The following is a 110243-nucleotide window of genomic DNA, read 5'->3' as shown; positions in this document are numbered from 1 at the left end:
AGAAGACCGAACCGATGCGGCGCTTCGTGACCGGCATGGGCAAGGAGCGGTTCACGCCGGCGCTGGGTGAGGTCACGCTGTGCGGGCTGTACGTGGAAACGGATGACGCCACCGGAAAAGCCACGCATGTGCAGATGGTCCGCGAAGGCGGGCGGCTGTCGCCGGGTGGCCCATGAAGTCCGATCTTTGGCTTTATGCCATTCTGATCGCGATGGGGTTGGGGTGGGGTTTGACGATTCCGCTGGCCAAGATTGCCGTCAGCACCGGGCACCAGCCGGTCGGCCTGATTTTCTGGCAGCTGGTGGTGGTGGTTATCTGCCTTGGTGCGGTGACGCTGGTGCGGGGGCGCAGGATCATTTTCGGGCGGGCCTACCTGCGGCTCTTCGTGATGGTCGCGCTGTGCGGCGCGGTTCTGCCCGACGTGTTCTTTTATCTTGCCGCCGCGAAACTGCCGGGCGGCGTGATGTCGATCGTGGTTTCCAGCGTGGCGATGTTTTCGTTGCCGATCGCGGTAGCGCTGGGCAATGAACGCTTCGAGTGGCAGCGCCTGGTCGGGGTGGTGATCGGCCTTATGGGCATCGTGATGCTGGTGGGGCCGGAGGCGAGCCTGCCCGGCGCGGCCTCGGCAGGGTTCGTCCTGCTGGCGCTTTGCGCGCCGGCGCTCTATGCGACCGAGGGCAACCTGGTGGCCTTGTGGGGCACGCAGGGCCTGGACCCGATGCAGGTGATCCTGGGCGCGTCGCTTGTCGGGCTGGTGATTTGCCTGCCCGCGGCTTTGCTGAGCGGGCAATGGATCAATCCGATGAACGGGATCGGGGTGCCGGAGCTGGCGCTGGCGGCAGGCGCGGCGCTGCACGCGCTGGTCTATGCGACCTATGTCTGGATGGTTGGACGGGCCGGGTCGGTCTTTACCGCGCAGACGTCCTACATGGTGACGGCGGCGGGCGTGCTGTGGTCGATGGCGCTGTTACGGGAAAGCTATGCGATCTGGGTCTGGCTGGCGCTGGGTACGATGATGCTGGGCATGTTCCTGGTGCAGCCCCGGGCGGCGCGGGTTCTTGTGCCGGGGCGCGTGATAGATGAGAATGCCGAGGCTGGCATGACATCGGACCGGGACAGGCAGAGCTGATGCAATTCTTGGAACTTTCGCAGGGCGCCCAGCCGCTGGTCGCCCTGGGCGTGGTCGCGGTGATGTTCGTGCTGTTCATCCGCGAAACCTATCCAACGGAAGTGGTGGCGCTGAGTGGGGCCGCTGTGTTGCTGGCGCTCGGCGTGCTGCCTTACGATGCGGGGCTGGAGGTTCTGGCCAATCCCGCGCCCTGGACCATCGCGGGGATGTTCGTGGTGATGGGGGCGCTGGTGCGCACGGGTGCGCTGGACGCGTTCACCACCGTGGCGGACCGGCAGGCCAAGGTGAACCCGAAGCTGGCGATCGGGATGCTGATGGCCTTTGTCGTATTCGGCTCGGCCTTCATGAACAACACGCCGGTCGTGGTGGTGATGATCCCGATCTTCGTGCAACTGGCGCGGACGCTGGGGGTGACGGCCTCGAAGATGCTGATCCCGCTGAGTTATGCCGCGATCCTGGGCGGGACGCTGACGCTGATCGGGACCTCGACGAACCTTCTGGTCGACGGTGTGGCCCGGTCGCAGGGGATGGAGCCGTTTGGGATATTCGAGGTGACGCCGCTGGCGCTGTGCCTGGTGGCGTGGGGGGCGGTGTACCTTTACTTCATTGCGCCGCGCCTTTTGCCGGACCGCGAGAGCATGGCGGACATGCTGTCGGACCGCTCGAAGATGAAGTTCTTCACCGAGGCGGTGATCCCGCCCGACAGTAACCTGATCGGCCGCGAGGTGACTGGCGTGCAGCTGTTCAAACGCGAGGGCGTGCGGCTGGTGGACGTGGTGCGCGGCGATATCTCGCTCAGGCGGAACCTGCAGGGGGTGGAGTTGCAGGTGGGCGACCGGGTCGTGCTGCGCACGCAGATGACGGAACTGCTGAGTTTGCAAAGCAACAAGGAACTGAAGCGGGTCGACCAGGTGTCGGCGGTGGAGACGACCACGGTCGAGGTGCTGATCACGCCGGGGTGCAAGATGGTGGGGCGGTCGCTTGGCTCGCTACGCCTGCGGCGGCGGTTCGGGGTCTATCCGCTGGCAGTGCACCGGCGGAACCAGAATATCGGGCGGCAGCTGGATGACCTGATCGTGCGGGTGGGCGACACCCTGCTGTTGGAAGGCGCGCCCGAGGACATCAAGCGGCTAGCGGGCGAGATGGACCTGGTGGACGTCAGCCAACCCTCTGCCAAGGCGTTCAGGCGGGGGCACGCGCCGGTGGCGCTGGCGGCGCTGGCGGGGATCGTGATTCTGGCTGCGTTGGGCGTGGCGCCGATCCTGGCGCTGACGGTGATCGCGCTGGCGGTGGTGCTGCTGTCGCGCTGCATCGACGCGGACGAGGCCTTTTCCTTTGTCGACGGGCGGCTGCTGGCGCTGATCTTTTCGATGCTGGCCATCGGGGCGGCGCTGGAGGCATCGGGCGCGATCAGGCTGATCGTCGATTACGTGGCGCCGGCGCTGTCGGCTTTGCCGCCTTTCATGATCGTGTGGGCGATCTACCTGCTGACCTCGATCCTGACGGAGCTGGTGAGCAACAACGCGGTCGCGGTGGTCGTCACGCCCATCGCCATCGGGCTGGCGGATGCGATGGGGATCGACGCGCGGGCGCTGGTGGTGGCGGTGATGGTCGCGGCCTCGGCGAGTTTCGCTACACCGATCGGGTACCAGACCAACACGCTGGTCTACGGGCCCGGAGGCTACAAGTTCACGGATTTCCTGAAGGTGGGCGTGCCGCTGAACCTGAGCATCGGGGTGCTGGCCAGTGCGCTTATTCCGTTCATCTGGCCGCTTTAGGGCGGGCGTCGGGATGTCGAGTGTTTCGGGAACGGTGAAAGGTGAGTGGCGCCGTTCCTGACGGGTGGAATCCCCAAATCGTGATCACCTGCACGCCCCGGTTGTGGTATTGTTGTCGACAAGGCGGGTGTTCCGCCAAGTGACGAGACCCGCCCAAACCCAACCGGACCGGGGGCGCCCGGCCGACTGGAGGAAGGGAGTGTCCTATGGTCAAGACAATCGGAAACCCGCTGTCATGGTTCTTTCAGGGTGTGTCCGGCGCGAGCCGGTCGGTGGGCGATGCCACCGTCGCGCTGAGTGGCGAGGCAGGTGCCACACCGAAGGTCAGGTCGTTGTCACGCGGGGATCTGAGTGATGCGCTGCGTAAGGGATATGCCGATTTCAGCCGCTTTCGCAGCGACGTGATGTTCCTGGTGATGATCTATCCGGCGATCGGGCTGTGCCTGTCATTCTTTGCCTTTCACAGGGCGATGCTGCCGATGCTGTTCCCATTGGCGGCAGGTTTTCTGTTGCTGGGGCCGGTCGTGGCGATCGGGCTTTACGAAATGAGCCGACAGGCGGAGCGGCGCGGGGACGTGGGCTGGAGCGCCGCTTTGTCGGTGATCCGGGCCGAGAATATCGGGCCGGTGCTGGTGATGGCGGTGTATCTGCTGGGAGTGTTCCTGATCTGGATGCTGACCGCCATGAAGATTTACGACTGGACGCTCGGGCCGCAGCCGCCGCAGAGCCTGACGGGCTTCATGACGGACGTGCTGACGACCGGGCCGGGCTGGACGATGATCGTTGTCGGCATTGCGGTGGGCGCGGTCTTTGCGGTGACGGTACTGGCGGTCAGCCTGACGACCTTTCCGATGCTGATCGACCGCCGGGTCGGGCTGGCTGTCGCGGTGGCGACATCCTTGCGGGTGATGCAAAAGAACCCGGCCATCGTGGCCCGGTGGGGGGCCATCGTGGCCGTCCTGATGCTGATCGGGACGGTGCCGTTATTCCTGGGGCTGATTGTTGTGCTACCGGTGTTGGGCCATGCGACATGGCATCTTTATCGTGCGGCGGTAGGGTGGGTGTAGCGCGTCTTTGACCGATGCATGGCAAATCCGGCTACGGCCGAAGACGTAAAACCCCAGGCCGGTTGCATTTGAACGAGGGTGGGTGTGTCGCGGCGGCGCTGGGCCGGTGCGCGGATGAAGGCGATGCCGTTGCCGCAATCGGGATCAGCCGGGTACCGCTCTGAGCATCCGGGTGCTTGGCGTGGCGGGGAAACCCCGCCCGCCTATGCAATGCGGTCTGCCTGTCAGCTGCCGCCGCGCGCGCCTTGTGTCGTGGCCATGGCGACGCGGGTGATGGCGTGGATCTTTGTCAGACCGTCTTCGCCGGCGGTGGCATAGTCGAACTGAAGCCGGTCGCCCGGAGCGAGGTCGACGGGCAGGACCATGTCGCCGGGAATGTACCACACGGTCTTGTCTGAGAGGACGAGAACGCCGGTGTCGCGGTCGAAGGAGACCACGTTGCCTTGCGTCTGGTCGGCGAAGGCGGGAAGGGCCGCGAATGCGGCGAGGGCCGTTGCGATGAGAATACGCATATCTGTATGTCCAGGGGAGGAAAGCACTCTTGGCGCGACCCCGCGCCTTGTAGCCGCCGGGCGGAGCCTCGCGCCCGGATGCGGCGAAGATCGGATGAGACTGCCCCTGCGTCAAGATGCCAGGCGTTAAATTTTGTGGGGCGGACGGGATTTCGGGCGGATTTTCGCGCGTCGGAAATCTGCGCGCTTGCCTGAGGGCTGGGTATCGGGAAAAAGAAAAAAAACATGAGGGTTTTCTGATGCGGCGTTTGATGGCCTTGATGCTGATTTGCGTGGTGGCGGGATGCAGTGCGAAAGAGGCGCCGGAGCCGCCGGCGCAACAAGGCCCGCCGCTTTATCCCAACGAGACGCCGCAGATCCGGGCGCTGATCAATCAATATGCCGATGATTACGAGGTTCCGCGGTCGCTGGTGCACCGCGTCGTGCAGCGCGAGAGCGATTATCGCCCCGGCGCGCGGAACGGGCCCTATTGGGGCATGATGCAGATACTGCCCGCCACGGCGCGGGGCATGGGATTTCAGGGTCAGCCGAGTGATCTGCTGAATCCCGAGACCAACCTTAAATATGCGGTGAAATACCTGCGCGGCGCATGGCTGGTGTCCGAAGGCAGCGAGCCGGACGCCGTGATGTGGTATGCGCGTGGCTATTACTATGCCGCGCGGGACAAGTGTCTGTTGGTCGAAACCGGACTGCGCGAGCGCGAAATCGCCAAGCATTGCCGCTGAGGCGGTGGGGTCAGAGCGGCCAGGACACGAGAATCGCCGGGACCGACACCGCGACCACGATGATTTCCAAAGGCAGGCCCATGCGCCAGTAATCCCCGAAAGCATAACCGCCGGGGCCTAGGATCAGCGTATTATTCTTGTGGCCTATGGGCGTGAGGAATGCCGAAGAGGCGGCGACGGCGACCGCCATCAGGAAGGGGTCCGCCGACACGTTCAGGCTTTGCGCCATCTGGATGCCCACCGGGGCCGCGACGATGGTGGTGGCGGTGTTGTTGAGCACATCCGAAAGGGTCATGGTGACGACCATCAGCACGGTCAGGATCGCCCAGGCCGGCAGGCCTTCGGTCAGGCCCACAAGCGCGCTGGCGATGAGCGCGGTACCGCCGGCCTCTTCCAGCGCGGCGCCGAGAGGGATCATGGACCCCAGGAGCACCACCACGGGCCATTCGATATGGGTGTAAAGCTCGGTTGCGGGCACGATGCGGGTCAGCACGTAGACCATCACCACGAGGCCGAGGGCGATCGGCAGGTAGATGAGCCCGAAGCTGGCCGCGGCGACGGCGGCGGCGAAGACGCCGATGGCCACCCATGTCTTGCGGTCCTGGGTCACGGAAAGGCCGCGGTCGGCCAGCGGCAGGCAGCCCAGCCAGTCGGTCACATCTCCGCCGGTTTCGCGCGGCACCAACAACAGAAGGATGTCGCCCGGCTGAATCCTGGTCTTGCGCACCTGTTCGCGGATCTGGCGGCCGCGGCGGGAAATGCCCATCAGCACCGAGCGCTGACGCCAATTGAGGCCCACGGACTGGGCCGTGCGGCCCGCGATGCGGGCGTCGCGCGGGACCACGACCTCGATCATGTCGAGCCCGTCGCCGGCGGCGCGGACCTTGCCCTCGCGCTTGGAGTCGGAAAAGGCGAGGGACAATGCGGAGCGGAACTCATCCAGTGCGTCGGGCGTGGCCTCGATCACCAGCGCGTCGCCGGCCTGAAGGATGGTGTTGCGTGCCCGGCCATACTGGCGCTTGCCGTCGCGGACCAGGCCGAGCAGGGCGACGTCGTTGCTGTCGGCGTCCTGCTGCAACTCGGCGAGGCGCTTGCCGATATGGGCGCTGTCCTCGGGGATGGTCAGTTCGGCCAGGTAATCGGCCAGTTCGGCGGCGTGCAGGCCGGTGTCGTCCCGGGCAGGGATGAGCCGCCATCCGATGAGGGCAACGAAGACGAGCCCGGCAAAGGCGGTGACGGCGCCAACCGGGGCGAAGTCGAACATGGAATAGGAGGTGCCGAGCGTATCCTCGCGGATGCCGGCGATGATGATGTTGGGCGGCGTGCCGATCAGCGTCACCATACCGCCCAGGATGGTGGCGAAGGAAAGCGGCATCAGGCTGCTTCCCGGCGCGCGTTTCGCCTTGCGCGCGGTCTGGACATCGACGGGCATGAGCAGGGCGAGTGCTGCGACATTGTTCATAAAGCCCGAGAGCACGCCGCCGATGCCCCCCATGATGGCGATGTGAGCCCCGAGGCTGCGCGAGCTGTCCACGAGCGTGCGGGTGATCAGGAACACTGCGCCCGAGCGCACCAGCCCGGCGGAAACGACGAGCACGAGCGCCACGATAATGGTCGCGGGGTGGCCGAAGCCGGAAAAGGCCTGTTCGGTGGGCACCACCCCCAGCACCACGCCGACCAAAAGGGCACCAAAGGCCACAATATCGTAGCGGTAACGGCCCCACAGCAAGAGCGCGAACACGCCGCCGAAAAGCGCGAAGAGGATGGTCTGGTCCTGTGTCATGAGGATCGCCCATGTGATGGGCGGCGTCGTGCCGCGCCCCGTGACGCGCAGGGTATCGTCCCCAAGCGCGTGCGCAACAGGTGATTGGCGGGATTGCACAGGGGCCTGCGCCTGATTTATAGAGGCGTGAACTTTACGCATGTCATCGGAGGCACGCCATGGCCGGCCACTCTAAATGGGCCAATATCCAGCACCGCAAGGGCCGTCAGGATGCCCAGCGGGCGAAGCTTTTTTCGAAGCTGTCGAAAGAGATCACCATCGCCGCCAAGATGGGCGACCCGGACCCCGACAAGAACCCGCGCCTGCGGCTGGCGGTGAAACAGGCCAAGTCGCAGTCGATGCCCAACGACAATATCGACCGGGCGATCAAGAAGTCGGTGGCGGGCGAGGGCGAGGATTACGAGGAAATCCGCTACGAGGGCTATGGCCCGAACGGTGTGGCGGTGATCGTCGAGGCGATGACCGACAACCGCAACCGGACTGCCAGCAACGTGCGCTCGACCTTCACCAAGAACGGCGGGAACCTGGGCGAGACGGGGTCTGTCGGGTTCATGTTCGAGCGCAAGGGTCAGGTGACCTATCCCGTTGATGCGGGCGACGCGGACACGGTGATGATGGCCGCGATCGAGGCCGGGGCCGAAGACGTGGAATCGGGAGAGGACGGACACGTGATCTGGTGCGCGGATACCGACCTTAACGACGTCAGCGCCGCGCTGGAGGCGGAACTGGGCGAGAGTGAGGAGACCAAGCTGGCCTGGCGTCCGACGACAACCACCGAGCTGGATCTGGAGGGTATGCAGAAGCTGATGAAGCTGATCGACGCGCTGGAAGACGACGATGACGTGCAGAACGTCACGACGAATTTCGAGGCCAGCGACGATGTGATGGACCAACTGGCGGCGGAGTGATCCGGCCACATCACCGGCTTTGAGCGGCGTCCGTTGCGGGCGCCGCTTTGCGTTTGGCCGGCGTCTTGCAGGCACCATGATCCGAAGTGTCATGGACCTTTTTTCGGCGGTGCGGCATCCTGCGCTCATCCAGAGGAGAGACCACATGCAGATCGACCACGAAGACAGCGACAGCAAAGGGCGATACGTTACCCGCATCGACGACGGGCCGGAGGCCGAGCTGACCTATTCCAAGCTGGGGGCCAAGGCCATCATCATAGACCATACCGGCGTGCCGGATGCCTATCGTGGCAAGGGGGTGGGGCTGGCGCTGGTCACGCGCGCGGTAGAGGATGCCCGCGCGGCGGGACAGAAAATCACGCCGCTTTGCCCGTTTGCCGCCGCCCAGTTTCGCAGACATCCCGAATGGGCGGACGTTCTGGCCTGACGTGTGTCGTCGCACAGCGCTTCAACGTCGCAATCGCGGGTTGCGTCGAGGGCCGGAAGGCGGCACAGTGAGACTCCCGAAGGTGCCGCGCAGGTCGCGGAGAATTGGGAAGCCGGTGCAAGTCCGGCGCTGCCCCCGCAACGGTAAGGATGGGGGATACCGCAGATGGCCACTGGGGCGCGTTGCCCCGGGAAGGCGCGCGTATCCGCACCCCCGCCAAGCCCGGAAACCAGCCTTTGGGACAAACGTCGAACCGCGGGGGGCGGTGCGGGCGGTGGACCGGAAAAGCGGTTCTCGCGCGGCCTTCCTTCGCCCCAGTCCGGCCCGGGGTGTGGCCGGAGGAAGAGCAGCAAGAATGAGCCTGACACCGATCATGGATGGACTGGAGCGCAGCGGCGCCACGGGAGACGAAGCCGAGGCCGTGGCCCGTCTGGGGTTTCTTGAATGGGTATTTGCCCATCCCGGCACGGTGACGGCCCGGGTGGTGCGTGAGGCGCTGGACGAGCCGGCAGTGCAGAATGCCGATAGTGCCGCGGCGAAGGCCTTTGTCGGCGTTCTGGAAGAGGCACGGCACGCGGTTCGGATGACCCGTGGGCGGCGTGGGCGCGCGGCGAGATTGGTGCACTGAGCGCCGTCTGACGGCGCGGCGAGCGGTTGCGTTCGGCGCGGCTCAGGACCAGGATGACCCATTTGCCTGTCGTAGTGAAGCCGCTGTTTGAGAAAGAAAAAACGGCGACGCCAGGGAGGAGGAGAGGCGCCGCCGTTCTTTACGTCGGGTCCCAGGGAGGAGGAAGGGACCGTTCGTTAGTGTTGGGTTCGAAAGGAACCCAGGTCATGCCGGGACCGCACAAGGGAGGAGAGGCGGTATCCCGAACAGGTACCAAACGGGAGGAGAGGCACCTGATTGTTTTCGCGAGCGTCCGGCGCGGTGGCCGTTTCGTTCGCTGTTGAGTTAAAGATAGCGATATGCTGCGCATGCACAATGAATTTTGCTGCAACGCAGCTATGCGATTGACGCATAGAAGAACTGAGCATGTTTTACGTTTAATTTCACCAGTTTGCTGGTTTTTTATGCGGTGTTGAAACAGGGGTTGTACCTGTCTTCAGAAATGCCACTTTCGACGCCGCAGATGCATGGAGACCGGGCATGACGGAAATACTCGACAATGTGCGCCGAGAGCTGGACCGGCTGGAATTGCCGGACGGCGGAACGGTGATTTCGCGCGACATGGTGCGCGCGATGCGACTCGAAGGCGGCGAGGTGCGATTCGTGTTGGAAGCGCCCAGCCCCGAGATGGCCCGGCATATGGAACCTTTGAGGGCCGCCGCCGAAAGGGCGGCGCTGTCGGTCGAGGGGGTGACTTCGGCGCAGGTGGCCTTGACCGCGCAGGCGCCTGAGGCTCCGGCGCCCACGCTGAAGGTCGGGCGGCATCCCGAGGGGGGCAGCGCCTCGATCCGGCCGAGCGGGGTCAGATCGATTCTCGCGGTGGCATCGGGCAAAGGCGGGGTCGGCAAGTCGACCGTGGCGTCGAACCTGGCGGTGGCGCTGGCCCGGGAAGGGCGGCGCGTGGGCTTGCTGGACGGGGACATCCACGGGCCCAGCCTGCCGCGGATGATGGGCGTGACCGAGCGGGCGCAGAGCCCGGACGGCAAGATCCTGACCCCGCTGGAGGCGCATGGCGTCAAGATGATGTCCATCGGGCTGATGATCGAGGAGGACCGCGCCGTGGTGTGGCGGGGGCCGATGCTGATGGGCGCGCTCCAGCAGATGCTGAGCCAGGTGGACTGGGGCGAGCTGGACGTTCTGCTGGTCGATCTGCCGCCGGGGACAGGGGACGTGCAGCTGACCCTGTGCCAGCGGGCGGCGCCCACTGGCGCAGTGGTGGTTTCGACGCCGCAGGACGTGGCGCTGCTGGACGCGCGCAAGGCGATCGACATGTTCAACACGCTGAAGACGCCGGTGCTGGGGCTGATCGAGAACATGTCGATGTTCCACTGTCCGCAATGCGGGTACGAGGCCGCGATTTTCGGCCATGGCGGCGTGGCGCAGGAGGCCGAACGGCTGGGACTGCCGCTGTTGGGGGCGTTGCCGATCGACCTGGACACGCGGCTGGGCGGGGATGAAGGCCGGCCCGTGGCGCTGGGGGACGGGCCAGTGTCGGAGGCCTATGCGCGGCTGGCGGACCGGCTGGTGCAGGGTGGGATGGCGTAGGCGCCATTCGGCCAAAGAGGATGCCGGGGGATGGTGGGTTTTCACCCACCCTACGCGGAATTCACACTGCCATTGGCGCAGGCCGACAAGCTTAGGCACCGTCACGGTGGCCTGAGAGCCCGTTAACCCCTCGTTGATATTTCCCGAAGCCCGGGTGCGCACCGTTTCGCGCCCATGGCTGGCAATCACGTGACGGCAGGGGACCGAGGCCCCTGGCGCGGAAAGGGAAATTCATGAACAAGGCAATTACCGATGGCATCGTCTTCATGCCGCCGGCCTTCGCGAACGGGCTGGACGTCTGGTCGAGGGAGGATGGCACGCCGGGCTCGGACACCTACGACAACGCGGCCAATGCCGCCTTGGTCCCCGCAGACCAGGATTTCGGCGGGGCGCTGGAGATGCAGAAGACGCAAGCCATACAACGGCTGCGCTACATGGGCGAGACGCCGATCCTGCCGGGGTGTTACTTGCAGATCACCGCGCGGGTGAAGGCGTTGGCGGGCAACCTGCCCACGGTGCGGGTGGCGGCCTGGGCCGGCGGGCCGGGCGGAAGCCACGTGACCGGTTTGACCGAAACAGGCCCCGGCGTGACGTTGACGAATTACGGCGAGGTGGTCGTGGTCACGGCTATCGTCGGCAGCGGCAACCGCGGCGGGGTCGACATGGTCTGGGGGACCCAACCGCTCTACGGTCATTTCGGTATCGACCTGACCGGGCCGAATGGCGGGGTGCTGCGGATCGACGACATTCGGATCGAGGATGTGACCAACGTTTTCCTGCGCGATCTTGTGGGACTGGTAGACGTGCGTGACTACGGCGCGCTTGGCGATGGCAGCACCAACGACCTGCCGGCCTTCGAGGCGGCGGACGCCGCGGCCAACGGGCGCACGGTGCTGGTGCCGGCGGGCACCTACTATCTTGCCGACAGCCTGACCATGCAAAGCAAGGTCAGCTTTGAAGGCGAGGTGACCATGCCCGTCGACAAGATCTTCGAACTGGTCAATGATTTCGACTTTTCCAAGTATGTCGACGCGTTCGGTGGTGACACCGAGATGGCGTTCAAGAAAGCCTACCAGGCGCTGCTGAACAACCCGGGCCATGTCGAACTGGACATGAAAGGGCGCAAGGTGGCCCTGCGCGAACCCGTGGACATGCAGGCCGCCGTGCCCAACCGGACGGTCTACAAGACGCGGCACGTGATCAAGAACGCGCAGTTCTCGGTCTTTCCGGGGCCGAACTGGGACACCGATACTGTCACCTCTCAAGCCACCTATAGCGCCAACGACAACAAGCGCCTGACCAACGTGGCGAATGTGGCCAACATCCAGATCGGATCGTTGGTCACCGGCAACGGGGTGGGGCGCGAGGTTTACGTGCGCGACAAGAACGTGGGCGCGCAGACCGTGACGCTGAGCCAGCCGCTTTATGATGCCGAAGGCACCCAGAACTATACGTTCAGGCGGTTCAAGTATATGTGGGATTTCAGTGGCTTCGCCCAGATCTCGAAATTCGCCGTGTCGAATATCGAGTTCCAGTGCGGCGGCGATTGCAGTGCCGTTCTGCTGCCGCCCGCCGGATCGGCCATCCATTTCCGCGACTGCTTTTTTACCCAGCCGCGCGACCGGGGCATCACCAGCCACGGTGAGGGCGACCAGGGCATGATGATCGACCGCTGCCAGTTCTTGTCGCGGGAAAGTCCAATCCTGGTGCCGAACCGGACGACGATCGGGGTCAATTGCAACGGCAACGACATCAAGATCCGCAACTGCCGCTGCAACTTCTTCCGGCATTTCGCGATCCTTGCGGGCTCGTCGAGCGTGATCATGGGCAACCATTGCTTTCAGGGAGACGGCGCTGATCCAGGGCCGCGCAGCGCGATCTTCGTGATGGCGCGGACCAACAACCGGGGTACGTTCACCGGCAATTATATCTGCGACGGGTCTATCGAATGGACCAACGAGTATGACGAAGCGCCCGATTTCTCGAGCGAATTCTCGTTCAGCGCGCTGTCGATCACCAGCAACGTGTTTCTGAGCCAGAGCACCGCGCCCTCGTTCAACTTCCTGTCGGTGAAGCCCTATGGACCGGGACATTTCATCAACGGGCTGACGGTGACGGGTAACACGGTGCGGTTGATCGACGGGCCGATCGACCGGTTCGAGGGCATCGACACCAGCTTTGCGACCCTAAATTTCGAGCGGTTCCGCAACATCCGCTTCGAGGACAACGCGTATTTCAACGTCAACATCCAGGTGGAGAATCCGCTGGTGCTGCAACACACCGAGGCGAGCGCTCAGAAGACGTGGGTGGTGTCGCCGCATCCCAAGCTGCCCTTCGAGGCCTGGGCGCAGACTGTCGAAGCGATCGTGCCCGAAGGTCCGATCCGCGAAGCCAATGGCGACGCGTATTTCGGCATACCCTACTATGACGGCAAGGAAGGACCGAACAAGGACCAGGTCAACCTGCGCTGGGAAAAGGCGGTCAGCGGGACGGTCACCATGCGGGTCCGGATCGACGATCTGATCTGACGCACGAAAGCTGTCGCGCAACGATTCAGAACTGGTGCCAGAGGCCGAGCTTCAGCTTGAAATCATCGGCCTCTGCCACCCCGGCCACCACGCCGACCTCGATGTGGTAGCCGGGTGCGATGCGGTGCACGTAGGAGGGCGCCAGCTTGGCGTAGGGATCGCTTTGCGTCGGGATGCCCGTCTGTAGTTGCAGGACGAGCTTGGAGTCGGGGCTGGGGCTGAGCCCGAAGGTGATGTCGGTTTCCAGCGCGCCATCGAAACTGCCGATGATGATCGCCCGACTGTCGACGCTGACCCAGCCGGGCATGTCCCCCAGTTGCAGCCCATGGCCGACGCTGATGCCGGGGCGCAGCGCGAAGTCTTCGCGGGCCATGCCAAGTCCGAACTCGGCGCTGACGCGCAGGTTGCGGTCCGCGGCACTGACGGGCCAGCGAAAAAACGCAATGGCCTTGGACATGTCGTCTTCATGGCCGCCTGCATCGAGGCCGACGGTCAGGCGCTTCGTCAGACCGTGTTCGGCATAAAGCGAGCCGTAGAACCCGCTGCCATCGGAGATGCCGTTCTCGAGGTCGGTCTCGATGGAATAGCTCAGAAAAGTTTCATCCTCTCCGCGCATCCAGGGCCCCGCCAGCGCCGGCGCGGCACTGAAGATCAGCAGAACGGGAATGACAACGCGTTTGAGCGGCATGGCACCTCACGCGTTCAGAGTGGTTAAATTAGGTAAACGCCCGGTTAACGAAGCCCGATCATTCCGGGCTGTCCGGCGTTTCGCGGGCGACCGCGATCAGGCCAAGCTGGCGCGCCCCCGCAGCGGACAGGATATCGGAATCGAATCCCTGCGGTTTCTGGAAGGCGCGGATGGCCGCGCGGGTGCGGCGGTCCATCTGTCCGGTGATCGGCCCGCGGTAAAGCCCGCGGGCCTTGAGCGCGCGCTGAACCGAGGCGTTGAATTCGGGCGTCAGCTCGGCGCGGCATGGCACCTGAAAACGGGTGACACGCCGTTCCTGTACGATCTTCTGAGCGGTCTCGGTCCGATAGCTGGCCGGGCGCGTGATGGTGCCGTCCTCGGCCACCTCGGCGGGGCTGACGAGGATCTGCTCAGTCACCGTTTCCACCACCGCGGGCGAGGTGTCCTGTGCCCAGCAGGTGCCGGGCGCCGCGCCGGGGGGCGGGGTGTCCAGCCGCTGGACGGTGTCGGGGGCCGCGCCCGGCATGTCGCCGCAGGCGGCAAGAGGCAGGAATGCGCAGGCGGCAATCAGGGTCGGTCGGATCATCTGCTCGTGCCTTTTTAGGCGTGTTTTGCAGCAGTTTACCCGGTTTGATCCGCGAGGGGAAGCGCACTGTCGTCGCCGTCGCACTCCAGCAGGCGGTCCAGCAGCGGCGAGATATCCTCGACCTCTTCGGCGATGACATGCACCACGCCCGATTGCCGCTGGATGCGGCCGGTGACCCGCAACAGTCGCCCGGCGATGACCGCGCGGCGGTATTTTTCGTAGAGCTTGCGCCAGACCACGATGTTGACCACGCCGGTCTCGTCCTCCAGCGTGAGAAAGATCACGCCCTTGGCGGTCCCCGGGCGCTGGCGCAGGATCACCAGCCCCGCGACTGTGACGCGGGCGCCCTCGGGCGGATCGGCCAACCGTGCGGCGACGAGAGCCGCAGGCGGGCGGGGCCAGTCACCGGGCGTGACGGTGGACAAAACTTTCATGAGAACATAGATAGAACATACGGGGTTTTCGGCAACTCTTTTCCCGGCGATGTCGCAAATGGGACTGGCATCGCCTACATGGCGCGGCTAGGAACCCTTGAAGAACGCAAGCGACGGGAGCCCGATTTCATGGCCAAGATCACCTATATCGAACATAACGGCACCAAGCACGAGGTGGAGGTCGCCAACGGCCTGACCGTGATGGAAGGCGCGCGCGACAACAACATCCCCGGCATCGAGGCCGATTGCGGCGGCGCCTGCGCCTGTTCGACCTGCCATGTCTATGTCGATCCGGCCTGGGTCGAGAAGCTGCCGGCGAAAGACGACATGGAAGAGGACATGCTGGATTTCGCGTTCGAGCCCGATCCCGAGCGCTCGCGCCTGACCTGCCAGCTCAAGGTCAGCGATGCGCTGGACGGCCTTGTCGTGCAGATGCCCGAGAAACAGATCTGACCTGCCGCTTCCTCTGGCCGTAAATATCCCGGGGGTGCGGGGGCTGGCCCCCGCTTGAACCCGCGTGCGGGGGCTGGCCCCCACTTGAACCCGCGTGCGGGGCCTGGCCCTCGCATCGGTCGGAGCGCGCGCAGCGGGATCCGAAACTCAGTCCAGCGCCCGCCAGCCGATATCGCGCCGACAGAACCCCTCGGGCCAGTCGATCCGGTCGACCATTGCGTAAGCGCGGTCGGCCGCCTCGCGGAGCGTCGTGCCCCGCGCTGTGACGTTCAGCACCCGGCCGCCCGTGGCGGTGATCTTTCCGTCCTTTTCACCGGTGCCGGCGTGGAACACCATGTGAAAACTGTCTTCAGGACAGTCGTCCAACCCCTTGATGATGCTGCCTTTCTCGTAGGTGCCGGGATAACCCTCCGCGGCCATCACCACCGTCAGGGCATGATCGTCGGCCCAGTTCGCCTCGACCTGGTGCAGGCGTTCCTCGGCAGCGGCCTGCATCAGGTCCAGCGCCTGCGCGCCCAGCCGCAGCATCAGCACCTGGCATTCCGGGTCGCCGAAGCGCACGTTGTATTCCACAAGGCGCGGCTGGCCATCCTTGATCATCAGCCCGGCATAGAGCACGCCCTGGTAAGGCATCTCGCGCTCGGCCATGACGCGCAGGGTGGGGCGGATGATCTCCTCCAGCGCCTTTTCGGCCACGGCGTCGGTCAGCACGGGGGCAGGAGAATAGGCGCCCATGCCGCCGGTGTTGGGACCGGTGTCGCCTTCGCCCACGCGCTTGTGGTCCTGCGCGGTGCCCACGGGCAGGGCGGTCTGGCCGTCGCAGAGCACGAAGAAGGATGCCTCTTCGCCGTCCATGAATTCCTCGATCACCACCTCGGCGCCGGCGCTGCCGAAGCTGCCGCCGAACATTTCGTCGATGGCGGCGTGCGCCTCGTCCACCGTCTGGGCGATGATCACGCCCTTCCCGGCGGCCAGCCCGTCGGCCTTGACCACGATGGGGGCGCCCTGCGCCGTCACGTAATCCTTCGCGGCCTGCGGCTCGGAAAAGTGGCCGTAAGCGGCGGTGGGGGCGTTCGCGGCGTCGCAGATTTCCTTGGTGAAGCTTTTGGAGGCTTCCAGTTGCGCCGCCGCCTGTGACGGACCGAACACCAGAAAGCCCGCGTCGTGCAGCCGGTCGCCCACGCCCGCGGCCAGCGGGGCCTCAGGGCCGATGATGATGAACTCTATGGCGTTGGCTTCGCAAAAATTCACCACTGCCGCGCCGTTTTCTATGTCGAGCGACGCGCATTCGGCGATCTGGGCGATGCCTGCATTGCCCGGCGCAACGATCAGCTTGTCGCATTTGGGGTTCTGCATCACCGCCCAGGCCAGCGCGTGTTCGCGCCCGCCGCCGCCGAGAATGAGGATATTCATGGCACCGCTCCCTTGGAATTTGCCGATTGCTTAAGCGGTGCGCCCGCTGGTGGCAAGCGACCGCCTGTCGCGGGAACGGATCAGGCGGAGGGGCGTTGCAAGAGCGTAGTGTGATTGAGTGATGAAGGAGTAGAAAAATGCCGAAACTGTCGAACCGAAGAGTCGCGATACTGGCCACCGACGGCTATGAACAATCGGAGCTTGAAAAGCCGCGAGATGCGCTGCTGAGCGAAGGAGCCGAAGTGCACATCGTGTCGCTCAAAGCGGGCAAGATCCGCGGCTGGGATGACGATGACTGGGGCCGGTCGGTCAGCGTCGACAAGACGCTCGACGCGGTCAGCGCCGACGACTACGACGCACTGGTTTTGCCCGGCGGCCAAATCAACCCCGATATCCTGCGCACCGACAAGAGCGCCGTGAAGTTCATCAAGGCGATCTTCGACGCCAAGAAACCCATTGCCGCCATCTGCCACGCGCCGTGGCTTCTGGCCGAGGCAGGCATCGCCGACGGGTTGCACCTGACGTCCTACCATTCGATTCGCACGGATATGGAGAATGCGGGTGCGAAATGGGAAGACAGCCCGGTCGTGGTCGATAAAGGCGTGGTCACCAGCCGCAATCCGGACGACCTGCCCAACTTCTGCGGCAAGGTGATAGAGGAAATTTGTGAAGGCCGCCACGAAAGTCGTGCTGCCTGATCTTTCCAACCGGGGCGGGATGCGTCAAAGATGTGGTCATGTCGGACCTCATCGACGATCCCGCCCCGGGCGAAAACGCCCCCGAATTCTCGGTTTCTGACCTTTCGGGGGTCATCAAACGCGTGATCGAGGGAGAGTTTTCCCACGTGCGCGTCAAGGGCGAGGTGGGGCGTGTGAGCCGGCCTCGCTCTGGTCACATCTACATGGACTTGAAGGACGATCGCTCGGTTCTGGCCGGGGTGATCTGGAAAGGTGTGGCAGGTCGGCTGGCGGTACAACCCGAAGAGGGCATGGAGGTCGTGGCGACGGGCCGGCTGACTACCTTCCCAGGACAATCCCGTTACCAGATCGTGATCGAGGATATCAAGCCGGCGGGCATGGGCGCCCTGATGGCCATGCTGGAGGCCCGGCGCAAGGCACTGGCAGGCGAGGGCTTGTTCGCGCCCGAGCGCAAGAAACCGTTGCCATATCTGCCCGAGGTGATCGGGGTTGTGACTTCGCCTTCGGGCGCAGTGATCCGGGATATCCTGCACCGTCTGCGTGACAGGTTTCCGCGCAAGGTGCTGATCTGGCCCGTGGCCGTGCAGGGCGAGAAATGTGCGCCCGAGGTAACGCGGGCCATTCAAGGCTTCAACGCGATGACGCCGGGCGGCGCGCTGCCGCGGCCCGATCTGCTGATCGTGGCGCGCGGCGGCGGGAGCATTGAGGATTTGTGGGGGTTCAACGAGGAATCGGTGGTGCGGGCTGCGGCGGCATCCGAGATCCCGTTGATTTCCGCCGTTGGCCACGAAACAGACACCACGCTGATCGACTTTGCATCGGACAAGCGGGCACCCACGCCCACGGCGGCGGCCGAACTGGCCGTGCCGGTGCGACTGGACCTGCTGGCATGGCTGGATGGACAGGAAGGGCGGCTGTTGCAGGCGCTCAAGGGCCAGGTGACGGCGCGGCAGCAACGGCTGCGCGACCTCAGCCGGGCATTGCCGCGCGGGGATGCCCTGCTGGAGGGGCCGCGCCAGAGGCTGGACGGGATGGCCGACAAGCTGCCCGGTGCGCTGCGCGCGTCGATCCAGGTGCGGCAGGTGAAGCTGTCGGAGAAAGCCGGGGCGCTGCGGCCAGGAATGCTGCGCGAGCGGGTGCGGAACCGGCGGGACGGGTTTGCGTCGCTGGCGGCACGGATGAACACGCGTACCTTGCAGCGCGACATCAACCAGAAGCGCGCAGATTTTGACCGTATCACCGGGCGTCTGTCGAACGTGGGCGTGCGGCAGATCGGCATCTGGCGCGACAGGCTGGCGGCGCAGGATCGCCTGCGGGAAACGCTGGGCTACAAGGCGACGCTGGCGCGGGGCTATGCCGTGGTGCGCGGCGACGGGGCGCTGGTGACGACGAAAGATGCGGCACAGGCGGCCAGCGCGCTTGAGATCGAGTTCGCCGATGGCAAACTGTCGGTCGGCGGAGGCGATGCCGCCGCAAGCCCGCCGCAGTCGGGCGGCCCCGAGCCGAAGCCGAAACCCGCCCCGAAGGCAAAGAAGTCGCCGCCCGAGCAGGGCAGCTTGTTCTAGCGCCGGCTTAGACGCCGATTTCCGGGCCGAGGCAGTGAAGCGGCTCTCCGGTCTGTTCCATCTCGTATAGCTGGGTTTGGGCCGGGTCGTTTTCGAATTGCGCCAGGAGACCGCCACCCGACCGCTGAAAGCTCCAGCATTGCGGATCGGGTTTGTCTTCATAGACGAAACAGATCAGGCCGTCGTCCTCGTACCATTCGCCCTCCTGGCAGCGGCCGTCGAGGAAAGACCAGCGCACGCGGCGGTTCTCGAGATATTCCTCGCCGCCATACGGGGCCCCCTGGGCGCCATAATAGAAGGTTTTGCCGCGCGTGTAGGCGTCAAACTCCGCCGCGGACATGTAATCTTGCGCGGCAGTGGCGCAGGGGACAACGATCAAGGGCAGAAAAGCAAAGAGGCGCATGGCGCGATCCTGACAGATACGGTTGACGAGGGCCACGGGCTATTCGCCGGGCATGGGGGTGGCCGTGGTCACGCGGGCGCGATCCCGCCACCGGGCGCAGCGGCGATCCATCATCCTTCGCCAGAGCGTTGGGAAAAGCGCGATGGTGGCCATCAGTGGAAGTGGCAGCGGCAGCATTGGCATGGTGTCGCGGTCAAGTTGCAGCGCCGGGTAGCCGCGCGAGGGTGTGACATGATGATCCGAGTGGCGTGGTGCATTGAGCATGAGCGCGGACGAGAACCAGTGGGGCGTGTTCCATGAATGCTGCGGCCCCACAGGCTCGATCCGGCCATCGGGCAGGGTGGCGCGGCGCAGGCCGTAATGCTGAACGTAATCGGACAGCAGGATCTGCATCTGCGCATAGAGCGAAAGTGCTGCAACCGTGGCCAGGGCCTTGGGACCACCAAGGAATAGCGCGCCGAGGATCAGGCCCGCGGCGCCGCCCAGGTAGAGCACATAGGGATGTGTCCAGGCGGGCTTGCGGCCGGCCCGCAGGCGATTTTCAGCCGCGAGTCCCGCCCGAAAAGACCCCGCGCTGGCCCTCAGGGCGTAGCGATAGAAGCCTTCGCCGGGTCTTGCGCTGTTGGGGTCGGCATCGCTGCCGACATGGACGTGGTGCACGCGCAGATGCGCGCTGGCGTGGTGGCCGACCAGCAGCGACGTGTAGATCAGCCGGCCCAAAAAGCGCAGAGGGCGGGCGGTGCGGTGAATGAGCTCATGGGCGACCGGGTGCGAAATCTGCCCGAAGAAAAGCCCCGTGGCAAAGCCGGTGAGGAACCGTTCCAGCCCAGAGAGACCGGACGGCCCCGCGATGGCCCAGAGCGCGGAAGCGTAAAGGCCGAAATGCGCCACGCCAAGCACCGCCAGCAGCGTGTCGGCGGCGGGAAACTCGGCGTCGGGGTCGGTATTGGCGGCTTCGACGGCGATCAGGCGGTCCATCAGGAAGGTCAGCACCGTGAGATATCCCAAAGCCACCCACGCCCAGGCGCCGCCCCACGCCGCAGCAAGCCCGATCAGCAGGACGGGCAGGCATGTCGCGATGGTGAAAAGGCGCAGGTCTTTCATGGGGCATCGGGGATGAACAGTCTCGGGCACTCTTAACATGGGGGTGATTACGATTCACTCAATCTTCGGCGTCGTGTTGGCTGCATAGTCGCGTGACAGTGTGACAAGGGAGCAGCAATCTTCCTTCCGGTCGATTTGGCCGGCGATCCGTAAGCCGGGGGTGCGCGGTCAGTCATTGGGATAGACCGCGCAGATGCAGCCTGCTTTCTTGAATTTCGCGCAGTCGCGCCACGCCGCGTCGCGGCTGTCGCGCCCGAGCCGGGCCATGAAGTACCCGCCCTTGGGGCTGGCGCGGCTTTTCTGGAACAGAAGGTCTGGTTCCTCTTTACCGATCAGGCCGGTGCAGGCTCGCGTCTGCGCCTTGAACTTCGCAAGCGACGCCTTCTTGGTGACGCCGAATGCCATCTGGATGCCCCAAGGCTTGACCTTGGGCAGATAGGACTTGAGCGCGGTCATGCGGCGGTTGCGGGCCAGATCGAAGCACGCCTTGTCGAAGGGAAGATCTTGTGACAGCCGCAGGTCGGGTGTCGGCACGGGCTCTTCGGTCCAGTTGGGGTAGGGGACGCCGGTGATGATGCGAACGTAGTCGATGGTTTCCTGCGCCAAACCTCCGGTGCCGGCGATCAGCCCTTCGGCGCGCCGCTCGCCGCCGTTATAGCCGATGGCAGCCAGCCCGAGGTTCCCGTAGCGGCGAGCCATTTCGGCCAGGTACTGCGCCGAATGCTCCAGCGCCTCGGCAGGGTTGTAGGGGTCCGAGAGGCCGCGCAGCTTGGCCGTCGACGGGATGAACTGGGCAATGCCGCGGGCGTTGGCGGGGCTGAGCGCGTTGGGATCGAAACGGCTTTCCTGCCAGATCAGGCGGGCGAAGAAATGCGGGTCAAGGCCGTGGCGGGCGGCGAAGGTCTCAATGGCGTTGCAGGTGTCGTAGACAAAATGCGCCTTGCGGATGCACAGGGGCGGCCCCCATTTGTCGGTGGAACAGATCGTGTCGGGCGGCGTCGCCAGCGCGGGGCCGGGGACAAGCATCGAGACGAGAAGGACGAGGCGCAGAAGCATGTCGGCATGGTTGCCTGCGGGCCGCGCTTGTCAATGGTGGGTTTTCATCGGGGGCGGGGCGGTTTAACTGGAGAGGTCAGAAAGCAAGGGTGTCTCAATGGCGTTTTTCCGCAAGCTGAAGGACCGGTTGTTCAAGTCTTCCTCGAAGCTGGAGGAAGGGCTGGACGCGATTGTCGAGGACGGGGGCGAAGCCGAGGAGTTGACCGAGGCGGCGGAGCCGGACCCAAAGCCGGAGTCGGAGCCGGAAACTGAGCCTGAACCTGCGCCGGAACCGGAGCCTGCACCGAAACCTCAGCCGACACCCGAGCCTGAGCCAGAACCAGAGCCGGAACCTGCGCCTGAACCAGAGCCAGAGCCTGAACCCGAGCCCGAGCCGAAACCCCAGCCGCGCCCGACACCGCCGCCGGAGCCGCGCCCCGACCCGTCGCCGCCGGAAGTTCCCGCACCGCCCAGCGAGGTGCCGCCAGCCGCGCCGCAGGAGGTGCCGCAGTCTCCGCCCCTGGAAGACCCGGTGCGCGAGCCTGATCCGCAGCCCATGCCGACGCCGATCGAGATTCCGCCGGATACGCCGAAAAGCGAGGCCGCGGCTGCCGCGAAGACGGGCCTGTTCGGACGGCTGCTGGGACGTGGCGAGGCCAGGACGGTGGTGCGCCGCGTGCTCGACGACGACATGCTGGAACAGCTCGAAGAGCTTCTGATCACCGCCGATATGGGCGTCGACACGGCCCTGCGCGTCACCGCAAACATGGCTGAGGGGCGCATGGGGCGGAAACTGTCCAGCCAGGAGATCAAGGAGCTTCTGGCGCGCGAGATCACGCGGATCATGGAGCCGGTGGCCAAGCCCATGCCACTATACCCCAAGCGCCCGCAGGTGGTGCTGGTGGTGGGGGTCAACGGGTCGGGCAAGACCACGACCATCGGCAAGCTGGCGAGCCAGTTCAAGGCGGCGGGCAAGTCGGTGGTGATCGCCGCGGGCGACACGTTCCGCGCCGCCGCCGTCGAGCAATTGCAGGTCTGGGGCGACCGCGCGGGAGTGCCGGTGCTGACCGCGCCCGAGGGCAGCGACCCGGCCAGCCTTGCCTTTGACGCCATGGACCGCGCCGAGAAAGACGGCGCGGACCTTCTGATGATCGACACGGCGGGGCGGTTGCAGAACCGCGCCGACCTGATGGAGGAACTGGCCAAGATCGTCCGCGTCATTCGCAAGAAGGACCCCGATGCGCCGCACAATACGCTGCTGGTTCTGGACGCCACCACGGGGCAGAACGCGCTGAGCCAGGTCAAGACGTTCCAGGAACTGGCCGATGTCTCGGGGCTGGTGATGACCAAGCTGGACGGCACCGCGAAGGGCGGTGTGCTGGTGGCGCTGGCCGACAAGTTCGGTCTGCCGATCCACGCCATCGGGGTGGGCGAGCAGATCGACGATCTGGCGCCGTTCGACCCCGAGGATTTCGCCAACGCCCTGACGGGGCTGGAAGCATGATGCGGCGGGTCGTGATGATCATGGGCCTTGTGCTGCCGGTCGCCGTGCAGGCCCAGCCGGTGATGGACCGGGAGACCTGCCGTGAGGGCTGGCAGGCGCTCAACGCGGCGATGGGGCAGGCGGCAAGGTTCCAGACCATCGAGCCTATGGTCACCGATGACGGCTGGTGCCGTATCGACCGCAGCGTGGCGGATTTGCGCGACAAGGATTTTTCAGAATTGGAGTGGCGCGCGACCGGCGTGGCCGAGGCGATCGAGGAAAGTGGCTTCCCGGAAAGCCTGGAGGCGCGTTTTTCCGGCATCGACCTGATCGAGGCGTTCGGGATGGATTTGCCGCAGGAGCGGGCCGGCGCGATGGCCGGCCTGACCGTGATGGCCGAGCGTGACCCGGAAACGCTGGATTTCGCGATCCGGGCGATGGACTTTGATTTCGGCGCGCTTGGCGCGGCGAATTTCAGCCTTGTTGGCGGGGGGATCGACCTGTCGGGGCTGAAGCGGATGCAGATCACCATTGGGGGGCTGCGGATCCGCGAGGCTACGCTGTCGGTGGACACGACGCCGGACCTGTCGCGGGCGCTGAGCGCGGGCCTTGGAGGGGAAGAGCAACTGGCGCTCATGCGCGAGGTGGTTCGTGTGTTGCCAGACGACACCGTGTCGGAGGAAAGCCGCGCGGCGCTGGTCGCCTTTCTGGATGCCGCACCGGCGCAGGACGGCACGCTGGAGCTGAGCGTCACGTCGGAGGCGGGGCTGGGCATGATCCAGATCGCCGGGGGCGGGATGCAGCTTGAGGAAAGTGTCAGCGACGAGGATGTGAAGGATGCCGCCACGCTGTTGTTGAGCGGGGTGCGGATCGAGGCGACCTGGACCCCTTACAACTGAAACGCAGACCCGACGCCTTGGGAGACACGGTCAGTGCGTGCCCATCAACTTCTCGATCTGGCCCAGCACGAAGAGCACGATCACTACGAGTGCAGCGGCCATGGCGGCCAGCGGGATCTGGCCCGCGCCGCATCCGAGGCCCACAGCGCCCGCCAGCCAGAGCGAGGCGCCGGTGGTGACGTTGCGCACCTTGTCGCCCGCGGTAAAGATCAGCCCAGCGGCAAGGAAGGCGACGCCGGCTGTCACCGCCTCGATCATGCGGATGGGATCGTTGCGCTGCTCGCTGTTGCCGCCGCTGAAGTCGAGCGCGGCCAGTTCACGGCCGATAATGACGAAGAGACAGGCGGCGACGGATACCAGGATATGCGTGCGCAGGCCGGCGGGCTTGTCGCGCATCTCGCGTTCAAACCCTATGCAGGCGCCCAGCACGACGGCCACGATCAGGCGCGCAAAGGCCACCGAGGCGGGCACCACCGAAAACGTGCCCTGCACCTCGTTCACGATCTGGTCCATGAAGGCCGCGAGCATGGGTTGCATGTTGGATCAACCGTGTGGTGCTGCATGGGTTCCGTCGCGTTGCGGATTGTTTGGCTGACGCTCGCGGGACCCGAGGGTTGGGTTTCCGGGTTCCGTAACTAGGTACTCTGGATCCAAGTGCCGCTGATGGCGGCATTTAACCTCTTGAAAGGAACTGTCCCATGCCCAAAGCCCTGTCGTCCGCTTCCGCGTTTCCCGTAACCGAGATCGACCGCCAGGATGGCGGGACGATGCGTCTTGGCGCGCCGGACGAGAAGCCATGGCAGTTGATTTTCGTCTATCGCGGCATCCACTGCCCGATCTGCCGCCAGTATCTGCAGGACCTTGAGCCGAAGCTGCAAGAGTTCGCGGATATGGGGATCGAGGTGGTGGCCGTGTCCGCCGATACAGAAGCCAAGGCGCGGAAATTGCGGGCAGACCTTTCCCTTTCCGTGCCGCTGGGGTACGGGATGGACGTGGCGCAGATGCAGGCGCTGGGGCTCTATGTCTCGGATCCGCGCTCGCCCGAGGAAACCGACCGGCCCTTCGCGGAACCCGGACTGTTCCTGGTCAACCCGGAAGGCGATTTGCACATGGTGGATATTTCGAACGCGCCGTTCCTGCGCCCGGAGCTGGAGAAGCTGCCGTCGCGGATCAAGTATGTCCTGGATAACGACTATCCCATCCGGGGCACGCATGAAGGCTGACGTACGGACCGGATCGTGCCGGGGGTGTGACACCGGCGCATGAGCGAATGGATCGTCTCGCTTGAGGGGACCGAGGCCGGTCACCAGCTTGCCCTCGGGCTGGCCTTGCTGGCCGCCGTTCTGCACGCGCTTTTCGGCGCGTTGCAGAAGGGGCGGCACGATCCGTGGCTGACGCGGGGGGCGATCGACGGATCCTATGCGCTGATGGCGGCACCCTTCGCGCTGTTCGTGGTGCCCTGGCCCGAGCCGCATATGTGGCTGATCTTCGCCACGGCGTGGGTGATCCACACGCTATACAAGATATTGCAGGCGATGGCCTACATGCGCGGGGCCTACACGGTGGTTTACCCGGTGGTGCGCGGCACCGGGCCGCTTTTTACCGTGATCGGGGCCTATCTGCTGTTCGGAGAGACGTTCAACGCGGTGCAATGGACGGGCGTGGGAGTGTTGCTGGCCGGGATCTACGGCCTGGCAATCTATAACCTGCGCACGATCAAGCTGGACCGCGAGACGATGCCCGCCGCGCTGGGGCTGGCAGTGCTGACCGGGCTTTTCGTGGCGCTTTACACCACCTACGACGCCTATGGCATTCGGGCCACCGCGGACCCGTTCACGTTCCTGGCGTGGTTCTTCATGATCGACGGGCTGACCTTTCCGGTCATTGCCTATCGCCGCTGGCGCGGGATGGAGACCCCGCCCGAGCCCGGCCCGCTGATGCTGCGCGGGTTTGCCGGCGGGGTCATCGCGTTCTTTTCCTTCGGGTCGATTATGATGGCCACGCGGCTGGACAAGGTGGGCGAGGCGGCGGTGCTGCGCGAGACCTCGACCGTTTTCGCCGCCCTGATCGGGTGGCTGATCCTGAAGGAAACGGTGGGGCCGCGGCGGATCGCGCTGATGGCATTGATTGCAGCCGGCGCGGTCATAGTTGAAAGTGGCGGCTGAAAAGAAGAGGCGAGACGATGGACGACAAGAACGCGAATGGCAAACTGAAGGCGGTGCTGGAATTCGGCCCGGTGCTGGGCTTTTTCGTGGCCTACCTGTTGCTGAAGGACCGCGTGTTCACCATCGGGGGCACGGAATACGAAGGCTTTATCGTCATCACGGCGGTGTTCATCCCCGTGCTGCTGGCCTGCACGGCGCTGATGTGGAAGCTGACGGGCCATCTGTCGAAGATGCAGATACTGACGGCGGTTCTGGTGGTGGTCTTCGGCGGGCTGACCGTGTGGCTGAACGATCCGAAGTTCTTTCAGATGAAACCGACGATCATCTACCTGTTCTTCGGCGCGGTTCTGGGCATCGGCCTGCTGCGGGGACGGTCCTATCTGCAATACGTGATGGACGGGCTGATGCCGCTGACCGACGCGGGCTGGATGATCCTGACCAGGCGGATCACGATCTTCTTTTTCGCGATGGCCGCGCTGAACGAGCTGGTCTGGCGCACGCAGAGCGAGGAAACCTGGGTCTATTTCAAAACCTTCGGCCTGATGGCGGCGATGTTCGTGTTCTTCATGATGCAGGGCAAGCTGATCGCCGAGCATGGGACGGATGACGGCGGCAAGTCCTGAGCGTATCTGTTGTTTTTCCGCCGCAGCCGCCTGCGACGCGCCAGACAAGCCAAATTTTCGCCCCAATAATCCGCCATGCAGGGCGCATGACATATGCAGTGATTTCCCGCGTCCAGGACGCGTTCGCCTCAATCCCGCCGATGCGGGCCGAGACGCTTCTTCCCCTTGTGGTCATGCTGATCCTGTGGATCGGTCTTAACGCTTCGGGTATGCCCGAGGAGCGAGTCTTCGTTCTGGTTCTGGTTCTGGCGCAGGCCCATGCCGTCTGGCGCAGCCTGCCCAACGCCGCGCGTCACCTTGAAAGCCGGAAACACGCCAGGATGATCTGGCCGGTGGTTGGCGTCACGGCCCTGTCCGCGCTGCAACTGAGCATCAACGATCCTCTGTTCAGCCAGCGCCTGCTGTCGGGCGCTTGCATTTTCGTGCTGCTGGTGATGCTGATGGGCGTCCGGCGCGAGCAGGAGGTGATGGCACGTATGATGCATAGCATGACCGAAGGGCGGCCGGTGTCGCTCTTGCGGGTCAATGCGTGGTTCGCGCTGGTGTTCCTGTGCGTGAACGAAGCCCTGATCGCGACAGGTTCGCTGGTGGTGTGGATGTCGGCGATGATGATTGCGGCGTTTCTCGTGCATGCGGCCTATTGGTTCATCGTGCTGCTGGTGATCCCGCCCGAAGACAGCCTCGCCTGAGGCAGTCGGGAGAGAAACGAGAGTGCCGGCAAGTCTGGTCTGGGCCAGGGCAGGACGCGCGACCAACGGGGATCCTGGATCTCGGGCAGCAACGTGCGCAGACGCGCCAGGCTGTGATGGTCGGGCTGGCGCAGCAAAGCGCGGTAGACGTCGAACAGCCCGTCACGCAGATAGGTCGACCAGTGACAGTAAAATCGCGCCCGGCCCGGCGCGACATGAAAGCCGGCCCGTTCCAGCGACGGCAGCGTGTCGGGATGATCCAGCTGCACGGTCAGCGTGTTGGGCCGCTGCGGCAGCGCCTGTGCCAGGCTGCGGTCGCCATGTTCGGGGGCCGAGATCAGCCGTTCCAGCAGAAAATCGAACAGGTCGTTCTCACGCGTGGTGACGCTGATGATCTCGGCGGCGCGGCCTGCGGTGCTTTCGATGGCGGCACGGGCGGCGGCGCCGTACTCGGCGCCGTTCAGCAGCAGAACCCGGGCGACCGCGCCAGCGGGCACGTGGGGCAGGGCGCCAAGGGCAACGCGTGCGCCCAGAGAATGCGCGACAAGGTGCACCTGCCGGTCCGGCGCGACCTGCCGTATCATCGACACAAGGTCGGCAAGGCAAAGGCCGGCCTCTTCCGCCTGCTTGTAGGCGTTCCAGATGGTTCCCCGGGCCGACCAGCCGAATCCGATTGCGAGCCCTTCGTCAGGATCGCCCGCGCCGTATCCCAGACCGCGCGGCCAGCTTTTGGCTTTCCAAGTGCGGAGCTTGGGATCGAGCGACAGGATATGGTTATGCGGGCAAGCCGTTGGATGACCGGGTGCAAACTTGAACCCGTGGGTCATGATGATAACGGGGCCGGGACGTTCGAGCGCCCGGCGCAAGGCGGGCAGCAGCGGTTGGGAAGCGCCGTGAAGGCAAGGACCAAGAGGCGTGGCGTCGACCTGCAAAAGCGGCATCTTCGACCCTTTCTACTACATCTTGTAGGCAGCAGTTACTCCAGCCATATGACGGTTGCTTGAAGCTTGGGTTACAGCACCGTGACGGTGCAAAGGGGGCACAACCGCGCCCGCGCAGCTATCGGTTGACGCCAACCGCGCGGCGGCGTACATCGGCACTTGTGGCGATTTGTTACCGGATTGCGGGCCACGTTAAACATCTCCGCTAAAGAGGTCAGGATGAAAGCTCCCTTTCGCTTGACCGGCTTGGGGGCTTTATTTTTTGGGCTGATCGCCCGGAGGTCGATGATGAAAAAAGAGTGGAAGAAACGCACCAAGCTGGTGCATGGCGGCACGCGGCGCAGCCAGTACGGTGAGGTGAGCGAGGCGATTTTCCTGACGCAGGGCTTCGTCTATGACAGCGCCGAGGCCGCCGAGGCCAGGTTCCTGCAGGCCGGCGAGGACGAGTTCATCTACGCCCGCTACGGCAACCCGACCGTGGCCATGTTTGAAGACCGGATCGCGGCGCTGGAAGGCACCGAAGCCGCGTTTGCCACGGCGAGCGGCATGGCGGCGGTAAGCGGTGCGCTGATGTCCATGCTGAAGGCGGGGGACCATGTGGTGTCGGCGCGGGCGCTCTTTGGATCCTGTCTGTACGTGCTGGAAGAGATCCTGACCCGCTATGGCGTGGAGGTGACGTTTGTCGACGGCACGGACCTTGATGCGTGGCGCGCGGCCGTTCGCGCGGACACCAAGGTAGTCTTTTTCGAGACCATCGCCAACCCGACGCTGGAGGTGGTGGACGTGCAAACGGTGGCCGAGATTGCCCATGGCGTCGGGGCAAAAGTTGTGGTCGACAACGTCTTCGCCACGCCGGTCTTTTCCCGGGCGGTCGAACAGGGGGCCGATGTTGTCGTCTATTCGGCCACCAAGCATATCGACGGGCAGGGGCGCGCGCTGGGCGGTGTGATCCTGGGCACCGAGGAGTATATCCGCAAGACGGTCGAGCCTTACATGAAGCACACGGGCGGCTCGATGTCGCCTTTCACCGCCTGGGTGATGCTGAAGGGGCTGGAGACGATCGACCTGCGGGTACGGGCGCAGGCCGACAACGCGCAGGCCGTCGCCGAGGCGTTGCAAGGGCATCAGGCGCTGGATCGAGTGATCTATCCAGGCCACGCAAGCCACGCGCAGTTTGAGTTGGTCAAGCGCCAGATGGGCACGGGCGGCACCGTGATCGCGCTGGACATCAAGGGCGGGCAGGCGGCCGCGTTCCGCTTTCTGAACGCGCTGGAGATCGTGGTGATCTCGAACAACCTCGGCGACGCGAAATCCATCGCGACCCACCCGGCGACGACGACGCACCAGCGGCTGTCGGACGAACAGAAGGACGCGCTGGGCATCACGCCGGGCCTGATCCGGCTCAGCGTGGGGATCGAGGATGCCGAAGACCTGGTGGCAGACGTGATGCAGGCGCTGGAGGCGGTGACGCAACAGTGATCCAAGACAGCGCTTCTGACGTATCAAAGGTCAAAGTGGTAATTTACCCTGATCTGGCATAGGTACTGTGCTGTCGGCAGCGAGCGAGGATCCGACCATGAACGTGCACCCGAGTGACATGAAAAAGGTTGCGGACCGCGGTGACGCCAAAGAGGCGTTGGACATTCTGCGCGCCTGGGCGGAAACCGCCACGCCGGAAGAGATCGCCGACCTCGATCCGGCGATTTCCCGACTTTTGCCGCAAGGCGAGGTGTCGAACTATCCGGCGCTGCGCCGCGACTATCCCGAGGAATTCAGGCCCGACGCCGCTTACCGGGCCAGTATGCCCGATTTGCAGAACGGCCCTTCGTCGCTGATCAAAGGGGCGCGGCAGCAGTTGCAGCATGTCGGAATTTCGAATTTCCGGCTGCCGATCAACTTTCATACCCGCGAAAACGGCGACCTGACGCTTGAAACCTCGGTCACCGGCTCGGTCAGCCTGGAGGCCGAGAAGAAGGGCATCAACATGTCCCGCATCATGCGCAGCTTTTACAAGCACGCCGAACGCACCTTCAGCTTCGAGGTGATCGAGGCGGCGCTGGACGACTACATCTCGGATCTCGACAGCATCGATGCGCGCATCCAGATGCGGTTTTCCTTTCCGATGAAGATCACGTCGCTGCGCTCGGGCCTGGAGGGCTACCAGTATTACGACATCGCGATGGAACTGGTCGAGCATGACGGCGTGCGGCGCAAGTTCATGCATCTGGACTATGTCTATTCCTCGACCTGCCCCTGTTCGCTGGAACTGAGCGAACATGCGCGGCAGGCGCGGGGGCAATTGGCCACGCCGCATTCGCAGCGCTCGGTCGCGCGGATTTCGGTCGAGGTGGTGGGTGAGGCGTGCCTGTGGTTTGAAGACCTTATCGAGCTGGCGCGGACGGCGGTGGCGACCGAGACGCAGGTCATGGTCAAGCGCGAGGACGAACAGGCCTTTGCCGAGTTGAACGCGGCCAACCCGATCTTCGTCGAGGATGCGGCGCGGCTGTTTTCGGAACAGTTGCTGAACGACGCGCGGATCGGCGATTTCCGGGTGATCGCCAGCCACCAGGAAAGCCTGCATAGCCATGACGCGGTCAGCATCACGACCGAAGGCGAGACGTTTGCATCCGAAAGCCTGGATCCCAAACTGTTCACCACGCTGTTTCACGTCGGATAACGCGATCGGCGTTGATCCGGCGCCTGTTGTGATGAAACCTTTGGCAAAAGCTTGCCGGAACGGGGTGCCGCGCAAGCTGCGTCGCGGCATATCCTTTTCTGCGACTGCAAAGCTGGTATAACACCCGTGCAATCTTGCCCGCAGGGGCGATTCAAAACGGGATAGAGAAATGGATATGTATTCTGCACCTCTGAAGGCGTCTTTGACGGGTTTGCAACTGAGCGGAATGATTGTGGAAAAGCAGCTTAGACTCGCGCAGGTGCTTGGCCGCGCCGCTTTTGAATCGCAGCTTCGGTTCCTGGGTCTGGCCTTTGATCTGCCGACCCTGGCGCCGGTCCTGGTGAGCCCCGCCACCAACGTCGCGCCGGTGGCACCCCCCAAGGCAAAACCGGCTGCGAGGAAGACAGCATCGAAGCCTGCGGCAAAGGTGGCAGCAAAGTCGGCCTCCAAACCTGCTGCGAGATCGGCGGCAAAGCCGACGACCAAGCCGGCCGCCAAAACCGCGGCCAAACCGGCGGCGAAGTCGGCCACGAAGCCCGCTGCGACCCCGGCGGTGAAGCCTGCGACCCAATCCGTGCAGAAAGACGCTTCAATGACGGCACGGAAACCAGAGCCGCAACCCGTCGAGACGTCGGCACCCGCGAAGCCCGAGACAAGCAACGTGACGGCCTTTCCGAAGTCCGAAACGACCGCGGAAAAAGACAGCGGCGCCAAGCGTCCGCGTCAACCCTCGGCGCCGCCCGCCATGCCCGACCGCAGCACCGCAAGCGGTGAAACCGGCCAGTAACCATTTGAAAACCCCGGGTTGCGTTGCGTGCAAGTCGGGGTTTCCAGTACGGCAGTGGTGCTGACCGATTGTTTGGCCTACCTTGGTGTCAGGGAGGAAACCGAAGCAACATTCTTGAGGTTTCCAAATGGCGACTAGCACAACCAATCTTGTACACGGCGGATTCTTCAGCCGGTTCTTCCGCGGCATTGCCGATGGTTTCGAACAACACGCCCGCATCATGTCGCGTCGTGGGCTGATCGACGAACTGCACGCGAAAAGCGACGCTGAACTGGCCGAGATGGGCATTAAGCGCGAAGACATCGTGCGCCACGTTTTCCAGGATCTCTTCTACTCCTAACGACCATCCTCGTTCCTGCGAGGCTCCGGCTGGGCCGGGCCTTCGCGGAGCGGCTTGACATGGGCCAGAACCGGGGCCAAGGCTTTGCTCCATGGTGGATTTTCGCCCGGTTGGATATGTGATTGGCCTGACGGTCATGGCGCTGGGCCTGGCGATGGTCCTGCCGATGATGGTGGACATCGCCGAAGGGCGTGAGCACTGGCAAGTCTTTGCGGAAAGCGCGATCCTGACAGTTCTTGCGGGGGGCCTTGTGGCGCTGTCGTGCAAGAACGGCGTGCGCGAAGGGCTGACAATTCAACAGACCTTCCTGCTGACGACCGGCGTTTGGGTGATCCTGCCGATCTTCGGTGCCATGCCTTTCATCTTCGGCGCGACGAACTCGACCCTGGTCGACGCCTTCTTCGAGGCGATGTCGGGCCTCACGACCACCGGATCGACTGTGTTGACCGGATTGGACACGCTGCCGAAGGGATTGAACCTGTGGCGCGGAATCCTGCAATGGCTGGGCGGGATCGGCATTGTCATCGTGGCCATGGTGTTCCTGCCCGAACTGCGGGTCGGCGGGATGCAGATTTTCCGGTCGGAAGCCTTCGACACGATGGGAAAGATCCTGCCGCGTGCGACCGAGATCGCCTCACGTATCTCGGTGATCTATCTCGGGCTGACGCTTGCGTGCACGGCCTGCTACATGATGACGGGGATGAACGCGTTCGACGCGACCATGCATTCCCTGACCACCGTGTCTACAGGCGGCTTTTCCTCTTACGACGCGTCCTTCGGCACCTTTCAGGGCCCGGCGGAATGGGTGGCAACGGCGTTCATGATCCTCGCGGCGCTGCCTTTCGTGCGCTATGTGCAATTGCTGGGTGGCAGCAATGTTCTGTTGAAAGACAGCCAAATCAGGGCTTTCCTGATCACCATCGGTGTCCTGATCGTGGGCACGGCAGTTATTCTGGTGTCGATTTTCCCGCACCATCCCGAACAGGCGCTGCGCGAGGCGGCGTTCAACATCACCTCGATCATCAGCGGCACGGGATATTCCAGCGTGGATTACATGGAATGGGGGACGTTCCTGATCGCGGTGTTCTTTTTTGTCGGGCTGATCGGCGGTTGCGCCGGCTCGACAAGCTGTTCGATCAAGATTTTTCGTTACCAGTTGCTGTTCGCGTCGGTAAGGGCGCAATTGCAGCGAATATATTCGCCGCACGGCGTGTTCACGCCGCGCTATGACGGCCGGCCGATTTCCGAGGACGTGCTAAGCTCGGTCATGTCCTTTTTCGTCTTCTTCGTAGTCACGCTGGGGCTGGTGGCCGTGGCGCTTGGGATGACGGGACTGGATTTCACCACGTCCGTGTCGGGGGCTGCGACGGCGATTGCCAATATCGGCCCTGGCCTGGGGGATGTTATCGGGCCTTCGGGGAACTTCCAGCCGCTCAACGACACGGCCAAGTGGATCCTGATCGCCGCCATGCTGATCGGACGACTGGAGCTGATGGCCGTCTACGCGATCTTCACCATTTCATTCTGGAGAGCCTGATGACCCAACGACCGCTCGGCGCACAAATCTCGCATATGCTCAAGGCCCGCGGGGTCGACGTGATCTTCGGCATTCCCGGCGTGCACAATGTCGAGATGTATCGCGGCATCGAGGAGGCGGGCATCCGCCACGTTCTGGCGCGCCACGAGCAGGGGGCGGGGTTCATGGCCGACGGCTATGCCCGGGCGTCGGGCAAGCCGGGGGTGGCCTATGTCATCACCGGGCCGGGGCTGACCAATATCATGACGCCGATGGGGCAAGCCTATTCGGACAGCGTGCCGATGCTGGTGATCTCGAGCTGCCTCGATGAGACGGCGGCGCGGCGCGGGCAACTGCACCAGATGATCGACCAGGAAGGTGCGGCGCGCTGCATCTGCGACTGGAGCTTTGAGGTGAAATCGGCCGAAGCCACCTATGGCCTGATCGAGCGGGCGTTCAACGAGTTCGCCTCCGCGCGGCCGCGCACGAAGCACCTGCAGGTGCCGATTGCCCTGGGCGGCAGCCTGGCTGATCCGGCACCAGCCCCTGTCCAGGCGCGCGCCAAGCGGCCCGTGGCGCGGGCCGAGGACGTGGCGGCGGTGGCCGAGGCGCTGCAAGAGGCCAGCACGCCCATGATCCTGTTCGGTGGCGGCAGCGTCGGGGCAGGCGAAGCGGCCCGGGCGGTGGTTGAGCGCAGCGGGGCGGCGGCGATCATCACCTATGCCGGGCGTGGCGTGGTGGGCGCCGACCTGCCGCTCGATTTAGGGGCTTACCTGGCGCGGCCCGACAGCGCCGACGTCCTGGCGCGGGCCGACCTGGTGCTGGTCGTGGGCTCGGAACTGTCCGAGATCGACCTGTGGCGGGACGAATTGGGCCACAAGGGCCGCATGATCCGGGTGGATATCGACCCGGTCGAGCTGGAACATCCGCGCGCCGAGCTGTGTATCCTGTCCGACGCGGGCGCGTTCCTGACGGCGCTGGCCGAGAGCTTGCCCGATCGCGCCGCACCGAAATGGGATGCAGCCGATGTGGCGGCCACCAAGGCCCGCTGGCGGGCAGAGGTGGTGGCCGAGCGACCTGGGATCGTGCCCGTGGTCGATGCGCTACACCAGGCTTGCCCGGCTGAAACCATGATCTATTCGGACATGACGCAGTTTGCCTATGCCGCCAAGGAGGTCTGGCCGATGGACCGGCCCTGCCATTGGCACCACCCGTTCGGCTACGGCACGCTGGGATATGGGATGCCCGCGGCGATTGGCGGAGCCATTGCGCGGGAGGGAAAACCGACACTGGCGATCTGCGGCGACAGCGGATTTCAGTACACCCTGCAAGAGCTGGGCACGGCGGTCGAGCACGGCCTGCCGCTGCCGATCATCTTGTGGGACAACGGTAAGCTGAAAGAGATCGAAGACGCGATGATACGCTCGCAGATCGCGCCCAACGCGGTGGTCGCGAGGAACCCGGATTTCTGTGCGCTGGCGAAAGCCTATGGCGCCCATGCGGTGCAACCCGGAACCCTGGAGGAGTTGGGCGCGGCGGTGCGCGCGGCGTTCGACGCGGACCGTCCGACGCTGATACACGTGCAGGCCGGGATCGCCGGATAGGCTTCGGACAGGCCCGCGTCCGGCATGGTGACTGCCACGGCAGGCGTCGTCGCGGTGCCTATTCCCAGCAGCTGACGAGGACAGTCATGCCCGAGGCGCGTTCTGACAGGCTTTCGGGCGGCATCTGACCATTTCCATTGGTGGCGGACGGCGTGATGCCGGCCTGTTCCAGCACCCTGCGGATCGTATCGGCATTGGCGGCAAAACTGACGCCTTCCGGCAATTGCCGGCTGTCCTCGCGGGCCGGCAGCAGCATCCCGACAACGGCGCCGCCCGCATCCACCACCGGACCACCGGCATCGCCGTCGAGCGCGTTGAGCGCCAGTCGCTTCATCTCCTGTTCGCCGTTCAGGCCGCGCACGTCGGCCAGTTGGCCGAAGGTGACCGACGGCGCGCCGAGGACCCCGCCATAGGAATAGCCCGCGACGGCCACTTCCGATTGCAGGCGGGGAATGTTCTGTTGAAAGGCCGCGACGCCTAAGGGCGCCAGCGGCGTGCGCGGGCGCAAAACAGCGATGCCGGTTTCGTCATTGGCGGTCTGGACCTCTGCCTCGATGGTCTCGTCCAGGGTGATGCGCCCGCAGGATTCGACCACTTCGGTGGTGGTCACCACGGTGCCGGACCGGTCGACGTAAAAGCCCGACCGCGAGATCTTGGGCTGGCGGATTTCCAGCCCGGCGACAAGGTTGATGCTTTGGACTTCATTGGCGCCCGCTGCCGGATCCAGCACCATGTCGAGCCGCGAGAAACTTTCCTGCATTTCGCCAAGCATCCGGGTGCGGCGCTCTTCGTCGCCCGCTGGCCAGACCAGGGTGAAACCCTTGATATGTCTGTCACGCAGCCAGGCTTGAGTGTGTGAAATGGTATAGGCGTTTTCGCCGATCAGGGTGAAGGAATCGCCGTCGAGATTGCGCGGGCCGTCCTGCGGCACGATTTCCAGCGTCTGCATGATGTCGTAAAGCCCAGCAAGGGTGGCGCGGTCCCCGGCCTGGCTGATCAGCAGGATTTTCGCGTCGATGTCGCCGGTGGCGTCGTAATGAGCGAAGGGCGGTTCGTATTTTGCAAACTCCACGACCCCGGTCGGCAGTTTCATAGAAATGCCCGCGCCGGTGTCGCGCACGACCCGCAGGTCCAGCCCTTCGAGGACCGCGTTATACTGACGGAAGAGTTCCGCGCGTTGGCGCGTGGTCAGAACGCCGGTGGCCTCGAAATTGTTCGCCTCCTGCCAGCGGGCCATCGAGCCGCGCGTGCCGCGCCCGAACGCCGCATCGATTGCGCCGCCGTAAAAGCCCGCCCATTTCAGCGCTTCCTGCAAGGCGGCGCGTTCGTCGCGGGTCAAGAGCGCCTCGCTGGCGCGGGCCTCGCGCACCGTTTCGTCGGACGGCTCGGGATCCGGCTGGGGCAGGGGATCGATATTGGTGGTTTGCTGCTGGGCGTCTTCGGTCGCGCTATCCGTGCCGGTGCCTTCCGCGACATCCTGTGTCGGACGGTTCAGGACATTGGCCCCTACCGGCCAGAACTGCCGGTCGTATTCGGACGCCTCGGCGATGTAGCTGTCGCGCGGGATCAGACGGGCCGAGCGCAGGTTGCGCAGGATCGTGTTGGCATCCGCTTCGTTGTAGGGGCCAAGCGCAATGCCGTACCACCCGCCACCCAGCGAGAACCCGTTCACATCCTGCATTTGCCCCGCATACCGGCGCAAGCTGGCCTCGGCCTGGGCAAGGCTGGGCTGCGCCTCGATCTGGATGAAGACCTGAGCCTTGGCGGCGACCGGCGCCACAAGGGTGACGGCCAGAAATACGAGGGTAAGAAAAATGCGCGACATGTACGTCCCTTGCCGAGTTCGGTGTTGTTCTGCTCTTCCCCGCTTTTTAGCAAATCTACGGGCGTGTGCATCCAAAATATGGCCTTTCACGGCAATTGACCCTTGGCTGAGAGCGCCGTAGGGAAGAGCCGAGCATCACGAGGGGCGACCCGGAGGACAATCCATGAGCGACAGCACCGGCAAACCGCGGTCATTCCAGGAGATCATCCTGCGTTTGCAAGCCTACTGGGCCGCGAAAGGATGTGCCGTGATGCAACCCTATGACATGGAAGTGGGCGCGGGCACGTTCCACCCCGCCACGACGCTGCGGTCGCTGGGCTCGCGGGCCTGGGCCGCGGCCTATGTCCAGCCGTCTCGTCGGCCCACGGACGGGCGGTATGGCGAAAGCCCGAACCGGTTGCAGCATTACTATCAGTATCAGGTGCTGATCAAACCCAGCCCGCCGGATTTGCAGGCGCTCTATCTGGGCAGCCTCGAGGCGATCGGCATCGACATGGAGATGCACGATATCCGCTTTGTCGAGGATGACTGGGAGAGCCCGACACTGGGCGCCTGGGGCCTTGGGTGGGAAGTGTGGTGCGACGGCATGGAAGTGAGCCAGTTCACCTATTTCCAGCAGGTCGGCGGGCATGATTGTCACCCGGTCTCGGGCGAACTGACCTATGGCTTGGAGCGTCTTGCGATGTACGTTCTGGGCGTCGATCACGTGATGGACATGCCGTTCAATGACCCGGACGCGCCCATCGCGCTAAGCTATGGCGACGTGTTCCTGGAGGCCGAGGCGCAGTTCGCGCGTTGGAATTTCGACGTCGCGGACACTGATGTGCTGCTACGCCATTTCGAGGAAGCCGAGGCAGAGTGCGACCGCATCCTGAACGCGCCCGAACTGGACCCAAAGACCGGCCGCCGGATCGTCATGGCGCTGCCGGCCTATGACCAGTGCATCAAGGCCAGCCATTTCTTCAATCTGCTGGACGCGCGCGGCGTGATCAGCGTGACCGAGCGGCAGGCCTATATCGGGCGCGTCCGGGCGCTGGCCAAGAAATGCGCCGATGCCTACGTGCTGACCGCCGATGGCGGTTTTGCCGCGTGAGGCTGCGCAAGAGGGGCGATTGATGGGCAAAGTCATCGGGATAGGGATTGTCATGATCGCACTTCTGGCCGGGGCGGCCATGTATTACCTTCAGGTCTACCATTTCTACGAGCCGGTCGAGGCGACGGGCACCGACGACGTGCGCCTGGTGAACCTGGGCACCGGCCAGCCCGAGCCGATGCTTTACGAGGATTTCCAGGCGATCGACGCAACCAGCAGCCCGATCCGCTATCGCGCCTGTTTCACCACCGAGATGAGCCAAGCGATGCTGTCCGAGACTTACCAGATGTATGAGGGCGCAGAGCCGCTGACCGCGCCGGGTTGGTTCGACTGTTTCGATGCCGAGACGATTGCCGAGGAACTGGAAGCAGGCACCGCGCTGGCCTTTCTGGGTGAAAAGAACATCGGGTACGGGATCGACCGCATCGTGGTCGTCACCGAGGACGGGCGCGGCTATGCCTGGCACGCGCTGAACGAGTGTGGCGACAAGGCCTATGACGGCACCGTCGTGGGCGAGGAATGTCCGCCCCGTGAAGATAATCCAGAGAATTAAGGAACTTTAGCCCCGCCTCGCACGCTGTTCCAGCAACGCCCACAAGCAGCGGAGGATGCGCCATGGCCGATCAACGAGCACCCGACTGGGTGGTGCCGATGATGCGGGCGGGCTATTCCGCACGCGGGCTGGTCTATCTCATCCTCGGGGGGCTGACGATGTCTGCCGCTTGGTGGGGCGGCAATACCGAGGGGACCAAGGGTGCATTGCAGGCGTTGCGGGATGCGCCGTTCGGGCAGGTCCTGCTGTGGCTCGTCGCTCTGGGGTTCGTCTGCTATGGCATCTGGCGCTTTATCGCGGCCTATTTCGATCTGGAAAATCGCGGCGACGAGGAAAAGGGCATGTTCCAACGTGCGGCGCTCGTGGTGACAGGGCTGATCCATGTGGGGCTTGGCCTGGTCATAGCGACGCTTGCGATGGGCCTCGGTGGCGGCTCGGGCGGTGGCGGCGCGTCGGACTGGACCGCGAAGGTGCTGCAAATGCCCGGCGGCAGGTGGATCGTGGGCGCGGCCGCGCTCGGGATTCTGGGCGCTGGGATCCATTACATGCTCAAAGGCTGGAAGAAGAAGTACAAAAGGTACATCCAGAACAACGAGAAGACGCGAAAGCTGGAGCCGCTGCTGCGCTGGGGATTCGTCAGCTACGGCATCGTCCTGGCTATCGTGGGCGTTTTCCTGGGAGTTGCCGCGATGACTTCCGATCCGTCCTCGGCCATGGGGATCGGCGGCGCGCTGGATTACATTCGCGGGATGACCGGCGGGCAGATCCTTCTGGGCGTGATCGCGCTCGGCATCATCGGCTTCGGCATCGAGAATTTCGTCGAGGCGCGCTATCGGATCGTGGCCGGCGTGAGCTACAACAGCGACATTCAAAGCATGGCGCAGGCGGCCAAGACCAAGGCAAAGTCGACGGCGCGGACCGCGACGGCGGGCTGATTGCCCTCAATCGGCTTGCCGCGCCGCGGCAGGCCCGTTAAGCACCGGGACGTTGACCCAAGACGTTCCGGTGACATCATGCCCGACCTTCTGATCGAACTTTTCTCCGAGGAAATCCCGGCCCGGATGCAGGCGCGGGCCTGTGACGACCTGAAAAAGCGGATGACCGACGGGCTGGTCGAGGCGGGACTGACATACGCCGGGGCCGCGGCCTTTGCCACGCCGCGGCGACTGACGCTGGCGCTGGAAGGACTGTTGTCCGAGAGCCCGACCTTGCGCGAAGAGCGCAAGGGGCCGCGCGTCGATGCGCCGGAAAAGGCGATCGAGGGCTTCCTGCGCGGTGCGGGCGTGACGCGCGACGCGCTTGAAGTGCGCGATGAAAAGAAGGGCCAGGTCTATTTCGCGACCATCACCAAGCCGGGCCGCCCTGCGGCCGAGATCGTCGCCGACGTCCTGGACGATACGATCCGCAACTTCCCGTGGCCCAAGTCGATGCGCTGGGGCGCGGGCAGCCTGCGCTGGGTGCGGCCCTTGCATTCGATCCTGTGCATCCTGACCGACGACGCGGGCGAGGCGCAGATCGTGCCGCTGGACGTGGACGGCATCAAGGCGGGCGACAGCACCGAAGGGCACAGGTTCATGGCGCCGGGGCGGTTTTCCGTCACGTCCTTCGAGGATTACGCGGCGAAGCTGAAGCGCGCCCACGTGGTGCTGAACCCCGAGGAACGCGCCGGCCATATCTGGCAGGAGGCCACGAACCTGGCCTTTGCACGCGGCCTCGACGTGGTCGAGGACAAGGGGCTGTTGCAGGAGGTCGCGGGGCTGGTGGAATGGCCTGTGCCGCTGATGGGCGAGATCGGGGCGGAGTTCCTGGACCTGCCGCCCGAGGTGCTGCAATCGTCGATGAAGGAGCACCAGAAGTTCTTCTCGGTGCGCAACCCCAAGACGGGCCGGATCGAGCAGTTCGTGACCGTGGCGAACCGCGAAACCGCCGATCAGGGCGCCACGATCCTTGCCGGCAACCAGAAGGTGCTGGCCGCGCGGCTGGCGGACGCCAAGTTCTTTTGGGAGAACGATCTGCGCATTGCGAAAGAGGGCATGGGGCCGTGGCTGGACAGCCTGGAGAACGTCACCTTCCATAACAAGCTGGGCAGCCAGGCCGAGCGGATCGCGCGGATAGCCGCGCTGGCGCGGGAGATCGCGCCGGTGGTGGGGGCCGACCCTGATCTGGCGGAGCAGGCGGCGCAGGTGGCGAAGGCCGATCTAAGTTCGGAAATGGTCTACGAGTTCCCCGAATTGCAGGGGATCATGGGGCGGTATTACGCCGTCGAGGCGGGCTTGCCCGAGGATGTGGCGGCGGCCTGCGAGGAGCACTACGCGCCGCTCGGGCCGTCTGACGCGGTGCCCTCGCGCCCGGTCTCGGTGACCGTGGCGCTTGCGGACAAGCTGGATACGCTTGCCGGGTTCTGGGCGATTGACGAAAAGCCGACTGGGTCAAAGGACCCCTATGCGCTGCGTCGGGCGGCTTTGGGGGTGATCCGGTTGGTTTTGGAGAACAGTCTGCGGATTGGGCTTCAGGATAAATTTGAAGATGCTCTCGATTTACTACGATCGCCGCGATACGAAAAAATGCGAGACGGCCTGTTTCATGATATGTGGCAAGATTTTCAGCGCGGAAAAGAAGTGTCTGATGAGATCAAAGAGTTCATCGGAGCTTCAGCAGAAAATGAAATTCAAATGGTCAGTAAGGCGCTTGCTGCAGGTCCCAGCGCTCGTGAGAGCGTTGTTCGTAAAGCTATTCATGATATCGCAGACCTTTGGGTCACTCAACGTAGCGGGATAGAGTGGCGGGGAGAGTTCGTTCCCATGCGAGACGATCTTCTCTCCTTCTTCCACGATCGTCTGAAGGTCTACCTGAAGGACCAGGGCATCCGCCATGACGTGATCGACGCCTGTATCGCGATGGAGGGCAACGATGACCTCGCGCTTCTGGTCAAGCGGGCGCAGGCCTTGCAGGATGTGCTGCAGACCGAGGACGGCACCAACCTCGTGCAGGGGTTCAAGCGGGCGAACAACATCCTGACGCAGGCCGAGGAGAAGGACGGGGTCGAGTATTCCTTTGGCGCCGATCCCAAGTTTGCCGAGGACGACACCGAAAAGGCGCTTTTCGCGGCCTTGCAGGATGCGGAGAAAACCATCGCCGCCGCCGGGAAGGACGAGGATTTCGCCCGCGCCATGGGCGCGATGGCCGCGCTGCGCGGCCCGATTGACGCGTTTTTCGAAGCCGTCCAGATCAACTCGGACAACGAGATCCTGCGGCGCAACCGTCTGAACATGCTTCATTCCATCCGCCAGATCTGTCTGCAAGCGGCGGATCTGCGGCGGCTGGACGGGTAGCGGGGCAAACCGCAGCGGCGCGCGCGACAGGCCTTGCCTAATAATTCGGCTTGCGTATTCTGCCGGCCAAAGAAGGAATGCCGCAGTGCAGCAGGGCCCGGAACATATCACGCTGATCACTCCCGACGCGCCAATCGCGATTCCCACGCATGGCGGGCGGGCCAAGTGTCTGCAACGGCTGGTCCGGCTGGACTTGCCCGTGCCGCGCACGGTGGCGCTGTCCTTTGACGCGGTCAGGTGGATCGCGGATGGCGAGGTGCCGGACATGGCGTCCTTGCTGGACCCGTTCGGCGACATGGCCCTGCTTTGCGTGCGGCCGTCGTCCGAAGACCCCGATTGGGGCGGGCCGGGGGCGGTTCTGAACATCGGGATGAACGACGCGAGCTACGTCGATCTGTCCGACCGCATCGGCAAGCCGGCGGCAGCGCGGCTGTACCTGCGCTTCGTACAGTCCTACGCCGTTCACGTGGCGCGGGCCGACCCGGACATGTTCGACACGCTGGACGAGGACCCCGTCAAGGCGGTGGGACAGGCGCTGTCCGCCTACGAGGACGAGGTCGAGGAAGAGTTTCCTCAGGATGCCAAGGTGCAGCTTCTGGGCGTGCTGCGCTCTATGGCGCGGGCATGGCAGGGAACCACGGCGCGGCTCTTGCGCCAGGCCAAGGGCGCGCCGGCGGATGCGGGGCTGGGCCTGGTGGTGCAGGAAATGGCGCTTGGGCTGGGCGAAGGCGAGTGCGGATCGGGCGTGATGCAGCTGGTCGACAGCGTGACGGGCGACCGGCGCTGCACCGGGCGCTACCTGAGCCAGAGCCAGGGCCGCGAGGCGCTGAAGGCCGCCAACGAGGCGCTTTATCTTCAAAAGGACCCGCGCGGTCCGTCGCTGGAAGAGCTGGCACCCGAGGCCTTTGCACGGCTGAAGCAATGCACCAAGCTGATGCGCGAAAAGCTGCGCGAGGAAATGCAGGCCGAGTTCACTATCGAGAACGGCGAGGTCTATCTGCTGGACGGCGTGCGCGTGGCGCGTAATGCCCGCGCGGCTGTGGCGATTGCCGTATCGTTGGCCGAGGACGGCATCATTCCGCGCGAAGAAGCGCTCATGCGGATCGAGCCGCGGGCGCTGAACGAGCTGTTGCACCGTCAGATCGACCCCGAGGTCAAGCGCGACGTGCTGGCCAAGGGCATCGCTGCCAGCCCCGGCGCCGCGACCGGCAAGATCGTGTTCAGCGCCGAGGAGGCGCAGGCGGCGGACTCGCGCGGCGAGGCGGCGATCCTTGTGCGGCGCGAGACCAGCCCAGAGGACATTCGCGGGATGCACGCTGCTGCCGGCGTGCTGACCGAGCGTGGCGGGATCACCAGCCATGCCGCCGTGATCGGCCGCGGCATCGGCACGCCTTGCGTGGTCGGGGCGTCGGCCATCACGTTTCATATCAAGCAGAAGCGGCTGACCTTCCCGGACGGTCGCAGCCTGAAATCGGGTGACCAGATCACGATCGACGGCACCAGCGGAGAGGTTTTGGCCGGCGAGCCGCGCCTGCTGGAGGCGGCGCGGGACGAGGCTTTCAAGACCTTGATGAGTTGGGCCGACGATGTGCGCGACATCGAGGTGCGGGCCAATGCCGACACCCAAGCCGATGCCGAGCTGGCTCTGACCTTCAAGGCGCAGGGCATCGGGCTGTGCCGGACCGAGCACATGTTCGTCGAGCCCAGCCGCCTTGTGGCCATGCGCGAGATGATCTTTGCCGACACCAGCGAGGATCGTGCGTCGGCGCTGGAGGTCCTTCTGCCGATGCAGCGCGCGGATTTCATCGACCTTTTCCGCATCATGTCGGGGATGCCGGTCTGCATCCGGCTGTTCGACCCGCCCCTGCATGAATACCTGCCCGCGGATCGCGAGGGCATCCGGGAACTGGCCGATGCGCTGGACCTGCCCGTGGCGGACGTGACCGAGCGCGTGGAATCGCTGGGCGAGTACAACCCGATGCTGGGGATGCGCGGTGTCCGGCTGGGCATCGCGGTGCCCGAGATCTACGAGATGCAGGCGCGCGCGATATTCGAGGCGACGGTCGCCGCCAGCAAGGAGGGCGACCCGGTCGTGCCCGAGATCATGATCCCGCTGGTGTCTGCCATGCGCGAGGTCGAATTGGTCCGGCAGAATGTCGACAACGTCGCCGATGCGGTGCGACGCGAGACCGGGCGCAATTTCACTTATCGGTTGGGCGTGATGGTCGAGACGCCGCGCGCCGCGCTGAGAGCCGCGGAAATCGCACCGCTCGTGTCATTCCTCAGTTTTGGGACGAACGACCTGACGCAGATGACCTATGGCCTCAGCCGCGACGACGCGGGGCGGTTCATGTCGCATTACGTGCAGCAGGGCGTCTATCCCGAGGATCCGTTTCACGTGCTGGACGTGGACGGGGTGGGGGAATTGCTTGAAATCGGGGCGCGGCGGGGGCGTGAAGTGGCCCCTGACCTGACCCTGTCGATCTGCGGCGAGCATGGCGGCAACCCCGAATCGATTGCCTTTTGCCGCACGGCGGGATTCGACTACGTGTCCTGTTCGCCCTTCCGCGTTCCGGTGGCGCGACTAGCTGCCGCACAATTGGCCGTGAAGGACAAGATCGGGTAGGCGGCGGGCGGATCGCCGCCATATCTGTGGCAGAACACTGCCGGTCTCACCTCGATCACCCTGGTGCATAGCTGCCTTGACCTGCCGCAGGCTGGACGGAATGAACCTATTGCTATAGGCGCTTGCGACTTGACGGGCCCGTAGGGTCTTAATTGATAGGAGGCGAGCCTTGAAATCTCTCGCAACGATATTCTTGATGGTGCTTGGAACCGCCGCCGTGGCGGAGCAGGACATCAACCGTCTTTACGCGCACGAGAACCGCGTGCTGAACTCGATTCCCGAGGACATGGTGGCGCGGTACATGGAGCGACCGGGCGTGGACGTAACGTATTCGCGCAGCTGGCTGGCTGCGCAATCGGCCCAATCGGGTGGCGAGCAATGGCGCTGCCTGGCCGAAGCTCTGTACCATGAGGCCCGCGGCGAAAGCGTGAAGGGCCAGTTCGCAGTTGCCGAAGTCATCATGAACCGCGTCGACAGCGCCCGCTTTCCCGACACGATCTGCGGTGTTGTGCACCAGGGCACCGGGCGCAAGTACCAGTGCCAGTTCACCTATACCTGCGATGGCTACAGTGACCGCATCAACGAGAAGCGCGCGTTCGAGCGGGCCGGCAAGGTGGCCTATCTCATGGTCAAGGGCGCCAAGCGTCAGCTGACGGACGGGGCGACGCATTATCACACCAAGGCGGTGCGTCCGAAATGGTCTCGGACCTTCGCCCGCACGACGACCATCGGCGTGCATCATTTCTACCGTATGCCCACGCGCATCAGCTCGAACTGAGGCGGGGAGAATCCGGTTGACATGCAGGCCCGCGCGTATAAAAGGCGGGCTTCATGACGAATTTCGCGGGGTGGCTGACACCTCGCCGCAGGAGAGATACCCATGGCGAAGCCGACCACAATCAAGATCCGCCTGAACTCGACCGCCGGCACGGGCCACTTCTATGTGACCAAGAAGAATGCCCGCACCATGACCGAGAAGATGTCGGTGCGCAAATACGACCCCGTCGCGCGCAAGCATGTCGAGTACAAGGAAGGCAAGATCAAGTAAGATCTGCCTGACCAGATTGCTGAACGGGCCGTGCCGAAGGGCGCGGCCTTTTGCTTTTAGGGGACGTGTGGGGTGCGTCTTCAGCTAGGAGCGGTCTGGTCTTGACCACGAGGTCCCGGGTCACGCCCGGGACGGGGTGGGTATCGCCGGCTTTCCGCACAGTCAAAAGAAAAGGGCCGGTCGCAAGGACCGGCCCGTTGTCTGTCGTGTGTTTATCGGCGTTTATTCGCGTTGGCCCAGCAGGTTCAGCAGCATCATGAACATGTTGATGAAGTCCAGATAGAGCCGCAGCGCGCCCATGATGGCGGATTTGCCCAGCCATTCGCTGTCGCCGTGGTGGGCGTGCGCCAGATACTCGTTCTTGATCGACTGCGTGTCATACGCGGTCAGGCCGGCGAAGATCAGAACACCGATGGCCGAGATCGCGAACATAATTTCGGTCGATCCGATGAAGATGTTGACGATCGACGCCACGATCAGGCCGATCACGCCCATGATCAGGAAGCTGCCCCAGCCGGAGATGTCCTTCTTGGTGGTGTAGCCCCAGAGCGAAAGGCCGGCAAAGGCTGCCGCCGTGGCCAGGAAGACCTGTGCGATCGAGAAGTCGGTGAACACCACGAAGATGTAAGAGATCGACACACCCATCACCGCGGCGAACGCGTAGAAGAAAAGTTGAGCCGCGGCCGCCGACAGCTTGTTGATCACAGCGCCGAAAGCGAAGACCATGATCAGCGGCGCGAACATCACGATGTAGCGGGTGAAACCCGTGAACAGCGTTTCCATCATCGCGGCGTTGTTGCCCACGGCCCAAGCGGCCGCGAAGGTCAGCAACATGCCGATCGACATGGTGCCGTAGACCTTGTTCATGTGGGCGCGCAAGCCTTCGTCGATCGCGGCGGTACGCGCACCTGTTGCCGTCCGGATCGTGTCGAATTGAGCCATTAAAGCCTCCGAGTAAGTGTCCCATTTCAAACCCGACGAGGGGTTTGCAGAGAATATCGGGTGCCAGACGGCCTTTTTCAAGCAAATCCGGACGGAAACCGCGCAGAAACAGTCGGTTCACGTCTTAGCGACGCGTAATGTCCCAGAAAGGCCGGCGCGCCTCGGCGTCCGCCTCTTCTCGGGTGACGCCAATGTCGTCAAGCGCATGATCGTCGAGCCGGGCGAGGGCGCGGCGCTGGCGGTAAAGGTCCAGCGCGTCAAACAGGCTGGGCCGGGGGCTGGTGCGAAACGGACCATGGCGGCGGCGAGAGAGGGTGGACATGGCGATCTCCTTTCAGTTTTCGTGATGAAGCACGGCGCTTCATGAATTGTGTTGATGTAAATTGCATGTGTGGATATATTTTGAAAATGAATGTTTGGCGAAGGTACCATCAAGGAGTGTGATGCATGAGGAATCTGGACGTGACGACCTTGAGATCGTTCCTTGAAGTCGCCGAGCAAGGCGGTGTCACGCGCGCCGCGCAGGTGCTGAACCTGACGCAATCTGCGGTGTCGATGCAGCTCAAGCGGCTGGAGGAGATGCTGGGCATCGAACTGCTTGACCGCAGTAACAGGCGGATTGCGCTGACGGCCTCTGGCGAGCAGCTTTTGACCTATGCGCGGCGTATCGTCGACCTGAACGACGAGGCGGTGGGGCGCCTGTCGGACGAGATCTATGAGGGGCAGCTGACCTTGGGCGTTCCGCACGACATCGTCTATCCGGTGGTGCCCCGCGTATTGAAGACGTTCAGCGGTATCTTTCCGCGGGTTAATGTGGCGCTGAAATCCTCCAGCACGATGCGATTGCACGAAGCGCTGAAGAAAGGTGAGGTGGATCTGATCCTCACCACCGAAAAGGCCCTGACCCCCGGTGGCGAAACCCTGACGGAAATGCCGCTCAAATGGGTCGGCGCGCTGGGCGGGCAGGCGTGGCGCAAACGACCCCTGCGGCTTGGATTCTGCAATGTCTGCATCTTCCGGACCACGGTGTTGCGCAGCCTGGATGCGGCGGGCATCGACTGGGAGCTGGCGATCGAGTCGGACGAGGACCGCTCTGTCGAGGCGCTGATCAGCGCCGATCTGGCGGTCGGCGCCTTGCTGGAAACCAGCATCCCGCCGCACCAGGAGGCGATCAACGCGCAAGGGGCGTTGCCGGATCTGGGATATCACCAGATCAATATGTACGGGGCGGCCAACCGCGATGACATCACGCGTCAGCTGGCGGATCTTGTGCGCCAGGGGTTCCGGGCGGCCACGCCGACGCTTTTGCGCCAGGCATGACCACGATGGCCTAATCCATGGTGACGACGACCTTGCCGGTGGACTTGCGTGTGCTCATCAGGTCCAGACCGTCCTGAGCCTTCTCCAGCGGCAGCACGTGGCTGATATGGGGCTTCAGGCGACCCTCTGTATACCAGTCGAAAAGGCACGTCAGGCTGTCCGTCACGACCTGCGGCCGGAAGCCGAGATATCCGCCCCAGTACAGCCCCAGTACCGAGATGTTCTTGACCAGCAGGTGGTTGGCCGGGATCTTTGGCACCTCGCCGCTGGCGAACCCGATGGTCAGGATGCGGGCTTCGGGGCGGCAGGCGCGCATGGCGGATTTGAACTGGTCCCCGCCGACCGGATCATAGACCACGTCGACACCGCCCAGGGCGCGGCAAGCCTCGCGGATCTCGTCGGTTTCCGCGTCGATCAGGTGATCGGCGCCGGCGTTGCGCGCGACTTCCAGCTTGTCGGCGCCGCGGGCACAGGCGATCACGGTCGCACCCATCAGTTTGCCGATCTCCACAGCCGTCAGACCGACGCCGCCGGCGGCGCCCAGCACCAGAAGCGTTTCACCCGGTTGCAGCCGTGCCTTGTGGTCCAGTGCGACGTGGCTGGTGCCATAGGCGATCTGGAACGCAGCGGCATCGGCAAAGCTCATCGTTTCAGGCAGCAGGACAGCACGATCGGCCGGAAAACACCCGTATTCAGCGAGCCCGCCCTGACCGCCGAACACCGCGACACGGCTGCCAATCGCCGGACCCTCGACCCCGTCGCCCAATGCCTCGACCGTACCGGCCACCTCCATGCCAAGGGTGAAAGGGAGAGGGGGAGTGTCCTGATATTCGCCTTTCAGCATGAGCAGATCGGCGAAATTCAACCCGCAGGCGCTGATACGGATGCCGATTTCGCCCGCGCCGGGAGCCGGGCGCGCAACTTCTTTGAGAATCGCAGGTGTATCATGCGAATCGATACGGAACGCGCGCATTGCCAGCCTCCCAAGACAAAAGCCGGGACTGGCCCGGCACCTTGATCGGATAAACGATTACCGGATTCAAAGTCAAATTGCCTCCACTGGTTGTGTCGGGACTATACGAAAGCAGTATCTGCCCGTTTAGATTGTAGGTATAAGGGACCGATCCCTTATTCGGGGTGCAATACTTCTTGCTATACAGAAACCTGCCGCTTATTTTCTGCTTAGTGTCGCTGGGATGCGCGGCCGGATTTTTATGAACGCCTGGTCGGGGTAGTATTGAAGCCCGTGCCGGACCATGAGGAAAGGATTACCCATGCCGCACCCCGTAGACGTGCATGTCGGAAAACGAATTCGCCATCGGCGCTGGCTTGTCGGCATGACACAGCAGCAGCTTGCCGAAAGCGTTGGAATTAAATTTCAGCAGATCCAGAAGTACGAAACCGGCGCCAACCGCGTCAGCGCATCGCGTCTTTGGGACATTGCCGATGCCCTGGATGTCGAGGTCAGCTTTTTCTTCGAAGGCCTTGACCAGGAAGATGGCGACAAGGACAACGTCGACATGATACCGGCGGACCTTCTGGGCGACAAGGAAGCGCTGGACCTGATCCGGTCGTATTACGCCATTCCGGAAAATCAGCGTCGCCGCCTTTTTGACCTGGCCAGGGTTCTGAGCGACGTTGCTTGAGATGATCTGACAAGCCGTTTATCCAAGCCGCGTGACACGGGGCGAGGGTAGGATGGCTTGCAGTAATTCAGAAATCGTTAAGACCGCGCACGCGCTGGCCGATGCCGCGCGGAGCGCGATTTTGCCCTTGTTCCGCGTGGACGGGATCGCCGTCGAGAACAAGGCGGATCCGTACAACGTCTACGACCCGGTCACCGCGGCAGACAAGGCAGCGGAAAAAGCGATGCGTGCCGTGCTGGAGGCGCGCCGGCCCGACGACGGCATTCTGGGCGAGGAGTTCGGCACGAAACCGGGCAAGAGCGGGCTGACCTGGGTGCTGGATCCGATCGACGGAACGCGCGCTTTCGTGGCCGGGGCGCCGACCTGGGGCGTGTTGATCGCGGTCTCGGACGACAGCGGCCCGGTCTATGGCCTGATCGACCAGCCCTATATCGCGGAACGCTTCGAAGGCGGGTTTGGCCGCGCCGTCATGACCGGCCCGCAGGGTGAACGGAGTCTGCGGACGCGGGGCAACCGCCCGTTGGCCGAAGCCACGGTTTTCACGACGTTTCCCGAGGTGGGCACACAGGCCGAAGGGGACGCGTTTCGCGCCGTCTCGGGCCAGGCGCGGCTGACGCGCTATGGTCTGGATTGCTATGCCTATGCGCTGGTGGCGGGTGGTCACGTGGACCTGGTGATCGAGGCGGGGCTCAAGGCCTATGACATCCAGGCCCCGATCGCCGTGATCGAGGCCGCGGGCGGGATCGTGACCGACTGGTCCGGTGGTCCGGCGCATGAGGGGGGGCGGGTCGTGGCCGCCGCGGGCCAACAACAGCACGCGGCGGCGCTGGACATCCTCTCGCGGTTCGTCTGAGAGTTCTGGCTCTGGACGGCAGGTCGGGCTAGGATCGAGTCATGCGACTTTCTGCGATCCTTCTGGCATGTCTGATTGGCGTGGCGCCCGTGGCGGCGGTCGGGCAGGACGTGGCCGACCGTGGCCAGGCCGCCTTGGCCTGGATCAACGCCTTTCGCGCCAAGGAAGGCCGCGCGCCGCTGGACGTCTCGCGCGACCTGACACGGGCCGCGGCAGCCCACGCGACCGATATGGCGCGCAAAGGCTATTTCAGCCATAGCGGATCGGACGGCAGCAGCATCGCGGACCGCGCCCGTCGCGCCGGCTATCGTTTTTGTTTCATTGCGGAAAACATCGCCAAGGGACAGCGGGGGCTGGAGGGTGTCCTGACCGGCTGGGCAGGCTCGCCGGGGCACCGCAAGAACATGCTGGCACCCGAGGCGGAAAGCGTCGCGCTGGTCGAGGCGCCGGGGCGGATCTGGGTGATGATGCTGGGCCGCGACGGCTGTTAGGGCCAACGCGTCGGATGGCGCCTCACGACCGCCCGAAAACACAACAGGACAGGGGCGGGCGGCCGATCAGCAGGTCTGGGCCTACACCGCAAATGTGTCGGTTTTACGCACATTTGACGGACGTGGCTGGACGCTGCCGGGGCGGCGTGGCATCACACGGGCAGGGCGATGCCGCCGCCACGGGGGAGGGACAGAGATGAATTTCGAGATGCGACCGCATATTGCCGACCTGCTGGAGCGGGTGCGGACCATGGTGCGCGACGAGATCATGCCGATGGAGGCGCCCTATCACGCGGAGATCGAAAAGGGCGACCGCTGGAGCTATACCGAGCGCCAGGCGGAGATCCTGGAAGGGTTGAAGCGGCAGGCCAAGGCGGCGGGGCTGTGGAACTTCTGGCTGACCGATGGCGACGGCGGCGCGGGTCTGAGCACCGTGGAATACGCCTATTTCGCCGAGGAAATCGGCAAGACGCCGATGGCCGCCGAGGTGTTCAATTGCAATGCGCCGGATACCGGAAACATGGAAGTGTTCCAGAAATACGGCACCGACGAGATGAAGGCGCGCTGGCTGGCGCCACTCTTGGAAGGCGACATCCGGTCGGCCTATCTGATGACCGAGCCGGACGTGGCAAGCTCGGACGCGACGAACATCTCGCTCAGCTGTGTGCGGGACGGGGACGTGTATGTTCTGAACGGCGAGAAATGGTGGGCGACGGGCGCGGGTGATCCGCGCTGCGCGGTTTATATCGTCATGGTCAAGACCGGCGATGATGACCAGCCCAAGCACCAGAGGCATTCCATGATCGTGGTGTCGGCAGACAGCCAAGGCATTGAAAAGATTAGGCCAATGAAGGTCTACGGTGCCGATGACGCGCCGCATGGGCATATGCATTTCCGGTTCACGGATGTACGCGTGCCGGTGGAGAACTTGCTGCTGGGCGAAGGGCGCGGGTTCGAGATTGCGCAAGGTCGGCTGGGGCCGGGGCGTATCCACCATTGTATGCGCGCGATCGGGCAGGCCGAGGCGGCGTTGGAACTGATGTGCCGCCGCGCCTTGCAGCGCGAGGCCTTCGGCAAGCCGCTGGCGCAGCTGGGGGCGAATTTCGATATCATCGCCGAGGCGCGGATGGAGATCGAGCAGGCGCGGCTCTTGTGCCTGAAGGCCGCGTGGATGATGGACCAGGGCGATGCGCGGGCCGCCGCGCCCTGGATCAGCCAGATCAAGGTCGTGGCACCCAAGGTGGCGCTGAAGGTCGTGGACGAGGCCGTCCAGATGTTCGGCGCGCAGGGCATCAGCCAGGACACGCCACTGGCGGCGATGTGGACGCATCTGCGCACGCTGCGCCTGGCCGACGGGCCGGACGCGGTGCATCGGCGGCAGGTGGCGCGGGCGGAGTTGCGCAAGTACACGCAAGAGAAGATCTGAGCGCCGTCTTTGGCCCCGGGCGCAAAATTTTTTCAAAAAAATTTTGCCGCCGCCGACAAGGCCTGCCTTGGCGCAATCCTCATGCACAAGGGTTAACACGCTCTGAAACACCCGTGCTTTTGCGCTCGACATCCCGGCGGGGCGGGGGCTTTATGCGGCAATGAGTTCAGAGTTGAATGCGCGGCCCGGCTGGGGTGTTTTCTGGATGGTCGTGACCGGTGTGTTGTTCGTCGGCGTGACCGCCATGGTGAAGGTTCTGGGCACGCGGATCCCGGCGACGGAAGCGGCGTTCCTGCGCTATGTGCTGGGGCTGATCTTTCTGCTGCCGATGCTGGGCACGCTGAGCCGTCTGCGGCTGGATCGCGGCACCTGGGGTCTTTTCGTCTTGCGGGGCATTGCGCATTCGGCCGGGGTGGGCCTGTGGTTCTTTGCCATGGCGCGGATCCCGTTGGCGGACGTGACGGCGATGAACTACCTGTCGCCCATATACGTCACGCTGGGCGCGGCGCTGTTTCTTGGGGAAAAACTGGCGCTCCGGCGGGTCATGGCGATCGTCGTGGCGCTGATCGGGGCGCTGATCATCCTGCGCCCGGGGTTTCGGGACCTGGGCCACGGACATTTCGCCATGCTGTTCACGGCAGTCGCCTTTGGCGGGTCGTATCTGCTGGCCAAGATGCTGTCGGACCGCTGTCAGCCGGGGCTGGTCGTGGCGATGCTGTCGATCACCGTGACGATCGGACTGGCGCCTGTCGCGCTGAGCAACTGGGTGACGCCGACCTTGTGGGAACTGGCGATCCTGATGGGTGTGGCGGCCTTTGCCACGGGCGGGCATTACACCATGACGCTGGCCTTCCAGGCGGCGCCGCTGGCGGTGACCCAGCCGGTGACGTTCCTGCAACTTGTCTGGGCGGTGCTGTTGGGCGTGACCTTTTTCGCCGAACCCTTTGATCCGTGGGTGATTTTGGGCGGGCTGGTGATCGTGGGATCGGTCAGTTTCATCAGCTGGCGCGAGGCCGTGCTGAAGCGCCGCGCGGTGACCCCGGCGGCGCATCAGACCAAGTTCTGAAGAGATTCGTTAACGCCGGGTGTGGCCCGGAATCGGCGTCGGTATCACGTCGGTATTTCCATCTGTAACGCGTCGGTGCGCTGTCCGCGTGCCCCGAATGACCAGCCCGTCCCGGAGCATTAAGCCCATTTCAACATACGCACCGGGTCAGGCGGTGAGAATCGCGTAAAGCTCATCCTTGAGCCGGGCGCGGGTCTTGCGCAGATCGGTCTCGGCGGCGGGCGAGACGGGGGTCACGTTGGTTTCCGCCGCGTGCACCTGCCGGTTGACGGTGTGATACTCCTCCATCAGCCGGGCGAAATGCGCGTCCGAGATTTTCAGCGCCGAGATGCGGTCGGCCATGTCGGGGAAGTCGTCGTGCAACTCGTGCGGGGTGTGTGACATCGGGGGTCCTCCTTGGTGTTCGCGTGTCGGAGGAGAGGTTAGGCGCGCGCGGGGGCGCGCACCTTGATGCGGATCAAACCGGAGCGGTCTTCAGCGTTGCGCGGTCTGCCATTCGGGGTGGATCCAGGCCTGGGCGTTGTCTGCCGGAAGAGTGCGGTCGAGGACGTGATCGGCCATCTTCTCGCCCACCATGATGGAGGGCGCGTTGAGGTTGCCGTTTGGGATGCGCGGGAAGACCGAACTGTCGGCGACGCGCAGGCCCTCGACGCCGATCACGCGGCCCTGCGGGTCGACCACGCTGCGCGGATCGTCCGCGCGGCCCATGCGGCAGGTGCCGCAGGGGTGATAGGCACTTTCGGCATGTTCGCGGATGAAATCGTCGAGCTGGTCGTCGGACTGCATGTCCGCGCCGGGCTGGATCTCGTGTTTCGAGAAAGGAGCAAAGGCGTCCTGGGCGAAGACCTCGCGCGTCAACCGGATGGCGCGGCGGAAATCGCGCCAGTCGCTGTCGCAACTCATGTAGTTGAAGAAGATCTTCGGCGGCGCGGCGGGATCGGCGGAATTTAGGGTCACGTGCCCGCGGCTCTCGGAACGCATGGGGCCGACATGGGCTTGGTAGCCGTGACCCTCTGCCGCCGCCTTGCCGTCATAGCGCACGGCGATGGGCAGGAAGTGGAATTGCAGATCGGGATAATCCACGCCCGCCGCCGAGCGGATGAAGCCGCAGGATTCGAACTGGTTCGTGGCGCCCGGGCCGGTGCGCCCCAGAAGCCAGGTGAGGCCGACGAGGGCCTTGCCGGGCAGGTTCCAGTACTTGTAGAGGCTGACCGGCTGGGAGGCGGCCATCTGGACGTAGACCTCGAGATGGTCCTGAAGGTTGGCGCCGACGCCGGGGCGGTCGGCGATGACGTCGATGCCGTGTTCGGAGAGATGTGCGGCGGGGCCGATGCCGGACAGCATCAGCAGCTTGGGCGAGTTGAAGGCGGAGGCCGAAAGGATCACCTCGGCATTTGCGCGGATGATCTCCTGCCGGCCCTTGCGGGTGACTTCGACGCCGATGGCGCGGCCGTCCTCGAACACCACGCGGCCGGCGAGGCCGCGGATGACGTCGCATTTGCCGGATTTGAGCGCGGGCTTGAGATAGGCGTTGGCGGCCGACCAGCGCTGGCCCTTATGGACGGTCATCTCGAACGGGGCGAAGCCTTCCTGTTGCTCGCCGTTATAGTCGGGCGTGACGGGGTAGCCCGCTTGGCTACCTGCCTCGATGAAGGCGCGGGTGAGGGGGTTGGCCATCTGGCCGCGCGTCACGTGCAGGGGGCCATCGTGCCCGCGCCAGTCGGGGTCGCCGCCATGGCCGGCATCGGTCCAGTTTTCCAGGCGCTTGTAGTAGGGCAGGACATCGGCATAGCCCCAGCCGGTGGCGCCTTCGTCGCGCCAGTGGTCGAAGTCGCGGGCGTGGCCGCGCACGTAGACCATGCCGTTGATGGAGGACGAGCCGCCGATGACCTTGCCGCGCGGGGCGGCGAGGCGGCGGTTGTTCAGGTGAGGTTCCGGTTCGGTGCGGTAGCCCCAGTCGTACATTTTCATGTTCATCGGGTAGCTGAGCGCGCCGGGCATCTGGATGAAGGGGCCGGCATCGGTGCCGCCATGTTCGATGACAAGGACGGAATGGCCCGCCTCGGACAGGCGGTAGGCCATGGCGCAACCGGCGCTGCCGGCACCGACGATGACGTAATCGGCTTGCATCAGGGACCTCCGAAGCTTGGGGTGCCGGGGAGGGGGGCGCTGCCCGCTGCGAAGAAGAGGGGGGCGCTGCCCCCCACGGCGAACCCGCGGTTCGCCGCTCCCCCCGGAATATTTATGGCCAGAAGAAGCATCAGGCGCCCTCCACCCGCAGCGCGTCGTAGGGGACCATGACGTGGGTCTGGTAGGTGGGGCGGCGGGTGAGGCGGTCGTAATAGGCCTCGACCGTCGGGTTGGCGGCGCGGGGGATGTCGATGGTGAACCAGCGGTAGAGCAGGTGGCCCGCGACGATGTCGGCGGCGGTGAAGGTGTCGCCGCAGATGTAGGGCTGTGCGTCGAGCTGGTCGGCGAGGCGCGCGAGGCGGCCGTCGAACGCGGTGATGGCGGCTGCGAGGCGGGCCTCGTCGCGGTCGGCAGCGGGGGTGCGGACGCGGGGCCAGAAGATGGGATGGGTGAAGCCCGCGGCCAGCGTCGTCTTGGCCCATTCGGCCCACATGTCGACGGGCGCGCGCAAGGCGGGGTCGGCGGGCCAGAAGGCGCCGCCGTCGCCGTAGCGCGATGCCAGGTAGCGCAGGATGGCGGTGCTTTCCCAGATCACGAGGTCGCCGTCGCGCAGGACGGGGACCTTGCGGTGCGGGTTCATCGCGCCGAATTCGGGCGTGTCTAGGCCGCCATGCACGTGGCCATAGTCGAGCCGCTCGCAGTCGAGGCCGAGCTCGGCAAGGGTCCACATGACCAGTTGCACGTTGGAGGAGGTGGCGCGGCCATAGACGGTGAGCATCATTCGCCCCTCGGGTAGCGGGCGTTTTCCTCGACCACGTTGAGGTCCATGTGGTTGCGCATGTAGCGCTCGGACGCCTTTTGCAGGGGCTGGTAGTCCCACGGATAGTAGCCGCCCTGGCGCAGTGCCTCGTAGACGACCCAGCGGCGGGCCTGGCTTTCGCGGACCTGGGCGTCGAAGGTTTCCAGATCCCAGCGGGCGGCGGCCTCGACGCGGAACCGCTCCAAGGTCGCCTTGTGCGCGGGGTCTTCGGCCAGGTTGGTGAGTTCCAGCGGGTCGGCGGAAAGGTCGAAGAGCTGTTCGGGGTCGAGGGCGCAGTTGGTGTATTTCCAATTTTCGTGCCGCAGGGCGACGAGCGGCGAATAGGAGGCCTCGGCTGCGTATTCCATGGCGACGGGGCTTTGGCGTTTGGCGCCCTGGCCCGAGGGCACGAGGCTTTCGCCGGCGACCCAGGGCATGACCTCGGACATGTCGACGCCGGCGAGGTCGCAGAGCGTGGGGCAGACGTCAATGTTGCTGACCGGCTCGGTGACGAGGCCGGGTTTCATCGCGGGGGCGGAGATCATCAGGGGCACGCGGGAGGAGCCCTCGAAGAAGGACATCTTGAACCACAGGCCACGCTCGCCCAGCATGTCGCCGTGGTCGGAGACGAAGAGGATGATGGTGTCGTTCTCTTGCCGGGTGCCGCGCAGGGCCTCCATCACCTCGCCGATCTTGTCGTCGAGATAGGAGATGTTGGCGAAATAGGCGCGGCGGGAGCGGCTTATGTCCTCGTCGGTGATGGTGAAGCTGCGCCAGTCGTTGGCATCGAAGATGCGCTGCGAATGGGGGTCGTGATCCTCGTAATCCATCGCGGGCACTTCGGGCAGCAGGTGTTCGCAGCCCTCGTAGAGGTCCCAGTATTTCTTGCGCGCGACATATGGATCGTGCGGGTGGGTGAAGCTGACCGTCAGGCACCAGGGGCGGTCGTCATGGCCGCGCCCGTAGTCATAGACCTTGCGGGTGGCGTGGTAGGCGACCTCGTCGTCATATTCCATCTGGTTAGAGATCTCGGCCACGCCGGAGCCGGTGACAGAGCCCATGTTGTGGTACCACCAGTCGATGCGTTCGCCCGGTTTGCGGTAATCGGGCGTCCACCCGAAATCGGCGGGGTAGATGTCGGTCGTGAGGCGTTCCTCGAAGCCGTGAAGCTGGTCGGGGCCGACGAAATGCATCTTGCCCGAGAGGCAGGTCTGGTAGCCGGCGCGGCGCAGGTGATGCGCATAGGTGGGTATGTCGGCGGAGAACTCGGCGGCGTTGTCATAGACGCGGCTGCGCGACGGCAGGAGGCCGGACATGTAGCTGGCGCGGCCCGGGGCGCAGAGCGGCGAGGCGGTGTAGGCGTTCTTGAACCGGGTCGACCGCTCGGCCAACGCCTTGAGGTTGGGCGCGTGCAGCCAGTCGGCGGGGCCGTCGGGGAAGAATTTTCCGTTCAGCTGGTCGACCATGAAGATGAGGATGTTGGGACGTGTCATGTGGGGGCGCCTTCCGGGAGTGAGGTGTCGATGTAGTGCAACAACACACCGATGGCGGTTTCGCCCGAGAGCGGTGCACTGTGCAGCGCCTGCCGGATATAAAGGCCGTCGATCATCGCGGCCAGACCGCGCGTGAGGGTGCGGGCGTCTTCCGCCGGGGCAAGCTGGCGGAACGCGTGGTGCAGGTTCGAGCGCAGGCGGCGGTGGTAGACATGCAGAAGGCGCCGCGCCTCGTCGGATTTCTGGGCCTGGACGTAGAAATTGAGCCAGGCGGCGATCATCTCGTCGCGGAACTGCCCGGGGGCGAAGCTGGCGCGGATGATCGCCTCGAGCCGTTGGCGGGGCGTTTTGGCCATGATGAGCGCGCCGCGCACCTCGGCCCCGTAGAGGGTGAGGATGTGGCGCATGGCGGCGGCGAAGATCTGTTCCTTGGAGCCGAAATAGTGATGCGCCAGCGCCGAGGACATGCCGGCGCGCCGCGCGATCTGGCTGACGGTGACGTCGAGCGAGCCGCGCGCGCCGATCTCATGGATCGTGGCCTCGACCAGCGCGGAGCGTCGAATCGGTTCCATTCCGATCTTGGGCAATTGGTCCTCCGTGACTGACGGCCCCATGCGGTATTGAGTTTTGATTGACTCGTCAATCAATAAACGTATTGTCTGCGTCAACAGGGGATAGGGATCAAGAATGGCAGAGGCGAAGCTTTCGCGTTGCACTGGGTCGCACGTGGCGTCTAAGGTTGCCGGGATGTCGTTTTCGGGCCACGCCGAGGGGTCTCAGCGCAGCCAAGAGGCTTTTGACGCAAACCCTGAAATTGGCGGCCCCGGACATACGCGCGTCATGCGCAGAGCATAACAGAGTATCGTGTCAACAAGGGAGAACATGACATGTCATTGATCAAAGGCGGACTTCTGGACCGTCGCGGATTTCTGAAAACCACGGTCGCGGCGGGTGTCGCGGCGGGTCTGCCGGGGGCGTCCTTTGCCCAGAGCACGCCGAAGCGCGGCGGTGACCTGCGCGTGGCCAAGGGCCACGGACAGACGACGGACACGCTGGACCCCGGCCAGTGGGAGAACGGTTACATGCTGGCGCTGGGCTTCGGTATCCACGGGTTCCTGACCCAGGTGGCCCCCGATGGCAGCCTGGAGCCGGAACTGGCCGAAAGCTGGGAAGCGTCGGAAGATGCCAGCGAATGGCGCATGAAGATCCGCAAGGGCGTGACGTTCCATTCCGGCAAGGAACTGACGGTGGAGGACGTGATCGCGTCGATCAATCACCATCGGGGCGAGGATTCGACCTCGGCCGCGGGGCCGATCGTGGCGCCTATCACCGATATCAAGGCCGATGGCGACGACACGGTCGTGTTCACGCTGGACGGCGGCAATGCCGACTTTCCGTTCATTTTGTCGGATTATCACCTGGCGATCTGCAAGGCGAGCGATGACGGCATCGACTGGCAGTCGGGCGACGGTTGCGGCGCCTATGTGCTGAAAAGCTTCAGCCCCGGTGTCAGCAGCCAGTTCGAGCGCAACCCGAATTTCTGGCGCGAGGATCGCGGCTGGTTCGACACCGTGGAAATGCTGGCCGTGGTGGACCAGAACGCGCGGACGACCGCTTTGGTCTCGGGCGACGTGCACGCCATCGACCGGGTCGACCTGAAGGCCGCGAACCTTCTGGGCCGTAACCCCGGCGTGACCATCGAGTCGGTGGCGGGCACGCAGCACTATACCTTCGCGATGTCGACCAACACCGACCCCTATACAGACAATAACATCCGCCAAGCCCTGAAATGGGGTATCAACCGCGAGGAGCTGGTCGAGAAGATCCTGTTCGGCTACGGCTCGGTCGGTAACGACCATCCGATCGGGCAGGGGCAGCGGTTCTACAACTCCGAGTTGGAGCAGAAGACCTATGACCCGGACAAGGCGAAGTTCTTCCTGAAAGAAGCGGGGATGGACAGCATCGACATCAACCTGTCGTCGTCGGACGCGGCGTTCGGCGGCGCGGTGGATGCGGCGATCCTGTACCAGGCGTCGGCCAAGGAAGCGGGCATCAACATCAACGTGGTGCGCGAGCCCAAGGACGGCTACTGGTCGGACGTGTGGATGAAGAAACCCTTCACCGCCGTTTACTGGGGCGGTCGTCCGGTCGAGGACCAGATGTTCGCCACCGCCTATCAGTGCGGGGCGGCGTGGAACGACAGCTTCTGGTGCAATGACCGATTCGAGGAGCTGCTGCTCAAGGCCCGTGCCGAGCTGGACGAGGACAAGCGCCGGGAGATGTATTACGAGATGCAGGACCTGGTGGCCAACCAGGGCGGCGTCGTGATCCCGATGTTCGCCAATTACGTCTTTGCGGTGGGCGACAAGGTTGCCCATGGCGAGATGGCGTCGAATTGGGACATGGACGGCGAGCGCTGGATGGAGCGCTGGTGGATGGCCTGATATTCAGGCTTATTCGTGAAATTTGGAGGACCCCCGGTTTGGCCGGGGGTTTTCTTTTGGTGGGGGCGGTGGGTTTTCACCCACCCTACGACGTGCCGAATAACGTTGGGGCCGGGAAGCGCGCGGAATCAAGGCCGAAGGCCGCCGCGCGATCGCCAGACCGCCCGGACGGGCTGGCGATTGGGTGACTTTGGCGCGCCGATCAAAGGTGATACGGATTTGGCTGCCATAAAGTGCCCCGAACACCTGGCGGGTCGCCATCCCGCGGTCTGGCGCTCGCACGGCTATCCCACCTTGTAAGGCAGCACACCGCGTTCATCCGGGGTGACTTGCAACCGGCGTTCCAGCGGCGGGACCGAGCGCTGGTGGCACTGGGTGCGCTCGCAGATGCGGCAGGAGATGCCGATGGGCTCGTAGGCCTGCGAGAGTGTCAGGTCGAGGTCGTCGGCATAGACCAATGCATCTGCGTGCTTCACCTCGCAGCCCAGGGCGATGGCGAAGCGGCGGACGGGGGCGCCATAGTGGCCGCCGCGTTTGGAGACGTCTCGGGCGAGGCTGATGTAGCGCACGCCGTCCGGGGTTTCGGCCAGCTGGCGCAGGAAGCGGCCGGGCGTCTCGAAGGCGCGGTGGACGTTCCAGAGGGGACACGCGCCGCCGAAGCGGGCGAATTGCAGGCGCGTGGCGGAGTGGCGCTTGGTGATCGTACCGGCCTGGTCGACGCGGACGAAGAAGAACGGCACGCCCTTGGCCCCGGGGCGTTGCAGCGTGGACAGGCGGTGGCAGACCTGTTCGATCGAGGCGCCGAAACGGGTGGCGAGGCGTTCGAGGTCGTGGCGGTGGTGTTGGGCCGCTTGCAGGAAGGCGGTGTAGGGCATGAGCGCCGCCCCGGCGAAGTAATTGGCCAGCCCGATCTTGGCGATGTCGCGGGCGGCGGGGGACTGGAACCGGGCGAAATCGAGCGTGGCCTCGATCAGCTTTTCCTGTGTCAGAAGAGCGACTTGCAGGAGGAGTTGAAAGCGGCGCGTCTCGGGTTCGGCGTGGTTCGACAGGTAGAGGATGCGGGCGTCGCGATCGTAGTGGCGCAGGCGGGCGTCGTCGCTGTCCACCACCTTGATGCCGAGCGCGTCCAGCCGCGCCTCGGCCAGCTCGGTGATGCGGCGGGGGCCGGAGGCGGGGCCGGCGAAATGCTCGGCCGCGCGGTCCACGGCGTCGATGTAGTTGTCGCAATAGTGGAAGAAATCGCGCACCTCGTCCCAGGGGGAGATCTGGGGGCGGGCATCCTCGCGGCCCAGAGCCTCGTCGAGGGAGGCGAGGCGTTCGTGCGTGTCGCGGTAGGCGCGGTGCAGTTCGAGAAAGGCGCGGGCCATGGCGGGGGCGTTCGAGGCCGTCAGGCGCAGGTCGCTGAGGCCGGGGATGTCATCGGCAAAGACGGCGTCGGCCAGTGCCTCGCGCATGTCGGTCACCAGCCGTTCGGCGTCGCCGGTGGCGAGTTCGGTGACGTCGAAGCCGAATTCCTGCGCCAGGGCGAGGATGACCGTGGTGGAGACCGGGCGGTTGTTGTTCTCCATCTGGTTCAGGTAGGGCAGGGAGACGCCGAGCTTGGCGGCGAAATCCTTTTGCGTCAGGGCAAGGCGCTGGCGCGTCTCGCGCAGCTTGGCGCCGGCATAGAGTTTCTGGGTGGCCATGGGTGGCTCGCTTTGCAGGTTTGCGTGTGCGCAGGTTTAGATTTGCAAAGCGGTGTGCGCAAGGGCGGTGTTCAGATCGAGGGCACGCCCACCTGCCGTTCGCGCAAGATGACGAGCGAGATGGCGAGGATGCCGCCCAGGGCCGTCATCAGCATCAGCCAGACCAGCGGGAAGGCCCCGGTGCCGGGGCCGAGCAGGGCACCGGCCAGCGCCGACAGGCCCGCGCCGCCGCCGATCATGAGAAAGCCCGCAAGGCCGCTGGCGGTGCCGGCGAGGCTGGGGCGGACAGAGAGCGCGCCGGCGGTGGCATTGGGGATGGTCATGCCGTTCCCGAGGCCCATCAGCGTCATCAGGCCGAAAAACGTGTAGGGCGTGCTGATCCCGGCATAGAGCGTGGCGAGGTTGATGCCGTGCCCGATAGCGTTGGCGAGCGCGCCCGCGAAGACCATGCGGTTGATGCCCACGCGGGTCGAGAAGCGGCCCGAGAGGAAGTTTCCCGTGAAATAGCCCACGGCGGGGGCGCCGAAGAAGAGGCCGAGTTCGGACGGGGTGAGGCCAAAGACCTGCGCGCCGACGAAGGGCGCGCCGCCCAAGTAGGCGAAGAACGCCCCCGAGGAAAGCGCGGCGGCGAGCGCGTAGCCCCAGAAGCGGTAGGAGGAAAAGAGCTCGGGGTATTCGGCGAACTGGTCGCGGAAGGTGCGGCCTTCGAGCGGCGCGGTTTCGCCAAGGTCGTTCCAGACCAGCCAGAGCACCGCCGCGCCCATGGCGAAGAGCGCCCAGAAGCTGCCGTGCCAGTCGAAGGCGGCATCGAGCGCGCCGCCGATGGCCGGGCCGATCATGGGCACGACGGACATGCCCATGGTGACGTAGCCGATCATCGACGCGGCCCGGTCGGCAGGGACCATGTCGCGCACCACGGCGCGCGACAGGACCATGGCGGCGACGATGCCGCCCTGAAACATGCGGAAAACGAGGAAGACCCAGATGTTCGTGGACAGAAGACAGCCCAGCGTCGCCAACAGGAAGATCACCAGCCCGCCGAGGATCACCGGGCGGCGCCCGACCCGGTCGGAAATCGGGCCGATCAGCAGTTGCAGGATGGCGTTGATGCCCAGGTACCCGGCGACGGCGAGCTGCATGACGCCATAATCCGTTTCGAAATAGGCGGTCATGCCGGGCAGGGAGGGCAAGAAGATGTTGAGCGCGAGCGTCGAGATCCCGGCCAGCACGATCAGGGTGAAGATGTGCGGCGGTGTGGAGCGGTCTAGGAAGCGGACTGTGGGCATGGCAAAGGCGCTATCCCGGAGCGCGGGGGATGTCCAGATGGGACGGGGTAAGAGGGTGTGACGAGGGGTGCCGGGCGATTGCCAGACCGCGGGCTGGCGAGCTAACGGTTTTTCGGGGCACTTTATGATAGCCAAATCCGAATTCCCTCAAATCGGCGCGCCTACCTCATCCAATCGCCAGACCGGGGGTCGGCCCCCCCTTTCGGCGATTTCCAGCAATCGCCTTTCGGTCAGCGGACGATCGCGCGGCGGCGCGGCAAGGCCGCGCCTCGATTCCGCGCGAAGTGGACGCCAGAGCGAGCGCCGACTTTGCAGATTTGCAGGTTAGCAATTCGTGCTTCGCGAGATTTGGCAAATTTGCGGAAATCCTCTTGGACGCGGTCAGCGCACGCAGTAGGGTCTCGCCAGTCAACGAGGGGGACAGCATGAAAGATATCCTGCAGGAACTGGACACGCGGCGCGGCAACGCGCGGCTGGGCGGCGGGCAAAAGCGGATCGATGCGCAGCACGAAAAGGGCAAGCTGACGGCGCGCGAGCGGATCGACCTTTTGCTGGACGAGGACAGTTTCGAAGAGTTCGACATGTTCGTGGCCCATCGCTGTACCGATTTCGGGATGGAGAAGAACCGGCCCTATGGCGACGGCGTGGTGACCGGCTGGGGCACCATCAACGGGCGGCAGGTCTATGTCTTCAGCCAGGATTTCACCGTGCTGGGCGGATCGGTGTCGCATACCCACGCGATGAAGATCTGCAAGATCATGGACATGGCGATGCAGAACGGCGCGCCCGTGATCGGCATCAACGACAGTGGCGGGGCGCGCATTCAGGAAGGTGTGGACTCGCTGGCCGGTTATGGCGAGGTGTTCCAGCGCAATATCGAGGCGTCGGGCGTGGTGCCGCAGATCAGCGTGATCACCGGCCCTTGTGCGGGGGGCGCGGTCTATTCGCCGGCGATGACCGACTTCATCTTCATGGTGCGCGACAGTTCCTACATGTTCGTGACGGGCCCTGACGTGGTCAAGACCGTCACCAACGAGCAGGTCACGGCGGAAGAGCTGGGCGGGGCCTCGACCCACACGAAAAAATCCTCCGTCGCAGACGGGGCGTTCGAGAATGACGTGGAAGCGATGGCCGAGGTGCGGCGGCTGGTGGACTTCCTGCCGCTGAACAACCGCGAGCCGGTGCCGGTGCGCCCGTTCTTCGACGACCCGGACCGCGCCGAGACGAGCCTGGATACGCTGATCCCCGACAACCCCAACATGCCCTATGACATGAAGGAGTTGATCGTTAAGGTCGCCGACGAGGGCGATTTCTATGAGATCCAGGAGGATTTCGCGAAGAACATGGTCACCGGGTTCATTCGCCTCGAGGGCCGCACGGTGGGCGTGGTTGCGAACCAGCCGATGGTGCTGGCCGGGTGTCTGGACATCGACAGTTCCCGCAAGGCGGCAAGGTTCGTGCGGTTCTGCGACTGCTTCGAGATCCCGATCTTGACCTTCGTGGATGTGCCCGGTTTCCTGCCCGGCACCAGCCAGGAGCATAACGGCGTGATCAAACACGGCGCGAAGCTGCTCTTTGCCTACGGCGAGGCGACGGTGCCGAAGGTGACGGTGATCACGCGCAAGGCCTATGGCGGGGCCTATGTAGTGATGAGCTCCAAGCATCTGCGGGGGGACATCAACTATGCCTGGCCCACCTCCGAGATCGCGGTGATGGGCGCCAAGGGCGCGACCGAGATCATCCACCGGGGTGACCTGGGCGATGCCGAGAAGATCGCCAAGCATACGGCGGATTACGAGGCACGCTTTGCCAACCCCTTCGTGGCGGCCGAACGCGGGTTCATCGACGAGGTGATCCAGCCGCGCAGCACGCGCAAGCGGGTGAGCCGGGCCTTTGCGGCGCTGCGCCACAAGAAGCGCAAGCTGCCGTGGAAGAAGCACGACAATATTCCGCTTTGAGGATGGCGTAGGGTGGGCGAAAGCCCACGCGGCGGGGATGGTGGGTTTTCACCCACCCTACGGGAATGGTCGAAGGTACGAAGTGAGATGAGCCGGGGGTTTCACATTCTGCGCGAGGACGGCGCCGTGACCGTGGCGCGGCGGGTGCCGGTACGGTTCGACGTGAGCGCCGAGGCGCGTTTTGGCCCGCTGCGCAAGCGGGCGCTGGCGCAGCAGGTGCGGCAGGACCTTTGGCGCGCGTTGCAAAACGTGCGGGGGTTTGCGCCGGTGGTGCGGGTGGCCGAGGCCGGCGATGGCGTCACCGTGACCGCGGGCGGGCAGGTCGAGGGGCGGCATGACCGCACCCGGCTGGAGGAGACCATCGCGGCACTGCTCGCCGATCCGGGCCATGTGGCACGCTGGACGAGGTGGGCGCGATGAAGGGCATATGTGCAGGGACGCTGGCCGCGCTGATGGCGCTGGCCGCCCCAGAGCAGGGCAGGGCGCAAGAGGAGGAGCGCCTTGTCCTGCCGTCGGGGCTGGAGGCGGAACTGCAGGAGGTCATCACCGGCGAGGCGGCGATGGGGCTGACGGTGCGCTTTCGCTTCGTGGCCGAGGGCTTTACCGGAGCGGAGGACTTCGAGGCGCAGACCGCCGACCTTGAATACCTGTGCAACGATTTCGCGCTGGAGCGGATCGACATGGCCGAAACGACCCCGGATCGCGTGGTGATCTCGCTGGCCGACAGGCCGTCGCAATTCGGGCAGTTCGACCCCGATGTGGCGCAGATTTTCGAGAGTTTCTCGATCGCGGACGCCGCCTGTATCTTGGAGCTGTTCTGATGGAAGCACAATATCTTGCGCATCAAAGCGCAGGCCTCTGCCGGTTTGAGGCTTTCCAGACACAGACGGGCGGGATTGCGCCGGCCACGTATGAAAATCAGGCGGATTCCGTTATGTTCACCCTCGGTTACAAACCCGTGACCCATCCCTTGAACGAGGGGCAGGTGGGGCGTTCTGCGCGTCATCTGTTGGAGTACAGAGACAGGAGACTAAAATGTCGAACAGCATCAAGAGCATCCTCGCGGTTGGTCTGGTTGCCCTCGTGGCAGCCTGCGGCCAGCAGCAGCAAGAAGAAGAATTCGTCGTGGTCGATCCCGAGCCGATCTCGACCGAGCCGACCTACACCGGCAAGCTCAAGTAAGCACGCGGATACACGACAAGGGCAGGCCCTCGGGCCTGTCCTGACCCTGAACAAGACCTGGCGGCGGTCCCTGCGCAATGGCGGAGGCGGGTCATGATCAAGCACCGCGGCTTTCCGGGGCGTCTGCCCGGCTCTGACTTCCAGTTCACCATCCGCCGCGCCAACCCCAAGGGGGCCACCGCCATCGTGCGGCGCGAGCGCTATCGCGACCGGCGCCCCGCCGACAAGCGGGCCGACACGGCCTTTGTCCGTGCCTTGTGGGAGCATTTCGGCGATCAGCCCTTCGAGCGGGGCAATCTGGATGCCGGACGGCTGAGCTGGCTCTTTGGGCGCGAAGTGCTGCCGGCGGACGATCCGTTCGATTCGGAAAGCTACGAGGCGTTGCTGATTCTGGACGTCCCGGCGGCGCAGCGCGCCTTTCCCGAGGCCTTCGACGGAGGGGGCTGGGAATGAGTTGTTCCGCTTCGGTCCTTTATTTAGGCACGTTTTTGCCGACGCCTTGGAAATACACGCGAAATACAGCCGATCACGTCGCGGCAGAACATTCGCGCTTGGCGCAACGTCAGATTGCGGGCAACTTAAGACTTGTAGTGGCGGCCTTTCCCCAATGGGCCGAGACATACCGTCTAAACCGTTACCCTTCCCCTGATGGGCGGCCTTTCGCAGCATTGCAAAGGCCGCCCTTTTTTGATGCATCGTCAATGCCTTGCGATATTCGGCAAGAGGTTGCCCAAAACCGGCGCCGTGCACGTGACGGCTTTGACGCGGCGCCTGCCATCGCATTGAGTGCGCGCAGTCATAACCACAGCGCGCGAGGCGATTTCCGATGCAGTTCGTCAAACCTTTCCTTGTTCTGGGGCTTTTGGGTCCGCTTGCGGCCTGCGGCAACACAGTGCCCGAACAGGCGCTGTTCGGCGGGGCCGCGGGCACCGGCGCGGCGGCTGTCGTGGGGGGATCTCTGCTTACCGGGGCGGCCGTGGGGGCCGCGGGCAACGTGGCCTTCTGCCAGGTCTACCCGGGCAAGTGCCGCTAACCTGAATTCCGCGCCCGTCACCGGGCGGCTCGACCTGAATGAAACCACCCCTCGCGGCAGCGGGGCGGTGGTTTTTTCGTATCATCCCCGTCCGGCGGCTGCGCCGGGGCGGGCAAGACCAAAGGGGACGTGAGATGTTCAAGAAAATCCTGATCGCCAACCGTGGCGAGATCGCCTGCCGTGTCATCAAGACGGCGCGCAAGATGGGCATATCGACGGTGGCGATTTACTCGGACGCCGACCGCCACGCGCTGCACGTGGAGATGGCCGACGAGGCGGTGCATATCGGCCCGCCGCCCGCGTCGGAGTCGTATATCGTCATCGACAAGGTGATGGGGGCGATCAAGCAGACCGGGGCGGAGGCGGTGCATCCCGGATACGGCTTCCTGTCGGAGAACCCCAAGTTCGCCGATGCGCTGGAGAAGGCGGGCGTGGCCTTTATCGGACCGCCCAAGACCGCCATCGAGGCGATGGGTGACAAGATTACGTCGAAGAAGATCGCGGCCGAGGCGGATGTGAACACCGTGCCGGGGCATATGGGCCTGATCGAGGATGCCGACGAGGCGCTGAAGATTTCGGAAGAGATCGGGTTTCCGGTGATGCTGAAGGCCAGCGCGGGCGGCGGCGGCAAGGGGATGCGGATTGCATGGAATGCCGAGGAGGTGCGCGAGGGCTTCCAGGCGTCGAAAAACGAGGCGGCATCGAGTTTCGGCGATGACCGGATGTTCATCGAGAAATTCGTGACGCAACCGCGCCATATCGAGATCCAGGTGCTGTGCGACAGCCACGGCAACGGGGTGTACCTGGGCGAGCGGGAATGTTCGATCCAGCGGCGGAACCAGAAGGTGATCGAGGAAGCGCCGAGCCCGTTTCTGGACGCCGAGACGCGCAAGGCGATGGGCGAGCAGGCATTGGCGCTGGCCCATGCGGTGGGCTATTCCAGTGCGGGCACGGTGGAGTTCATCGTCGATGGCGACAAGAATTTCTATTTCCTGGAGATGAACACGCGCCTGCAGGTGGAGCATCCGGTGACCGAGCTGATCACCGGGGTGGACCTGGTGGAGCAGATGATCCGCGTGGCGGCGGGCGAAACGCTGTCGCTGAGCCAGGACGATATCACGCTGACGGGCTGGGCGATGGAAAGCCGGCTCTATGCGGAAGATCCCTATCGCAACTTCCTGCCCTCGATCGGGCGGCTGGTGCGCTATCGCCCGCCGGTGGAGGTGGCCGCGGGCCCCTTGCTGGACAAGGGCAAGTGGCAGGACGAGGCCGAGGCCGGCGAGACGGCGGTGCGCAACGATACCGGCGTCTACGAGGGCGGCGAGATTTCCATGTATTACGACCCCATGATTGCCAAGCTGTGCACCTGGGCGCCCGACCGGGGCGCGGCCATCGAGGCGATGCGCGTGGCGCTGGACAGTTTCGAGCTGGAAGGGATCGGGCACAACCTGCCGTTCCTGAGCGCGGTGATGGACCATCCCAAGTTCGTGTCGGGCGACATGACCACGGCCTTCATCGCCGAGGAATATCCCGACGGGTTCGAGGGTGTGGAACTGGAAGAGGCGGCGCTGCGGCGGATCGCGGCCAGTTGTGCAGCGATGCACCGGGTGGCGGAGATCCGGCGCACGCGGGTCTCGGGGCGGATGGACAACCACGAGCGCCGCGTGGGCGAGGATTGGGTCGTCAGTTTGCAGGGCATCAGTTTCGAGGTCAGCGTTGCCGCTGACCGCGATGGCGCGACGGTGACCTTCGCCGATGGCGCCACGCACCGGGTGTCGAGCGGCTGGACGCCGGGCGACGCGCTGGCGGTTCTGGACGTGGATGGCGAGACGCTGGTGCTGAAGGTCGGCAAGGTGTCGGGGGGTTTTCGCATCCGCAACCGGGGCGCGGACCTGAAGGTGCATGTGCGCACACCCCGGCAGGCGGAACTGGCGCTGTTAATGCCCGAGAAACTTGCCGCTGATACATCGAAGATGCTGCTCTGCCCGATGCCGGGCCTGATCGTCAGCGTGAACGTCGCGGAAGGCGACGAGGTGCAAGAAGGCCAGGCGCTGTGCACCGTGGAGGCGATGAAGATGGAAAACATCCTGCGGGCCGAGCGCAAGGCCGTGGTGACGAAGATCAACGCCGGACCGGGCGACAGCCTGGCGGTGGATGACGTGATCATGGAGTTCGAATGACCCGGTGAACCTGCGCGGTCCTCATATCCTGCCGGCGGCGGTGGCGGGCGCGGTCCTCCTGGGGGCCTGCGCGCGCGATGACGAGGCGTCGATGCGGGCGCGGCTGGCGCCGTGGTTCAGCCTGGGCGAGACGCTGGCGTTTTCGTCCAGGGCGCGCTGTGCTGCGGCGGCGTTCCGGCTGGTAAGCTCTGACATCGGGGCTGCGGTGCCGGTGGAGCGCAACGTGCCCGACATGCTGCGCGCGCTGCCCAGCCGGGGCGTGGCGGCGCTGGACGACCCAAAGATGACGCCGGACGCGGCGATGGTGGACGCGGTCAACACGCAGCGCACGTTCGGGATGCAGATGCGCCGCGCGGGGCTGGAGGCGCGGCCCTGCATGGAGGGCAAGGTGGGGGCGGAGTTCCGCCGCCTGCTGATGCGGCCTGAAACCGTGCTGGCCTATGAGACGACCGACGGCACGCTGATGCTGATGGACCGCGCCAACCGGGTTCTGGTGGTCGCGGCGGGAGATCGGGCATGAGCGGTGCGCGCGATCAGTTGCCGCTCAGCCGGTCGCGGATTTCCTGTTGCCGGATGGGCATCTTGTCGATCGCGCGCGAAAGCTCGCGCACGCTCCATGGCGCGGGTTTGCGCAGCTCGACCTTGCCGTCCTTGCCGATGAGCGCCAGCATGAAGCCTCGCGGGCGCAAGGTGCGGCGCAAGTCACTGTCGGCGGAGGGGTCGGTGTCGGTCAGCACGACCACATCGCGCCGGTCCAGATCGTCCAGCCGGTCGGTTATGAAGTTCATCTGTTCTATGAAGCGCGGATCCGAGGCGTTGTCGGCAAAGACGACGATGGGGCGTTTTATCCAGAGAAATTCGTTCAAATCGACGCTTTCGCCCGGCAAAATGATGCCGTCGAGCGATGTTCCGTCGGTTGCGCGCGCCGCGCCCCACGCCAGGCTGGACGCGGTAAGTGCCAGAAAAGAAATGAAGATAAGCTTTCGCATCGGGCCTCCTGCTCGACCAGATATAGGCGCGAATGCGCCGAATGCGAAGGCCGTTTGGCCGCAGGGCCGCGAAAATCTTACCGTTAATCCCGTGGTCAGGTCCCGTGGTGCAGGCTGGCGCGACGCAAGGTCGACCGCCCGCATGACGCGGGCCGCACGGGAAAGGCGCGTGATCATGGACGTTGTTCTGCATATCGGGGCCCACCGCACGGCCACAACCACGTTCCAGTCCTACCTGGCCCAGAATCGCGCCGCGCTGGGGCGCATGGGGGTCACCGTCTGGGGCCCGAAACAGACGCGCGACGGTCTGCTGACCGGGGTGATGCCCGTGGACAGCCCGCGCCCGCCGCAGGACCAGCTGGACCGCGCGCGCGCCCGTATCGCGATCAACGTCGCCAAGGAGCGCCGCGCGGGCACGCGCGTGCTGGTGATCAGCGACGAGAACATGATCGGCGCGCCGCGCCGCTGCCTGCGGCAGGGGCGGCTCTACCCCGATATCGGTCAGCGGCTGGCGCGGTTCGCCCATGCCTTCGACGGTCAGGTGACGCGGGCCTGCCTGTCGATCCGCAGTCATGACAGTTTCTGGGCGTCGGTCGTGTCTTACGGCGTGGCGCGAGGGCATCGCGTGCCGGACCGTGCGGTGCTGGATGCGCTGGCGACCTCGCCGCGGCTGTGGCGCGACGTGGTGCTGGACGTGGCCTGCGCGCTGCCGGGTATTGAGCTGAGTGTGCTGCCCTACGAGATTTTCGGCGGTCTGCCCGAGCGGGTGCTGGAACATATGAGCGGGCTTGGCCCGATGCCGCGCGCCCATGCGCGAGACTGGATGAACCAAGGCCCCGGCCTGGGCCAGCTCCGCCGGATCGTGCGCGAGCGCGGCGGCGACCCTGCCCGCCTGCCCGAAGGGCCGGGAAAGTGGCAACCGTTTGACGAGACCGCCTTGCGCGAGATGCGCGAGGCCTATGCCGACGACCTGTTCTGGCTGCGTGCCGGGGCGGAAGGATTGGCGCAGCTGACAGAGGAAACCGGCCCGGTCAAGACGGGGACAACCCCGCGCCCGGACCAGAGGAAAAGAGGACAAGACGATGGGATCGAAGACCGACGATTGGCGTAAGATCGCGGAAGGCGAGCTGAAGGGCCGTCCGCTGGAGGACCTGACGTGGAAGACCCTTGAAGGGATCGACGTCAAACCGCTTTATACCGAGGAAGATGTCGAGGGGATGGACCACCTTGGCACCATCCCCGGGCAGGCGCCTTTCACGCGGGGTGTGAAGGCCACGATGTATGCCGGGCGTCCCTGGACGATCCGGCAGTACGCTGGCTTTTCCACGGCCGAGGAATCGAACGCCTTTTACCGCCGCAACCTGGCGGCCGGACAGCAGGGGGTGTCAGTGGCGTTCGACCTGGCGACGCACCGCGGCTATGACAGCGACCACCCGCGCGTGGTGGGCGACGTGGGCAAGGCCGGTGTCGCCATCGATAGTGTCGAGGACATGAAGATCCTGTTCGACGGTATCCCGTTGGACCAGGTGAGCGTTTCGATGACCATGAACGGCGCGGTGATCCCGGTTCTGGCCAGTTTCATCGTCGCGGGCGAGGAGCAGGGGCATGACCGCAGCGCCCTGTCGGGCACCATCCAGAACGACATCCTGAAAGAGTTCATGGTGCGCAACACCTATATCTATCCGCCCGAGCCCAGCATGAGGATCGTGAGCGACATCATCGAGTTCACCGCCAACGAGATGCCGCGCTTCAACTCGATCAGCATCTCGGGCTATCACATGCAGGAAGCGGGCGCGAACCTGGTGCAGGAGCTGGCCTATACGCTGGCGGATGGGCGCGAATACGTGAAGGCCGCGATCGAGGCGGGGATGGACGTGGACCGCTTTGCCGGGCGGCTGTCGTTCTTCTTTGCCATCGGCATGAATTTCTTCATGGAGGCGGCGAAGCTGCGGGCGGCGCGCCTGTTGTGGCACCGGATCATGACCGAGTTCGGGGCGAAGAACGACCGCTCCAAAATGCTGCGGACGCATTGCCAGACCAGCGGTGTAAGCTTGCAGGAGCAGGACCCTTACAACAACGTGGTGCGCACCGCCTATGAGGCGATGAGCGCGGTGCTGGGCGGCACGCAGAGCCTGCACACCAACGCGCTGGACGAGGCCATCGCGCTGCCCACGGATTTCAGCGCGCGGATCGCGCGGAACACGCAGCTGATCCTGCAGGAAGAGACCGGCGTGACGGCGGTGGTCGATCCGCTGGCGGGGTCCTACTACGTGGAAAGCCTGACCGCAGAACTGGCCGAAAAGGCGTGGGAGCTGATGGAAGAGGTCGAGGAAATGGGCGGCATGACCAAGGCCGTGGCCAGCGGGATGCCCAAGCTGCGGATCGAGGAAAGCGCCGCGACCCGTCAGGCGATGATCGACCGGGGCGATGAGGTGATCGTCGGCGTCAACAAGTACCGCAAGGACAAGGAAGACCCGATCGACATCCTGGACGTGGACAACGTCAAGGTGCGCAAGGGGCAGGTCGAGGCGCTGGAGCGCATCCGCGCGGAACGCGACGAGGATGCCTGCACCAAGGCACTGGATGAACTGACGCGCCGCGCGAAGGACGGCGGCAACCTGTTGGAGGCCGCGGTGGAAGCGGCGCGTGCACGGGCGACTGTGGGGGAAATCAGCATGGCCATGGAAAAGGAATTCGGACGGCACCGCGCCGAGGTGAAAACGCTGGCGGGCGTTTACGGCAAGGCCTACGAGGGCGACGAGGGCTTTGCCGCGATCCAGAAATCGGTCGAGGCCTTTGCCGAGGATGAGGGGCGGCGGCCCCGGATGCTGGTCGTCAAGATGGGGCAGGACGGGCATGACCGGGGCGCCAAGGTGATCGCCACGGCATTCGCCGATATCGGGTTCGACGTGGATGTGGGCCCGCTTTTCCAGACGCCGGACGAGGCGGCGCAGGACGCCATCGACAACGACGTGCACGTGATCGGCATTTCCAGCCAGGCGGCGGGGCACAAGACGCTGGCGCCGCAGCTGATCGACGCGCTGAAGGAAAAGGATGCGGGCGATATCATCGTCATTTGCGGCGGGGTCATTCCGCAGCAGGATTACGAGTTCCTGAAAGGTGTGGGCGTGAAGGCCATCTTCGGGCCTGGCACCAACATCCCCGAGGCGGCGCAGGATATCCTGCGGCTCATTCGCGAGGCGCGGGTAGCCTGATGCAGAAGCGTCCCAGGATCCTGATTGGTATGGCGGCGGGACTTGTCTGGGCCGTGGCCGTGCTGTGGATCGGACGCCAGATCCCGGTGCCGATGGCGATGATGCAGCCGACGCTGATGGGCGCGGCGTTCGGCCCCGGCGTGGTGCTTGCGCTGATGATCGGACGGCTGGCGCAGCGGCGGTTTTTCGTCGATGACACGATCGACGGGCAGCCGCTGACTGGCGGTGCTGCGATCGACGCGAAGGTGTTGCAGAACACGGTCGAGCAGGTGGTGCTTGCCTTGTGCATCTGGCCGCTGGTGGGGTTTTTCCTGGGCGCGGGCACGGTGCTGGCGCTGGGGATCGGCTTTGCCGTGGCGCGGGTGGCGTTCTGGGTGGGGTATCACGTGGCGCCGCCCTTGCGGGCCTTCGGGTTCGCGGCAACGTTCTATCCCACGGTGCTGGCGGCGCTTTGGGTGCTGTGGCGGTTGACGGTGGGGTAGGGCATGCTGAAACTGGATCATTTCGCGGTGGCCGCCGAGACGCTGAACGCGGGCCGCGCCTATGCCGAGGACGCGCTTGGCGTGGCGCTGCGGCCCGGCGGGCAGCACGCGCATTTCGGCACGCACAACATGTTGTTGGGGCTGGAGGAGGGGCTGTACCTGGAGGTCATCGCGATTGATCCCGAGGCGCCCGAGCCGGGGTACGCGCGGTGGTTCGATCTGGACCGGTTCGAGGGGCGGCCGAGGCCGACGAACTGGATCTGCAACACGCCCGATCTTGGCGCGGTGGTGGGGCGGTTTCCACAGGCGGGTGTGCCGGTGCCGCTGGCGCGGGGCGAGCTGCGCTGGCAAATGGCGGTGCCCGCGGATGGGCGGCTGCCTTGGGACAACCTCTTTCCGGCGGTGATCGAGTGGCAGTGCGCGCAGCATCCGGCGCAGATGTTGCCGGCGTCGGGATGCCGACTGGACCGGCTGGTGGTGACGCACCCGGAGGCCGAGGCGCTGAAGGGCGCGCTGGCGCCGGTGCTGAGCGACGCGCGGGTCGTCTATGAGACGGGCGCACCGGCGCTGCGGGCCGAGTTGACCACGCCGCGCGGGGCGTGCGTGCTGGCATGAGGATCCGGGCGGCGGAGGCGGGCGATGCCAAGGCGCTGGCTGGGATCGTCAATCACTACATTCGTGAGACGACGGTCAGCTTTACCGAAGACGAGAAGACCGTGCTGGAAATGGCGTTGGCCGTGAAGACGCGGGACGAGGCGGGGCACGGGTTTCTGGTGGCTGAGGGCGATGATGACCTGCTGGGCTATGCCACCTACGGGCCGTATCGCAACGGATCGGGCTATCGCGAGACGTTGGAGCATACGGTGCTGCTGCGCCCCGGGGCCGAGGGCAACGGGGTGGGCCGGGCGCTGATGGCGGCGCTGGAGGACCATGCGCGGGCACGAGGCGTGCATTCGCTGATCGGCGGGATCAGTGCCGAGAACGAAGGCGGCATCGCGTTTCACCGCCGGATCGGGTTTGCCGAGGTGGGACGGGTGGCACAAGCGGGTCTGAAATTTGGGCGGCGGATCGACCTGGTTCTGATGCAGAAACTCCTGTCCCCCGGAGGCCGCTCACTCTAGGTTGGCCGCCATGTCGATCTGGAGTCGCATATCCGAGGCGCTGTCGGCGCTGGCCAGTGGCGAGACGCTGGCCAGCGTGTTCGACCGGCTGCGCACGCCGCCCGAGCGGACGGTGGCGTTCGCCATCGCCGTGATCGCGCTAGGGGCGAAGATGGCCAAGGCGGACGGGCAGGTGACGCGCGACGAGGTGACGGCGTTCCGCGAGGTGTTCCAGATCGCCCGCGACGACGAGGCGGGCGCGGCGAAGGTCTTTAACCTCGCGCGGCAGGACGTGGCGGGGTTCGAGGAATATGCCAAGCGAATCAAGGTGATGTTCGGTGAAGATGAAGCAACGCTGAACGATCTGCTGGAAGGGCTTTTCCACATCGCGGTGGCCGACGGAGTGTATCATCCGAACGAGGATATCTTCCTGTCGGAGGTGGCCACGATTTTCGGCCTGCCGGAGCGGGAGTTCAACACGTTGCGCAGCCGCTTCGTGCCGGATGCCAAGCCAGACCCTTATGCCGTGCTGGGGGTGACGCCCGAGACGCCCTTGCCCGAGATCCGCAAGGTCTGGCGCGCCAAGGTGCGCGAGATGCATCCCGACCGGATGGTGGCGCGGGGGGTGCCGCAGGAGGCGATCAAGCTGGCCGAGAAGCGGCTGACCGACGTCAACGACGCGTGGGAGCAGATCCAGCGCGAGGCGGCCTGAACGATGCGCTTTGCCACCTATAACGTCGAATGGTTCAATGCGCTGTTCGACGCGCAGGACCGGGTGCTGGACGACGACGGGCCGTCGGCGCGGTACGGCGTGACGCGGGGCGATCAGCTGGCCGCCTTGGGCATGGTGTTCTCGGCGATGGATGCCGACGCGGTTATGGTGATCGAGGCGCCGGACAGCGGGACCAAGCGTGATACCGTCAAGGCGCTGGAAGGGTTCGCGGCGATGATGGATCTGCGGGCGCGCAAGGCGCTGATGGGGTTCGTGAACGACACCCAGCAGGAAATTGCGCTGCTGTACGACCCGGACGTGATGACCTGCCGGCATGATCCCAAGGGCGAGGAAACCGGCAAGAAGGGATCGAGCGAGGCGCCGCGGTTCGATGGCGTGTTCCGGATCGACCTGGATATCGACGCGGCCGAGGATCTGGTAGTGTTTTCCAAGCCGCCGCTGGAAGTGGCGGTGGAGGTCGCGGGCGGGTTCGGGTTTCGCATGATCGGCGCGCATCTGAAATCGAAGGCGCCGCACGGGGCGACCACGCGGGACGAGGTGATGCGGCTGTCGATCGCCAACCGGCGCAAGCAGCAGGCGCAGGCGGTGTGGCTGCGCAAGCGCATCCGCGCGCATCTGGAGGCGGGCGAGCATCTGATGCTGCTGGGGGATCTGAACGATGGGCCGGGGCTGGACGAGTACGAGAACCTTTTTGGGCGTTCGTCGATCGAGGTGATCATGGGCGGGGCCGAGGCGGGCGAGATGCGGCTTTACGATCCGCACGCGCGGCGGGCGCTGAACCAGCGGATTGGCGCGCAGCACAGCTCGGCGCGGTTCTACCTGAAGGACGAGGGGCGGTACCTTCAAGCTCTTTTGGATTACATCATGATTTCCAAGGGGTTGCGGGCGAAGACGCCGAAATGGCGGATCTGGCATCCGTTCGAGGACCCGGGATGCTGGAAGGTGCCGGAGCTGCGAGATGCGCTGTTGGCGGCGTCGGATCACTTTCCCGTCACGCTGGATATCGACCTGACATCTTAAAATTGTCACCGGAACGCGCTATATTGGGGGTATGAAACAGATTGCCTCCATCGCCGCCCTGTCGCTGACCCTTGCCGCCGCGCCCGCCCTGGCGCAGGAGGAAGAGGACGAAGGCTTTTCCCTGATGGAGCGCGGGGCGCAGATGTTCATGGAGGGCATCATGCGCGAGATGGAGCCGGCGATGCGCGACCTTGAAGGGCTGGCGCAGGAGATGGAGCCCGCCGTGCGCAATTTCGTGCAGGAGATGGGCCCGGCCTTTGCCGACCTGATGGGGCAGATCGACGATCTGAGCAACTATCACGCGCCCGAGATCCTGGAAAACGGCGATATCATCATTCGCCGCAAGACGCCGTTGGAAGATGAGGTCGATCCCGACGGAGACGGCGAGATCGAGATTTAGTTGCGCGCCCGGCGCGGGCGCAGCAGCTTGACCTCGAACTCGGCCTGAAGCGTGTCGGCCAGAGAGGCAAGCCGCGTCTGCGCGACTTCGCCGAAAAGCGGCACGGCTTCTTCCGTCAGGCGCAGGACAAGCTGTTTCTTCTTGGGGTGCCAGGTCAGTTCGCCCAGTTTGGTGTCCTTGCGCAGCCAGAACATCGCGGCAAAGCGCATGGCCTTGCCCAGAACCTCGGCCTGGTGCTGGCCACGCTCGTCCAAGAGGTCGGCGAGATCCTCGAACCGGCTGCCTTCGCGCTTGTTGGAATAGCGGTGCAGGAGGGCGAGACCCAGGAACACCCGTTCGGAATGCTTGAGCCCGCCCAAGTTGGCGCGGGTGGCGTTGTCGAAGCAATCCTCGGCGCGGTAGTCGGGATGCGAGCGCCAGCTGACATCGTGCAAGAGGCAGGCGGCGCGGATGATGCGCAGCTTGTCGGGCCGGGCACTGCGGAAGAGCGGTTCGATGAAGTGATAGATGGCGCGGCCGTAGCCGGGCAGGCGGGCATCCTTGGCCTCGGCAAAGCGGCACGCCTCGATCAGGGGATCGCGGTCGCGCAACTGCTGGGGCATCTGTTCGTACAAGAGCCCCTCGCGGATGCCATAGCTGGAGACGGCGATGTCGCGGGGGCCGAAGGTCTTGACCAGGCGGCGCAGCACCTCGGCGGCGTCGGGCACCAGCGCCATGCGCTGCGACGAGACGCCAGCGCGGTTGCGCAGATCCTCGGGGTCGGACTTGGCGATGTAGTCGGCGGTCTTGCGCACGTCCTTGGGGGTCATGCGGTATTCGTGCAGGACATGCAGGGGATAGCCGCGGCGTTCCATGTCGATCTTGGCGATGGCGCGCCATGAGCCGCCCACGAGAAACAGGCGGTTCTTCTGTTCGCCCAACTCGTCGTGCATCCGCTCGAGCGTGTCCTTGATATAGGCCTTGCGGGCCTTCTTGCCGCCCTTGACCTCTTGCAGGCTGAACGGGCCGAGGCGGGAGGTCAGGCGCTTGCCGACCTGGCCGCCGTTGATCTCGGCAAGTTCCATCGACGAGCCGCCGATGTCGCAAACAAGGCCATAGGAACCGGGCCAGCCCAGAAGCACGCCCTGGGCCGACAGGCGCGCCTCTTCGGGGCCGTCGACGACCCAGAGGTGGATGCCGGTCTCGCGCTCGATCTCTTCGCGGAAGGCGTCGCCGTCGGTGGCCTCGCGCACGGCGGCGGTGGCGACGGCGGTGAGCGGGCCGGTGCCCATGTTCTCGGCCAGACGGGCAAAGCGTTTCATGGCCGCGAGCGCGCGTTCGCGCCCCTCGGGGTTCAAACGCCCGGTTTCCGACAGGCCCTGACCCAGCCCGCACATGATTTTCTCGTTGTAGAAATAGGCCGGGCTGCGGGCGGCGCCGTCGAACACCACCATGCGGACGGAGTTCGAGCCGACGTCGACCACGCCCACGCGGCTGAGCGCCTTGGCCGCGTCCTTGTCGAAAAGCGGGCGCCCGAAAGGGCCCCATTCGCTGTGTTCGGGATCGGTCGTGCCGTCCATGACATCCCCGGCTTGGTCTCGGCCCCCTATATGCGACAGGGGGCCGGAAGGGTCAATCGTCGGTATGGGTGAGTTTGGGCACGTCCGCTGCCCCGGCGGAGCCGCGGCCCGACAGCGAGGGATTTTCCATGAAGAAGCGGTGGCAGTTGAAGGCGAAGGTGCCTTCCTCGACCGGGTCGCGGGTGAAGCTGCCGTCGGGGGCCATCACCCAGGTCTGTGCGACGTCGGCCAGGTTGGCGGCCATGACCTGGCCCACGATCTGGGCCTTGACGGTGGGGTTGGTGATTTCGACCAGCGTTTCCACCCGGCGGTTGAGGTTGCGGCCCATCCAGTCGGCGGAGGACATGTAGACGCGGGCCTTTTTCGAGGGCAGGCCGGCGCCGTTGCCGAAGCAGACGATGCGGGAATGTTCCAGGAACCGCCCGACGATGGATTTCACCCGGATGTTTTCGGACAGGCCCTTTATCCCCGGGCGGATGCCGCAGATGCCGCGCACCACAAGGCAGATCTTCACGCCGGCCTGTGAGGCGGCATAAAGCGCGTCGATCACGTCGGGTTCGATGATCGAGTTCATCTTGGCCCAGATCTCGGCCGGTTTGCCGGATTTGGCGTGCTCGATTTCGGCGGCGATCATTTCCAGCAGGCGGGGTTTCAGCGTGGTGGGCGAGATGGCGAGGTTTTCCAGCTTTTCGGGCTGGGCGTAGCCGGAGAGGTAGTTGAACACCTTGGTGGCGTCGCGGCCCAGAGCAGGATCGCAGGTGAAGAGGCTGAGGTCGGTGTAGATCTTGGCGGTGATGGGGTGATAGTTGCCGGTGCCGTAATGGGTGTAGGTCACCAGCTTGTCGCCCTCGCGCCGGACCACGGTGGAGATCTTGGCGTGGGTCTTGAGGTCGAGAAAGCCATAGACGACGTGGGCGCCGGCGCGTTCCAGCCGCCGGGACTGGCGGATGTTGGCGGCCTCGTCGAAGCGGGCCTTGAGTTCCACGAGAGCGGTGACGGACTTGCCGTCCTCGGCGGCCTCGCAGAGCGCCTCGACGATGGGGCTGTCCTTGGACGTGCGGTAGAGCGTCTGCTTGATCGCCACCACGTTGGGGTCGCGCGCCGCCTGCGTCAGGAAGCGGATGACCATGTCGAACGTCTCGTACGGGTGGTGCAGCAGCATGTCCTTTTGCCGGATGGCGGCGAACATGTCGCCGTCATGGTCCTGTACGCGTTCCGGCACGCGGGGCGTGAAGCTGGGCCACAGCAGGTCGGGGCGGCTGTCGAGCACCATTTCCTTGAGGTCGGCAAGCCCGATCATGCCGTCGACCTCGACCACCTCCTCGGGGCGGACTTCGAGTTTCTGCATGATGGTCTTGCGCAGTTCCTCGGGCGCGCCGGAGGAGATTTTCAGGCGCACCACCTCGCCGCGGCGGCGGCGTTTCAGGGCCACTTCGAATTCGCGCACGAGGTCCTCGGCCTCTTCCTCGACTTCAAGATCGCTGTCGCGCAGGACGCGGAAGTTGCAGTGGGCCTTGTAGGAATAGCCCGGAAAGAGGTGATCTAGGTTCAGCAGCAGCAGGTCTTCTAGCGGCAGGGCGCGGTACTGGCCCGGCTCGGACGGGACGGTGACGAAGCGGTCGATCTGGTTGGGGATGGGCAAGAGCGCCTGAAGCGGGCGCTTGTCGGACTTGCGCTGCATTTGCAGGGCGAGCGAGTAGCCGAGGTTGGGGATGAAGGGGAACGGGTGCGCGGGGTCGACCGCCAGGGGCGACAGGACCGGGAAGACCTGTTCGAGGAAAATCTCGCTGAGATGGGCGCGGTCGTCCTTGGACAGGCTGTCGATGTCGAGGATGGTGATGCCCTGGGCCTCCATCTCTTGCCGGAGGTCTTCGAGCGTGGCCTGCTGCTGGGCCAGGAGTTTGCGGGCGTCCTCGTCAATGAGAACGAGCTGTTCGGCGGGGGTGAGGCCATCGGCGGCGGGCGTGGTGTTGCCGGCATGGGCAAGCTCGCGCAGGCCAGCGACGCGGACATTGTAGAACTCATCAAGGTTGTTGGCCGAGATCGACAGGAAGCGCAGGCGTTCAAGCAGGGGCACGCGCGGGTTCTGCGCCTCTTCCAGGACACGCCAGTTGAAGCCCAGCCAGCTGAGCTCTCGGTTGAAGAAACGCCCGGGGCCGGTGATGTCGAGATCGTCGGGTGCAACCGGGGCCGGGGCGGGGGATTTGAGAAAATCAGGGTTTGTCATGGCGCCCTTATGGGATTGCGACGTAACGATAAGGTGACGACTGTGCCGTTACAGCCCTGCGTTGTCCAGCATGTCGCGGGCGAAGGGGCGGGTGAGGGCCCGCTTGCGCGAGAGTGCGGCGGTATCGAGCAGGGCGACGACCTGGCGGGCGGCCTCGAACGAGCGGTCGATGCGGCGCACCAGATAGGGGATGACGTCCGGTGCGGGCGTCAATTGGCGATCGTCGAAGAGCTTGGCGAGGATCGCGGTCAGAAGCATGTCGTCGGGCAGGTCGAGTTCCACGGCGGGCGTGCCCTGCATCCGGCTGGCAAGGTCGGGCAGCGCGAGGGTCCAGTGATTGGGGGCGGCATGGGCCGTCAGCAGCAGGGAATGGCCCTCGGCCAAAGTGAGGTTGTGCAGGTGGAAAAGCGCGGTCTCGGCGGGGGTCTGTCCGGCGATGGTTTCGCAATCCTCGACCGCGACGTGGCCGCGGGCGAGGGCGGGGATGTCGGCCTGGACCAGGTCGCCGGCGGGGATGATGGTGGCACCGCTTTGGGCCGACCAGACATGGGCGAGGTGTGTCTTGCCCGCGCCGGGCGGGCCATAGAGGACCAGCTTGCGGGCGGGCCAGCTTTCCCACGTGTCGATCAGGGCCACGGCTTGCGCGTTGGCGGAGGATACGAAGAAATCCTCCCGCCCGTGTGCCGGTTTGGCGGGCAGGTCGAAGCTGAGCTGCTGTGCCATTATTCGGTGTCCCGGTCGCCTTGCCCGGTATAGAGCGCGCTGTCGAGATATTGTTGCACGGCAAAGCGCATGAGCACGCCGATGGCCGCCGCGACCGGCACCGCCACGAGCATCCCCACAAAGCCGAAGAGCGCGCCGAAGACCGACAGCGCGAAGATCAGCCAGACCGGGTGCAGGCCCACGGATTCGCCGACCAGCTTGGGCGTCAGGATGTTGCCCTCGACCACCTGGCCCAGTACGAAGATGCCGGCGACGAGGCCGATCGACAGCCAGTCGCCCCAGAACTGAAAGAGCGCGAGGCCGATGGCCAGCGCGCCGCCAAGGATCGCGCCCACGTAGGGGATGAAGGTGACGAGGCCCGCGAAGGCGCCGACGACAAGGCCGAATTGCAGGCCCACAAGCATGAGCGCCACGGCATAGTAGGTGCCGAGGATCAGGCAGACCGTGCCCATGCCGCGGATGAAGCTGGCGAGGGTGTTGTCGATCTCGCCCGCAAGGCGGCGGATCACCGGGGCGTGCTCGCGCGGCAGAAGGCGGTCGATCTCGGCCACCATGCGATCCCAGTCGTAGAGCAGGTAGAACGCCACGACCGGCACGATGACCAGCAGGACGGCCACGTTGACGAGCGAGCCAAGGGAGGCGAGCACGGTTTCGACCACCTGTCCGCCGCGTTCCTGGATGGTGGTGCCGATGGTGGCCAGCGACTGGCGCAGGGTGGAATCCTGGTCGACGAGATCCGGAAAACGGGCGGTGAGGAAGTTCTGCAGATCGTTGAAGAGCTGTGGCGCGATGTCGATCAGGTTGGCGGTCTGGTTCACCAGGGTGGGAATGACCAAGAGCGCCATGATCACGAAGATGCAGATCGCCACCAGCGTGATGAGTGCCACCGCCACCGCCCGCGAGGCGCCCATGCTTTCTATACGGTCGGCCACGGGGTCGAGGAAATAGGCCACCGCGCCGCCCAGCACGAAAGGCAGGATCACGTCGCCCAGGAACCACATGACAACGAGGAACATCGCGATGGCGATGCCCCAGAATTGAATTTGTGTCCGGACGGGAAGGGCCATGCCACCTCGGGAGAACGAAATGCGTCACCTGCTTTTCGCGCAAGGGGGGCAGCGTTGCAAGCGCCTTCCGGCTTGTCTGGCGGGCGTTGAGGCCATAAACGGGGCGGGAGCACGCAATGACCAGAGGTTCCCCATGCGCCTGTCCAAGTATTTCCTGCCGGTCCTGAAGGAGACGCCCGCCGAGGCGCAGATCGCCAGCCACCGCCTGATGCTGCGGGCCGGGATGATCAAGCAGGCCAGCGCGGGGATCTATTCGTGGCTGCCCTTGGGCTTCAAGGTGTTGCGCAAGCTGGAAAATATCGTCCACGAGGAGCAGGTGCGCGCGGGCCATATCCCGATGCTGATGCCGACGCTGCAATCCGCCGATCTGTGGCGCGAGAGCGGACGGTACGACGCCTATGGCCCGGAAATGCTGCGCATCCGCGACCGGCAGGACCGGGATATGCTGTATGGTCCCACGAACGAGGAACTGATCACGGATATTTTCCGCTCTCATGTGGGAAGTTACCGGGATTTGCCGCTGACGCTCTATCATATCCAGTGGAAGTTCCGCGACGAGATCCGGCCGCGGTTCGGCGTGATGCGGGGGCGCGAGTTCTTCATGAAGGACGGCTATAATTTCGACCTGACGAAGGAAGACGCGCTGCACGCGTATAACCGTCATTTGGTCAGCTATCTGCGGACGTATGAGCGGATGGGGCTGCAGGCGATTCCGATGCGGGCGGATTCCGGCCCGATCGGGGGCGACGACACGCATGAATTCCTGGTGCTGGCCGAGACGGGCGAGTCCGAGGTGTTCTATGACAGCGAGATCACCGACCTGAAATTCGGCGACCGCGAGATCGACTATGCCGACAAGGCGCAGTGCCAGGCGGTTCTGGAGGAGTTCACGTCGCGCTATGCCCGCACGGACGAGACGCATGACGCGGCCATCTTCAACCAGATCCCGGAGGAGCGCCGCCGCGTGGCGCGGGGGATCGAGGTGGGCCAGATCTTTTACTTCGGGACCAAGTATTCCGATCCGATGGGGGCCACGGTGCAAGGCCCCGACGGCAAGCCGGTTGCCGTGCACATGGGCAGTCACGGGATCGGCGTGAGCCGGCTTGTGGGCGCGATCATCGAGGCCAGCCACGACGACAAGGGCATCATCTGGCCCGAGGGCGTGACGCCGTTCCATGCCGGGATCGTGAACCTGAAGCAGGGCGATGGCGAGGCGGACGCGGCGTGTGAAAAGCTTTATTCGGCACTGAAGGCCAAGGGGCTGGACCCGCTTTACGACGACCGCGACGAGCGGGCGGGCGGCAAGTTCGCCACGATGGACCTCATTGGCCTGCCGTGGCGGATCACCGTGGGGCCGCGGGGCCTGAAGAACGGCGTGGTGGAGCTGACCAGCCGCCGCACGGGCGAGAGCGAGGAGATGGCGCCGGAGGCGGCGGTCGAGAAGATCGCCGAGATCTATGCGCCGCATCGCGGTGAGGCCGGAACGGTGGAGCCGATGGCGGATCGGTCTTTCCACACCTGGATGTGACGGGCGTGTGGCGCAGGGCCTAGGCCGGTGCCGCGCCCGGTCACGATAATCTTGTTTCTGGATTTGTGCGAAACGCGCTATACTTGCCTCAAAACAATAAAAGACAACACGAGGCAGAGCGATGATTACCAAGGGACTGGCCCTGGCGGGCGGGCTGTGCTGTGCACTGGCCGCGTCGCAATTTCCCGAGTTTTCCCAACAGTATAAGCAGCGTCTTTCGGGCGCTGTGGATGAATTGGCCTGGGTGGTGGAGCGGTTCGACGCGGATGCCGCGGCACTTGACCTGAGCCGGGACGCGGCGCTGAGCGAGCTTGCGCGCGGCACCGCCATGGCGCAGGCCCGCAGCGAGAGCATGGGGCAGGTCCTGATCCGGCATGAGCGGTTGTCTGCGCATCTGGAGCATCTGCGGACGACGAATTCGGTCAGTGCGGCGCTGATCGGGTGGCAATACCTGGACCCGGAACTGGCGCAAAAGACCTGGGGCGATTTCGAGCCTGCGGTACCGGCGACCGTTGCGGGGGCCGGGTTTGGGTTTGGCGGGTTTCTGGCGGGGTATACGCTGATCGGGATGCTGCTGGGTGGATTTGGCCGGATGGTGCGGCGCAGGCCGGAGGCGACACCGGCGGAGTAGGGGTGGGCGCGGGCCGGTAGATCCTCATTTTATTGGTGGGGTTGTCAAACAGCGGATAGCCGCGCGATTGCCAGACTGCGGGATGGCGACCCGAGCGTCGTTCAATGCACTTTATTGCTGCCACTTCCGGAAAAGCATCTGATCGGGGCGCTTACGGAACCCAATCGCCAGACCGGGGGGCGGCCCCCCTTTCGGCGATTGCACTCAATCGCCTTTCGGTCAGCGGGCGATCGCGCGGCGGCCTTCGGCCTTGATTCCGCGCGGGCTTCGCCACATTCGGCAATCGCCTCTGCTAAACCGGGGTTGACCTTATCCCGGCACCGGATACACCGCAGAGACGCATAACGTACCCAGAGGTTCCCATCGTGGCAGTCCAGCCCAAGCCGTTTTCCGCCTTCGAGACGATGATCGCGTGGCGCTATCTGCGGGCCAAGCGGGCCGAAGGCGGGGTCAGCGTCATGACGTGGATCAGCCTGATCGGCATCACGCTGGCGGTGTTCGCGCTGATTGCCACGCTGGCGGTACGCGCCGGGTTCCGGGCGGAGTTCGTGGATACCATTCTGGGGTCGAACGCGCATGTGACGGTCTACAATGCCGGCACGGTGGATCAGCAGACGGGGCGGATCGACCGGCAGATCACCGATTACGAGGCGATGGCCGAGCGCCTGCGCGCGGTCGAGGGCGTCACAAGGGCCGCACCCCTGATCAAGAACCAGGTTCTGGCCACCGTGGGCGACCGCAATGCCGGCGTCGAGGTGCGGGGGATCACGCTGGAGGATCTGAAGGGCCTGCCGAGGATTGCGGACCCCGGGACGGCGCAGGGGGATATCGAGGATTTCGCGCTGGACTCGACCGAGGACGGCGTCTTTCCCATCGCCATCGGGTCTGGCGTGGCCAGCACGCTGGGCATCGGCGTGGGCGACAAGATCCGGGTGATCAACCCCACCGGAAACCGCACAGCGTTGGGCACCAGCCCGCGGGTGAATGCCTATGACGTGGTCTATGTGTTCAGCGCGGGGCGGTACGATATCGACCGGGTGCGGGTTTATCTGCCTTTTGCCGAGGCGCAGAGCTTCTTCAACAGCGAGGGCAAGGCGGACGAGATCGAGGTGATGGTCGAGGATCCCGAGCGGGTGGACGAGATGTCGCTGGACTTGCTGAACGCCGCCGGAGAGAACACGCAGATCTGGACCTGGCGGGATTCCAGCAGCGGGTTTCTGCGGGCGCTGGAAGTGGAGGACAACGTGATGTTCATCATCCTGTCGATCCTCGTGCTGATCGCGGCGATGAATATCACCAGTGGCCTTATCATGCTGGTCAAGAACAAGGGGCGCGATATCGGCATTCTGCGCACGATGGGTCTGACCGAGGGGTCGGTGCTGCGCGTGTTCTTCATGTGCGGGGCCTTTATCGGCATCATCGGCACGGTGATGGGCACGGTTCTGGGGTGTCTCTTTGCCCTCTACATCGACCAGATTTTTGGCATTCTGGACAGTTTCAGCGATCAGCCGATCTGGACGCCGGACACGCGGGGGATCTACTTCCTGCCCGCCAAGCTGGAGTTCTGGGACGTGATGAGCGCGGTGGGCCTGTCGCTGTTCCTGAGTTTCGTGGTGACGATTTTCCCCGCCCGGCGGGCGGCACGGATGAACCCGGTGGAGGCGCTGCGGTATGAGTGAAGCGATGCTGAAGCTGGCGGGGGTCGAGAAAGCCTATAACAAGGGCAAGGCCAACGAGGTGAGTGTGCTGTCGGGGATCGACCTGACGATCGGTGCAGGCGAGATGGTGGCGCTGGTGGCGCCCTCGGGGGCGGGCAAGTCGACGCTTTTGCATATCGCGGGGCTTCTGGACACCGCAGATGCGGGCGTTGTCGAGATCGGCGGCGAGGACATGGTGGGCCGGTCGGACCGGCGGCGGACCATAACGCGGCGGCAGGAAGTGGGGTTCGTCTATCAGTTTCACCATCTGTTGCCGGAATTCACGGCGGAAGAGAACATCGTGCTGCCGCAACTGGCCGACGGGATCAGCCGCAAGGTGGCCGAGGCGCGGGCGGCGGAGTTGCTGAGCCAGGTGGGTATTGCCGACCGGGCGGGGCACCGGCCCAATGCGATGTCGGGCGGCGAGCAGCAGCGGGTGGCGTTCTGCCGGGCGTTGGCCAACAGCCCGCGATTGCTGCTGGCGGACGAGCCGACCGGGAACCTGGACCCCGGCACGTCGGATCAGGTGTTCGCGGCGCTGATGGAGCTGGTGCGGGGCACCGGGCTGGCGGCGCTGATCGCCACGCATAACCTGGAGCTGGCGGCGCGAATGGACCGGGTGGTGAAGTTGGAGAACGGGCGGATCGTGGTGGGGTGAACCGCGCCCTGCGCGCGCGGGTGGGACATGGCGGGGTGAAACCGCGCCCAACGGATCAATGGGGGACGCCATGCAGGTGACACTGGACGAGATCGAGGCGACGGCGAAGGCGGCGCTGGTCAGGCATGGTGCGCAGGACTGGATCGCGGGCGAGGTCGCGGCGGCGGTACGCGAGGCGGAAGGGCTGGGGAACCGGATCTGCGGGCTTTACTATCTCGAAAGCTATTGCCAGCAGTTGCAGACGGGGCGCGTCAAGGGTGACGCGGTGCCCGAGGTCGGCAGACCGCGGCCCGGGGTGGTCGAGGTGGATGCGAAGTCCGGATTCGCGCAGGCGGCGTTCTCGAAGGTGCTGCCCGAAGCCGTGAAGGCCGCGAAGGAGATGGGGACGATCAGCTTTGCGGTCTGTCACGCGCATACCTGCACCAGCCTGGGCTATTTCACGGCGCAGATCGCGCGGGAAGGGTTCATCGTTCTGGGCATGACCAACGCAACGCCGGTGGTGGCGCCGCCGGGGGGCAAGCATCGCGTGATCGGTACGAACCCGATTTCATTCGCCGTGCCGGACGGCAAGGGTGGGGTGGCGATGTTGTTCGACCAGTCCACGACTACTGTCGCGCTGGGCAAGATCACCATGGCCATGGCCGCCGGAGAGAGCATTCCCGAAGGCTGGGCCGTGGATGCCGAGGGCAGGCCCACGACAGACCCGGAGGCGGCGCTGAAAGGCTCGCTGGTCAGCATGGGGGGCTATAAGGGCTGGGGGTTCGGCCTGATGGCCGAGCTGCTGGCGGCGGGGATGACCGGCAGCCGGGCGGGCGTGGACCTGGGGCCGCTGAAGACGCCCGAGGGCGCGCCGCATGACATCGGGGATTTCTACCTGATCATGGACCCAGACGTGTCGGGCGGGGCGTTTTTCGACCGGCTCCGCCAGGTCTCAGAAGCCGTGCAGCGAGACGAAGGCGCGCGGATGCCGGGGCAGGCGCGCGCGGTCAGCGATCCGGTGAAGGTCGACCCCGACGCCTGGGCGCTGGCGCAGCGGCTGGCGGGTTCGGATTAGCCCGAGCAGGTGGCGCGCAGCATGTCCATCGCGGGGGCGCGGCGGTCGTAGGACGCCTCGATGATGGCACGGCTTTGCGACGGGGTGCAATCGGCCAACCGGATGTTGCGACCGCGCTTGAGCGCCAGTGTCACGTCGTAAAGATCGTACTGGTCGAGGGCGGCAAAACTGGCGGCGCTGAAATGGGCGGGCACCAGATCGGCCGGGTCGGGTTCTTCGTAATCCTGTGCAAGCGCCGCGCTGGCAAGGCCGACGCAGAGGGCTGTCATGGTGAGGACGCGGTGCATCAAAAGGCTCCTGTTGTCTGACACCATGGATATAGGGCGCGGGCCTCGAAAACAGAAGAGCGGTTTCAGTCTGCCGGGTGGCAAGGCCCGTTCGGAGCGGCCCGGGCGCCGGGAGGCGGCAGACGGTCCAGCGCCGGGTTGCAGGGCAGGGCGGCGCTGTGGGCGTCGGGCGCGGTGAGGGCCATCACCAGCAGGCCGGCACCGAGGCGCATGGCGGGTTTCCAGGGGAAGGCGAGGGGCGGTGGCATGGGCGGCGTGTCCTTCGATTGCGTCGGATGCAGATGCGTCGGCGCCGGGGCCGGAGGGGTTCAATCGCCGGGCTGCGTGATCCGGGGTTCACGCAAGGGTGACTGGCGCGTGCGGGCGGGCCGGCTAGGTCACTGCGGGTAACGAGGAGGAAATGTTATGCGTATTGTCCTGTCGGCCGCCCTGGCCGCCCTGACCTGTCTGTCGGCGCCTGCGGCATGGTCCGCGCCGGTGAGCTTTGACGAAAGCTGGAAACATCAGCGGTTCTCGCTGTTTTCGAGGAATGAGTATGCTCGGAGGGGCGGGGCGCTGGACGTGGCGTCGGACGGCGCGGTGTCGCTGCTTTACCGTGAATTGCCACAAAGCGCATGGCGGGCCAGTGGCGCCTCGTGGAGCTGGCAGGTGTCGCAAAGCGTGCCGCCCACCGATCTGGCCCGCAAGGGTGGCGACGACCGCAACCTGGCGCTGTACTTCGTGTTCCTGCCAGAGGCCGAGGCCGAACGCGTGGCGGGCAGCCGCGTGACCGAGCTTTTGTCGAACGACGCTGTGCGGGTGCTGGTCTATGTCTGGGGTGGCGAGCACGCACGGGGCGCGGTGCTGGACAGCCCCTATCTGGGTGCGCGGGGCAAGACGGTGGTGCTGCGCGGCGCGGGCACGGGCGAGGCGCGCGAAAGCGTCGATCTGGCGGCCGATTACGCCCGTGCGTTCGGCGGACAGGCGACGTCGCTGGTGGGGCTGGCGGTGTCGGGCGACAGCGACGACACCGACAGCGCCATCCGGGCGCGGATCATGGGGCTGCAGGTGCGGTAGAACTGTGGCCACATGATCCAGATCAAGGTGCGCTGCGCCGTGCGGGTGCATACTGGATCGCAGGATGCCGTTCGAGCCAAACCGGAGCGCAGTTGCCGGTTGCCGGAGCGCGGTATCGTTGCACGCCCGGAGGAGCACATGAGCGCAGTCAGCACGCGAGGGACAAGGGCCGGACGCCGGCGGTTGACGGGGGTTGTTGCATGTCTGGCCCTGGGCGCGGGGCCGGTTCTGGCGGAGGGGGATGCCGGAGCCGGTGCCGCGCTTTATGCGCAGCATTGCGTCAGTTGCCACGGAACCCGGGCCGATGGCCAAGGCCCGATGCGCGAGGTGCTGTTGGTGCAGCCCTCGGATCTGACGACGCTGACCGCGCGCCATGGCGGCACTTTTCCGGTGCTGCGCGTGGCCGAGCGGATCGACGGGCGCGACCCGCTGGTCGCGCACGGGTCGGGTATGCCGGTCTATGGCGATTTCTTCGACACGACCGAGCAGGTGGCGGTGCGCACCGAGGCGGGCCAGCCGGTGATGGTGACGCCGCCGGTGGCGGACCTGGTGGCGTTCCTGCGGTCGATCCAGGCGGAGTAGGCGCAGCCGGATTTGATACGGCGGCGGGGCGGGCTATCTCCTGCAAAAAGGAGTTTTGTCATGACCCGTTTTCTGTCTTTTCTCGTAGTAATCTTCCTTTTGGCTCTGCCGGCGCGCGCTGATGACGCCGCGCGGCAGGTGATCTCTGACCAGCTTGACGCGTTTCAGCAGGACGATTTCGATACGGCCTTTACCCATGCCAGCCCGATGATTCAGGGCATCTTCGGCTCGTCCGAGAGGTTCGGGCAGATGGTGCGGAACGGCTATCCGATGGTCTGGCGGCCTGCGGAGGTCGAGTTCCTGGGCGAGCGGGACGAAGGCGATGCGCTGATGCAGGACGTACTGATCCGGGGCGCGGACGGGGTGTATCACGAGCTGGAATACGAGATGATCCAGGGCCCCGGCGGCTGGAAGATCAACGGGGTGCGGGTGAAGCGCACGGGCGAGGGGCTGGCCTGAGCGCCGCATTTCCTGCAAGTGACTGACAGGGCAGCCCTTTCCGCAAGAAACGGGTCGTTCATCCACTGACGTCATGCCAGTAAGGGGCATGACGACAAGTCCTTCCATTTCCGCCGTCTCGGCCCTGATGCTGCTGGCGCTGGCCACCGTCTGGGGCGGGTCGTTCTTTTTCGCCGAAATCGCGCTGACCGAGGTGCCGCCGCTGACCATCACGTTGCACAGGGTGGTCTGGGCGGTGCCGATCCTGCTGGTGGTGGTGCGGCTGCTGGATCTGCGCCTGCCGCGCGCGCCAAGGGTCTGGGGCGCGTATCTGGTGATGGGGGCGCTGAACAACGCGATCCCGTTCTCGCTGATCTTCTGGGCGCAGGTGGAGTTGCAAAGCGGCCTGGCCTCGATCCTGAACGGGACGACGGCGGTGTTCGGCGCGGTGGTGGCGGGGCTGCTGTTGCGCGACGAGCCGCTGGTGCCGCTCAAGATCGTGGGGGCGCTGCTGGGACTGGCGGGCGTGGCCGCGATCATGGGGCCGGACCTGCTGCGCGGGGTGGATTTGCGCAACCTGGCGCAGATGGCGGTTCTGGGCGCGGCGCTGAGCTATGCGCTGGCAAGCGTCTGGGCCAAGCGGGCGCTGGCGGGCCAGGCACCGCAGATGAACGCGCTGGGGATGCTGATGGGGTCGAGCCTCTTGATGCTGCCGTTGGCCCTGTGGGTCGACGGTGTGCCGCGCTTCGATCTGTCGGCGCATGTCTGGGCAGCACTGGTGTCGGTCGCGGCGCTGTCGACGGCGCTGGCCTATCTGCTCTACTTCGCCATCCTGCGGCGCGCGGGAGCGGCCAACCTGATGCTGGTGACGCTGATGATCCCGCCCTTTGCCGCGGGCCTCGGCGCGGTGTTTCTGGGCGAGCGGTTGGGCGCGGAGGCGTGGACCGGGTTCGGTCTGATCGCACTGGGCCTTCTCGTGACGGACGGGCGCGTATTGCGCCGGGGATGATCCATGTCAAGGCGGCCCGGGGGCAGCGGTGGAACAATGGCGTGTCCAACGAGGAGGAAACCGTCATGTATGCCCATATCCTTGTGCCTGTGTCCTTTGACGAAGAGCGCGACGCGAAGGGCGCGATGCGCGTGGCCGAGGTGCTGGCCGAGCACAGCGCGAAGATCACGCTGTTTCACGTGATCGAACAGATACCGAGTTATGCCGCGGCCTATCTGCCCGATGGTTACCTGAAGGAGCGCAAGACCGCGCTACAGGGCAAGCTTGAGAGTGCTGTAGAGGGCATGGAAAACGCCGCCGCCGTGGTTGTGGACGGCCATGCGGGGCGGAGCATCGTGGAGTACGCAAGCACCCACCGCGTCGATTGCATCGTGGTCGCGGGGCATCGCCCGGGGATGCAGGACCTGCTGCTGGGCTCGACCGCGCATTATGTTGTGCGACATGCCGCCTGCGCGGTGCACGTGCTGCGCTGAGGCTTGAGAAACCGGCGGGCGATGCCCATCTGACAGGGCATGAGAACTTACAGGAGGACTGCCCGATGAAATGCCCGGTTGACGGCGAAACGTTGGTGATCACCGACCGCGCCGGTGTCGAGATTGACTATTGCCCGCAATGCCGCGGGGTGTGGCTGGACCGGGGCGAGCTGGACAAGATCATCGAGCGGACCACGCCAGAGGCGCCCGACGCCCGCGTCTGGCAGGCCGACAGCCGCCCGGAAAAACGCAAGAAGCGCGGCGGATTTCTGGAAGAGTTGTTCGACTTCTGAGATCCGCGTTGCAAGGTCCCGGTGCGCGTCAGGCGCGGCGGGGCCGGCGCAGGATGTCCATGACTGTTATTCCTGGCGCCCGGGCGCAGGCGAGGACCAGCGATACCGATGCGGCCACGCCCGCGCTGCCCACGAGGAATGCCGCGGTGTCTTGATACGCCCCGGGCGGTGTCACGGCCCAGATCAGCAGAACGGCAAACCCGTGCAGCAGGAAAACGGGCAGGCTGCGGCGCCCCAGCCATGTAAGCAGGCTGTCCTGGGTCGGAACGAGGGTGAGGAAGGCGAGGGCGGCGGCCACCCCGGCGATGATCAGCACCAGCCGGACGGCTGCGAGCCATGCGGTGTCCGGCCCGATATGCGCATACGGCATCGCGCCGTAAAGCGGCAGGATCGACGCACCGTTCATAACCAGGTGAGCGGTTGTCCCGCAGAGCAGCCCAAGCAGCGCGGCGCCGGCACGCCCGTGGCCGGAGGCCAGCGTGCGAATGCGGGGGCCGTAGAGGTGGCCGACAAGAAAGACCGGGAAGAACACGAAGCTGCGCGACAAGCTTAGCGTGTGGCCGATCGAGTCCACGAAGCCTGCGGCGACGGCAAGCATGGTCGCGGCAAGGATTGGGTATCTCAGCCGCACAAAAACCGGCAGCAGCAGACGCCATATCGCGAGGCTGAGCAGGAACCACAGGATCCATTGTGGTGTCAGCAGATCGGGATTGCTGGCCGGTCTCAACCATTGCAGGGCGGGCCAGTAGAGCGCCTGGAACACGATCAGCGGAATAAGCAGCGATCGCCCGATCTGCGCAAGTGCGGGACGGTCCAGCGTGGCCGAAGACACCATGCCGCTGATAAGGATGAAGGCCGGCATGTGAAAAAGGTAGATCGCGCCATAGACCCCGGCCACGACCGGATTGGACGGCACGGCCTGCTCGATCAGGTGGCCCCAGACCACGAGCAGGATCAGCAGACCCTTTGCATTGTCCAGCCATGTCGATCGTTCGCGCGGCAAAATGCGGATTCCTGGCAGAAGTGGCAACCTGGGTGCTTGGTGACGGGGCAGTGTGGCGAAGTTAAGGCTGGGGTGCGCGCGGACAGGGTGTCATCTGCCATACTGCGGGCGGGCATATCTGTGATAGAGTGCAAGGGCACGCGGTCTGGCGTGCGGGCTCTGCACCTTTTCGGTTTGGGTAATTTGTAGATATTAATCAGGGTCTTGTGTTGTGAATTGCAAGCATGGGAATGATACTGATGAATACCAAGGGTCTTTTACTTGCCGTCGCGTTGACATGCGGCGCGCCCGTCACGCCGATGGCGCAGGATGATGTGCGAACCGAAACGGTCCGTTTCGCCGCAGGCACCAGTGGCACGACGATCACCGACAGGATCACCGGCTATGAAAGCGTGCTTTACACACTGGGCGCAGAGGCGGGACAGCGGATGCAGGTGCGGCTGGAGCCGTCGAACCTGGCCAGCTATTTCAATGTCTATGCCCCCGGCAAGGGACCGGGGGACGAGGCGCTGGCCAATGCCGGCACGATGGGCGAGATGGTGCCGGATTTGAACCGGTTCGACGGGGTGCTGCCCGCGTCCGGGACCTACACGATTTCGGTCTACATGATGCGAAGTGCCGCGCGCCGCGAGGAAGTGTCGGACTACAGCCTGACAATAAGCATCGAGGGCGCGACCGGCGACACGGTGCAGAACGACTACGCGGACGGGCTGCAAGGGGGGCCGGACTTTTATCGCGTGGCGACCTCGGGCGGTGGTGTGCTGAACCTGCGCGCCGAGCCTTCGGGCGGTGCAGCCGTGGTGACGACGCTGAGCAACGGGCAGAACGTCCGCAATCTAGGCTGCCGCATGGAAGAGGCGCGCCGCTGGTGCCGGGTGGCCACGCTGGCCGATCCGGGGTTCGAAGGATGGGCGGCGGGCGATTACCTGGTGGAGGGCAGTAACGATCCCGCTGCCGGCACGACCGGGGCGACGAGCGGCGCGGCTGCGCAGAGCACCGAGATGCCGGATGCCGCCGAGCAGGCGTGCCTGCGGGCCGTGACCGAGGAAACCAGCAACCCGGACGTGGTCCTGCTGAGCTCGTCGTTCTCCGAGGCCGGCACCGAGGTGATCGTGGGCGTGGGAGCGGGGCAGGCGCCGTGGCGGTGCATCGCCTATCGTGACGGGTCGACCACGCGGCCCATGTCGCTGACTGACGAGGGCTCGCTTTAGCGGGAAATGTCGACGTGACAAAGGCCTAGCAACTCCGCCGCGCGCTTTGTAGGGTCCGCCGCAGGAGGGCCACTCTATGCACAAGATCATCGCGCTTTGGGCGCATCCCCGGTCGATGTCCACGGCGACGGAGCGGATCATGCGCGAGCGCGGCGATCTGGATGTGCTGCACGAGCCGTTCATGTACGACTATTACGTGGGCCAGGGCCGGGATTTTCCGGGGTTCGAGCCGGTGCCGGGGCATCCGACAACCTATGACGGCATCTGCGACATGCTGCGCGAGAAGGCCGAGCATGGCCCGGTCTTTTTCAAGGACATGGCGTTTTACGTTGTGCCCCGTATGCTGGACGACCCCGAGATGCTGCGCCGGATCACCCATGTATTCCTCGTGCGCCCGCCGATGGCGTCGCTTTTGAGCTATCACAAGCTGGACCCGGATTTCACGCGCGAGGAAGTCGGGATCGAGGCGCAATGGAAGCTGTACGAGGTGGCCGAGGATGCAGGCCTGTCGCCCGTGGTGATCGAGGCCGAGGCGGTACGGGCCGACCCCAAGGGGATCATGCGCGCGCTTTGGGCGCGGATCGGGCTGGACTATACCGAGGCCGCGTTCAACTGGCAGGCCCCGCCCAAGGAATGGGAGCATGTCAGCGCCTGGCACGAGGAGGCCAGCACGTCATCGGGCATTCGCACGGCGGACCCCGAGGAGATGTTGCGCAAGGAAATGGAGTTCGAGGCGCTGGTCGAGGAGGCGCCGCATTTGCAGGACTACCTGACGCATCACGCACCCTATTTCCGGAAACTGTCAGAGCGGGCGCTGCGGGTTTGAACGTAACCGCCCGCCCCGGAGAACCGGCGCGGGCGGAAACAGTGAGCGGTGTGGTCTGTTACTGCATCTTCTCGGCGATATTGTTTGCGAACGCGCCGACCATTGCGGTGTAGAACTCCGTGCTGCCGGGGGCGAGCAGCATGATGTCCGAGCCCGCCGGCAGCAGGACCGCGGCCTGCTCGGCGCTGACGGTCAGGTTGTAGGCTTCGTCATACTGGTCGCCGGGGCGTTCGATCACGACGTCGCCGGAAATCCTAGAGTCGGCGAGGTCTGCGACGCTCTCGAAGGACGAGGCCAGTTCGACCGAGGTGATGTCGATCATGATCTGGGCACCATCCTCGCCGTCAGCGGCGATCTGGTCCGAGAGTTGCACGGCCAGCGCGCTTTCCAGGTCGGTGGGCAGGTTCGCCCAGACGCTGGCGGCGGTGGCGTTCTGGATGGAACTCAGGTCTGCCTCGACGGAAATGTCCGAGACGGCGGTTTCAGCGGCGGTCGCGGCGAGCGGCAGGGAAAGCAAGGCTGCCACCGCGGTGGTTTTGAGAAACGATTTCATCATGTTACTCCTTTTTTGCCGACCGTCGGGCGGCCCCGTGGCGCACCCCTTGTGGCGGTCGGCGAGATAACCTCGAGCGGGGCGGGAAGGTTCCGATGCATTTGGGAGATCGGCGGAAACGTGCCAAGGTGAACGCGCGCGACGGTTGGAACGAGGGCGGCAACATGCGGTGGCAGGCTTTGGGTGTCTTGGCATTGACGGGCCTTGCGGCCTGTGCCGAGGTGGATTTCGAGGACGCCCGGCCCGGCGAATTCGAGGGCGCGGTGTCGGTCTATTGGCTGGAACAGAGCACGTCTGCATCCGGCAGCGGCGGGCGGTTCGTCTATGTCCCGGTGCCGGGGTTCGAATTGCGGTTCATCCGGCCCGAGGGGGAGGTGCCGCGTGTCATTGCTCCCGGCGTGATGTATACCGATGGCGGCTCGGTGCCGCGGGTGGCGCAGGCGTTCCGGGGGTTTTCCCCGTGGAGCTATGGGCCGGTCTATATCGTGCATGACTGGCTGTTTGCCGCGCGCCGCTGTGTCGAGGACCCGGAGGCGACGCCGGAACAGTTGAAAACCCGCGACATGCGCTTTCAGGAGACGGTGGATATCTTCGTCGAGACGCTGAAGACGCTGGAACGTGACCGGCGGATCGTGGCGCGGGATTTCAGCCAGGAGACGGTGGCCAGCGCCATCGCGGGGCCGATTTCGCGCAACCTGTGGGCGCGGACGGATGCGTGCGACGAGAACAGGCTGTCGGAGCGAGACCAGGCGGTGGTGGACCGGATCCTGCAGCAGCAGAAGACGCTGCGGACGGCCCGCGTGCCGGGGCAGGAGCAGGTGATCGACGGCGTGCGGGTGCGGCTGGTGGATACGATCTCGTTTTGAGGCGGGGCTATGCTAGGCTTTACGCGAGGAGGAATCGCCCATGTTGAAGATCGAGGCCGGGGCCACGTGCCAGACCGTCGTCACCACGTTCGAATGCTCGCCGGGCACCTGCGCGGACCTGCTGGAGGCGCTGGAGGCGGCCTATGCAGAGTTCATCTCGAAACAGGCGGGGTTCATCGCCGCCGCGCTGCATGTGAACGACGCGCAGACGCGGATCGCCAACTACTCGCAATGGGAACGGCGGGAGGATTTCCAGGCGATGCTGCGGAGTGACGAGATGCGGCGGCGGAACCGGGAATTCGCGGGTATGTGCTCGCGGTTCGAGCCGGTGATGTACGAGGTGGCGGGGGTGTTTTGAGGGAACGGAGAACGAAATCTTGAAAAGATTTCGATACGCTTTCTTTTCAAGAAAGCGGCTCGTCACGTGCAATCCAACGGACAGGCGCGCGGTTGCAGAAAATCACGATCTGCCCTGCATTTTCAGCGACCTGGAAGCCGCGCCTGTCAATCTCGCTCAGGAATCTATCCATGCCTGCGAACCGCTCGATGTCGCGTGCCTTGCGTCTGATGACTCCGCCCTGCTGGACGGCTTTCGACATGAATAGGTCGCGAAGCCAGTTGTCGGGTGAAAGAGGAGAGTTTAGATTCTGCATAACGCCAGTTTTGCATGCCTTGGTTAAGCAGACGTAAAATTCACCGCTTCTTCCTTTTCACATTCCCACCCCGCTGCCCCGGCCGACCCGCCGTCGACCGCCCCCGTGACTTCGTGGCAGCATCTGACGCCGCCTCGACCGCCGATTGACGCGCCAGGGGGTCGTCGTGGACGGCGAGGTCGACGGCCTCGAGGCGTTTGACCTCGTCGCGCAGGCGGGCGGCTTCTTCGAATTCGAGGTTTTCGGCGGCCTTGCGCATCTCGGTGCGCAACCCGTCGAGATGGGCCTGAAGGTTGGCGCCGATCAGGGGCTTGTCGACCTTGGCCGTGACGCGGTTCATGTCGACGTCGCCCTTGTAGAGGCCTTGCAGGATATCCTCGACATTTTTCCTGATTGTTTCGGGGGTTATGCCGTGTTCTTCATTATAGGCGATCTGCTTTTCGCGGCGGCGGTTGGTCTCTCCGATGGCGCGTTCCATGCTGCCGGTCATGCGGTCGGCGTACATGATCACGCGGCCCTCGGCGTTGCGCGCGGCGCGGCCGATGGTCTGGATCAGCGAGGTCTCGGAGCGCAGGAAGCCTTCCTTGTCGGCGTCCAGAATGGCGACGAGGCCGCATTCGGGGATATCCAGCCCCTCGCGCAAGAGGTTGATGCCGATCAGAACGTCGAAGGCGCCGAGACGCAGGTCGCGAAGAATCTCAATCCTTTCAATGGTGTCGATGTCGGAGTGCATGTAGCGCACGCGGATGCCCTGTTCGTGCAGGTACTCGGTCAGGTCCTCGGCCATGCGCTTGGTAAGGGTGGTCACAAGCGTGCGATAGCCGGCCTGTGAGACCTTGCGCACCTCATCCAGCAGGTCATCGACCTGCATCTCGACCGGGCGAATTTCGACCTGCGGATCCAAGAGGCCGGTGGGGCGGATCACCTGTTCGGTGAAGACGCCGCCGGTCTGCTCGATCTCCCACTTTGCCGGGGTGGCGGAGACGAAGACCGATTGCGGGCGCATGGCGTCCCATTCCTCGAACTTCAGGGGGCGGTTGTCCATGCAACTGGGCAGGCGGAAGCCGTGTTCGGCGAGCGTGAACTTGCGGCGGTAGTCGCCCTTGTACATGCCGCCGATCTGCGGGACGGAGACGTGGGATTCGTCGGCAAAAACAATGGCATTGTCGGGGATGAATTCGAAGAGCGTGGGGGGCGGTTCGCCCGGGGCGCGGCCCGTGAGGTAACGCGAGTAGTTCTCGATGCCGTTGCAGACGCCGGTCGCCTCGAGCATTTCGAGGTCGAAATTGGTGCGTTGTTCGAGACGTTGAGCCTCGAGCAGTTTACCTTCGCCGACCAGCTGGTCGAGGCGGGTGCGCAGCTCTTTCTTGATGCCGATGATGGCCTGCTGCATCGTCGGCTTGGGCGTCACGTAGTGGGAATTGGCATAGACGCGGATCTGGTCGAAGGATCCGGTTTTCTCACCCGTCAGGGGATCGAATTCGGTAATGGATTCAAGCTCCTCTCCGAAGAAGCTCAACTTCCAGGCGCGGTCTTCAAGGTGGGCGGGGAAAATCTCCAGACTGTCGCCGCGCACGCGGAACGAGCCGCGCTGGAAGGCCTGGTCGTTGCGGCGGTATTGCTGGGCGACGAGATCGGCCATGACGGCGCGCTGGTCATAGTCGGAGCCTACCTTGAGGTCCTGCGTCATGGCGCCGTAGGTCTCGACCGAGCCGATGCCGTAGATGCAGGAGACCGAGGCCACGATGATCACGTCGTCACGTTCCAAGAGCGCGCGGGTGGCGGAGTGGCGCATCCGGTCGATCTGTTCGTTGATCTGGGATTCCTTCTCGATATAAGTGTCCGAGCGCGGCACGTAGGCCTCGGGCTGGTAGTAGTCGTAATAGCTGACGAAATACTCGACGGCGTTGTTGGGGAAGAAATTCTTGAACTCGCCGTAAAGCTGGGCCGCGAGGGTCTTGTTGGGGGCGAGGATGATGGCGGGGCGCTGGGTTTCCTCGATCACCTTGGCCATGGTGTAGGTCTTGCCGGTGCCGGTGGCGCCCAGAAGGACCTGGTCCCGCTCGCCGTCGTTGACACCCGCCGACAGCTCGGCAATCGCCGTGGGCTGGTCGCCGGCGGGCAAGAACTCGGTCACCATCTCGAACCGCTTGCCACCCTCCAGCTTTTCGCGGGACTTTACGTCCGGGGCGGGGGCGTGCAGCATCGGCGCGGTCTTGTCGGAGTGGGCATAGGGCATGAACGAAGGTCCTTTCGTTAACGCCCCATACTTGATGTGTCGGCAGGGCAGTTCAACCCCGGCTTGGGGGGCGTCAGCTGGCGGGCTCGAAAACGCCACAGGCGATCCGCGCGCCGGCATCGCCCGCAGGCTGGGACTCGTAATCGTCCGCACCTGAATGCACGATGAACGCGGCCCCGTCGTCGTCCGTCAGATGATCGGCCGTCAGCCGTTCATTGAAGTGGGTGACCACAAGTTTTTCATCGCTGCCCACTTCGGCATTGGGCAGATCGCCCGGGTGCGGGCCGCCTTCGACCGAAACACCGTGCTTGGCGTCGCCGGCAACATGCCCGCCGGCGGATTTGAAATCGGACGCCGAACAATCGCCGGTCTCGTGGATATGAATGCCGTGGGGTCCGGCGGGCACGCCTTCGAGATCGACGCTGACGCGCATGACGCCCGACGCGGTGGGGGTGATCCGCACGGTGCCGGTGATCGCGTCCTCCGAGCCTTCGACCTGGGCCGCGAAGCCCTTGTCCTGATCGGCGTCGGCAAGAGCCGGGGCGGTGGCAAGCGCGGTTGCCGCCGCGAAGAAAGCGGTGTGCGCGAGGGGGTGAAATCGCATGTCTGTCCTCCTGAGTTCACGTAGGTTGAAAACGAGTGGCGACAGGGCCGAGTTCCATCGCGCGGCGCGGCGCATTTGCGGCCTTGCCGCGCGAGGCGGATTTTGGGATAACGGCCGCGCAATTCAGGAGACACGCCATGCCAGCACGCATCTACCAGCCCGCGCGGACAGCCACCCAATCGGGCCAGGGCAACACCAACACCTGGGTGCTGGAGCATGTGAACGAGACCGGGCGCGACGTGGATCCATTGATGGGCTGGACCAGTTCGTCGGATACGCAGGCGCAGGTGCGGTTGCGGTTTTCCAGCAAGGAGGCGGCGCTGGAATACGCCAAGGAGCACGGCATCGACGTGGTCGTGGCCGAGCCGCACAAGCGCAAGCCCAACATCCGCAAGGGCGGCTATGGCGAGAATTTCGCCACAAACCGGCGGGGCGCCTGGACGCACTGAGGTGCGGGCGCATGGCGCGTGGATGAAAGCCCCTACACGGCAGAGCTGACGCGGGCGGTGGAGGCCGCCTATGACGCGTTCGGGCGCGGGCATTTGAGTGGCCAGCTTGAAGTTTGCCTGTGCCCCGTCTGCATGACCGAAGACGCGCGGGCCGGGATCGTGGCCACACGCAACGACCGGCTGAGCGTGGCGCAGATCTGCGATTACTCGAACTCGGCGCACGGGGTGCCGCGGGATCTGGACGATCTGAAGCTGTTGCTGCCGCGATACCTGGATCTCATGGCCGGCGACGAGTTGGTGGATGACATGGGGGGCGGCACCGAGCTTTTGCGGTTCGGCGATGCGGTGCGGACGCATCCGGAGCTATTCTCGCCCGCCGAGCGGCGCGTTCTGGACGACTGGTCACGGGCGATGATGTGGCATTTCGCCTGGGCCGACACTACCGAGGACGGGGCGGTCTATGCGCCGCCGGCGCTGTTGGAGACGTTGCTGTGCGGAGGGTGGCCGCTGGCGGTATTGACCGGCGCGCTGGAGGACATCTTCGCCGATCCGAAGCTTGGGCCGAACAGCCTGTCGGTGCTGGCGGGCGCAGTGATGGGCCGGGCGCGGCGCAAGCATGGGCGGCTGGCGCCGGACTGGTTCGCGCTGCGCTACTGCGGCGAGGCCGAGCGTGCGGGGTTGATCGCGTGGCTGAACGCCGTGGCCGGGTCGGACAGGGTTCTGGACCTTGCGACCGGGCAGGCCGAGACGGCGCTGTGGGTACAGAGCTTTGCCGCGGCCGCGGGACAGTTCGATGCGGCGCTGCTGCCCGCGCGGGACAGGCCGGCGTAGAGGCGTGGCGCGTTCAGATGCACCACGTATGACGCCGGTGCCATTTCCTGGGCAGGAAATGGGCCGGAGAATGCGCATTTTCCGGTGGCGCACGGTGGCGGCTTTCAGTGCTCTTGCCGTGGGGGCGGCAAGAGCCTAGACCTTGGCGCATGTGGCGCTGTCTGACATTTCTGTGCGGCCTGATCGTAGCGCCTGCGGCGCAGGCGCATCCGCATGTGTTCGTCGACGTGACCTTGACGTTGGAGACCGACGCCGAGGGGCGCGTCGACGGGGTCGAGGTGACGTGGGTTTACGACCCGCTGTTCACCATGCTGGTGCTGAGCGACCGGGGGCTGGATTCCGACGCCGACCTGAGCCTGACGGACGACGAAAAGGCGGCGCTGCTGGGGTTCGACTTGCAGGACTGGCCCGAAGGGTTCGACGGCGCCTTGTTTGCCTATGACGAGGATGGCGCGGTGACGCTGGGCCCGGCGGAGGCGCTGTCGGTCGGGATGCGGGACGGGGCGCTGGTGACGCGGCATCGCAGGCCGGTCGCGGCGCTGGAGATCGGTGCAGGCGAGGTGCTGCGACTGGAGCCATATGACCCCTATTATTACGCGGCGTTGAGCCTCGTGCAGATGGACGGCCTGCCCGAGGGCTGCGCGGCGCGGATCGTGCCGCCGGACAAGGAGGCCGCCGATGCGCGGGTGGCCGAGATGGGCAACAGCGACGACGAGATGTTCTTCGAGGAGGCGAAGGTGGGTGTCCACTATGCCTTTAGTGCCGAGGTGACATGCGTGGGGTCGTGACGGGGCTGGGCCTTGCGGTGGTGGCGCTGGCGATCTGGCTGTGGGGCTTTGGCGGGGCCGGGGACGTGCAGGCCTGGGCGCTGGAGGGCCAGCGCGAGGTGCAGCAGGCGATGGCGGGCTATCTGCAAAGGCTGCGGGCCGGTGAGTCCGGGGCGCTGGTGGGCCTGTGGGGCATCTGCTTTGCCTACGGGTTCTTTCATGCGGCGGGGCCGGGGCATGGTAAGCTGTTGATCGGCGGCTATGGCGTGGGCCGCGCGGTGCCCGTCAAGCGGCTGGTCGGTCTGGCGCTGGCATCGAGCCTGGCGCAGGCGGCGGCGGCGGTGCTGCTGGTCTATGGGGGGCTTTACGCGCTGGGGCTGGGGCGCGAGGCGGTTACGGGGCTGGCGGACAGGACTCTGGCGGCGGTGAGCTATGGCGCGATTGCGCTGGTGGGCGTTTGGCTGGTGCTGCGCGGGGCGATGAAGCTGTGGCGGGCGCGGGGGCATGGCCAAGGGCATCACCACGACCAGTCCCACGATCACGGTGACGGCGTCTGTTCGGATTGCGGGCATCGACATGGGCCGAGTGCGGAGGAAGCGGCGTCGGTGCACAGCTGGCGCGAGGCGGTCGCGCTGGTGGGCGCGGTGGCGATCCGGCCCTGCACCGGGGCGCTGTTCCTGCTGATCCTGACATGGCGCTTCGGGATCGACCTGGCGGGCATCGCCGGCGCGTTCATCATGGGTCTGGGCACGGCCAGCGTGACCATGGTGGTGGCGGTGGCCGCTGTCAGTCTGCGGACAGGCGTGCTGGCGCGGCTGGCCACGGGCGGGACGGGGGCGACGGCGCTGCCGGTGATCGAGATCGCTGCGGGCGTGCTGATCGCCGTGGTGTCGCTGCAACTGGTGGCGGCGGTGCTGTAAGCGCCGCTGCGCCATGAGTATTTTCGGCAAGAAAAAGGGGGGCGGTGCGCGGAACGTGGCGGGCCGGTCGAAAGGGGTTTTGCCGGGCCGGGAAAGCCTCTAATGGCTGTGCCATGAGCGGGGGGATGACATATCGCGAGCACGGGCGCGCCGCGCTGAAGCTGGGGCTGCCGCTGGTGGGCAGTCACCTGGCGCAGATGGCGATCACGCTGACCGACGCGCTGATGCTGGGCTGGTACTCGGTCGAGGCGCTGGCGGCAGAGGTGCTGGGCGGGACGCTGTTTTTCGTGCTGTTCATTTTCGGATCGGGCTTTGCCTGGGCGGTGATGCCGCTGGTGGCGGCGGCGCAGGGCGCGGGGGATGAAACGCAGGTGCGGCGGGTGACGCGGATGGGCGGCTGGGCCTCGGTGCTGTTCGCGGTCTGCGCCTTGCCGGTGATGATCTGGTCCGGGCCGCTGTTCCTGCTGGCAGGGCAGGAGGCGGGGACGGCGGCGCTGGCCGGAGACTATGCCGAGATCGTGGGATTTGCGCTGTTCCCGGCCTTGCTGGTGATGGTGCTGAAATCGCATCTGGCGGCGCTGGAGCGGACGCAGGTTGTGCTGTGGGTCACGGTGGGGGCCGTGGGGCTGAACGTATTGGTGAACTACGCGCTGATTTTCGGAAATTGGGGCGCGCCGGAGTTGGGTGTGCGCGGGGCCGCCATCGCCTCGCTGGTGGTGACCAGTGCCAGTTTCGTGGCGCTGGCGGTCTATGCCGCCAAGGTGACGCCTGAGCATGCGCTTTTCCGCCGCGTGTGGCGCCCGGATTGGGAGGCGTTCGGGCAGGTGTTCCGGCTGGGCTGGCCCATCGGGATGACGAGCCTTGCGGAGGTGAGCCTGTTCGCCGCGTCGACGGTGATGATGGGCTGGCTGGGAACGATCGCCCTGGCGGCGCACGGGATCGCGCTGCAAGTCAGCTCGGTGACGTTCATGGTGCATCTGGGGCTAAGCAACGCGGCGACGATCCGGGCCGGGAACGCGTTCGGGCGCGGCGACGGGCCGGGGCTGCGGGACGGGGCGAAGGTGGTGCTGGCGCTGTCGGGCGTGTTTGCGGCGGTGACGGTGGTGCTGTTCCTGGTGCTGCCCGAACCGATGATCGCGGCGTTCCTGAACCCCGATGAGCCGGACCGCGCGGCGGTGATAGCCGTGGGCGTGGGCCTGTTGGCGGCGGCGGCGCTGTTTCAGCTGGTGGACGCGGCGCAGGTGATGGCGCTGGGGCTGCTGCGCGGCGTGCAGGACACGCGGGTGCCGATGTGGATCGCTGCGGTCAGCTATTGGGTCGTCGGCGTGCCGGTCAGTTACGCCATGGGGTTCTGGCTGGGCTGGGGCGGCGTGGGCATCTGGCTGGGGCTGGCCGTGGGGCTGGCGCTGGCGGGCGTCTTTCTGCTGTGGCGGTTCTGGTGGTGGTCGGGCCGGAACGTGGCGGCGCGGGTCTTGCAAGAAGGTGCCGAACCCGCTAGGTGAGCGCCCTGCGGTCGCAGCCTACCCGCGTTAAAAAACAAGGACCAAATCTATGGATACGATCGTGATCTGCTCTGGCGGGCTTGATTCCGTGTCGCTGGCCCACAAAGTCGCGGGCGAGGGCACGTTAAGGGGGCTTTTGTCCTTCGACTATGGCCAACGGCATGTGAAGGAAGTGGAATTTGCCGCGGCCTGTGCCAAGCGGCTGGGTGTGCCGCACAAGATCGTGGATATCTCGGGCGTGGGTGCGGCGCTGAGTGGTTCGGCGCTGACTGACGATGTCGAGGTGCCGGACGGTCATTACGCGGAAGAGACGATGAAGATCACCATCGTGCCCAACCGCAACGCGATCATGCTGACGATTGCCTTTGGCATGGCCGCCGCCGAGAAGGCCGACGCGGTGGCGGCGGCGGTGCATGGCGGGGATCATTTCATATATCCCGATTGCCGGCCCGGCTTTGTCGAGGCGTTCCAGGCAATGCAGGATAAGGCGCTGGAGGGCGTGGCGGAGGTGCGGCTTTACACGCCGTTCCTGACCGGGTCGAAGGCGGATATCGTGACCGAAGGTGCGAAGTGGGGAACGCCCTTTGCCGAGACATGGTCGTGCTACAAGGGCGGGGACGTGCATTGCGGGCGCTGCGGCACTTGTGTCGAGCGGCGCGAGGCGTTTCACTTGGCGGGGGTCGATGACCCGACCGACTATGTTGATGCGCAGTTCTGGAAAGCGGCGACGGGGGTGGCGTGATGTACACGATCACCAAGGAGTTCCACTTTTCCGCGTCGCACCAGTTGCACGGATTGCCCGAGGACCATCAATGCGCGCGGCTGCATGGGCATAACTATGTGGTCGTGATCGAATTGCGCGCCGAGGCGCTGAATGGGCATGGGTTCGTGCGCGATTATCTCGATCTGGCGGAGTTCAAGCGATACATCGACGACACGCTGGATCACCGGCACCTGAACGACGTGCTGGGGGATGATTGCGTGACGGCCGAGCGGCTTGCCAGGCATTTCCACGACTGGTGTCGGGAGCGCTGGCCCGAGGTGACGGCGGCGAAGGTGAGCGAGACGCCGAAGACCTGGGCGGAGTACAGGCCGGTTTCATGGCCGTGAGCGAGAAACACCTGATCCGTGTGTCCGAGATTTTCGGGCCGACGATCCAGGGCGAGGGGGCCCTGATTGGTCAGCCGACGGTGTTCGTGCGCACCGGCGGCTGCGATTTCCGGTGCTCGTGGTGCGACAGTATGCACGCGGTGGACAACGAGTATCGCGACACGTGGAAACCGATGACGCCCGAAGCGATCATGGAGGAGGTGGCGCGCCTGTCGGGCGGCAAGCCGATCCTGATCACGCTGTCGGGCGGCAACCCGGCGATCCAGCCAATGGCGGAGCTGATCCGGCTGGGACAGGAACAGGGCTGTTATTTCGCCATGGAAACCCAAGGGTCGGTCGTGCGAGGCTGGTTCGAGGCGCTGGACATGCTGGTGCTGTCGCCCAAGCCGCCGTCGAGCGGGATGCTGACCGACTGGGGGCTGGTGGCCGAATGCGTGGAGGCAGGCCAGGGCACGCAGACGATTTTGAAGCTGGTTGTGTTCGACGAGGCGGATTTCGCCTATGCGCGCGAGGCCGCGGCAATGTTCCCGCAACTGCCCGTCTACCTGCAACCGGGCAACCATACGCCCCCGCCGCCCGATGACGATACGGCAGTCGTGGACCGCGAAGGTCTGGAGGCACGGATGCGCTGGTTGATCGACCGGGTGACCGAAGAGAAATGGTATGACGCCCGCGTGCTGCCGCAATTGCACGTGACCCTTTGGGGCAACATGCGCGGGGTCTGACGGAGGACGCAATGAGCGACGATATCTACAGCAATCTCAAGCAGTTGGGTGGCGCAACGAAAGTGCCTCAAAGTCCCGAGGAGGCCGAGCTGGAGCGGGTCGAGAACCCGCAGGCGGACGTGGCCTATAACGTGCGCTTCACCGCGCCCGAGTTCACGTCATTGTGTCCGATGACCGGGCAACCCGATTTCGCGCATCTGGTGATCGACTATGTGCCGGGCCGGTGGCTGGTGGAAAGCAAGTCGCTAAAGCTTTACCTGACAAGCTTTCGTAATCATGGCGCTTTTCACGAGGATTGCACCATTTCGATCGCGCGGCGTCTGGTGGAATTTCTTGCGCCGCAATGGCTGCGCATCGGGGGGTACTGGTATCCGCGCGGGGGGATTCCGATCGACGTCTTCTGGCAGACCGGCGAGATGCCGCAGGGGGTCTGGGTGCCGGATCAGGGCGTGCCGCCCTATCGCGGCCGGGGCTGAAACGAGAAACCCCACATTCTTCGTCCGAAGAATGTGGGGCGAGAAAATTCGCAGAATTTTCTGGCGCTTAGCAGGGGCGCGTCACGTAGCCGCCACGGCCGTCTGCATAGGCGCACTGGTTGGTGCGCTGGTTGCGGGCAATGAGCGCGCCGGCGGCGGCACCAGCTGCGGCGGTAACCACGGTCCAGCCGAGGTTAGCGTCGAAAGCTTGTGCGGCGACGGCACCTGCACCGGCCCCGATCAGAGCGCCTTGCTCTTCGTTGGTCAGCGTATCGCAGGCGGTCACGGTCAGAGCGGCTGCGGTCACAAGGGCTGTAATCTTGGTTTTCATGAGGTCCTCTTTCTTTTTGCTGTACCCTTAACGAGCTAGAGGCAATCTGGTTCCAAGTCAGATCACATGATTTTCATCCGCGTGAATTTGCGTAATCGGTACGGCTGTCGGCGGAAATACGCTTTCGCCGACCAGCGCGGGATCGTCGAGATGGCGCATCGCCCGCAGTTCCCGGTAGCCCAGATAAAGCCCGGAGCCGACGATCAGGCCCATGCCCCACAAGGTTGCCATCGGAGGCACCTCGTTCCAGACAATGTAGCCGAGCAGGGTGGCGATGGGCAGATAGCTGTAGTCGAAAGGGGCCACGAGACTGGCCGAGGCCACCTGGTAGGCGCGGGACAAGAAGATGTAGCCCAGCATCCCGGCGAGGCCCAGCAGAACGATCAGGGGCCATTCGCCGATGCCGGTTGCGGGAGGGCGCATGGCCAGGTGCGGATGCGCCGCGACCTGGGGCAGCACGAGGTTCACCAGAAATCCCATCGGCAGAATGAAGAGGCCGGCGAAAAACAGGGTGTGCAGGCCCAGCGTCAGCGAGGTTTCGCGATCACCGATCTTCCGGGCCAGCACCTGTCCCACGGCATAGAAGACCGCGCAGCCCAGCGGCAGCAGCGAGATCCATGACATCCCATCGGCCGTTGGGTTGATCGCGATGACGACACCGGCAAACCCCGCGACCAGGGCCACGATCCGGTGCCGTCCGATCCGTTCGCGCAGCCAGAGTGCGGCGAGCACCGCCACGATCAGTGGGGCGGAGAAGAAGATGGTCGATACCTCGGCCAGGCCCATGAACGGGAAGGCGGCGTAAAACAGCGCGAATCCCGTGGCAAAAAGCGCCCCGCGCAGCATGTGCACCGGCCAGAGCGGTGTCAGAAGCCGGTGCGGCCCCCCGAGACACAGGATGAGCGGCACCAGCACGGCGACGGAAATAAGCGAGCGGACGAACAGCAGTATCCAGATCGGATAGGTGTCGAGCAGTATCTTCATCAGCGCGTCCTGCCCGACGAAGAACAGCATGCCCAGCTCGACGCACAGAATGCCCTGCAGCGCATTCGAGGCAAGGTGCGGGCCCGCCGGGGACGAGGAGGGATGCGCGTCTGTCGAGATGGGACCGATCCACGTGTTGTTGTCTGAAGGCCGGGCGGGCCGTTCCATCAACCCTGCGGCCATTTCACGCGTGCGGTCTTGCCTGTTCGCGACGCGGTGTCGTTGACAGACTGGCGCGGCGGTTTGACTGGACGGATTAGGCGGTCGGATGCGGGCAGAAAAGGCTGTCCCTCGGGGCGCTCACGGCGCATAACGGGCGGCGGATCAACCCGAAGGACCCGTCCCCTCATGTCATCAGACCGCCCTGTCTGGCTGCGGCTTGCGCCGGTCATCTTTCTTTGCCTGTGGTCGGGCGGCTATGGCGTGGCCAAGGTCGGGCTTGGGTATGCCGCGCCGATGACGATCCTGGCGCTGCGCTTTGCGCTGGTGGTGGCGGCGATGGCTGTGCTGTGGGCGATGCTGCGCCCGCCCTTGCCGAAAACCCGGGCGGAATGGGGGCATCTGGCCATCGTGGGCCTGCTGATCCAGTCGGTCTATTTCGGGATGACGTATTACGCGCTGGAGTCGGGTGTTGCCGCGGGCACGGTGGCGCTGTTGATGACGTTGCAGCCGATCGCGGTAGGGCTAATCGCGCCGCGCTGGACGGGCGAGCGCGTCGGCTGGAGGCAGTGGTGCGGGCTGATCTTGGGATTGATCGGCGCGGGTGTGGTGATCGGCGCGCGTTCGGCGCTGGAGCCGCCGAGCGAGGTGGGCTTTGTCTTTGCGGTCATCGGGCTGGCGGGGATCGTCACCGCATCGCTTTGGGAAAAGCGGTTCGGGTTGCGGCATCACCCGGTCACCTCGAACCTTGTCGGCTATGCCGCCGGGCTGGTGGGGATATTGCCGTTGCTGGCCCTTCAAGAGGATCTGTCAATCGACTGGACCTGGCCTTTCGTGGGCGTGCTGTTCTACCTGGTGGTCGGCAATTCGCTGGTGGCGGTGGGACTCTTGCTGGCGATGATACGGGTGGGCGACGTGGCCAGAGTATCGGCGCTTTTTTTCCTCGTGCCACCGCTGGCCGCGGTGATCGCATGGGTCATGCTGGGTGAGGTGATGCCACCCCTGGCCTGGGTCGGCATGGCGCTGGCCGGCGTGGGTGTGGTGCTGGCGACGCGGAAGGCGGTCTAGGGTGGGTAAACCGAACGGAGTCGGAGCCTGCGGCACCGGCCCTCTGGGTGTCGAGGTGAGGTGGGCAGAATGCCCACCCCACGAGATCAGCCCCTGTTCATTCTGTTGTCGATGAGGTCGTCGACGACGTCGGGGTCTGCGAGGGTTGAGGTGTCGCCCAGG

116 protein-coding genes and 2 riboswitches (1 of these 118 running past the window's edge) are annotated in these 110243 nt (G+C 64.9%); of the genes, 80 read left to right on the top strand and 36 right to left on the bottom strand.

Translation table 11 applies throughout. The features are described from left to right. The 4 genes from XM53_RS11920 to XM53_RS11905 form a co-directional block, all read left to right on the top strand. Window positions 1-176, top strand: the end of a protein-coding gene (locus XM53_RS11920; RefSeq protein WP_057793576.1) for a TIGR00282 family metallophosphoesterase. It extends 637 nt beyond the left edge of the window; the window shows 176 of its 813 coding nt (coding positions 638-813); its start codon lies off the left edge, out of view; the stop codon is at window positions 174-176. Next, window positions 173-1129, top strand: coding sequence for a DMT family transporter (locus XM53_RS11915; protein ID WP_057793574.1), 957 nt, complete (start codon window positions 173-175; stop codon window positions 1127-1129). The genes XM53_RS11920 and XM53_RS11915 overlap by 4 nt, the downstream gene beginning before the upstream one ends. Further along, window positions 1129-2907, top strand: a complete 1779-nt coding sequence (locus XM53_RS11910; RefSeq protein WP_057793572.1) for an SLC13 family permease — start codon at window positions 1129-1131, stop codon at window positions 2905-2907. The genes XM53_RS11915 and XM53_RS11910 overlap by 1 nt, the downstream gene beginning before the upstream one ends. 206 nt (window positions 2908-3113) lie before the next feature. Further along, the gene (locus XM53_RS11905) at window positions 3114-3974 is read left to right on the top strand and encodes a DUF2189 domain-containing protein (RefSeq protein ID WP_057793569.1); all 861 of its coding nucleotides are present in this window, start codon (window positions 3114-3116) and stop codon (window positions 3972-3974) included. 224 nt (window positions 3975-4198) lie between these two features. Here XM53_RS11905 and XM53_RS11900 read toward each other — a convergent pair whose 3' ends face one another. Further along, window positions 4199-4486, bottom strand: coding sequence for a hypothetical protein (locus XM53_RS11900; RefSeq protein WP_057793567.1), 288 nt, complete (start codon window positions 4484-4486; stop codon window positions 4199-4201). Between the two features lie 239 nt (window positions 4487-4725). On the opposite strand from XM53_RS11900, the gene XM53_RS11895 reads away from it, so the two are divergent. Continuing rightward, window positions 4726-5211 (top strand): lytic transglycosylase domain-containing protein, encoded by a 486-nt coding sequence (locus XM53_RS11895; RefSeq protein WP_236544480.1) that lies wholly within the window; start codon window positions 4726-4728, stop codon window positions 5209-5211. Window positions 5212-5221: 10 nt separating this feature from the next. Here XM53_RS11895 and XM53_RS11890 read toward each other — a convergent pair whose 3' ends face one another. Next, window positions 5222-6994 carry an SLC13 family permease gene (locus XM53_RS11890; protein WP_057793565.1) on the bottom strand — a complete coding sequence of 591 codons (1773 nt, stop codon included), beginning with the start codon at window positions 6992-6994 and terminating at the stop codon, window positions 5222-5224. 158 nt (window positions 6995-7152) lie between these two features. Here XM53_RS11890 and XM53_RS11885 point away from each other — a divergent pair, with 158 nt between their 5' ends. From XM53_RS11885 to XM53_RS11865, 5 genes are all read left to right on the top strand, one after another. Next, a complete protein-coding gene (locus tag XM53_RS11885) occupies window positions 7153-7902 on the top strand; it encodes a YebC/PmpR family DNA-binding transcriptional regulator (protein WP_057793563.1) in 750 nt (249 codons plus the stop codon). 145 nt (window positions 7903-8047) lie between these two features. Beyond that, window positions 8048-8329, top strand: coding sequence for a GNAT family N-acetyltransferase (locus tag XM53_RS11880; RefSeq protein WP_082630958.1), 282 nt, complete (start codon window positions 8048-8050; stop codon window positions 8327-8329). A 63-nt stretch (window positions 8330-8392) separates the two neighbouring features. Continuing rightward, window positions 8393-8581: riboswitch (cobalamin riboswitch) on the top strand. A 103-nt stretch (window positions 8582-8684) separates the two neighbouring features. Then, a complete protein-coding gene (locus tag XM53_RS11875; RefSeq protein ID WP_236544479.1) occupies window positions 8685-8957 on the top strand; it encodes a hypothetical protein in 273 nt (90 codons plus the stop codon). 519 nt (window positions 8958-9476) lie between these two features. Continuing rightward, window positions 9477-10541, top strand: coding sequence for an Mrp/NBP35 family ATP-binding protein (locus XM53_RS11870; protein WP_057793561.1), 1065 nt, complete (start codon window positions 9477-9479; stop codon window positions 10539-10541). A gap of 233 nt (window positions 10542-10774) precedes the next feature. Beyond that, complete coding sequence (locus XM53_RS11865; RefSeq protein ID WP_057793559.1) at window positions 10775-13069, top strand: glycosyl hydrolase family 28-related protein; 2295 nt, start codon at window positions 10775-10777, stop codon at window positions 13067-13069. 25 nt (window positions 13070-13094) lie between these two features. Here the strand turns inward: XM53_RS11865 and XM53_RS11860 are convergent, their stop codons facing one another. The 3 genes from XM53_RS11860 to XM53_RS11850 are packed head-to-tail and all read right to left on the bottom strand — an operon-like array spanning window position 13095 to window position 14777. Then, a complete protein-coding gene (locus tag XM53_RS11860; protein WP_057793557.1) occupies window positions 13095-13757 on the bottom strand; it encodes a hypothetical protein in 663 nt (220 codons plus the stop codon). 58 nt (window positions 13758-13815) lie between these two features. After that, a complete protein-coding gene (locus XM53_RS11855; RefSeq protein WP_057793555.1) occupies window positions 13816-14343 on the bottom strand; it encodes a peptidoglycan-binding domain-containing protein in 528 nt (175 codons plus the stop codon). A gap of 35 nt (window positions 14344-14378) precedes the next feature. Then, entirely contained in the window at window positions 14379-14777 is a 399-nt protein-coding gene (locus tag XM53_RS11850) for an OB-fold nucleic acid binding domain-containing protein (protein WP_057793553.1), read from the bottom strand. Between the two features lie 129 nt (window positions 14778-14906). Between XM53_RS11850 and XM53_RS11845 the strand changes: the two genes are divergently transcribed. After that, complete coding sequence (locus tag XM53_RS11845; RefSeq protein WP_057793755.1) at window positions 14907-15230, top strand: 2Fe-2S iron-sulfur cluster-binding protein; 324 nt, start codon at window positions 14907-14909, stop codon at window positions 15228-15230. Window positions 15231-15377: 147 nt separating this feature from the next. On the opposite strand, the gene purD is transcribed toward XM53_RS11845, so the two are convergent. After that, window positions 15378-16643 (bottom strand): phosphoribosylamine--glycine ligase, encoded by a 1266-nt coding sequence (gene purD, locus XM53_RS11840; RefSeq protein WP_057793552.1) that lies wholly within the window; start codon window positions 16641-16643, stop codon window positions 15378-15380. Between the two features lie 137 nt (window positions 16644-16780). Here purD and XM53_RS11835 point away from each other — a divergent pair, with 137 nt between their 5' ends. Both XM53_RS11835 and xseA read left to right on the top strand, forming a co-directional pair. Next, window positions 16781-17341 carry a type 1 glutamine amidotransferase domain-containing protein gene (locus XM53_RS11835; protein WP_057793549.1) on the top strand — a complete coding sequence of 187 codons (561 nt, stop codon included), beginning with the start codon at window positions 16781-16783 and terminating at the stop codon, window positions 17339-17341. Window positions 17342-17379: 38 nt separating this feature from the next. Further along, on the top strand, window positions 17380-18906 hold the full coding sequence (gene xseA / locus XM53_RS11830; protein ID WP_057793547.1) for an exodeoxyribonuclease VII large subunit: 1527 nt from the start codon (window positions 17380-17382) through the stop codon (window positions 18904-18906). Between the two features lie 7 nt (window positions 18907-18913). On the opposite strand, the gene XM53_RS11825 is transcribed toward xseA, so the two are convergent. The 3 genes from XM53_RS11825 to XM53_RS11815 form a co-directional block, all read right to left on the bottom strand. Next, window positions 18914-19309, bottom strand: coding sequence for a hypothetical protein (locus tag XM53_RS11825; RefSeq protein WP_057793546.1), 396 nt, complete (start codon window positions 19307-19309; stop codon window positions 18914-18916). A gap of 39 nt (window positions 19310-19348) precedes the next feature. Further along, window positions 19349-20413, bottom strand: a complete 1065-nt coding sequence (locus tag XM53_RS11820; protein ID WP_057793544.1) for an alkane 1-monooxygenase — start codon at window positions 20411-20413, stop codon at window positions 19349-19351. A gap of 168 nt (window positions 20414-20581) precedes the next feature. Further along, the gene (locus XM53_RS11815; RefSeq protein ID WP_057793542.1) at window positions 20582-21469 is read right to left on the bottom strand and encodes a lytic transglycosylase domain-containing protein; all 888 of its coding nucleotides are present in this window, start codon (window positions 21467-21469) and stop codon (window positions 20582-20584) included. Between the two features lie 97 nt (window positions 21470-21566). Here XM53_RS11815 and ftsY point away from each other — a divergent pair, with 97 nt between their 5' ends. After that, a complete protein-coding gene (gene ftsY / locus XM53_RS11810) occupies window positions 21567-22952 on the top strand; it encodes a signal recognition particle-docking protein FtsY (RefSeq protein WP_057793540.1) in 1386 nt (461 codons plus the stop codon). Then, window positions 22949-23830, top strand: coding sequence for a hypothetical protein (locus XM53_RS11805; RefSeq protein ID WP_057793538.1), 882 nt, complete (start codon window positions 22949-22951; stop codon window positions 23828-23830). The genes ftsY and XM53_RS11805 overlap by 4 nt, the downstream gene beginning before the upstream one ends. A gap of 30 nt (window positions 23831-23860) precedes the next feature. Here the strand turns inward: XM53_RS11805 and XM53_RS11800 are convergent, their stop codons facing one another. Then, window positions 23861-24358, bottom strand: coding sequence for an MgtC/SapB family protein (locus XM53_RS11800; RefSeq protein ID WP_057793753.1), 498 nt, complete (start codon window positions 24356-24358; stop codon window positions 23861-23863). 170 nt (window positions 24359-24528) lie between these two features. Between XM53_RS11800 and XM53_RS11795 the strand changes: the two genes are divergently transcribed. The 4 genes from XM53_RS11795 (at window position 24529) to XM53_RS11780 (ending at window position 27307) form a co-directional block, all read left to right on the top strand. Beyond that, the gene (locus XM53_RS11795) at window positions 24529-25053 is read left to right on the top strand and encodes a peroxiredoxin-like family protein (RefSeq protein WP_057793536.1); all 525 of its coding nucleotides are present in this window, start codon (window positions 24529-24531) and stop codon (window positions 25051-25053) included. 39 nt (window positions 25054-25092) lie between these two features. Next, window positions 25093-25995, top strand: coding sequence for a DMT family transporter (locus tag XM53_RS11790; RefSeq protein WP_057793534.1), 903 nt, complete (start codon window positions 25093-25095; stop codon window positions 25993-25995). Window positions 25996-26012: 17 nt separating this feature from the next. Next, entirely contained in the window at window positions 26013-26618 is a 606-nt protein-coding gene (locus XM53_RS11785; RefSeq protein WP_057793532.1) for an inner membrane-spanning protein YciB, read from the top strand. 86 nt (window positions 26619-26704) lie between these two features. Beyond that, complete coding sequence (locus XM53_RS11780; RefSeq protein ID WP_057793529.1) at window positions 26705-27307, top strand: hypothetical protein; 603 nt, start codon at window positions 26705-26707, stop codon at window positions 27305-27307. Here the strand turns inward: XM53_RS11780 and XM53_RS11775 are convergent. Further along, complete coding sequence (locus tag XM53_RS11775; RefSeq protein WP_057793527.1) at window positions 27256-28248, bottom strand: alpha/beta hydrolase; 993 nt, start codon at window positions 28246-28248, stop codon at window positions 27256-27258. The genes XM53_RS11780 and XM53_RS11775 overlap by 52 nt on opposite strands. A gap of 151 nt (window positions 28249-28399) precedes the next feature. Continuing rightward, a riboswitch (SAM riboswitch) is annotated at window positions 28400-28478 on the top strand. 58 nt (window positions 28479-28536) lie between these two features. Between XM53_RS11775 and metZ the strand changes: the two genes are divergently transcribed. The 6 genes from metZ to XM53_RS11745 all read left to right on the top strand — a co-directional run bounded on the left by metZ (window position 28537) and on the right by XM53_RS11745 (window position 35172). Next, complete coding sequence (gene metZ / locus XM53_RS11770; RefSeq protein WP_057793751.1) at window positions 28537-29727, top strand: O-succinylhomoserine sulfhydrylase; 1191 nt, start codon at window positions 28537-28539, stop codon at window positions 29725-29727. A 97-nt stretch (window positions 29728-29824) separates the two neighbouring features. Continuing rightward, complete coding sequence (folE2, locus tag XM53_RS11765; protein ID WP_057793525.1) at window positions 29825-30925, top strand: GTP cyclohydrolase FolE2; 1101 nt, start codon at window positions 29825-29827, stop codon at window positions 30923-30925. A gap of 169 nt (window positions 30926-31094) precedes the next feature. Continuing rightward, a complete protein-coding gene (locus tag XM53_RS23570; protein WP_201455411.1) occupies window positions 31095-31712 on the top strand; it encodes a hypothetical protein in 618 nt (205 codons plus the stop codon). Between the two features lie 127 nt (window positions 31713-31839). Further along, window positions 31840-32052, top strand: coding sequence for a hypothetical protein (locus XM53_RS11755; protein WP_057793521.1), 213 nt, complete (start codon window positions 31840-31842; stop codon window positions 32050-32052). Between the two features lie 91 nt (window positions 32053-32143). After that, the gene (locus XM53_RS11750) at window positions 32144-33589 is read left to right on the top strand and encodes a TrkH family potassium uptake protein (protein ID WP_057793519.1); all 1446 of its coding nucleotides are present in this window, start codon (window positions 32144-32146) and stop codon (window positions 33587-33589) included. Then, complete coding sequence (locus XM53_RS11745; protein WP_057793517.1) at window positions 33589-35172, top strand: 5-guanidino-2-oxopentanoate decarboxylase; 1584 nt, start codon at window positions 33589-33591, stop codon at window positions 35170-35172. Before XM53_RS11750 ends, XM53_RS11745 begins: the two co-directional genes overlap by 1 nt. 58 nt (window positions 35173-35230) lie before the next feature. Here XM53_RS11745 and XM53_RS11740 read toward each other — a convergent pair whose 3' ends face one another. Next, entirely contained in the window at window positions 35231-36997 is a 1767-nt protein-coding gene (locus XM53_RS11740) for a serine protease (protein ID WP_057793515.1), read from the bottom strand. 163 nt (window positions 36998-37160) lie between these two features. Between XM53_RS11740 and XM53_RS11735 the strand changes: the two genes are divergently transcribed. From XM53_RS11735 to rpmG, 7 genes are all read left to right on the top strand, one after another. After that, on the top strand, window positions 37161-38090 hold the full coding sequence (locus tag XM53_RS11735; protein WP_057793514.1) for a glycine--tRNA ligase subunit alpha: 930 nt from the start codon (window positions 37161-37163) through the stop codon (window positions 38088-38090). A gap of 22 nt (window positions 38091-38112) precedes the next feature. Further along, on the top strand, window positions 38113-38643 hold the full coding sequence (locus XM53_RS11730; RefSeq protein ID WP_057793512.1) for a DUF6446 family protein: 531 nt from the start codon (window positions 38113-38115) through the stop codon (window positions 38641-38643). A gap of 62 nt (window positions 38644-38705) precedes the next feature. Continuing rightward, window positions 38706-39578 (top strand): DUF1206 domain-containing protein, encoded by an 873-nt coding sequence (locus XM53_RS11725; RefSeq protein ID WP_057793510.1) that lies wholly within the window; start codon window positions 38706-38708, stop codon window positions 39576-39578. Between the two features lie 78 nt (window positions 39579-39656). Continuing rightward, window positions 39657-41975: a glycine--tRNA ligase subunit beta gene (glyS, locus tag XM53_RS11720; RefSeq protein ID WP_057793509.1), complete on the top strand. Its 2319-nt coding sequence runs from the start codon at window positions 39657-39659 to the stop codon at window positions 41973-41975. 85 nt (window positions 41976-42060) lie between these two features. Continuing rightward, the gene (locus tag XM53_RS11715; protein ID WP_057793507.1) at window positions 42061-44601 is read left to right on the top strand and encodes a putative PEP-binding protein; all 2541 of its coding nucleotides are present in this window, start codon (window positions 42061-42063) and stop codon (window positions 44599-44601) included. 169 nt (window positions 44602-44770) lie between these two features. Continuing rightward, complete coding sequence (locus tag XM53_RS11710; RefSeq protein WP_236544477.1) at window positions 44771-45379, top strand: cell wall hydrolase; 609 nt, start codon at window positions 44771-44773, stop codon at window positions 45377-45379. A 102-nt stretch (window positions 45380-45481) separates the two neighbouring features. Continuing rightward, a complete protein-coding gene (gene rpmG, locus XM53_RS11705) occupies window positions 45482-45649 on the top strand; it encodes a 50S ribosomal protein L33 (protein WP_050927593.1) in 168 nt (55 codons plus the stop codon). A gap of 222 nt (window positions 45650-45871) precedes the next feature. Here rpmG and XM53_RS11700 read toward each other — a convergent pair whose 3' ends face one another. After that, on the bottom strand, window positions 45872-46591 hold the full coding sequence (locus tag XM53_RS11700; RefSeq protein ID WP_057793503.1) for a Bax inhibitor-1/YccA family protein: 720 nt from the start codon (window positions 46589-46591) through the stop codon (window positions 45872-45874). A gap of 124 nt (window positions 46592-46715) precedes the next feature. Further along, window positions 46716-46913: a DUF1127 domain-containing protein gene (locus XM53_RS11695; protein ID WP_057793501.1), complete on the bottom strand. Its 198-nt coding sequence runs from the start codon at window positions 46911-46913 to the stop codon at window positions 46716-46718. A gap of 125 nt (window positions 46914-47038) precedes the next feature. Between XM53_RS11695 and XM53_RS11690 the strand changes: the two genes are divergently transcribed. Next, window positions 47039-47911, top strand: coding sequence for a LysR family transcriptional regulator (locus tag XM53_RS11690; protein WP_057793499.1), 873 nt, complete (start codon window positions 47039-47041; stop codon window positions 47909-47911). Window positions 47912-47921: 10 nt separating this feature from the next. On the opposite strand, the gene XM53_RS11685 is transcribed toward XM53_RS11690, so the two are convergent. Then, a complete protein-coding gene (locus XM53_RS11685) occupies window positions 47922-48884 on the bottom strand; it encodes an NADPH:quinone oxidoreductase family protein (protein ID WP_057793497.1) in 963 nt (320 codons plus the stop codon). Between the two features lie 301 nt (window positions 48885-49185). Here XM53_RS11685 and XM53_RS11680 point away from each other — a divergent pair, with 301 nt between their 5' ends. The 5 genes from XM53_RS11680 to XM53_RS11660 all read left to right on the top strand — a co-directional run bounded on the left by XM53_RS11680 (window position 49186) and on the right by XM53_RS11660 (window position 53393). Then, window positions 49186-49557 carry a helix-turn-helix domain-containing protein gene (locus XM53_RS11680; protein WP_057793495.1) on the top strand — a complete coding sequence of 124 codons (372 nt, stop codon included), beginning with the start codon at window positions 49186-49188 and terminating at the stop codon, window positions 49555-49557. 52 nt (window positions 49558-49609) lie between these two features. After that, window positions 49610-50410 carry a histidinol-phosphatase gene (gene hisN, locus XM53_RS11675; protein ID WP_144435521.1) on the top strand — a complete coding sequence of 267 codons (801 nt, stop codon included), beginning with the start codon at window positions 49610-49612 and terminating at the stop codon, window positions 50408-50410. Window positions 50411-50451: 41 nt separating this feature from the next. After that, window positions 50452-50901 carry a CAP domain-containing protein gene (locus XM53_RS11670; protein ID WP_082630956.1) on the top strand — a complete coding sequence of 150 codons (450 nt, stop codon included), beginning with the start codon at window positions 50452-50454 and terminating at the stop codon, window positions 50899-50901. Window positions 50902-51097: 196 nt separating this feature from the next. Then, a complete protein-coding gene (locus XM53_RS11665; RefSeq protein ID WP_057793492.1) occupies window positions 51098-52327 on the top strand; it encodes an acyl-CoA dehydrogenase family protein in 1230 nt (409 codons plus the stop codon). A 160-nt stretch (window positions 52328-52487) separates the two neighbouring features. After that, entirely contained in the window at window positions 52488-53393 is a 906-nt protein-coding gene (locus XM53_RS11660) for a DMT family transporter (protein WP_057793490.1), read from the top strand. Window positions 53394-53540: 147 nt separating this feature from the next. Here XM53_RS11660 and XM53_RS11655 read toward each other — a convergent pair whose 3' ends face one another. From XM53_RS11655 to betI, 5 genes are all read right to left on the bottom strand, one after another. Next, entirely contained in the window at window positions 53541-53777 is a 237-nt protein-coding gene (locus XM53_RS11655; protein WP_057793488.1) for a YdcH family protein, read from the bottom strand. A gap of 90 nt (window positions 53778-53867) precedes the next feature. Then, the gene (betA, locus tag XM53_RS11650; protein WP_057793486.1) at window positions 53868-55523 is read right to left on the bottom strand and encodes a choline dehydrogenase; all 1656 of its coding nucleotides are present in this window, start codon (window positions 55521-55523) and stop codon (window positions 53868-53870) included. A gap of 130 nt (window positions 55524-55653) precedes the next feature. After that, window positions 55654-56304 (bottom strand): glutathione S-transferase family protein, encoded by a 651-nt coding sequence (locus XM53_RS11645; protein ID WP_236544476.1) that lies wholly within the window; start codon window positions 56302-56304, stop codon window positions 55654-55656. Next, window positions 56301-57815: a choline-sulfatase gene (gene betC, locus XM53_RS11640; protein WP_057793483.1), complete on the bottom strand. Its 1515-nt coding sequence runs from the start codon at window positions 57813-57815 to the stop codon at window positions 56301-56303. The genes XM53_RS11645 and betC overlap by 4 nt, the downstream gene beginning before the upstream one ends. Beyond that, on the bottom strand, window positions 57812-58402 hold the full coding sequence (betI, locus tag XM53_RS11635; RefSeq protein ID WP_082630955.1) for a transcriptional regulator BetI: 591 nt from the start codon (window positions 58400-58402) through the stop codon (window positions 57812-57814). Before betI ends, betC begins: the two co-directional genes overlap by 4 nt. Window positions 58403-58702: 300 nt before the next feature. Here betI and XM53_RS11630 point away from each other — a divergent pair, with 300 nt between their 5' ends. Continuing rightward, window positions 58703-60259 carry an ABC transporter substrate-binding protein gene (locus XM53_RS11630; protein WP_057793480.1) on the top strand — a complete coding sequence of 519 codons (1557 nt, stop codon included), beginning with the start codon at window positions 58703-58705 and terminating at the stop codon, window positions 60257-60259. Between the two features lie 284 nt (window positions 60260-60543). Here XM53_RS11630 and XM53_RS11625 read toward each other — a convergent pair whose 3' ends face one another. Then, entirely contained in the window at window positions 60544-61944 is a 1401-nt protein-coding gene (locus XM53_RS11625; RefSeq protein ID WP_057793478.1) for a helix-turn-helix domain-containing protein, read from the bottom strand. A 71-nt stretch (window positions 61945-62015) separates the two neighbouring features. Next, window positions 62016-63230: a multidrug effflux MFS transporter gene (locus XM53_RS11620; protein ID WP_057793476.1), complete on the bottom strand. Its 1215-nt coding sequence runs from the start codon at window positions 63228-63230 to the stop codon at window positions 62016-62018. Window positions 63231-63655: 425 nt separating this feature from the next. On the opposite strand from XM53_RS11620, the gene XM53_RS11615 reads away from it, so the two are divergent. From XM53_RS11615 to XM53_RS11585, 8 genes are all read left to right on the top strand, one after another. Next, a complete protein-coding gene (locus tag XM53_RS11615) occupies window positions 63656-65188 on the top strand; it encodes an acyl-CoA carboxylase subunit beta (RefSeq protein ID WP_057793474.1) in 1533 nt (510 codons plus the stop codon). A gap of 87 nt (window positions 65189-65275) precedes the next feature. Continuing rightward, window positions 65276-65608, top strand: a complete 333-nt coding sequence (locus XM53_RS11610; RefSeq protein WP_057793473.1) for a hypothetical protein — start codon at window positions 65276-65278, stop codon at window positions 65606-65608. Then, window positions 65605-66009, top strand: coding sequence for a DUF6497 family protein (locus XM53_RS11605; protein ID WP_057793472.1), 405 nt, complete (start codon window positions 65605-65607; stop codon window positions 66007-66009). Before XM53_RS11610 ends, XM53_RS11605 begins: the two co-directional genes overlap by 4 nt. 214 nt (window positions 66010-66223) lie before the next feature. Beyond that, complete coding sequence (locus XM53_RS23565) at window positions 66224-66370, top strand: hypothetical protein (protein ID WP_201455410.1); 147 nt, start codon at window positions 66224-66226, stop codon at window positions 66368-66370. Between the two features lie 93 nt (window positions 66371-66463). Then, complete coding sequence (locus XM53_RS11600; protein ID WP_057793471.1) at window positions 66464-66823, top strand: hypothetical protein; 360 nt, start codon at window positions 66464-66466, stop codon at window positions 66821-66823. A gap of 373 nt (window positions 66824-67196) precedes the next feature. Further along, window positions 67197-67403 (top strand): hypothetical protein, encoded by a 207-nt coding sequence (locus XM53_RS11595; RefSeq protein ID WP_057793469.1) that lies wholly within the window; start codon window positions 67197-67199, stop codon window positions 67401-67403. Window positions 67404-67537: 134 nt separating this feature from the next. Further along, window positions 67538-69583 carry an acetyl-CoA carboxylase biotin carboxylase subunit gene (locus tag XM53_RS11590; RefSeq protein ID WP_057793467.1) on the top strand — a complete coding sequence of 682 codons (2046 nt, stop codon included), beginning with the start codon at window positions 67538-67540 and terminating at the stop codon, window positions 69581-69583. A 4-nt stretch (window positions 69584-69587) separates the two neighbouring features. Further along, entirely contained in the window at window positions 69588-70103 is a 516-nt protein-coding gene (locus XM53_RS11585) for a hypothetical protein (RefSeq protein WP_057793465.1), read from the top strand. Between the two features lie 13 nt (window positions 70104-70116). Here the strand turns inward: XM53_RS11585 and XM53_RS11580 are convergent, their stop codons facing one another. Continuing rightward, on the bottom strand, window positions 70117-70572 hold the full coding sequence (locus XM53_RS11580; protein WP_057793463.1) for a DUF4174 domain-containing protein: 456 nt from the start codon (window positions 70570-70572) through the stop codon (window positions 70117-70119). Between the two features lie 175 nt (window positions 70573-70747). Here XM53_RS11580 and XM53_RS11575 point away from each other — a divergent pair, with 175 nt between their 5' ends. From XM53_RS11575 to XM53_RS11540, 8 genes are read left to right on the top strand one after another with little or no spacing between them, the layout of a single operon-like run. Further along, window positions 70748-71683 carry a hypothetical protein gene (locus tag XM53_RS11575; RefSeq protein ID WP_057793462.1) on the top strand — a complete coding sequence of 312 codons (936 nt, stop codon included), beginning with the start codon at window positions 70748-70750 and terminating at the stop codon, window positions 71681-71683. After that, the gene (scpA, locus tag XM53_RS11570) at window positions 71655-73787 is read left to right on the top strand and encodes a methylmalonyl-CoA mutase (protein ID WP_057793460.1); all 2133 of its coding nucleotides are present in this window, start codon (window positions 71655-71657) and stop codon (window positions 73785-73787) included. Before XM53_RS11575 ends, scpA begins: the two co-directional genes overlap by 29 nt. Further along, the gene (locus XM53_RS11565) at window positions 73787-74269 is read left to right on the top strand and encodes an MAPEG family protein (RefSeq protein ID WP_057793458.1); all 483 of its coding nucleotides are present in this window, start codon (window positions 73787-73789) and stop codon (window positions 74267-74269) included. Before scpA ends, XM53_RS11565 begins: the two co-directional genes overlap by 1 nt. 3 nt (window positions 74270-74272) lie before the next feature. Continuing rightward, a complete protein-coding gene (locus XM53_RS11560; protein ID WP_057793456.1) occupies window positions 74273-74884 on the top strand; it encodes a VOC family protein in 612 nt (203 codons plus the stop codon). After that, a complete protein-coding gene (locus XM53_RS11555; protein WP_057793454.1) occupies window positions 74881-75390 on the top strand; it encodes a GNAT family N-acetyltransferase in 510 nt (169 codons plus the stop codon). Before XM53_RS11560 ends, XM53_RS11555 begins: the two co-directional genes overlap by 4 nt. Before the next feature lie 10 nt (window positions 75391-75400). Next, complete coding sequence (locus XM53_RS11550; protein ID WP_057793746.1) at window positions 75401-76081, top strand: molecular chaperone DjiA; 681 nt, start codon at window positions 75401-75403, stop codon at window positions 76079-76081. 3 nt (window positions 76082-76084) lie between these two features. Further along, window positions 76085-77122, top strand: coding sequence for an endonuclease/exonuclease/phosphatase family protein (locus tag XM53_RS11545; RefSeq protein WP_057793453.1), 1038 nt, complete (start codon window positions 76085-76087; stop codon window positions 77120-77122). A gap of 31 nt (window positions 77123-77153) precedes the next feature. After that, window positions 77154-77522, top strand: coding sequence for a hypothetical protein (locus XM53_RS11540; protein WP_057793451.1), 369 nt, complete (start codon window positions 77154-77156; stop codon window positions 77520-77522). Here XM53_RS11540 and XM53_RS11535 read toward each other — a convergent pair. From XM53_RS11535 to XM53_RS11520, 4 genes are read right to left on the bottom strand one after another with little or no spacing between them, the layout of a single operon-like run. After that, window positions 77519-79081, bottom strand: coding sequence for a Ppx/GppA family phosphatase (locus tag XM53_RS11535; protein ID WP_057793449.1), 1563 nt, complete (start codon window positions 79079-79081; stop codon window positions 77519-77521). The genes XM53_RS11540 and XM53_RS11535 overlap by 4 nt on opposite strands. 52 nt (window positions 79082-79133) lie before the next feature. Continuing rightward, a complete protein-coding gene (locus tag XM53_RS11530) occupies window positions 79134-81308 on the bottom strand; it encodes an RNA degradosome polyphosphate kinase (RefSeq protein ID WP_057793448.1) in 2175 nt (724 codons plus the stop codon). Between the two features lie 48 nt (window positions 81309-81356). Next, window positions 81357-82031 (bottom strand): HdaA/DnaA family protein, encoded by a 675-nt coding sequence (locus tag XM53_RS11525; RefSeq protein ID WP_057793445.1) that lies wholly within the window; start codon window positions 82029-82031, stop codon window positions 81357-81359. Next, complete coding sequence (locus XM53_RS11520; RefSeq protein WP_057793443.1) at window positions 82031-83098, bottom strand: AI-2E family transporter; 1068 nt, start codon at window positions 83096-83098, stop codon at window positions 82031-82033. Before XM53_RS11520 ends, XM53_RS11525 begins: the two co-directional genes overlap by 1 nt. 133 nt (window positions 83099-83231) lie before the next feature. Here XM53_RS11520 and proS point away from each other — a divergent pair, with 133 nt between their 5' ends. From proS to XM53_RS11495, 5 genes are all read left to right on the top strand, one after another. Continuing rightward, a complete protein-coding gene (proS, locus tag XM53_RS11515) occupies window positions 83232-84626 on the top strand; it encodes a proline--tRNA ligase (protein WP_057793441.1) in 1395 nt (464 codons plus the stop codon). 121 nt (window positions 84627-84747) lie between these two features. Then, the gene (locus XM53_RS11510; protein WP_057793439.1) at window positions 84748-85257 is read left to right on the top strand and encodes a DUF2937 family protein; all 510 of its coding nucleotides are present in this window, start codon (window positions 84748-84750) and stop codon (window positions 85255-85257) included. A gap of 365 nt (window positions 85258-85622) precedes the next feature. After that, on the top strand, window positions 85623-86936 hold the full coding sequence (locus tag XM53_RS11505; protein WP_057793437.1) for a lipoprotein-releasing ABC transporter permease subunit: 1314 nt from the start codon (window positions 85623-85625) through the stop codon (window positions 86934-86936). Then, complete coding sequence (locus tag XM53_RS11500; RefSeq protein ID WP_057793435.1) at window positions 86929-87612, top strand: ABC transporter ATP-binding protein; 684 nt, start codon at window positions 86929-86931, stop codon at window positions 87610-87612. The genes XM53_RS11505 and XM53_RS11500 overlap by 8 nt, the downstream gene beginning before the upstream one ends. Before the next feature lie 70 nt (window positions 87613-87682). Then, complete coding sequence (locus XM53_RS11495) at window positions 87683-88666, top strand: Ldh family oxidoreductase (RefSeq protein ID WP_057793745.1); 984 nt, start codon at window positions 87683-87685, stop codon at window positions 88664-88666. Here the strand turns inward: XM53_RS11495 and XM53_RS11490 are convergent. Next, complete coding sequence (locus tag XM53_RS11490; protein ID WP_057793433.1) at window positions 88663-88953, bottom strand: hypothetical protein; 291 nt, start codon at window positions 88951-88953, stop codon at window positions 88663-88665. The two genes, XM53_RS11495 and XM53_RS11490, sit on opposite strands and share 4 nt — an antisense overlap. A 65-nt stretch (window positions 88954-89018) precedes the next feature. Next, complete coding sequence (locus tag XM53_RS11485; RefSeq protein WP_057793426.1) at window positions 89019-89201, bottom strand: hypothetical protein; 183 nt, start codon at window positions 89199-89201, stop codon at window positions 89019-89021. Between the two features lie 157 nt (window positions 89202-89358). Between XM53_RS11485 and XM53_RS11480 the strand changes: the two genes are divergently transcribed. The 6 genes from XM53_RS11480 (at window position 89359) to XM53_RS11455 (ending at window position 92804) form a co-directional block, all read left to right on the top strand. After that, on the top strand, window positions 89359-90009 hold the full coding sequence (locus XM53_RS11480; protein ID WP_057793424.1) for a DUF3047 domain-containing protein: 651 nt from the start codon (window positions 89359-89361) through the stop codon (window positions 90007-90009). Between the two features lie 138 nt (window positions 90010-90147). Next, window positions 90148-90591 carry a c-type cytochrome gene (locus XM53_RS11475; RefSeq protein WP_057793422.1) on the top strand — a complete coding sequence of 148 codons (444 nt, stop codon included), beginning with the start codon at window positions 90148-90150 and terminating at the stop codon, window positions 90589-90591. Between the two features lie 60 nt (window positions 90592-90651). Then, on the top strand, window positions 90652-91050 hold the full coding sequence (locus XM53_RS11470) for a DUF4864 domain-containing protein (RefSeq protein WP_057793420.1): 399 nt from the start codon (window positions 90652-90654) through the stop codon (window positions 91048-91050). 88 nt (window positions 91051-91138) lie between these two features. Beyond that, the gene (locus tag XM53_RS11465) at window positions 91139-92038 is read left to right on the top strand and encodes a DMT family transporter (protein ID WP_057793418.1); all 900 of its coding nucleotides are present in this window, start codon (window positions 91139-91141) and stop codon (window positions 92036-92038) included. A gap of 65 nt (window positions 92039-92103) precedes the next feature. Then, window positions 92104-92511, top strand: coding sequence for a universal stress protein (locus XM53_RS11460; protein ID WP_057793743.1), 408 nt, complete (start codon window positions 92104-92106; stop codon window positions 92509-92511). 65 nt (window positions 92512-92576) lie between these two features. Next, window positions 92577-92804: a TFIIB-type zinc ribbon-containing protein gene (locus XM53_RS11455; RefSeq protein ID WP_057793417.1), complete on the top strand. Its 228-nt coding sequence runs from the start codon at window positions 92577-92579 to the stop codon at window positions 92802-92804. A 28-nt stretch (window positions 92805-92832) separates the two neighbouring features. On the opposite strand, the gene XM53_RS11450 is transcribed toward XM53_RS11455, so the two are convergent. Beyond that, window positions 92833-93807: an acyltransferase family protein gene (locus XM53_RS11450; protein ID WP_057793415.1), complete on the bottom strand. Its 975-nt coding sequence runs from the start codon at window positions 93805-93807 to the stop codon at window positions 92833-92835. A 239-nt stretch (window positions 93808-94046) separates the two neighbouring features. Here XM53_RS11450 and XM53_RS11445 point away from each other — a divergent pair, with 239 nt between their 5' ends. Continuing rightward, window positions 94047-95018: an SH3 domain-containing protein gene (locus XM53_RS11445; RefSeq protein ID WP_057793413.1), complete on the top strand. Its 972-nt coding sequence runs from the start codon at window positions 94047-94049 to the stop codon at window positions 95016-95018. 76 nt (window positions 95019-95094) lie between these two features. Continuing rightward, entirely contained in the window at window positions 95095-95844 is a 750-nt protein-coding gene (locus tag XM53_RS11440) for a sulfotransferase-like domain-containing protein (RefSeq protein ID WP_057793411.1), read from the top strand. Window positions 95845-95902: 58 nt separating this feature from the next. On the opposite strand, the gene XM53_RS11435 is transcribed toward XM53_RS11440, so the two are convergent. After that, complete coding sequence (locus tag XM53_RS11435) at window positions 95903-96397, bottom strand: hypothetical protein (RefSeq protein WP_057793742.1); 495 nt, start codon at window positions 96395-96397, stop codon at window positions 95903-95905. Window positions 96398-96492: 95 nt separating this feature from the next. Between XM53_RS11435 and XM53_RS11430 the strand changes: the two genes are divergently transcribed. Both XM53_RS11430 and XM53_RS11425 read left to right on the top strand, forming a co-directional pair. Further along, window positions 96493-97263, top strand: coding sequence for a DUF1353 domain-containing protein (locus XM53_RS11430; protein WP_057793409.1), 771 nt, complete (start codon window positions 96493-96495; stop codon window positions 97261-97263). Between the two features lie 40 nt (window positions 97264-97303). Further along, on the top strand, window positions 97304-97621 hold the full coding sequence (locus tag XM53_RS11425) for an antibiotic biosynthesis monooxygenase family protein (protein ID WP_057793407.1): 318 nt from the start codon (window positions 97304-97306) through the stop codon (window positions 97619-97621). Window positions 97622-97667: 46 nt separating this feature from the next. Here the strand turns inward: XM53_RS11425 and XM53_RS11420 are convergent, their stop codons facing one another. From XM53_RS11420 to XM53_RS11410, 3 genes are all read right to left on the bottom strand, one after another. Then, window positions 97668-97862 carry an aspartate aminotransferase gene (locus XM53_RS11420; RefSeq protein WP_328586670.1) on the bottom strand — a complete coding sequence of 65 codons (195 nt, stop codon included), beginning with the start codon at window positions 97860-97862 and terminating at the stop codon, window positions 97668-97670. A gap of 94 nt (window positions 97863-97956) precedes the next feature. Beyond that, window positions 97957-100155, bottom strand: a complete 2199-nt coding sequence (gene uvrB, locus XM53_RS11415; protein WP_057793403.1) for an excinuclease ABC subunit UvrB — start codon at window positions 100153-100155, stop codon at window positions 97957-97959. Between the two features lie 73 nt (window positions 100156-100228). Further along, window positions 100229-100759, bottom strand: a complete 531-nt coding sequence (locus XM53_RS11410) for a superoxide dismutase family protein (protein ID WP_057793401.1) — start codon at window positions 100757-100759, stop codon at window positions 100229-100231. A 137-nt stretch (window positions 100760-100896) separates the two neighbouring features. Between XM53_RS11410 and XM53_RS11405 the strand changes: the two genes are divergently transcribed. From XM53_RS11405 to queF, 9 genes are all read left to right on the top strand, one after another. Continuing rightward, window positions 100897-101208 carry an ETC complex I subunit gene (locus XM53_RS11405; RefSeq protein ID WP_057793398.1) on the top strand — a complete coding sequence of 104 codons (312 nt, stop codon included), beginning with the start codon at window positions 100897-100899 and terminating at the stop codon, window positions 101206-101208. 18 nt (window positions 101209-101226) lie between these two features. After that, window positions 101227-102039, top strand: a complete 813-nt coding sequence (locus XM53_RS11400; protein WP_057793396.1) for a hypothetical protein — start codon at window positions 101227-101229, stop codon at window positions 102037-102039. A gap of 149 nt (window positions 102040-102188) precedes the next feature. Next, a complete protein-coding gene (locus XM53_RS11395; protein ID WP_057793394.1) occupies window positions 102189-102827 on the top strand; it encodes a DUF1007 family protein in 639 nt (212 codons plus the stop codon). Beyond that, entirely contained in the window at window positions 102812-103726 is a 915-nt protein-coding gene (locus XM53_RS11390; RefSeq protein ID WP_057793393.1) for a nickel/cobalt transporter, read from the top strand. The genes XM53_RS11395 and XM53_RS11390 overlap by 16 nt, the downstream gene beginning before the upstream one ends. Before the next feature lie 113 nt (window positions 103727-103839). Then, the gene (locus XM53_RS11385) at window positions 103840-105228 is read left to right on the top strand and encodes an MATE family efflux transporter (protein WP_057793391.1); all 1389 of its coding nucleotides are present in this window, start codon (window positions 103840-103842) and stop codon (window positions 105226-105228) included. 49 nt (window positions 105229-105277) lie between these two features. Then, window positions 105278-105970, top strand: coding sequence for a 7-cyano-7-deazaguanine synthase QueC (gene queC / locus XM53_RS11380; RefSeq protein WP_057793389.1), 693 nt, complete (start codon window positions 105278-105280; stop codon window positions 105968-105970). Continuing rightward, window positions 105970-106338, top strand: coding sequence for a 6-pyruvoyl trahydropterin synthase family protein (locus tag XM53_RS11375; RefSeq protein WP_057793387.1), 369 nt, complete (start codon window positions 105970-105972; stop codon window positions 106336-106338). Before queC ends, XM53_RS11375 begins: the two co-directional genes overlap by 1 nt. Then, the gene (queE, locus tag XM53_RS11370) at window positions 106329-107063 is read left to right on the top strand and encodes a 7-carboxy-7-deazaguanine synthase QueE (protein WP_057793385.1); all 735 of its coding nucleotides are present in this window, start codon (window positions 106329-106331) and stop codon (window positions 107061-107063) included. Before XM53_RS11375 ends, queE begins: the two co-directional genes overlap by 10 nt. An 11-nt stretch (window positions 107064-107074) precedes the next feature. Then, window positions 107075-107539 (top strand): preQ(1) synthase, encoded by a 465-nt coding sequence (queF, locus tag XM53_RS11365; RefSeq protein WP_057793383.1) that lies wholly within the window; start codon window positions 107075-107077, stop codon window positions 107537-107539. A 67-nt stretch (window positions 107540-107606) separates the two neighbouring features. Here queF and XM53_RS11360 read toward each other — a convergent pair whose 3' ends face one another. After that, the gene (locus XM53_RS11360; protein WP_057793381.1) at window positions 107607-107870 is read right to left on the bottom strand and encodes a glycine zipper 2TM domain-containing protein; all 264 of its coding nucleotides are present in this window, start codon (window positions 107868-107870) and stop codon (window positions 107607-107609) included. A 57-nt stretch (window positions 107871-107927) separates the two neighbouring features. Next, window positions 107928-109022, bottom strand: coding sequence for a DMT family transporter (locus XM53_RS11355; RefSeq protein ID WP_082630974.1), 1095 nt, complete (start codon window positions 109020-109022; stop codon window positions 107928-107930). Between the two features lie 180 nt (window positions 109023-109202). Here XM53_RS11355 and XM53_RS11350 point away from each other — a divergent pair, with 180 nt between their 5' ends. Further along, entirely contained in the window at window positions 109203-110081 is an 879-nt protein-coding gene (locus tag XM53_RS11350) for a DMT family transporter (protein WP_057793379.1), read from the top strand. Window positions 110082-110243: the final 162 nt, after the last annotated feature.

Origin of the sequence: Roseovarius atlanticus (genome assembly GCF_001441615.1) — a bacterium.
In the GTDB taxonomy this organism is placed as follows: domain Bacteria; phylum Pseudomonadota; class Alphaproteobacteria; order Rhodobacterales; family Rhodobacteraceae; genus Roseovarius; species Roseovarius atlanticus.
This window is presented reverse-complemented; position numbering and strand designations above follow the sequence as displayed.

Excerpts from the sequence above, each read along its gene's own strand:
- XM53_RS11615 (WP_057793474.1), top strand. The coding sequence starts at position 63,656 with ATGAAAGATATCCTGCAGGAACTGGACACGCGGCGCGGCAACGCGCGG.
- XM53_RS11645 (WP_236544476.1), bottom strand. The coding sequence starts at position 56,304 with ATGATGCTCACCGTCTATGGCCGCGCCACCTCCTCCAACGTGCAACTG.
- XM53_RS11605 (WP_057793472.1), top strand. The coding sequence starts at position 65,605 with ATGAAGGGCATATGTGCAGGGACGCTGGCCGCGCTGATGGCGCTGGCC.
- queE (WP_057793385.1), top strand. The coding sequence starts at position 106,329 with ATGGCCGTGAGCGAGAAACACCTGATCCGTGTGTCCGAGATTTTCGGG.
- XM53_RS11910 (WP_057793572.1), top strand. The coding sequence starts at position 1,129 with ATGCAATTCTTGGAACTTTCGCAGGGCGCCCAGCCGCTGGTCGCCCTG.
- XM53_RS11725 (WP_057793510.1), top strand. The coding sequence starts at position 38,706 with ATGGCCGATCAACGAGCACCCGACTGGGTGGTGCCGATGATGCGGGCG.
- folE2 (WP_057793525.1), top strand. The coding sequence starts at position 29,825 with ATGAACGTGCACCCGAGTGACATGAAAAAGGTTGCGGACCGCGGTGAC.
- hisN (WP_144435521.1), top strand. The coding sequence starts at position 49,610 with ATGGCTTGCAGTAATTCAGAAATCGTTAAGACCGCGCACGCGCTGGCC.
- XM53_RS11355 (WP_082630974.1), bottom strand. The coding sequence starts at position 109,022 with ATGGAACGGCCCGCCCGGCCTTCAGACAACAACACGTGGATCGGTCCC.
- XM53_RS11880 (WP_082630958.1), top strand. The coding sequence starts at position 8,048 with ATGCAGATCGACCACGAAGACAGCGACAGCAAAGGGCGATACGTTACC.
- rpmG (WP_050927593.1), top strand. The coding sequence starts at position 45,482 with ATGGCGAAGCCGACCACAATCAAGATCCGCCTGAACTCGACCGCCGGC.
- XM53_RS11425 (WP_057793407.1), top strand. The coding sequence starts at position 97,304 with ATGTTGAAGATCGAGGCCGGGGCCACGTGCCAGACCGTCGTCACCACG.
- XM53_RS11470 (WP_057793420.1), top strand. The coding sequence starts at position 90,652 with ATGACCCGTTTTCTGTCTTTTCTCGTAGTAATCTTCCTTTTGGCTCTG.
- XM53_RS11815 (WP_057793542.1), bottom strand. The coding sequence starts at position 21,469 with ATGCTTCTGCGCCTCGTCCTTCTCGTCTCGATGCTTGTCCCCGGCCCC.
- XM53_RS11500 (WP_057793435.1), top strand. The coding sequence starts at position 86,929 with ATGAGTGAAGCGATGCTGAAGCTGGCGGGGGTCGAGAAAGCCTATAAC.
- XM53_RS11795 (WP_057793536.1), top strand. The coding sequence starts at position 24,529 with ATGCCCAAAGCCCTGTCGTCCGCTTCCGCGTTTCCCGTAACCGAGATC.
- metZ (WP_057793751.1), top strand. The coding sequence starts at position 28,537 with ATGAAAAAAGAGTGGAAGAAACGCACCAAGCTGGTGCATGGCGGCACG.
- XM53_RS11405 (WP_057793398.1), top strand. The coding sequence starts at position 100,897 with ATGCCAGCACGCATCTACCAGCCCGCGCGGACAGCCACCCAATCGGGC.
- XM53_RS11695 (WP_057793501.1), bottom strand. The coding sequence starts at position 46,913 with ATGTCCACCCTCTCTCGCCGCCGCCATGGTCCGTTTCGCACCAGCCCC.
- XM53_RS11745 (WP_057793517.1), top strand. The coding sequence starts at position 33,589 with ATGACCCAACGACCGCTCGGCGCACAAATCTCGCATATGCTCAAGGCC.
- XM53_RS11455 (WP_057793417.1), top strand. The coding sequence starts at position 92,577 with ATGAAATGCCCGGTTGACGGCGAAACGTTGGTGATCACCGACCGCGCC.
- XM53_RS11550 (WP_057793746.1), top strand. The coding sequence starts at position 75,401 with ATGTCGATCTGGAGTCGCATATCCGAGGCGCTGTCGGCGCTGGCCAGT.
- XM53_RS11520 (WP_057793443.1), bottom strand. The coding sequence starts at position 83,098 with ATGGCCCTTCCCGTCCGGACACAAATTCAATTCTGGGGCATCGCCATC.
- XM53_RS11590 (WP_057793467.1), top strand. The coding sequence starts at position 67,538 with ATGTTCAAGAAAATCCTGATCGCCAACCGTGGCGAGATCGCCTGCCGT.
- XM53_RS11875 (WP_236544479.1), top strand. The coding sequence starts at position 8,685 with ATGAGCCTGACACCGATCATGGATGGACTGGAGCGCAGCGGCGCCACG.
- XM53_RS11390 (WP_057793393.1), top strand. The coding sequence starts at position 102,812 with ATGCGTGGGGTCGTGACGGGGCTGGGCCTTGCGGTGGTGGCGCTGGCG.
- betA (WP_057793486.1), bottom strand. The coding sequence starts at position 55,523 with ATGCAAGCCGATTACGTCATCGTCGGTGCCGGCAGCGCCGGTTGCGCC.
- XM53_RS11440 (WP_057793411.1), top strand. The coding sequence starts at position 95,095 with ATGCACAAGATCATCGCGCTTTGGGCGCATCCCCGGTCGATGTCCACG.
- glyS (WP_057793509.1), top strand. The coding sequence starts at position 39,657 with ATGCCCGACCTTCTGATCGAACTTTTCTCCGAGGAAATCCCGGCCCGG.
- XM53_RS11625 (WP_057793478.1), bottom strand. The coding sequence starts at position 61,944 with ATGGCCACCCAGAAACTCTATGCCGGCGCCAAGCTGCGCGAGACGCGC.
- XM53_RS11525 (WP_057793445.1), bottom strand. The coding sequence starts at position 82,031 with ATGGCACAGCAGCTCAGCTTCGACCTGCCCGCCAAACCGGCACACGGG.
- XM53_RS11790 (WP_057793534.1), top strand. The coding sequence starts at position 25,093 with ATGAGCGAATGGATCGTCTCGCTTGAGGGGACCGAGGCCGGTCACCAG.
- XM53_RS11580 (WP_057793463.1), bottom strand. The coding sequence starts at position 70,572 with ATGCGAAAGCTTATCTTCATTTCTTTTCTGGCACTTACCGCGTCCAGC.
- XM53_RS11495 (WP_057793745.1), top strand. The coding sequence starts at position 87,683 with ATGCAGGTGACACTGGACGAGATCGAGGCGACGGCGAAGGCGGCGCTG.
- XM53_RS11755 (WP_057793521.1), top strand. The coding sequence starts at position 31,840 with ATGGCGACTAGCACAACCAATCTTGTACACGGCGGATTCTTCAGCCGG.
- proS (WP_057793441.1), top strand. The coding sequence starts at position 83,232 with ATGCGCCTGTCCAAGTATTTCCTGCCGGTCCTGAAGGAGACGCCCGCC.
- uvrB (WP_057793403.1), bottom strand. The coding sequence starts at position 100,155 with ATGCCCTATGCCCACTCCGACAAGACCGCGCCGATGCTGCACGCCCCC.
- XM53_RS11730 (WP_057793512.1), top strand. The coding sequence starts at position 38,113 with ATGGGCAAAGTCATCGGGATAGGGATTGTCATGATCGCACTTCTGGCC.
- XM53_RS11800 (WP_057793753.1), bottom strand. The coding sequence starts at position 24,358 with ATGCTCGCGGCCTTCATGGACCAGATCGTGAACGAGGTGCAGGGCACG.
- XM53_RS11915 (WP_057793574.1), top strand. The coding sequence starts at position 173 with ATGAAGTCCGATCTTTGGCTTTATGCCATTCTGATCGCGATGGGGTTG.
- XM53_RS11385 (WP_057793391.1), top strand. The coding sequence starts at position 103,840 with ATGAGCGGGGGGATGACATATCGCGAGCACGGGCGCGCCGCGCTGAAG.
- XM53_RS11620 (WP_057793476.1), bottom strand. The coding sequence starts at position 63,230 with ATGCCCACAGTCCGCTTCCTAGACCGCTCCACACCGCCGCACATCTTC.
- XM53_RS11375 (WP_057793387.1), top strand. The coding sequence starts at position 105,970 with ATGTACACGATCACCAAGGAGTTCCACTTTTCCGCGTCGCACCAGTTG.
- XM53_RS11560 (WP_057793456.1), top strand. The coding sequence starts at position 74,273 with ATGCTGAAACTGGATCATTTCGCGGTGGCCGCCGAGACGCTGAACGCG.
- purD (WP_057793552.1), bottom strand. The coding sequence starts at position 16,643 with ATGAATATCCTCATTCTCGGCGGCGGCGGGCGCGAACACGCGCTGGCC.
- XM53_RS11465 (WP_057793418.1), top strand. The coding sequence starts at position 91,139 with ATGACGACAAGTCCTTCCATTTCCGCCGTCTCGGCCCTGATGCTGCTG.
- XM53_RS11555 (WP_057793454.1), top strand. The coding sequence starts at position 74,881 with ATGAGGATCCGGGCGGCGGAGGCGGGCGATGCCAAGGCGCTGGCTGGG.
- XM53_RS11485 (WP_057793426.1), bottom strand. The coding sequence starts at position 89,201 with ATGCCACCGCCCCTCGCCTTCCCCTGGAAACCCGCCATGCGCCTCGGT.
- XM53_RS23565 (WP_201455410.1), top strand. The coding sequence starts at position 66,224 with ATGTCGAACAGCATCAAGAGCATCCTCGCGGTTGGTCTGGTTGCCCTC.
- XM53_RS11845 (WP_057793755.1), top strand. The coding sequence starts at position 14,907 with ATGGCCAAGATCACCTATATCGAACATAACGGCACCAAGCACGAGGTG.
- XM53_RS11680 (WP_057793495.1), top strand. The coding sequence starts at position 49,186 with ATGCCGCACCCCGTAGACGTGCATGTCGGAAAACGAATTCGCCATCGG.
- ftsY (WP_057793540.1), top strand. The coding sequence starts at position 21,567 with ATGGCGTTTTTCCGCAAGCTGAAGGACCGGTTGTTCAAGTCTTCCTCG.
- XM53_RS11445 (WP_057793413.1), top strand. The coding sequence starts at position 94,047 with ATGAATACCAAGGGTCTTTTACTTGCCGTCGCGTTGACATGCGGCGCG.
- XM53_RS11510 (WP_057793439.1), top strand. The coding sequence starts at position 84,748 with ATGATTACCAAGGGACTGGCCCTGGCGGGCGGGCTGTGCTGTGCACTG.
- XM53_RS11460 (WP_057793743.1), top strand. The coding sequence starts at position 92,104 with ATGTATGCCCATATCCTTGTGCCTGTGTCCTTTGACGAAGAGCGCGAC.
- XM53_RS11575 (WP_057793462.1), top strand. The coding sequence starts at position 70,748 with ATGGACGTTGTTCTGCATATCGGGGCCCACCGCACGGCCACAACCACG.
- XM53_RS11865 (WP_057793559.1), top strand. The coding sequence starts at position 10,775 with ATGAACAAGGCAATTACCGATGGCATCGTCTTCATGCCGCCGGCCTTC.
- XM53_RS11685 (WP_057793497.1), bottom strand. The coding sequence starts at position 48,884 with ATGCGCGCGTTCCGTATCGATTCGCATGATACACCTGCGATTCTCAAA.
- XM53_RS23570 (WP_201455411.1), top strand. The coding sequence starts at position 31,095 with ATGGATATGTATTCTGCACCTCTGAAGGCGTCTTTGACGGGTTTGCAA.
- XM53_RS11475 (WP_057793422.1), top strand. The coding sequence starts at position 90,148 with ATGAGCGCAGTCAGCACGCGAGGGACAAGGGCCGGACGCCGGCGGTTG.
- XM53_RS11890 (WP_057793565.1), bottom strand. The coding sequence starts at position 6,994 with ATGACACAGGACCAGACCATCCTCTTCGCGCTTTTCGGCGGCGTGTTC.
- XM53_RS11360 (WP_057793381.1), bottom strand. The coding sequence starts at position 107,870 with ATGAAAACCAAGATTACAGCCCTTGTGACCGCAGCCGCTCTGACCGTG.
- XM53_RS11905 (WP_057793569.1), top strand. The coding sequence starts at position 3,114 with ATGGTCAAGACAATCGGAAACCCGCTGTCATGGTTCTTTCAGGGTGTG.
- XM53_RS11665 (WP_057793492.1), top strand. The coding sequence starts at position 51,098 with ATGAATTTCGAGATGCGACCGCATATTGCCGACCTGCTGGAGCGGGTG.
- XM53_RS11545 (WP_057793453.1), top strand. The coding sequence starts at position 76,085 with ATGCGCTTTGCCACCTATAACGTCGAATGGTTCAATGCGCTGTTCGAC.
- XM53_RS11410 (WP_057793401.1), bottom strand. The coding sequence starts at position 100,759 with ATGCGATTTCACCCCCTCGCGCACACCGCTTTCTTCGCGGCGGCAACC.
- XM53_RS11430 (WP_057793409.1), top strand. The coding sequence starts at position 96,493 with ATGCATTTGGGAGATCGGCGGAAACGTGCCAAGGTGAACGCGCGCGAC.
- betC (WP_057793483.1), bottom strand. The coding sequence starts at position 57,815 with ATGACACGTCCCAACATCCTCATCTTCATGGTCGACCAGCTGAACGGA.
- XM53_RS11895 (WP_236544480.1), top strand. The coding sequence starts at position 4,726 with ATGCGGCGTTTGATGGCCTTGATGCTGATTTGCGTGGTGGCGGGATGC.
- XM53_RS11595 (WP_057793469.1), top strand. The coding sequence starts at position 67,197 with ATGCAGTTCGTCAAACCTTTCCTTGTTCTGGGGCTTTTGGGTCCGCTT.
- XM53_RS11670 (WP_082630956.1), top strand. The coding sequence starts at position 50,452 with ATGCGACTTTCTGCGATCCTTCTGGCATGTCTGATTGGCGTGGCGCCC.
- XM53_RS11540 (WP_057793451.1), top strand. The coding sequence starts at position 77,154 with ATGAAACAGATTGCCTCCATCGCCGCCCTGTCGCTGACCCTTGCCGCC.
- XM53_RS11740 (WP_057793515.1), bottom strand. The coding sequence starts at position 36,997 with ATGTCGCGCATTTTTCTTACCCTCGTATTTCTGGCCGTCACCCTTGTG.
- XM53_RS11655 (WP_057793488.1), bottom strand. The coding sequence starts at position 53,777 with ATGTCACACACCCCGCACGAGTTGCACGACGACTTCCCCGACATGGCC.
- queF (WP_057793383.1), top strand. The coding sequence starts at position 107,075 with ATGAGCGACGATATCTACAGCAATCTCAAGCAGTTGGGTGGCGCAACG.
- XM53_RS11855 (WP_057793555.1), bottom strand. The coding sequence starts at position 14,343 with ATGATCCGACCGACCCTGATTGCCGCCTGCGCATTCCTGCCTCTTGCC.
- XM53_RS11835 (WP_057793549.1), top strand. The coding sequence starts at position 16,781 with ATGCCGAAACTGTCGAACCGAAGAGTCGCGATACTGGCCACCGACGGC.
- XM53_RS11480 (WP_057793424.1), top strand. The coding sequence starts at position 89,359 with ATGCGTATTGTCCTGTCGGCCGCCCTGGCCGCCCTGACCTGTCTGTCG.
- XM53_RS11820 (WP_057793544.1), bottom strand. The coding sequence starts at position 20,413 with ATGAAAGACCTGCGCCTTTTCACCATCGCGACATGCCTGCCCGTCCTG.
- xseA (WP_057793547.1), top strand. The coding sequence starts at position 17,380 with ATGTCGGACCTCATCGACGATCCCGCCCCGGGCGAAAACGCCCCCGAA.
- XM53_RS11660 (WP_057793490.1), top strand. The coding sequence starts at position 52,488 with ATGAGTTCAGAGTTGAATGCGCGGCCCGGCTGGGGTGTTTTCTGGATG.
- XM53_RS11565 (WP_057793458.1), top strand. The coding sequence starts at position 73,787 with ATGCAGAAGCGTCCCAGGATCCTGATTGGTATGGCGGCGGGACTTGTC.
- XM53_RS11850 (WP_057793553.1), bottom strand. The coding sequence starts at position 14,777 with ATGAAAGTTTTGTCCACCGTCACGCCCGGTGACTGGCCCCGCCCGCCT.
- XM53_RS11885 (WP_057793563.1), top strand. The coding sequence starts at position 7,153 with ATGGCCGGCCACTCTAAATGGGCCAATATCCAGCACCGCAAGGGCCGT.
- XM53_RS11805 (WP_057793538.1), top strand. The coding sequence starts at position 22,949 with ATGATGCGGCGGGTCGTGATGATCATGGGCCTTGTGCTGCCGGTCGCC.
- XM53_RS11535 (WP_057793449.1), bottom strand. The coding sequence starts at position 79,081 with ATGGACGGCACGACCGATCCCGAACACAGCGAATGGGGCCCTTTCGGG.
- XM53_RS11630 (WP_057793480.1), top strand. The coding sequence starts at position 58,703 with ATGTCATTGATCAAAGGCGGACTTCTGGACCGTCGCGGATTTCTGAAA.
- XM53_RS11780 (WP_057793529.1), top strand. The coding sequence starts at position 26,705 with ATGACATATGCAGTGATTTCCCGCGTCCAGGACGCGTTCGCCTCAATC.
- XM53_RS11735 (WP_057793514.1), top strand. The coding sequence starts at position 37,161 with ATGAGCGACAGCACCGGCAAACCGCGGTCATTCCAGGAGATCATCCTG.
- XM53_RS11600 (WP_057793471.1), top strand. The coding sequence starts at position 66,464 with ATGATCAAGCACCGCGGCTTTCCGGGGCGTCTGCCCGGCTCTGACTTC.
- scpA (WP_057793460.1), top strand. The coding sequence starts at position 71,655 with ATGGGATCGAAGACCGACGATTGGCGTAAGATCGCGGAAGGCGAGCTG.
- XM53_RS11870 (WP_057793561.1), top strand. The coding sequence starts at position 9,477 with ATGACGGAAATACTCGACAATGTGCGCCGAGAGCTGGACCGGCTGGAA.
- XM53_RS11775 (WP_057793527.1), bottom strand. The coding sequence starts at position 28,248 with ATGCCGCTTTTGCAGGTCGACGCCACGCCTCTTGGTCCTTGCCTTCAC.
- XM53_RS11435 (WP_057793742.1), bottom strand. The coding sequence starts at position 96,397 with ATGAAATCGTTTCTCAAAACCACCGCGGTGGCAGCCTTGCTTTCCCTG.
- XM53_RS11825 (WP_057793546.1), bottom strand. The coding sequence starts at position 19,309 with ATGCGCCTCTTTGCTTTTCTGCCCTTGATCGTTGTCCCCTGCGCCACT.
- XM53_RS11690 (WP_057793499.1), top strand. The coding sequence starts at position 47,039 with ATGAGGAATCTGGACGTGACGACCTTGAGATCGTTCCTTGAAGTCGCC.
- XM53_RS11530 (WP_057793448.1), bottom strand. The coding sequence starts at position 81,308 with ATGACAAACCCTGATTTTCTCAAATCCCCCGCCCCGGCCCCGGTTGCA.
- XM53_RS11395 (WP_057793394.1), top strand. The coding sequence starts at position 102,189 with ATGTGGCGCTGTCTGACATTTCTGTGCGGCCTGATCGTAGCGCCTGCG.
- XM53_RS11860 (WP_057793557.1), bottom strand. The coding sequence starts at position 13,757 with ATGCCGCTCAAACGCGTTGTCATTCCCGTTCTGCTGATCTTCAGTGCC.
- XM53_RS11350 (WP_057793379.1), top strand. The coding sequence starts at position 109,203 with ATGTCATCAGACCGCCCTGTCTGGCTGCGGCTTGCGCCGGTCATCTTT.
- XM53_RS11490 (WP_057793433.1), bottom strand. The coding sequence starts at position 88,953 with ATGCACCGCGTCCTCACCATGACAGCCCTCTGCGTCGGCCTTGCCAGC.
- XM53_RS11610 (WP_057793473.1), top strand. The coding sequence starts at position 65,276 with ATGAGCCGGGGGTTTCACATTCTGCGCGAGGACGGCGCCGTGACCGTG.
- XM53_RS11750 (WP_057793519.1), top strand. The coding sequence starts at position 32,144 with ATGGTGGATTTTCGCCCGGTTGGATATGTGATTGGCCTGACGGTCATG.
- XM53_RS11420 (WP_328586670.1), bottom strand. The coding sequence starts at position 97,862 with ATGTCGAAAGCCGTCCAGCAGGGCGGAGTCATCAGACGCAAGGCACGC.
- XM53_RS11900 (WP_057793567.1), bottom strand. The coding sequence starts at position 4,486 with ATGCGTATTCTCATCGCAACGGCCCTCGCCGCATTCGCGGCCCTTCCC.
- XM53_RS11785 (WP_057793532.1), top strand. The coding sequence starts at position 26,013 with ATGGACGACAAGAACGCGAATGGCAAACTGAAGGCGGTGCTGGAATTC.
- XM53_RS11700 (WP_057793503.1), bottom strand. The coding sequence starts at position 46,591 with ATGGCTCAATTCGACACGATCCGGACGGCAACAGGTGCGCGTACCGCC.
- queC (WP_057793389.1), top strand. The coding sequence starts at position 105,278 with ATGGATACGATCGTGATCTGCTCTGGCGGGCTTGATTCCGTGTCGCTG.